The 89,073-nt window shown below is 64.3% G+C and carries 84 protein-coding genes and 1 tRNA gene (1 of these 85 cut by a window edge); 39 read left to right on the forward strand and 46 right to left on the reverse strand.

Annotation, left to right across the window (positions count from 1 at the left end; translation table 11 throughout):
- Positions 1-1,522, forward strand: the 3' portion of a protein-coding gene (locus LXM55_RS25520) for an autotransporter outer membrane beta-barrel domain-containing protein (RefSeq protein ID WP_233322927.1). It extends 1,601 nt beyond the left edge of the window; the window shows 1,522 of its 3,123 coding nt (coding positions 1,602-3,123); its start codon lies off the left edge, out of view; it ends in the stop codon at positions 1,520-1,522.
- On the opposite strand, the gene LXM55_RS25525 is transcribed toward LXM55_RS25520, so the two are convergent.
- The gene (locus LXM55_RS25525) at positions 1,504-2,466 is read right to left on the reverse strand and encodes an SDR family oxidoreductase (protein ID WP_233322928.1); all 963 of its coding nucleotides are present in this window, start codon (positions 2,464-2,466) and stop codon (positions 1,504-1,506) included. The genes LXM55_RS25520 and LXM55_RS25525 overlap by 19 nt on opposite strands.
- Positions 2,467-2,558: 92 nt before the next feature.
- On the opposite strand from LXM55_RS25525, the gene LXM55_RS25530 reads away from it, so the two are divergent.
- The 3 genes from LXM55_RS25530 to LXM55_RS25540 all read left to right on the forward strand — a co-directional run bounded on the left by LXM55_RS25530 (position 2,559) and on the right by LXM55_RS25540 (position 4,636).
- The gene (locus tag LXM55_RS25530; RefSeq protein WP_233322929.1) at positions 2,559-3,464 is read left to right on the forward strand and encodes a LysR family transcriptional regulator; all 906 of its coding nucleotides are present in this window, start codon (positions 2,559-2,561) and stop codon (positions 3,462-3,464) included.
- 88 nt (positions 3,465-3,552) lie between these two features.
- On the forward strand, positions 3,553-4,101 hold the full coding sequence (locus LXM55_RS25535) for a dihydrofolate reductase family protein (RefSeq protein ID WP_233322930.1): 549 nt from the start codon (positions 3,553-3,555) through the stop codon (positions 4,099-4,101).
- Positions 4,094-4,636, forward strand: a complete 543-nt coding sequence (locus LXM55_RS25540) for a TetR/AcrR family transcriptional regulator (RefSeq protein WP_233322931.1) — start codon at positions 4,094-4,096, stop codon at positions 4,634-4,636. Before LXM55_RS25535 ends, LXM55_RS25540 begins: the two co-directional genes overlap by 8 nt.
- Positions 4,637-4,644: 8 nt before the next feature.
- Here LXM55_RS25540 and LXM55_RS25545 read toward each other — a convergent pair whose 3' ends face one another.
- Positions 4,645-5,427, reverse strand: a complete 783-nt coding sequence (locus LXM55_RS25545) for an ATP-grasp domain-containing protein (protein ID WP_233322932.1) — start codon at positions 5,425-5,427, stop codon at positions 4,645-4,647.
- A 239-nt stretch (positions 5,428-5,666) separates the two neighbouring features.
- Between LXM55_RS25545 and LXM55_RS25550 the strand changes: the two genes are divergently transcribed.
- Positions 5,667-7,286 (forward strand): serine hydrolase domain-containing protein, encoded by a 1,620-nt coding sequence (locus LXM55_RS25550; protein WP_233322933.1) that lies wholly within the window; start codon positions 5,667-5,669, stop codon positions 7,284-7,286.
- A gap of 169 nt (positions 7,287-7,455) precedes the next feature.
- Here LXM55_RS25550 and LXM55_RS25555 read toward each other — a convergent pair whose 3' ends face one another.
- The 6 genes from LXM55_RS25555 to LXM55_RS25580 all read right to left on the reverse strand — a co-directional run bounded on the left by LXM55_RS25555 (position 7,456) and on the right by LXM55_RS25580 (position 15,925).
- On the reverse strand, positions 7,456-10,533 hold the full coding sequence (locus LXM55_RS25555; protein ID WP_233322934.1) for an efflux RND transporter permease subunit: 3,078 nt from the start codon (positions 10,531-10,533) through the stop codon (positions 7,456-7,458).
- 8 nt (positions 10,534-10,541) lie between these two features.
- Positions 10,542-11,738 (reverse strand): efflux RND transporter periplasmic adaptor subunit, encoded by a 1,197-nt coding sequence (locus tag LXM55_RS25560; protein ID WP_442799785.1) that lies wholly within the window; start codon positions 11,736-11,738, stop codon positions 10,542-10,544.
- 12 nt (positions 11,739-11,750) lie between these two features.
- On the reverse strand, positions 11,751-13,403 hold the full coding sequence (locus LXM55_RS25565; RefSeq protein ID WP_233322935.1) for an efflux transporter outer membrane subunit: 1,653 nt from the start codon (positions 13,401-13,403) through the stop codon (positions 11,751-11,753).
- Positions 13,400-14,092, reverse strand: coding sequence for a TetR/AcrR family transcriptional regulator (locus LXM55_RS25570; RefSeq protein ID WP_233322936.1), 693 nt, complete (start codon positions 14,090-14,092; stop codon positions 13,400-13,402). Before LXM55_RS25570 ends, LXM55_RS25565 begins: the two co-directional genes overlap by 4 nt.
- A gap of 229 nt (positions 14,093-14,321) precedes the next feature.
- Complete coding sequence (locus LXM55_RS25575; RefSeq protein ID WP_233322937.1) at positions 14,322-14,771, reverse strand: PTS sugar transporter subunit IIA; 450 nt, start codon at positions 14,769-14,771, stop codon at positions 14,322-14,324.
- A 107-nt stretch (positions 14,772-14,878) separates the two neighbouring features.
- Positions 14,879-15,925, reverse strand: coding sequence for an ABC transporter substrate-binding protein (locus LXM55_RS25580; RefSeq protein ID WP_233322938.1), 1,047 nt, complete (start codon positions 15,923-15,925; stop codon positions 14,879-14,881).
- A gap of 234 nt (positions 15,926-16,159) precedes the next feature.
- Here LXM55_RS25580 and LXM55_RS25585 point away from each other — a divergent pair, with 234 nt between their 5' ends.
- Both LXM55_RS25585 and LXM55_RS25590 read left to right on the forward strand, forming a co-directional pair.
- Positions 16,160-17,077 carry a LysR substrate-binding domain-containing protein gene (locus LXM55_RS25585; protein ID WP_233322939.1) on the forward strand — a complete coding sequence of 306 codons (918 nt, stop codon included), beginning with the start codon at positions 16,160-16,162 and terminating at the stop codon, positions 17,075-17,077.
- A gap of 92 nt (positions 17,078-17,169) precedes the next feature.
- On the forward strand, positions 17,170-18,324 hold the full coding sequence (locus LXM55_RS25590) for an alpha-hydroxy acid oxidase (protein ID WP_233322940.1): 1,155 nt from the start codon (positions 17,170-17,172) through the stop codon (positions 18,322-18,324).
- Positions 18,325-18,400: 76 nt separating this feature from the next.
- On the opposite strand, the gene LXM55_RS25595 is transcribed toward LXM55_RS25590, so the two are convergent.
- The 3 genes from LXM55_RS25595 to LXM55_RS25605 all read right to left on the reverse strand — a co-directional run bounded on the left by LXM55_RS25595 (position 18,401) and on the right by LXM55_RS25605 (position 21,639).
- Complete coding sequence (locus LXM55_RS25595) at positions 18,401-19,465, reverse strand: NAD(P)/FAD-dependent oxidoreductase (protein ID WP_233322941.1); 1,065 nt, start codon at positions 19,463-19,465, stop codon at positions 18,401-18,403.
- Between the two features lie 138 nt (positions 19,466-19,603).
- Positions 19,604-21,145 carry an MFS transporter gene (locus LXM55_RS25600; RefSeq protein WP_233322942.1) on the reverse strand — a complete coding sequence of 514 codons (1,542 nt, stop codon included), beginning with the start codon at positions 21,143-21,145 and terminating at the stop codon, positions 19,604-19,606.
- Positions 21,142-21,639: a GlcG/HbpS family heme-binding protein gene (locus LXM55_RS25605; protein ID WP_233322943.1), complete on the reverse strand. Its 498-nt coding sequence runs from the start codon at positions 21,637-21,639 to the stop codon at positions 21,142-21,144. Before LXM55_RS25605 ends, LXM55_RS25600 begins: the two co-directional genes overlap by 4 nt.
- A gap of 104 nt (positions 21,640-21,743) precedes the next feature.
- On the opposite strand from LXM55_RS25605, the gene LXM55_RS25610 reads away from it, so the two are divergent.
- Positions 21,744-22,625 (forward strand): LysR family transcriptional regulator, encoded by an 882-nt coding sequence (locus tag LXM55_RS25610; RefSeq protein ID WP_233322944.1) that lies wholly within the window; start codon positions 21,744-21,746, stop codon positions 22,623-22,625.
- 72 nt (positions 22,626-22,697) lie between these two features.
- Entirely contained in the window at positions 22,698-23,075 is a 378-nt protein-coding gene (locus tag LXM55_RS25615) for a VOC family protein (protein ID WP_233322945.1), read from the forward strand.
- A 15-nt stretch (positions 23,076-23,090) separates the two neighbouring features.
- Here LXM55_RS25615 and dhaL read toward each other — a convergent pair whose 3' ends face one another.
- From dhaL to LXM55_RS25650, 7 genes are all read right to left on the reverse strand, one after another.
- Positions 23,091-23,732 carry a dihydroxyacetone kinase subunit DhaL gene (gene dhaL, locus LXM55_RS25620; RefSeq protein ID WP_233322946.1) on the reverse strand — a complete coding sequence of 214 codons (642 nt, stop codon included), beginning with the start codon at positions 23,730-23,732 and terminating at the stop codon, positions 23,091-23,093.
- A 3-nt stretch (positions 23,733-23,735) separates the two neighbouring features.
- A complete protein-coding gene (locus LXM55_RS25625) occupies positions 23,736-24,737 on the reverse strand; it encodes a dihydroxyacetone kinase subunit DhaK (protein WP_233322947.1) in 1,002 nt (333 codons plus the stop codon).
- 65 nt (positions 24,738-24,802) lie between these two features.
- Complete coding sequence (locus tag LXM55_RS25630) at positions 24,803-25,921, reverse strand: MDR/zinc-dependent alcohol dehydrogenase-like family protein (protein ID WP_233322948.1); 1,119 nt, start codon at positions 25,919-25,921, stop codon at positions 24,803-24,805.
- 39 nt (positions 25,922-25,960) lie between these two features.
- Positions 25,961-26,719, reverse strand: coding sequence for an SDR family oxidoreductase (locus tag LXM55_RS25635; RefSeq protein ID WP_233322949.1), 759 nt, complete (start codon positions 26,717-26,719; stop codon positions 25,961-25,963).
- Positions 26,720-26,781: 62 nt separating this feature from the next.
- A complete protein-coding gene (locus LXM55_RS25640) occupies positions 26,782-27,804 on the reverse strand; it encodes a substrate-binding domain-containing protein (protein ID WP_233322950.1) in 1,023 nt (340 codons plus the stop codon).
- Between the two features lie 46 nt (positions 27,805-27,850).
- Entirely contained in the window at positions 27,851-28,843 is a 993-nt protein-coding gene (locus LXM55_RS25645) for an ABC transporter permease (protein WP_233322951.1), read from the reverse strand.
- The gene (locus LXM55_RS25650; RefSeq protein WP_233322952.1) at positions 28,840-30,327 is read right to left on the reverse strand and encodes a sugar ABC transporter ATP-binding protein; all 1,488 of its coding nucleotides are present in this window, start codon (positions 30,325-30,327) and stop codon (positions 28,840-28,842) included. The genes LXM55_RS25645 and LXM55_RS25650 overlap by 4 nt, the downstream gene beginning before the upstream one ends.
- Positions 30,328-30,608: 281 nt before the next feature.
- Between LXM55_RS25650 and rpiB the strand changes: the two genes are divergently transcribed.
- The 3 genes from rpiB to LXM55_RS25665 all read left to right on the forward strand — a co-directional run bounded on the left by rpiB (position 30,609) and on the right by LXM55_RS25665 (position 34,022).
- Positions 30,609-31,073, forward strand: coding sequence for a ribose 5-phosphate isomerase B (gene rpiB / locus LXM55_RS25655; protein ID WP_233322953.1), 465 nt, complete (start codon positions 30,609-30,611; stop codon positions 31,071-31,073).
- 65 nt (positions 31,074-31,138) lie between these two features.
- On the forward strand, positions 31,139-32,119 hold the full coding sequence (locus tag LXM55_RS25660) for a sugar-binding transcriptional regulator (RefSeq protein ID WP_233322954.1): 981 nt from the start codon (positions 31,139-31,141) through the stop codon (positions 32,117-32,119).
- Positions 32,120-32,459: 340 nt separating this feature from the next.
- Positions 32,460-34,022: a TerC family protein gene (locus LXM55_RS25665; RefSeq protein WP_233322955.1), complete on the forward strand. Its 1,563-nt coding sequence runs from the start codon at positions 32,460-32,462 to the stop codon at positions 34,020-34,022.
- On the opposite strand, the gene wecB is transcribed toward LXM55_RS25665, so the two are convergent.
- The 3 genes from wecB to LXM55_RS25680 form a co-directional block, all read right to left on the reverse strand.
- Complete coding sequence (gene wecB, locus LXM55_RS25670; RefSeq protein WP_233322956.1) at positions 34,019-35,191, reverse strand: non-hydrolyzing UDP-N-acetylglucosamine 2-epimerase; 1,173 nt, start codon at positions 35,189-35,191, stop codon at positions 34,019-34,021. The two genes, LXM55_RS25665 and wecB, sit on opposite strands and share 4 nt — an antisense overlap.
- A 276-nt stretch (positions 35,192-35,467) precedes the next feature.
- Positions 35,468-36,031, reverse strand: coding sequence for an adenylate kinase (locus LXM55_RS25675; protein WP_233322957.1), 564 nt, complete (start codon positions 36,029-36,031; stop codon positions 35,468-35,470).
- A gap of 41 nt (positions 36,032-36,072) precedes the next feature.
- Positions 36,073-36,993: a LysR substrate-binding domain-containing protein gene (locus LXM55_RS25680; RefSeq protein ID WP_233322958.1), complete on the reverse strand. Its 921-nt coding sequence runs from the start codon at positions 36,991-36,993 to the stop codon at positions 36,073-36,075.
- A 136-nt stretch (positions 36,994-37,129) separates the two neighbouring features.
- Between LXM55_RS25680 and LXM55_RS25685 the strand changes: the two genes are divergently transcribed.
- From LXM55_RS25685 to LXM55_RS25695, 3 genes are all read left to right on the forward strand, one after another.
- Complete coding sequence (locus LXM55_RS25685; RefSeq protein WP_233322959.1) at positions 37,130-38,431, forward strand: NAD(P)/FAD-dependent oxidoreductase; 1,302 nt, start codon at positions 37,130-37,132, stop codon at positions 38,429-38,431.
- A 50-nt stretch (positions 38,432-38,481) separates the two neighbouring features.
- Positions 38,482-39,570, forward strand: coding sequence for a polyamine ABC transporter substrate-binding protein (locus LXM55_RS25690; RefSeq protein WP_233322960.1), 1,089 nt, complete (start codon positions 38,482-38,484; stop codon positions 39,568-39,570).
- 162 nt (positions 39,571-39,732) lie between these two features.
- Positions 39,733-40,125, forward strand: a complete 393-nt coding sequence (locus tag LXM55_RS25695) for a hypothetical protein (protein WP_233322961.1) — start codon at positions 39,733-39,735, stop codon at positions 40,123-40,125.
- 111 nt (positions 40,126-40,236) lie between these two features.
- On the opposite strand, the gene LXM55_RS25700 is transcribed toward LXM55_RS25695, so the two are convergent.
- Positions 40,237-40,809 carry a type 1 glutamine amidotransferase family protein gene (locus LXM55_RS25700; RefSeq protein WP_233322962.1) on the reverse strand — a complete coding sequence of 191 codons (573 nt, stop codon included), beginning with the start codon at positions 40,807-40,809 and terminating at the stop codon, positions 40,237-40,239.
- A 228-nt stretch (positions 40,810-41,037) separates the two neighbouring features.
- Here LXM55_RS25700 and LXM55_RS25705 point away from each other — a divergent pair, with 228 nt between their 5' ends.
- The 3 genes from LXM55_RS25705 to LXM55_RS25715 all read left to right on the forward strand — a co-directional run bounded on the left by LXM55_RS25705 (position 41,038) and on the right by LXM55_RS25715 (position 43,936).
- A complete protein-coding gene (locus LXM55_RS25705; RefSeq protein ID WP_233322963.1) occupies positions 41,038-41,592 on the forward strand; it encodes a hypothetical protein in 555 nt (184 codons plus the stop codon).
- Between the two features lie 177 nt (positions 41,593-41,769).
- Positions 41,770-43,200 (forward strand): RtcB family protein, encoded by a 1,431-nt coding sequence (locus LXM55_RS25710; RefSeq protein WP_233322964.1) that lies wholly within the window; start codon positions 41,770-41,772, stop codon positions 43,198-43,200.
- 190 nt (positions 43,201-43,390) lie between these two features.
- Complete coding sequence (locus LXM55_RS25715) at positions 43,391-43,936, forward strand: hypothetical protein (protein ID WP_233322965.1); 546 nt, start codon at positions 43,391-43,393, stop codon at positions 43,934-43,936.
- A 70-nt stretch (positions 43,937-44,006) separates the two neighbouring features.
- On the opposite strand, the gene LXM55_RS25720 is transcribed toward LXM55_RS25715, so the two are convergent.
- From LXM55_RS25720 to LXM55_RS32465, 3 genes are all read right to left on the reverse strand, one after another.
- Positions 44,007-44,432: a type II toxin-antitoxin system HicB family antitoxin gene (locus LXM55_RS25720; protein ID WP_233322966.1), complete on the reverse strand. Its 426-nt coding sequence runs from the start codon at positions 44,430-44,432 to the stop codon at positions 44,007-44,009.
- 50 nt (positions 44,433-44,482) lie between these two features.
- A complete protein-coding gene (locus LXM55_RS25725) occupies positions 44,483-44,662 on the reverse strand; it encodes a type II toxin-antitoxin system HicA family toxin (RefSeq protein WP_053159224.1) in 180 nt (59 codons plus the stop codon).
- 89 nt (positions 44,663-44,751) lie between these two features.
- Positions 44,752-44,880 carry a hypothetical protein gene (locus LXM55_RS32465; RefSeq protein WP_267924575.1) on the reverse strand — a complete coding sequence of 43 codons (129 nt, stop codon included), beginning with the start codon at positions 44,878-44,880 and terminating at the stop codon, positions 44,752-44,754.
- Between the two features lie 335 nt (positions 44,881-45,215).
- On the opposite strand from LXM55_RS32465, the gene LXM55_RS25730 reads away from it, so the two are divergent.
- The 4 genes from LXM55_RS25730 (at position 45,216) to LXM55_RS25745 (ending at position 48,738) form a co-directional block, all read left to right on the forward strand.
- On the forward strand, positions 45,216-45,602 hold the full coding sequence (locus LXM55_RS25730; RefSeq protein WP_233322967.1) for a RidA family protein: 387 nt from the start codon (positions 45,216-45,218) through the stop codon (positions 45,600-45,602).
- 93 nt (positions 45,603-45,695) lie between these two features.
- Entirely contained in the window at positions 45,696-46,460 is a 765-nt protein-coding gene (locus tag LXM55_RS25735) for an IclR family transcriptional regulator (RefSeq protein ID WP_233322968.1), read from the forward strand.
- A 47-nt stretch (positions 46,461-46,507) separates the two neighbouring features.
- Positions 46,508-47,725, forward strand: a complete 1,218-nt coding sequence (locus tag LXM55_RS25740; RefSeq protein ID WP_233322969.1) for an amino acid deaminase — start codon at positions 46,508-46,510, stop codon at positions 47,723-47,725.
- A 104-nt stretch (positions 47,726-47,829) separates the two neighbouring features.
- Positions 47,830-48,738 (forward strand): sugar kinase, encoded by a 909-nt coding sequence (locus LXM55_RS25745; RefSeq protein WP_233322970.1) that lies wholly within the window; start codon positions 47,830-47,832, stop codon positions 48,736-48,738.
- Positions 48,739-48,849: 111 nt separating this feature from the next.
- Here LXM55_RS25745 and LXM55_RS25750 read toward each other — a convergent pair whose 3' ends face one another.
- The 12 genes from LXM55_RS25750 to LXM55_RS25805 form a co-directional block, all read right to left on the reverse strand.
- On the reverse strand, positions 48,850-49,125 hold the full coding sequence (locus LXM55_RS25750; protein WP_011061856.1) for a peptidylprolyl isomerase: 276 nt from the start codon (positions 49,123-49,125) through the stop codon (positions 48,850-48,852).
- Between the two features lie 51 nt (positions 49,126-49,176).
- A complete protein-coding gene (locus tag LXM55_RS25755) occupies positions 49,177-51,717 on the reverse strand; it encodes a PAS domain-containing hybrid sensor histidine kinase/response regulator (protein WP_233322971.1) in 2,541 nt (846 codons plus the stop codon).
- 339 nt (positions 51,718-52,056) lie between these two features.
- Entirely contained in the window at positions 52,057-54,012 is a 1,956-nt protein-coding gene (locus LXM55_RS25760) for an acetoacetate--CoA ligase (protein WP_233322972.1), read from the reverse strand.
- A 204-nt stretch (positions 54,013-54,216) separates the two neighbouring features.
- Positions 54,217-54,990, reverse strand: coding sequence for a 3-hydroxybutyrate dehydrogenase (gene hbdH, locus LXM55_RS25765; RefSeq protein WP_047304969.1), 774 nt, complete (start codon positions 54,988-54,990; stop codon positions 54,217-54,219).
- 7 nt (positions 54,991-54,997) lie between these two features.
- Positions 54,998-56,389, reverse strand: a complete 1,392-nt coding sequence (locus LXM55_RS25770; protein WP_233322973.1) for a GntP family permease — start codon at positions 56,387-56,389, stop codon at positions 54,998-55,000.
- Positions 56,390-56,709: 320 nt separating this feature from the next.
- Positions 56,710-58,128: a sigma-54 interaction domain-containing protein gene (locus LXM55_RS25775; RefSeq protein ID WP_233322974.1), complete on the reverse strand. Its 1,419-nt coding sequence runs from the start codon at positions 58,126-58,128 to the stop codon at positions 56,710-56,712.
- 235 nt (positions 58,129-58,363) lie between these two features.
- On the reverse strand, positions 58,364-59,938 hold the full coding sequence (locus LXM55_RS25780; RefSeq protein ID WP_233322975.1) for an ABC transporter ATP-binding protein: 1,575 nt from the start codon (positions 59,936-59,938) through the stop codon (positions 58,364-58,366).
- Between the two features lie 14 nt (positions 59,939-59,952).
- On the reverse strand, positions 59,953-60,975 hold the full coding sequence (locus LXM55_RS25785; protein WP_233322976.1) for an ABC transporter permease: 1,023 nt from the start codon (positions 60,973-60,975) through the stop codon (positions 59,953-59,955).
- Positions 60,975-62,039 (reverse strand): microcin C ABC transporter permease YejB, encoded by a 1,065-nt coding sequence (locus LXM55_RS25790; RefSeq protein WP_233322977.1) that lies wholly within the window; start codon positions 62,037-62,039, stop codon positions 60,975-60,977. The genes LXM55_RS25785 and LXM55_RS25790 overlap by 1 nt, the downstream gene beginning before the upstream one ends.
- Positions 62,039-63,901 (reverse strand): extracellular solute-binding protein, encoded by a 1,863-nt coding sequence (locus LXM55_RS25795; RefSeq protein ID WP_233322978.1) that lies wholly within the window; start codon positions 63,899-63,901, stop codon positions 62,039-62,041. The genes LXM55_RS25790 and LXM55_RS25795 overlap by 1 nt, the downstream gene beginning before the upstream one ends.
- 131 nt (positions 63,902-64,032) lie before the next feature.
- Positions 64,033-64,314: a peptidylprolyl isomerase gene (locus LXM55_RS25800; protein WP_007924449.1), complete on the reverse strand. Its 282-nt coding sequence runs from the start codon at positions 64,312-64,314 to the stop codon at positions 64,033-64,035.
- A gap of 127 nt (positions 64,315-64,441) precedes the next feature.
- Entirely contained in the window at positions 64,442-65,533 is a 1,092-nt protein-coding gene (locus LXM55_RS25805) for a 3-deoxy-7-phosphoheptulonate synthase (RefSeq protein WP_233322979.1), read from the reverse strand.
- Positions 65,534-66,171: 638 nt separating this feature from the next.
- Here LXM55_RS25805 and LXM55_RS25810 point away from each other — a divergent pair.
- Complete coding sequence (locus LXM55_RS25810) at positions 66,172-66,927, forward strand: carbon-nitrogen hydrolase family protein (RefSeq protein ID WP_233322980.1); 756 nt, start codon at positions 66,172-66,174, stop codon at positions 66,925-66,927.
- Complete coding sequence (locus LXM55_RS25815; protein WP_233322981.1) at positions 66,927-67,388, forward strand: GNAT family N-acetyltransferase; 462 nt, start codon at positions 66,927-66,929, stop codon at positions 67,386-67,388. The genes LXM55_RS25810 and LXM55_RS25815 overlap by 1 nt, the downstream gene beginning before the upstream one ends.
- Positions 67,389-67,412: 24 nt before the next feature.
- Here the strand turns inward: LXM55_RS25815 and LXM55_RS25820 are convergent, their stop codons facing one another.
- Complete coding sequence (locus LXM55_RS25820) at positions 67,413-67,640, reverse strand: DNA-binding protein (RefSeq protein WP_233322982.1); 228 nt, start codon at positions 67,638-67,640, stop codon at positions 67,413-67,415.
- An 82-nt stretch (positions 67,641-67,722) separates the two neighbouring features.
- On the opposite strand from LXM55_RS25820, the gene LXM55_RS25825 reads away from it, so the two are divergent.
- The 5 genes from LXM55_RS25825 to LXM55_RS25845 all read left to right on the forward strand — a co-directional run bounded on the left by LXM55_RS25825 (position 67,723) and on the right by LXM55_RS25845 (position 71,432).
- On the forward strand, positions 67,723-68,085 hold the full coding sequence (locus LXM55_RS25825; RefSeq protein WP_233323008.1) for a helix-turn-helix domain-containing protein: 363 nt from the start codon (positions 67,723-67,725) through the stop codon (positions 68,083-68,085).
- Positions 68,086-68,231: 146 nt separating this feature from the next.
- Positions 68,232-68,873 (forward strand): response regulator transcription factor GacA, encoded by a 642-nt coding sequence (gene gacA / locus LXM55_RS25830; RefSeq protein ID WP_011061841.1) that lies wholly within the window; start codon positions 68,232-68,234, stop codon positions 68,871-68,873.
- 1 nt (position 68,874) lies between these two features.
- Positions 68,875-70,698 carry an excinuclease ABC subunit UvrC gene (gene uvrC / locus LXM55_RS25835; RefSeq protein WP_233323009.1) on the forward strand — a complete coding sequence of 608 codons (1,824 nt, stop codon included), beginning with the start codon at positions 68,875-68,877 and terminating at the stop codon, positions 70,696-70,698.
- Positions 70,699-70,730: 32 nt separating this feature from the next.
- A complete protein-coding gene (gene pgsA, locus LXM55_RS25840) occupies positions 70,731-71,291 on the forward strand; it encodes a CDP-diacylglycerol--glycerol-3-phosphate 3-phosphatidyltransferase (protein ID WP_011061839.1) in 561 nt (186 codons plus the stop codon).
- 65 nt (positions 71,292-71,356) lie between these two features.
- Positions 71,357-71,432: transfer RNA gene (locus tag LXM55_RS25845), tRNA-Gly, on the forward strand.
- 325 nt (positions 71,433-71,757) lie between these two features.
- Here the strand turns inward: LXM55_RS25845 and LXM55_RS25850 are convergent.
- The 5 genes from LXM55_RS25850 to LXM55_RS25870 all read right to left on the reverse strand — a co-directional run bounded on the left by LXM55_RS25850 (position 71,758) and on the right by LXM55_RS25870 (position 77,218).
- Positions 71,758-72,234, reverse strand: a complete 477-nt coding sequence (locus LXM55_RS25850) for a MarR family winged helix-turn-helix transcriptional regulator (RefSeq protein ID WP_233322983.1) — start codon at positions 72,232-72,234, stop codon at positions 71,758-71,760.
- 136 nt (positions 72,235-72,370) lie between these two features.
- Positions 72,371-73,162, reverse strand: a complete 792-nt coding sequence (locus LXM55_RS25855; protein WP_233323010.1) for an ABC transporter ATP-binding protein — start codon at positions 73,160-73,162, stop codon at positions 72,371-72,373.
- A complete protein-coding gene (locus tag LXM55_RS25860) occupies positions 73,162-74,958 on the reverse strand; it encodes a branched-chain amino acid ABC transporter ATP-binding protein/permease (RefSeq protein ID WP_233322984.1) in 1,797 nt (598 codons plus the stop codon). The genes LXM55_RS25855 and LXM55_RS25860 overlap by 1 nt, the downstream gene beginning before the upstream one ends.
- Entirely contained in the window at positions 74,955-75,992 is a 1,038-nt protein-coding gene (locus tag LXM55_RS25865) for a branched-chain amino acid ABC transporter permease (protein WP_233322985.1), read from the reverse strand. The genes LXM55_RS25860 and LXM55_RS25865 overlap by 4 nt, the downstream gene beginning before the upstream one ends.
- Positions 75,993-76,066: 74 nt before the next feature.
- On the reverse strand, positions 76,067-77,218 hold the full coding sequence (locus LXM55_RS25870) for an ABC transporter substrate-binding protein (RefSeq protein WP_233322986.1): 1,152 nt from the start codon (positions 77,216-77,218) through the stop codon (positions 76,067-76,069).
- A gap of 755 nt (positions 77,219-77,973) precedes the next feature.
- Here LXM55_RS25870 and LXM55_RS25875 point away from each other — a divergent pair.
- The 10 genes from LXM55_RS25875 to LXM55_RS25920 all read left to right on the forward strand — a co-directional run bounded on the left by LXM55_RS25875 (position 77,974) and on the right by LXM55_RS25920 (position 86,840).
- Complete coding sequence (locus LXM55_RS25875) at positions 77,974-79,086, forward strand: amidase (RefSeq protein WP_233322987.1); 1,113 nt, start codon at positions 77,974-77,976, stop codon at positions 79,084-79,086.
- A gap of 26 nt (positions 79,087-79,112) precedes the next feature.
- Complete coding sequence (locus LXM55_RS25880) at positions 79,113-80,285, forward strand: acyl-CoA dehydrogenase family protein (protein WP_233322988.1); 1,173 nt, start codon at positions 79,113-79,115, stop codon at positions 80,283-80,285.
- 26 nt (positions 80,286-80,311) lie between these two features.
- Positions 80,312-80,671: an IacB protein gene (locus LXM55_RS25885; RefSeq protein ID WP_233322989.1), complete on the forward strand. Its 360-nt coding sequence runs from the start codon at positions 80,312-80,314 to the stop codon at positions 80,669-80,671.
- Between the two features lie 15 nt (positions 80,672-80,686).
- Positions 80,687-81,217, forward strand: coding sequence for a nuclear transport factor 2 family protein (locus LXM55_RS25890; protein WP_233322990.1), 531 nt, complete (start codon positions 80,687-80,689; stop codon positions 81,215-81,217).
- Between the two features lie 46 nt (positions 81,218-81,263).
- On the forward strand, positions 81,264-82,538 hold the full coding sequence (locus LXM55_RS25895) for an aromatic ring-hydroxylating oxygenase subunit alpha (protein WP_233322991.1): 1,275 nt from the start codon (positions 81,264-81,266) through the stop codon (positions 82,536-82,538).
- Positions 82,539-82,554: 16 nt separating this feature from the next.
- A complete protein-coding gene (locus LXM55_RS25900; protein WP_233322992.1) occupies positions 82,555-83,034 on the forward strand; it encodes an aromatic-ring-hydroxylating dioxygenase subunit beta in 480 nt (159 codons plus the stop codon).
- Positions 83,035-83,043: 9 nt separating this feature from the next.
- Positions 83,044-83,784 carry an SDR family NAD(P)-dependent oxidoreductase gene (locus LXM55_RS25905; RefSeq protein ID WP_233322993.1) on the forward strand — a complete coding sequence of 247 codons (741 nt, stop codon included), beginning with the start codon at positions 83,044-83,046 and terminating at the stop codon, positions 83,782-83,784.
- 71 nt (positions 83,785-83,855) lie between these two features.
- Entirely contained in the window at positions 83,856-84,815 is a 960-nt protein-coding gene (locus LXM55_RS25910) for a PDR/VanB family oxidoreductase (RefSeq protein WP_233322994.1), read from the forward strand.
- 19 nt (positions 84,816-84,834) lie between these two features.
- Entirely contained in the window at positions 84,835-85,335 is a 501-nt protein-coding gene (locus LXM55_RS25915; RefSeq protein WP_233322995.1) for a flavin reductase, read from the forward strand.
- 230 nt (positions 85,336-85,565) lie between these two features.
- Positions 85,566-86,840, forward strand: coding sequence for an OprD family porin (locus LXM55_RS25920; protein WP_233322996.1), 1,275 nt, complete (start codon positions 85,566-85,568; stop codon positions 86,838-86,840).
- A gap of 245 nt (positions 86,841-87,085) precedes the next feature.
- Here LXM55_RS25920 and LXM55_RS25925 read toward each other — a convergent pair whose 3' ends face one another.
- The 3 genes from LXM55_RS25925 to LXM55_RS25935 form a co-directional block, all read right to left on the reverse strand.
- A complete protein-coding gene (locus LXM55_RS25925; protein ID WP_233322997.1) occupies positions 87,086-87,355 on the reverse strand; it encodes a hypothetical protein in 270 nt (89 codons plus the stop codon).
- Positions 87,356-88,083: 728 nt separating this feature from the next.
- Positions 88,084-88,575, reverse strand: coding sequence for a hypothetical protein (locus LXM55_RS25930; RefSeq protein WP_233322998.1), 492 nt, complete (start codon positions 88,573-88,575; stop codon positions 88,084-88,086).
- Between the two features lie 17 nt (positions 88,576-88,592).
- Positions 88,593-89,073, reverse strand: a 481-nt coding sequence (locus tag LXM55_RS25935; RefSeq protein ID WP_325169917.1) for an RHS repeat-associated core domain-containing protein, incomplete at its 5' end; no start/stop codon positions are given.

The following is an 89,073-nucleotide window of genomic DNA, read 5'->3' on the forward strand; positions in this document are numbered from 1 at the left end:
CGACCGCGCCGACGGGGTGCTGGCCGGCGCCGTGCAACTGCAGGCTGTCCGGTCGCAGCTGGTGGGTGACGTGCAGGTGGACGGCGGCAGCCTGCAACTGTCCCTGGCCGACCATTCCAGCCTGGACGGGGCGATCAGGGGCGGCAGCCGGGACACTCAGTTGAGCCTGGATGACAGCAGCGCCTGGACCCTGCGGGGCGACTCGCAGCTCACGCGCCTGAGCAACAACGGCGTGGTGGAGTTTGCCGACCCCGGACTGGCGGGCGCCTTCAAGCAGTTGCAGATCAGTGGCGATCTGAGTGGCGATGGCCGCTACATCATGAACACCGACCTGGGGCGCCAGCAGGGCGACCAGTTGCAGGTCGGCGGCCAGGTCACCGGCCACAACGACATCCTGGTGCGCAACTCCGGCGGTGAGCCAGGGGCTGAAGGGCAGAGCCTGACCCTGGTGCAAAGCGCGGGCGGCCCGGGTTCGTTCAGCCTGGCCAACCGTGGCGGCGTGGTGGATGCTGGGACCTATCGCTACGGCTTGCATGCCGATAGCCAGGGCAACTGGAACCTGGTCAACGTCGGCCGGACCCAGCCGGCGCCGGGGCCGGACAACCTGTCCACCGGCGCCAGCGCGGCGCTCAACAGCAGCGCCATCGCCACCTTGCGGGCGACCTGGGACGCCGAGCGCGCGACCCTGGTACAGCGCCTGGGCGACCTGCGCGAAGGCGCGGATCGCCAAGGCCTGTGGATCCGTGGTTTCGGCCAGCAGCAGTCGCTGGACAACGGCGTCGGCCGCGATTTTTCCCAGCAGGTGCAAGGCACCCAGTTGGGCCTGGATACCCGGCTCGACACCGCCGGCGGCACCCTGGTGCTGGGCGCGCTGGCCGGCTACAGCCAGACCGACCGCGACTTCAAGCGCGAAGGCAGCGGCAAGCTCGACAGCTACCACCTGGGCGGCTATGCCACCTACCTGGATGATTCGGGCTGGTACACCGACACCCTGCTGACGCTGAACCGCTGGTCCACCCGCCTGGATGTGTGGGGCACCGACGGCGCCAAGGTTTCCGGGCATTCACGCAGCAAGGGCGCGGGCCTGTCGGTGGAAGCCGGCAAGCAGATCGACCTGGGCAATCGCTGGTTCGTCGAACCCCAGGCGCAGGTGTCCATGCTCTATGCGCGCTCCGACAACTACCGCCTGGACAACGGCCTGCAGGTGCAGCCCGGCGAGGGTCTGTCGACCCAGATCCGCAGCGGTGCCCGGGCCGGGCGCCACCTGCAACTGGACAATGGCACGCGTTTGCAGCCTTACCTCAAGGCCGGCTGGGTCGAGGACCTGTCGGCGCAGAACAAGGTCCGCACCAACGGCATCGCCAGCCGCCCCGATGGCAGCGGTGGCGGCTGGTACGCTGGCGCCGGCATCAGCGCCGAGCTGAGCCGCCGCCACCAGCTGTATGCCGAGCTGGAGACCAGTGAAGGCACGAACATCGACCGGCCGTGGGCGGCCAACCTGGGTTATCGCTTGTCCTTCTGAGGTGCATTCATCGCCGCGGCCAGGGTCTGGCGCACGCCTTCGGCATAGCGGGTCTTGGCAATCGGCCCGAGCAAGCGTTGCAGGGCCGAGTCGTCGAGGATCAGCGGCGAGCTGAGCAGGTAGTGCATCTCCACCATCTCGCGCAGCAACGGGTCGAACAGCCCCAGCAGGCGCAGCAGGTTCTTGCCGATCACTCGCTGCTTGAAGGGCGCGGCGCCGTGCTGGCGGATCAGCTCCAGCAGTTGGCGCTGGCTGGTGACCCCGGCGCCGCCCAGGTGCCAGGTCTTGCCGAAGGCGCCGGGCTGCTCGATCAAGCGGCAGACCACCGGGCCGACATCGGGAACGAAGACGAATTCGTGAGGGCGATCGAGGGGCCCCACCAGGTTCGCCGTACCGCCCCGGACGGCAGCCTGGAACGCGCCGTGCAACAGGCTTTTATCGACCCCCGGGCCGTAGAAGTCCGGCAGGCGCAGCACCGTGGCCTGGATTTTCCCCCCGGCATGGGCCTGCCACAGCAGGTCTTCCTGGGCCTTGCGCATGCGCCCCTTGAAGCTGTTGGGCTGGCGCGGGTGATCTTCGGCCACTGGGTTGCCCTGGGGCGGGCCGTAGGGGTAGACGGTGCCGATCAGCAGGATCTTGCGCACCCCGGCGGCGATCGCCGCGTCCAGGGTCTTGCGCATCAGTTGCGGGTGCAGTTCGAACTGCCAGTAGTTGACCCCCACCAGATAGATCAGGGTGTCGATGCCGGCGGCTGCGGCTTCGATGCTGGCGCTCCGCTCGGGGTTCCAGGTCACGCATTCGGCCAGCGGGTCGGCGCCGAAGGCCTGTTGCAGGCTGGCGGCATCGCGGCCCACCACCCGATAGGCCCGCCCCTGACTGCGCAGGCTGCTGGCGATACTTTGACCGATGGCGCCGGCGGCACCCAACAGGGCGATGTCTGGCATGGCGAGGTTCCTTGTGGTTGACGAGTGCTTGCAGGGTGCAAAATCCTCGGCTAAATGAAAATTGCCTGTTCCTCGATGGTCTCTATAAAAAAATGCATACCCAGACTGACAATGCCCCTCACTGGGATTGGTACCGCAGCTTTCTCGCGGTGCTGGAAACCGGTTCGCTTTCCGCTGCTGGCCGCGCCATGGGCCTGACCCAGCCCACGGTCGGCCGGCATATCGAGCAGCTTGAGTCCGCCCTGGGCCTGACGCTGTTCATCCGTTCCTTCGACGGTTACGCCGCCACCGAAGCGGCGCTGGAACTCAAGCCTTACCTGCTGCAGGTGGCGGCGGGGGAGGCGGCCTTGCGCCGGGTGGCCAGCAGCCATGGAGCCGGCGTGCAGGGCTGTGTGCGGATCTCGGCCAGCGAAGTCATCGGTGTCGAGGTATTGCCGCCGATGCTCGCCCGCTTGCGCCAGCAACATCCCCAGCTGGTGGTCGAGCTGGTGCTGTCCAACCGTGCCGACGACTTGCTGCAGCGCGAGGCGGACATCGCGGTGCGGATGTTTCGCCCGACCCAGGAAGCGCTGCTGGTGCGCCGCGTGGGGGATATCGAACTGGGCCTGCATGCCCATCGCGATTATCTGGCGCGCGAGGGCACGCCGCAGACGCTGGAGCAGCTGGATGGCCATGCGCTGATCGGCTTCGATCGGGAAAGCGCCTTTATCCGACGCATGCAACAGCAGTACCCACTGCTCTCCCGCGGTCGTTTTGCGCTGCGCAGCGACAGCGATCTGGCGCAACTGGCAGCGCTGCGCGCGGGGTTCGGCATTGGCGCCTGTCAGGTCCGGCTGGCCAGCGCCGACCCGCGGCTGGTGCGGGTCCTGGCCGAGGCGTTCGCACCGCGCCTGGAAACCTGGGTGGCCATGCACGAAGACCTGCGGGACAGCCCGCGCTGCGCGGTGACCTTCGCCGCGCTGGCGCAGGGGCTGGCGGCCTACGCCGAGGGCGGTTGACGGCGGGGGAGGTTGAGAAAGGTTGTCAGGCGGCCCCGGGAACGGTTTATCATACGCTGTATGTTTAGGCCTTCAGGAGGCAACGCCCATGGCATTTGGCAAGGTATTCATCGCCACTTCGGTGGACGGTTTCATCGCTCGCGACGATGGCGCCATCGACTGGCTGCCCAGCGGCGAGTCCGGCGAGGACTATGGCTACACCGCGTTCATGGACGCGGTGGACGGGATTGTCATGGGCCGCGCCACCTACGACAGCGTGCTGGGTTTCACCCCCTGGCCGTTCGCCAAGCCGGTGGTGGTGCTCAGCCGCACCCTTGGCCAGCAGGACGTGCCCCAGCGCCTGGAGGGCCGGGTGCGCATCAGTGCCATGCAGCCTGTGGAGCTGGTCGCGCAGTTGCGGGCCGAGGGCTGGAAGAGCGCCTATATCGACGGCGGCACGCTGATCCAAGCCTTTCTCAGGGCCGGCCTGATCGATGAAATGACCCTGACCCGGGTGCCGGTGCTGATCGGCAGTGGCCGGCCATTGTTCGGCGCCCTGGCGCAGGATCTGCGCCTGAGCTGCATCGACTCCCGGCGCTATCCCGACGGGCTGGTCAGCACCCGTTATCGGGTCGAACGCGAGGCCGCCCATGACTGAGCGTCCCAAGCGCAGCGGCCGCCCCGTGGCGGGTCGCGAGCTGAGCCTGGATCAGGTCCTCGACGTCGGCCTGGCGTTGCTGGAGGAACTGGGGCCCCAGGGCTTCGGTGGCCGGGCCCTGGCGCGGCAACTGGGGATTACCCCGATGTCGGTGGCCTACCACGTTGGCGACCAGCACAACCTGATGCGCCTGCTGGTGGAGCGAGTGCACGCAGAGCCATTGCCCGAGCCGGCGCCGTCGTTGCCGCCGGGGCAACGGATCCAGGCGCTGCTGGGCGAGTACATGGCCCGGGTTCGGCGCCACCCGGCGCTGACCTTGTGCATCCTCGGTGACCTGCGGTTGTTCGCCGGCTCCCTGGCGGCCTTCAGCCAGCGCCTGCGCGAGGAAGTGCGCGCCTTCGACACCGACCCGGTGCTGTTCGACCTGCTGGTGGACTACAGCCACGGCCACGCCCTGGCGCTGGCCCTGGCCGGGGAGGCCGGGGCGGAACTGGATGGAGCCTTCGAGGCGGGGCTGCGACGCTTGCTGCGCTGAACGGCGTTTTACCGGGCCGCGCCGAGCATTGCGGCGAACTGCTGCGCCGACCATTCCTTGCGGTCTGATACCTGGCCGTCGCCCACTTCCACCAGGCGCAACACACCGTCGGCCCGCAGCACCACATCCACTGAGAAAAACCGGCTGTCGATCAGTGCCGCGCACTCGTGCACCAGGGCCGGCACTTCAGCGCTGGCGCCGTAGGCCTGGCCGTTGAGGACGAAATAGCGGCGCTCGGTGTCCTCCAGGTACTCCTCGCGGCGCCTGACGCAGATACCGCCCTCGACCTGACCGCGGTACTGGCGCATGCGCTCGATCAGCGGCGCAATGTCCTCGGCGCAGTCCACCAGGCTGCCGCTGCCGGTGTTCAGCGACTTGACGTAATCCTTGATGAAGTACCCCGGCCAGTCGAGGTCGGCCAGGGCCTGGGTGAAGTCGGCGTCGGCGTCCAGCACCCGGGTTTCGCAGGTGTAGCGGGCCAGTTGCGGATACCACTGCGGCAGGTGGTGGCAGTGCTGGTAGGCGGCGACGCTGGTGAAGGCGACGGCGCCCAGCTGCTGCAACTGTTCGACCAGCGAGCCGTAGCCTTCGGGCGTCAGCATCCAGCCGCGATAGAGCACCGGGGTTGCCGGCGCAATGGCTGGCCGTGGCCGGAAACGGCCGCTTTCGAAGTCTTCGAAGCAAAACAGCGAGGCACTCAGCCCGGCGGCCAGCACGGCTTGATATTCGTCGAGGTACTGCTCGTCCGGGCGTTTCGGATCGAACGGGTCGCTGGGGTAGAGAAGGTGCATGGCGGATCCTGGAAGTGAGCGTTCTGCGGGGCTCAAGAAGCGTCGATGGAGCCCATTGGGCCGGCCGATGATAACCGGGTTTTTGCGGCAGATCCGACCGATTCGGGCGCGTTTTACATCCCTGCACGTTTGTTCACAGAAAATCACCGGTGCGCCACAGATTGCAACGCAGGCGCTGGGGATACTGGCGCCTGCTCTGCCGGAGCACCCGGGACCGACGCGATTGAAGGATGAACGACATGCGCGCACTGCTGACCTGCTTGCTGATCTCGACCCTGGGGGCCTTGCCCCTGGCCCATGCCGGCGCGCCCCCGGCGTTCCACAAGGTGTTCGAGGATATTGCGGCCGACCAGCCCGGTTGCGCCGCCGGGGTGATGCGCGGCGGCAAGCTGATCTGGAGCGCGGGCTATGGCGTCGGCAACCTGGCGACCGGCGCGGCGATCCAGGCCGACACGCTGTTCAACCTGGCCTCGGTGTCCAAGCAGTTCACCGCCTTCGCGATCCTCCAGCTGGAGGCCCAGGGGCGCCTCAGCCTGGATGACCCGATCCGGCGTTTTCTGCCCGAACTGCCGGCCTATGCCCAGGGCATCAGGATCCGCCATCTGCTGCACCACACTTCAGGGTTGCAGGACTACATGCTGCTGGCCGAGCTGGCGGGGATCCCCCTGACCCAGCGCTTCACCCAGCAACAGGCGTTGGACCTGCTGGCGCGCCAGGACAGCCTGATGTTCCCGCCCGGCAGCGAGTTCAGCTACAGCAACAGCGGTTACCTGCTGCTGTCGAGCATCGTCGAGCGGGTCAGCGGCCAGCCGCTGAAGCACTACGCGCGGGCGAACATCTTCCTGCCCCTGGGCATGGAACGCTCCAGCATCGTCGACCAGTACCCGGTGCAGTTGCCGAACCTGGCGCAGGGGCATGAACTGGACGAGCAGGGCAAGGCCCTGGTGGCGGTGGATGCGCGCTGGGAACAGACCGGCGACGGCCAGGTGCACAGCAACGTGGCGGACCTCATGCGGTGGCTGCGCAACCTGTCCACCGGGCGGGTCGCAGGCCAGGCATTGGTGAAGCAGATGCGGCAGACCGCGCCCTTCAACGACGGCGACCCGGGCTACTACGGCATGGGCCTGGCCAACCGCAGCTACCGCGGCCTGCAGGAGCTGTCCCACAGCGGCAGCTGGGCCGGTTTCAGCACCGACGTGGCCTGGTATCCCACGCTGGATGTCGCCACGGCGGTCTTGTGCAACCTGGAGGACGGCCAGGCGTCGGAGCGTGCTCATCAGTTGCTGGACACCTTGCTGGGCGAGCCCGGCGCTCCCGCGCCAGGCGACATTCCCGCGCCGCCGCCCAGCATCAGGGCGGTGCCCAAGGCTGCCCTGGAAACCCTGGTGGCCGGCACCTACCTGGATGCATCGGGTCATCAGTTCCAGCTGCAACGCAGCGGCCAGGGCTGGGCCCTGGAGAGCTTCCCTGATGTCCTGCCGCTGCGCCGGCACCGTGACCAGCTGCTGGCGGCGGACAACGACGGCACGCCGATCTACCTGGTGGCGGCCGGGCCAGGGCGGATCGTGGCCAACAACCCGGCTTCGAGCTATGCCCTGGCCCCGGCCTGGAAGCCCGCGGACATCCGCCCCTACGTCGGCCTCTATGCCCTGAAAACCAGCCCCGGGCAGCTCAAGGTCTATGCCCGGCAAGGTAAGCTCTACGTGCGTATCGGCCCGCACACCTACCCGATGCAGCCACTGACCGCGGAGCGCTTCAGCGCCGGGGAACTGGGGGTGCTCAGCTTTGCCGAGCAAGGGGCGGTGCTGACCAGCAGCCTGGCGCGCAATCTGCGCTTCGGCAAAGTCCGACAGGAGTAGCGCCACGTCTGGCGTGGCGGCCCCGCAAGTGCTTGCCGCATTGATTAAAGTGGCGCAGGTCCTGGAGCGTACAACAGGCCTCTTAATCTTGAGTCGAACTCATCAGGCTGGGCATTTTGCGATGTGGCCGCAGTCTCGGAAAAAGGCTGCAGCAACTTCGGCAGCCGGCTCAGGCCGGGGGCGCGACGTCCTCGCCGGCCACCGGGCCTGGCTCCGCGGTGGTCGCAGCGGTGTGGGTGGTGCCAATGAACAGGTACATGGCCGGCACCATGAACAGGGTCAGCAGGGTGCCGATGGACAGCCCGGCGAAGATCACCAGGCCCATGTCGTGGCGCCCCGCAGCACCGGCACCGGAAGCCCAGACCAGCGGCACCACCCCCAGGACCATGGCCGCGGTGGTCATCAGGATCGGTCGCAGGCGCACCGCGGCGGCTTCTTCGATGGCCTCGCGCTTGCTGTACCCGGCCAGCTGCAACTGGTTGGCGAACTGCACGATGAGGATCCCGTGCTTGGTGATCAGCCCCAGCAGGGTCACCAGCCCGACCTGGGTGTAGACGTTGATCGAGGCGAAACCCATGGTGATGAAGGCCAGGGCGCCGAACAGCGCCGGCGGCACCGAGAACAGGATCACCACCGGGTCGCGGTAGCTTTCGAACTGGAACGCCAGGGCCAGGTAGACGATCAGGATCGAGAACAGCAGCAGGCCGACAAAGCCGCCGGATTCCTGGATGAACTGCCGCGACTCGCCGGCGTAGTCGCTGGAATAACCGGACGGCGCCACCTGTTGCAGGATGCCCTTGAGCCGGGCCAGCAGTTCGCCCTGGGACACGCCGCTGACCCCGGCCAGGGTGGCTGAGTTGAGTTGCTGGAAGTGGTTGATCGACTCCGGTTCGGTGGAGGTCTCGATGTGCGCCACGGTGCGCGCGGCAATCATCGCCCCCGACGGGGTGCGGATGTAGTAGTCGAGGATCTGCTCGGGGTTCAGCCGGTTCACCTGCAACACCTGGGGGATCACCCGGTAGGAGCGCCCGGCGGTGGAGAAGTAGTTCACGTAGTTACCGCCCAGCGCGGCCGACAGCGCGGCGCCGACGTCGGCCTGGGTCATGCCCAGGGCGGCGATCTTTTCCCGGTCCACCACCAGTTTGGCCTGGGGCTTGTCGAGCTTGAGGTCGAGGTCGGAAAACCAGAACAGTTGCTGCTTGGTGGCTTCAGCCAACACCGCCTGGGCCACTTCGTTGAGGTTTTCCACCGATTCGGTGGTGCTGATCACGAACTGCACCGGCAGGCCCTGGGCGCCGGGCAGCGAGGGCAGGGGGAACGCGGCGATGGTCGCGCCGGGCACCTGGTTCCATTTCTGTTGCAGGTCGAGGATCAGCTGCGCCTGGGTCCGGCTGCGGTCTTCCCAGGACTTGAGCAGCACCCCGCCCAGCCCCTGGTTCAGCGAGGGCAGCCCGGTGAGCTGGAACATCTGCAGGTACTCGGGTTCCTTGTTGGCGATCTGGAACGCCTGGTCGGCAATCCATTCCATCTGCTGTGGCGAGGCGGTGGGCGCGCCCTTGATCTGCATGAACACCAGGCCCTGATCCTCGGTGGGCGACAGTTCGCTCTTGGCGGTCATGCCGCTGGCGGCCACCAGCAGGAACAGCAGGAAGCCGAAGGTCACCAGCACCGGCCAGCTGTCCAGACCGGCTGCCAGTACCCGGTGGTAGCGCCCCCGCAACCAGTCGAAATAGCGGTCCAGGCGCTTGGCGAAGCGGCCTTCCTCCTGGCCGTCCTTGAACAGCCGCGAGGTCATCATCGGCGACAGCGTCAGGGCGATCACCGCCGACACCGTCACCGCGCCGGCCAGGGAAAAGCAGAACTCCTTGAACAGCGCCCCGGTCAGGCCGCTGCGCAAGCCGATGGGCACGTAGGCGGCGATCAGCACCACGGTCATGGCGATGATCGGGCCGCCCAGTTCGCGGGCCCCCAGCAGCGCCGCCTCCAGCACGCCACGGCCTTCCTCCTTGATGTGCCGGTCGACGTTTTCCACCACGATGATCGCGTCGTCCACCACCAGGCCGATGGCCAGCACCAACGCCAGCAGGGTCAGCAGGTTGATCGAATAGCCCAGCAGGTACATGACGAAAAACGTGCCCACCAGCGACAACGGGATTGCCACCAGGGGCACGATCACCGCGCGGAACGAGCCGAGGAACAGGTAGATCACCACCGAGACGATGATCATGGCTTCCACCAGGGTCTTCACCACCTCGAAGATCGAGGTGTTGATGAAGGCCGTGGAGTCGTAGACGATTTCGCCGCGGACCCCGGCGGGCAGCTGCGATGCCAGTTCGGGGAAGGCTTTGCGCACGTTGTCGGCGACGTTGAGGATGTTCGCGCTGGGCGCCGCCTTGATGCCGATGAACACCGAGCGCTTGCCGGAAAAGGCCACGCTGCTGTCGTAGTTCTCCGCCCCCAGGGTGATGTTGCCCAGGTCTTCCAGGTACACCAGGGCGTCGCCGTTGTGCTTGACCACCAAACGCTTGAATTCGTCCACCGTGTGCAGGTCGGTGCCGGCGGTGAGGTCCACGGTGATCATCTGGCCCTTGGTCGAACCCACGGCGGACAGGTAGTTGTTGCTGGTCAGCGCGGTGGCCACGTCCTGGGCGGTGACGTTGTGCGCGGCCAGTTTGTCCGGGTCGAGCCAGGCGCGCAGGGCGAATTGGCGGCCGCCGAGGATTTCCGCGGTCTGCACGCCTTCCAGGGAGTCGAGCTTGGGCTTGACCACCCGCACCAGGTAGTCGGTGATGTGGTTGGTGGCCAGGGTGTCGCTGTAGAAACCCAGGTACATGGCGTCGGTGGTCTGGCCCACCGCCACCGTCAGCACCGGCTCCTGGGACTGGGCCGGCAACTGGTTCTTCACCGAGTTGACCTGGGTGTTGATCTCGGTCAGCGCCTTGCTCGAGTCGTAGTTCAGGCGCAGGGTCGCGGTGATGGTGGAGAGCCCGGTGATGCTGGTGGACGACAGGTAGTCGATGCCCTGGGCCTGGGCGATGGCTGCCTCCAGCGGCTGGGTGATGAAGCCGGCGACGGTGGCGGCATCGGCGCCGTAGTAATAGGTGCTGATGGTGACCACGGTGTTTTCGGTGCGCGGCCACTGGTTCACCGGCAGCTCGAAGATCGAGCGCAGGCCGAGGATCAGGATGAACAGCGAGACCACCACGGCCCAGACCGGGCGCTTGATAAAGGTATCGGTGAAGTTCATGGCGGGCCCTAGCGCTCTTGCGGCGTCGGCGAAGGATCGTTCAACGGCGCGTGGCTGTCGTCGATTTTTACCGGCGAGCCGTTCTTCAGTTTCATCTGGCCACTGGTGATCACCAGGTCGCCTTCCTTGACCCCGGACAGCACCGCCACCTGGTCGCCACGCTTGGGGCCGGTCTCGATGAAGGTCTGTTGCGCGCTGAGCACGGCCTCGCCCTGGTCGTTGTTTTTCTGGACGGCGATGAACACCGTGGTGCCGTAGGGGTTATAGGTGACCGAGGTCTGGGGCAGGGTCAGGTAGCGCTGGGTGCCGCCGGAGGCCACCACGGCGCGGGCGAACATGCCGGGCACCAGGCTGCGCTTGGGGTTGTCGATGGTGGCCTCCACCGTGACGTTGCGCGTGGCGGGGTCGAACTGGGTGTCGATGGAGCTGACCCGGCCCGTGAACGTCTGCTTGGGCAGGCCGTCGGCGCTGACCGTGACGCTTTGGCCAAGGGCGACCTGCTGTACCTGGGCCTGGGGCACGTTGAAGTCGATGTAGATCGGGTCGAAGGTCTGCAGGTTGGCGATCTTGTCCCCCGGGTTGAGGTACTGCCCGGGGTTGACCGCGGTGAGGCCGATGCGCCCGGCAAAGGGCGCGCGGATGCTCTTTTTCGCCACCAGCGCGCGCTGCTGTTCGGCGGCGGCCAGCTTGGCCTTGAGGTCGGCCTCGTCGGCTTCGACCTGGGCCTGGGACACCGCGTTGACCTTCAGTTGCGCGCGGTCGCGCTTGAGCACCGTGCCGGCCAGGGCCGCGGTGGCCTCCAGGGCGTGCAGCTGGGCGATGTCGGAATCGGCATTGAGCTGCACCAGCAGATCGCCCGCCGCCACCTCCTGGCCGGGCTTGAAGCCGAGGCTGCGCACGATGCCGCCGACCTCGGTGGTGACATCCACCCCGCGCACGGTTTTCATCGAACCGACGGCGGAAACGTTGGGCTGCCATTCCTCGTACTGCGCCTTGATCGCGGTGACCACGGCGGCTGGCAGGGGCACCTTGGCCTGGGCGATCAGCTTGGAGATCTGCGCGAACTTGACCCCGCCGATCACCGCGACGATCAGCAGCACCACGCCGAGCATGATCAGCATCGGCCGCAGCAGCCGGCGCTTGCGCGGCGCCTGGGGGGCGGCGCCAGGGTGCGCAGGGGAGGGGCTGGAGTTGACGTCGGCCATGGTGGGTCTCACTTAAGGCAAGGGGGCAGGTCGAGTGGCTGGCGCGGCAGTTGCGGGCACCGGCGGCCGGTCGGCTTGAGCGTGTTCACGGTGATGGGGCGCGGGTGGCGGATACATTTCCTGGAGCGACGGCCAGCCGAAACGATCAGGGCTGCCGAGGCTCGCGGGGGCGACGTCGTGGCGCTGCCACCAGCCGCCACCGAGGGCCTGGAACAGCGCCGTGGTGTCGCTGTAGCGCGTGGCCTGGGCCCGCACCCGGCTGACGATTGCATTCTGGTAGCTCTGCTGCGCGGTCAGCAGGTTCAGGTAGCCCACCGCGCCCAGGCGGTACTGGGCCTGGGCCAGTTCCAGGCTCTGGCGCGCGGCGGTTTCGGCGGCCACTTGCTGTTGCAGGGCCTCGGCATCGGCCTGCAGCGCGCGCAGGGCATTGGCCACATCCTGGAACGCGGCGATCACCGTGCCGCGATAGCGCGCCGCGGCCTGGTCATAGGCGGCCACGGCGGCGCGCTTGCGATGTTCCAGGGCGCCGGCATCGAACAGCGGCTGGGCGATGGAGCCGGCCAGGCTCCAGACCCCGGTGCCGGAAGAGAACAGCTTGCTGCCCGCCAGCGCCGAGGAACCCAGGGACCCGGTGATGCTGAACTGCGGCAACTGGTTGGCGATGGCCACGCCGATATCGGCGCTGGCCTGATGCAACTGGGCTTCGGCTGCGCGCACGTCGGGCCGTTGCTCGACAATCGCCGAAGGCAGGCTCAGGGGCAGTTCCTCGGGCAGGTGCAGGGCGGCCAGCTGGAAGTGTTCGCCACGGTCCTGGCTGGGGAAACGGCCCAGGTAGGCCTGCAACTGGTTGCGGGTCTGCGCCAGCTGCTTGTGCAAGGGCGGCAGCGTGGCGCGGGTCTGGGCCAGGGTGGCTTGCTGGGTCAGCACGTCGCTGTCGCCGATGGCGCCCAGTTGGCGCTGCGCCTGCAACAGGTCGAGCTGGTCGCCTTGCAGGCGGATCACGGTTTCGGTGGCGGCGATCTGGTCGCGGATCGAAGCCAGGCTGATGGCGGTGTTCACCAGGTTGGCGGTCAGGGTCAGGTAGGTTGCCTCCAGCTGGTAGCGCTGATAGTCGGCCGCGGCGCCGCTGGCCTCGATCTGCCGGCGAGTGCCGCCGAACACGTCGGGGGCGTAGGACACGCTCAGCGACGCCGAATTGACCGTGAAGATCTGCGCCGAGGAACCGCCCGCCGCGCCGGCGGAGCCCAGGGCGCTGGCGGCGGACAGCTTCTGGCGGGTTTTCGAGGCCGAAGCGCTGAGCGAGGGAAACAGCGACGCCTGTTCGGCGTACAGCAGTTCATTGGCCTGGCGCAGCGCGGCTTGGGCGGCGCCGATGTCCGGGTTGGCCTGCAGCGCTTCCTGCACCAGGGCATTGAGTGGCGGCGAGCGGAACAGCGTCCACCACTGCCCGGGAATGTCCATGCCGCTGACCAGCCGCTGCGCCGCGCCGCCGTCGGCGATCCCAGCCGCGGCGGTGCTCGGCGGCAGTGGCGTGGCGCTGTAGCCGGCGTCCTGGCTCAGTTCCGGGCGGCTGAAATCCGGCCCCACGGCGCAGCCGGCCAGGACGCTGGCGCAGGCCAGGCTCAAGGGCAGCAGGGCGGATGGCAAGCGCGAGGTGTGGCTCATGAAGGCTTCCTGGCGTAGGCGGTGGCGTACAGGTTTGGCCCCGTCAGGCCATTCATCAGCAACGCCAGCGTGTGCTTGCGTACCTGATCGCGGGTCAGGCTGAGCGTGGGGTTGACCTCATGCCAGATACGCGCGGTGGCTTGGGGCAGCATCACCTGGGCGAGCATCGAGATGAACAGCAGGTGTGGATCGATGCGCGGGTTGATTTCGCCCAGGGCCTGGGCATCGATGACCTTCTGCCGGAAGGCCCGGGTGCGCTGCGGGGGAATATGGCGGAACACCCGTTCGCGCAGCAGGCCGCCGACCTGGATGATCTCGCGCAGCCACAGCGCCGGCAGCCAGGGCGCCTTGTCGATGACGTCGAACATCCGCGTCAGCAGGCCCTGGATCAGTTCCAGGGCGTTTTCGCGGCCCAGGTCGGCCGGCTCCCAGATGGCCTGCAACAGCGGCAGCAAGCGTTCCTCGACCACGGCGTCGTAGAGCGATTCACGGGTGTCGAACCAGTAATGCACCATGGCCGAGGTGACGGTTCCAGCCTTGGCGATCTGCGCCACGGTGGTGTTGGCGATGCCGCGATCGGCGAACAGCAGGATCGCCGCGTCCAGCAGGCGTTCGCGGCCACTGCCATCATCCTTGCGGGGGCGTCGGCCAGCGCTGGGGAGCGGTGCCGACGGCGGCTGCTTGTTCATATTCTCTCTGGCCGAGCAATCGATGGTTCGTTGCAACAGGACAATGCAGAGCGGCGCAACAGCGGGATAAGCGCCCCTCGCGCCTGGGGCGGCGCGAGGTGTGATGAACGTTAATTGATGAGTTAGTTAACCGCCAATAGAGGAAATCTTGTGCGCACCGGCGATCGGTGTCCTGCGGCTATGTGTCCCGCCGACAGCCCCAGGCCAGGGCCTTCGCCCCGCTGGTGGCCTACCAGTGATCGAACAGTTGCTTGACCTGGGTCGCCTGGTTGCAGCGCAGCAGGGCCTGGCGAAAGCGCGGGTTGCCGAACAACCGGGCGGTGTCCGCGAGCAGGTCGAGGTGCTGCTGGTCGGCGGGGGCGGGCACCAGCAGCACGAGGATATCGCTGACCGGCTGCTGGTCGGGCGCGGCGAAGGCCATGGCGGCCTGCGGTCGCAGGTACAACGCGTGGATGCGATCGAGTTCGGCGAGTCGTGCATGGGGCACCGCCACCCCCTCGCCGATCGCGGTGCTGGCGGCCTGTTCCCGGCGCCACAGGCTGGCCGTGACTCCGTCCGCCGGCAGTTGCCGGGTCTCTTGCAGATGCTGGCCGACCTGTTCGAACAGGCGCTGTTTGCTTGAGACGTTGACGGCCAGGAGGATGTCTTCGACCTGCAGGTAGCGCGCGACTTTGCTCATGGGGTTCTCCGGGAGTTTCGAGGCTGGCTTGCAGGCTATTGAAGCGCATCTGTCGGGCCGGCGGATGCACGGGCGAGCAGTCTTTACGAACTCTTTAGATCGCCGGCCTAGCGCGCAGCCCAGGCGTTGAAGCGTTCCTCCAGTTCTTGCCCATGCTCGATCCAGAAGTCGCTGTCGACTTTCAGCGCCAGGGCCAGGTTCTGTGGCGCGGTGGGGAAGTTGCGCTGGGTCTCGGGCGCGATCAGCGCCAGCGTCTGCTTGTGGGTCGGGCCGTTGTGCATGATTTCGGCGAACTGTTTCTGCTGCGCCGGCTGGCTGGCGAAAGCGATGAACTGCAACGCCGCCGGCACATTCGGGCTGCCCTTGACGATGCCCCAACTGTCCATGTCGTAGAGGTTGCCGTCCCACACCAGCGGGAAGTCATAGCCGGCCTGTTGGGCACTGACGGCGCGGGCGGTGTAGACCGAGGTCATGGCGACGTCCCCGGCTGCCAGCCACTGCAAGGGCTGGGCCCCCGATTCCCACCACTGGATCTGTTGCTTGATCTGCTCCAGCTTGCGAAACGCACGGTCCACGCCATCGGCCTCACGCAGCACGGTGTACACCTGATCGCGGGGGACGCCATCGGCCATCAGGGCGATCTCCAGGGTCAGCTTGGCGCCTTTGTGCAGGGCCCGCTTGCCGGGAAAGGTCTTCAGGTCCCACAGGTCGGCCCAGCCGGTCGGCGCCTTGGCCACGGCCTTGGGGTTGTAGGCCAGGGCGGTGGACCAGATGAAGATGCCCACCCCGCATTCGCTCAGGGCACCCTCGATAAAGTCGTTCTGAGCCACGTCGGGCATGGCCGGCAGCCGCTCGAACAAGCCCTCGTCGCAACCGCGCTGGATGTCGGCATGGTCGACTTCGACCACGTCCCAGCCGACGCTCCCGGTCTCGACCATGGCCTTGATCATGCCGATCTCGCCGTTGTACTCGCCGGCGCGGATCGTCATCGAATGCTGCTGCTCGAAGGGGCGGTAGAACGCCTGCTGCTGGGCTTGCTTGTTCAGCCCGCCGACGGAGACAACGGTCAGGGTTTCGGCCTGGGCCGCGTGGCAGAGCAGCGCCAGGGTCAGGGGCGGGGTCAGGATCAGGGCACCGAGGGTGGTTTTCAGCATGGCTGGTCTTCCTTCTTGTTGTTGTTTTAAAGATCGCGAGCACCATCCTAGCGAGCACGGCTGGCGCCCATGAGGAATAAAAGGCGCGCCCGGCGGGAGGGTTTTTCTCACGGCGTTGCACAGGCATCGCCTCGGCGCCGGCAGGCTGGGTAAGATCCAGACCTTGGCGCAACCCGTTACCGGAACCGGGAGCTGTGCCCGGACCCTCGTCGGTGTGTGCCTAGGAGCCCAGCCATGAACAACTTCACTGACTATCGCCTGCCTTCCCTGGATGCCTTGCTGGCCTTCCAGGCGGGCGCGCAGTTGCAGAGTTTCGAGCGCGCGGCCGATGCCCTGTCGCTCACCGGCAGCGCCTTGCGCAAGCGCATTGCAGGCCTGGAGCAACTGCTGGGCGTGGCGTTGTTCGAGCGCCAGGGCGGCACCCTGGTGCTGACGGTGCAGGGGCAGGTCTACCTGGAGCAGATCAGCCCGATCCTCGCGCAGTTGCGGGCGATCCCCGGGCACCAGCGGCCCGTGCAGCGCAAGCAGCACCTGACGGTCAGTTGCCCGCCGACCTTCGCCCGTCAGGTGCTCATCCCGCGGTTGCAGGAGCACAGCCTGGCCTACCCGGACGTCGACATGCAGATCCAGCTGAGCGCGCCGATGGGCAGTGTCGATGGCAGTGCTTGCGACGTGCTGATCAGTGGCGACAGCGCCGAGGTCGCGCCGGGTCAGCGGCTGCTCGACGAACAATTGCAGCCCATGGCCGCACCGGCCTTGCTGGCGCGTTTCCCGGGCCTGGACCCCGTGCGGGATTTCGCCCGCTTGCCCTTGTTGCGTTCTCCCCTGGAGCCCTGGCGGCCCTGGTTCATGCAGGCCGGCCTGGAGCTTGTCGAGCCGCGCCAGGGCCCGGCCCTGCTGGACCTGGGCATGATGCTTGAGGCGGCGGCCAAGGCTCAGGGCGTGGTCCTGGCGCGCCCCTCGCTGGCACAGGCGTGGCTGGCCGATGGGCAGTTGGTGGCTATTGGCGAGGTGCGCAGCGAGCCCTCCTTTCACTACCAGCTGCGGGTTCGCCAGCCATCCCCGGCGGCAGAAGCCTTCAGCCGCTGGGTGACCCGGGTCTGTCATGAAACCGTGCTTGAGGCGCAGGCACGCTTGCAGCATTCGCTGTAGGAAAGTTACGCCCGACAAGCGCGAAATCTTTTCCCGGTCATACCGCGGGCGGGTCGTTAATCTCCCGCTGAACCTCAATCGGGAGCGGGCCAATGCCCATCATCACCTGTATCGAAGACCTGCGTGCAATGGCCCAGCGGCGTGTGCCGCGGATGTTCTATGACTATGTCGATGGCGGTTCCTGGACCGAGAGCACCTACCAGGCCAACCAGGCCGACTTCAGCGCGATCAAGCTGCGCCAGCGGGTCGCGCGCAACATCGAGCGGCGCTCGCTCAGCACCCGGCGACTGGGCATCGACATGGCCATGCCGCTGGCCATCGCGCCCACCGGCCTGGCCGGAATGATCCACGCCGACGGCGAGATCCTTGCCGCCCGCGCCGCCACCGCCGCCGGCATTCGCTACACCCTGTCGACGGTGAGCATTTGCTCCCTGGAGGACATCGCCCAAGCCATTGCCGCGCCTTTCTGGTTCCAGCTCTACGTGATGCGCGACCGAAAGTTCGTTGCCCGCCTGATCGACCGGGCCAAGGCCGCCGGTTGTGATGCCCTGGTTCTGACCCTTGATCTGCAGTTGAGCGGCCAGCGCCACAAGGACCTGAAAAACGGCCTCAGCATTCCACCGCGGCTGACCCCCTCCAGCCTGTTGAACATCCTCGGCAAGCCACGCTGGATCAAAGGGATGCTGGGCACGCGCCGGCACCACTTCGGCAACATCATGGGGCACGTCAAAGGCGTTGATGACATGCAGCAGCTGGCGGAGTGGACTTACCAGCAGTTCGACCCGCGCCTGAGCTGGGACGACATTCAATGGATCAAGGAACGCTGGGGCGGCACGCTGATCCTCAAGGGCATCCTGGATGTCGAGGACGCGCGCCTGGCGTTGGCCAGCGGCGCCGATGCGCTGATCGTCAGCAACCATGGCGGCCGTCAGCTGGACGGCGCGCCTTCCAGCATCAGCATGCTGCCGGCGATCGTCGAGGCGGTCGGCGAGCGGATCGAAGTCTGGCTCGACAGCGGCATCCGCAGCGGGCAGGACGTGATCAAGTCCCTGGCGTTGGGAGCCCGGGGGTGCATGCTCGGGCGGGCGCATCTGTATGGCCTGGGCGCAATGGGCGAGGCCGGGGTGGCCAAGGCCCTGGAGATCATCGCCAGGGAAATGGACCTGACCCTGGCGCTGTGCGGGCACACCGATGTGCAGCACCTGGACCACGGCATTCTGTTGCCGGGCAGTTACCCGCTGGCCTAGGGAGCGCTACGCGCGGGTGGATGACGCCCTGAAACCGTGCCAGCCGCTGTCGCGCGATGATGGCGGGGGCTGGCATTCAGTTGAAGCGTGCCGGCCGGCAGGCCGCCAGTTCGGCGCAGGGCTGCCCTTGCAGCAGCTCCTGGCTGATCAGGCGACCGACCGTGGGCGCCAGGGTCACCCCGGCATGCATCACCGCCAGGTACAGGCCCTGATGCGAGGTGCAGGGGCCTATGACCGGCAACTGGTCGCAGGGCATCGGGCGCTGGCCGACTTCGACGCTGCGCAAGGTGATGTACTCGGCCCCGCGGAACAGCTGGCGAATGTGCGCCATGGCCTGTTGCGCGATGGCCTGGGGGCCTTGCGCGCCGTGCTCGGCGATGTAGTCCTCGGCCAGCAGCAGGCTGCCGTCCGCCGCTTCGCGGATTTCCAGCTGGCTGTTGGAGATCAGGGTCTTGACCAGGCCCGGCGGCGCATCGACGCGAATCAGGATCGACGGCGAAGCCTGCACCGGCAGCGGGATACCCAGGGGCGCGAGCAGGGCCGGGGTGCCACAGCCGCTGGCGAGCAGCACCAGGTCGGCGCGATAGAGCCCGGCGGCGGTTACCACGCCAAGCACGCGCTGGCCCTCGACCCGCAGGCCCAGTGCCGGGGTCTGGTCGAACACCTGGGCGCCATGGGCACAGGCCGCGTCGAGCAGGGTCCGGGTCGCCGCCACCGGGTCCAGGCTGCCTTCGCCGGGTGCGTAGCGGGCACGCTCCGGCAGCACTTGCAGGTGCGGTTCCAGCTGGGCGACCCGGGCCCGGTCGAGCCACTGGGTCGAGGCCTCGGCGGTCGGCTCATCGGCACTTGCCGCTTGCAGGTCGGCTGCGCTGTAGGTCAATGCTCCGGACCAGTGGATCTGCAAGGCCGGCAGTTCATGCTGCAGGCGGCGGTAATCGGCCAGTGCCTGGGCGCGCAAGGCGCGCGCGGCCGCCGGGAACTCACCGTGGGGGTTGATCCAGGCAAAGGAATGGCGGGTGACCCCGGCGCCGGGGCTGGCCTGTTCCAGCACGGTCACCTGCACACCCTGGCGGGCCAGATGGTAGGCAATGGAGGCGCCGACGATCCCGGCGCCCAGCACAATCACGCTTGAAGGTTTCACGCTCACCTCGTCATCCAGTCCATGCGGCGTCTTGCCGGGCGACCTTAACCGGGGGCGATGGGGCCAGCAATTTGGCGAGTGTTATGAAATTGCAAACGCTGTGGGCCGCCACCGCAGAAACGGCAGCGGCCATTGCGGCTATTGCAGCTTCAGCGCCAGCTCTGCGGCCTGGGGCAGCGGGTTGCGCATCAGCCGGCCGACCACCAGGGCGCCGAGCAAGGCGAGCATCCCGGCCACCGTCAGCACCAGCCCGAAACCGCCGACAAAGGCCTGCAGGGCCAGGGGCTCGACCAGGGCCCTGGCGCTGTGCGGCAAGCCGGCCATTGCCCCCTGCATGTCTCCGGCCACCACCCGCGAGGCAATCTCCGGGGCTTGCTCCACCCAGCTTCCCGCCACGCGTTGCAGGCTGCCCTGCAACAGCAGTTGGGTATGGCTGGCCAGCAGCGCGCCGAACACCCCGATGGCCAGCATGATGGCGCTGAAACGCATGGTGGTGCTCATGCCCGAGGCCATGCCGGTGCGTTCCCGGGGCACGCAGGCCATGATGTTTTTCTGCGTGTCGCCATTGAGCAGCCCGGCCCCGGCCCCGGTCACGGCGATCGCCAGGGCGAAGCCCAGGTAGCCTCCGGCATGCACCGCCCAGGCGCTGAGCAGGTTGCCGCAGCCCACCAGGGTCAGGCCGGCGGCCATCAGCGTGGCCGGGGCGTAGCGCCCGGCCAGGCGCGCGCCGATCCGTGGGCAGATGAGCATGGTCAGGGCAAAGGGCAGCATGCCCAGGCCCGAGGCAATGGCCGAGAAGCCCAGGCCGTTCTGCAGGTAGAAAGGCAGCAGGGTCATCATCACCTGGGCGCAGCCGGCGTAGGCGAACATGCCCAGCAGGGCACCGATGAAGCGCGGGTGGCGGAACAGTTGCAGGTCCACCATGGGCCGGCGTTGCAGTCGCTCGATCAGCACGAACAGGCCCAGCAGGGCCAGGCCTGCGAGCAGCCGCGTGGTGGTGGCCGGGTGGCTCCAGCCGATGCGGTTGGCTTCGATCAGGCCCCAGATCAGGCACAGCAGGCTGGCGCTGAAGGCCAGGCTGCCCCAGGGGTCGAGGCGCGCCGCCTGGGTGTCGCGGGATTCCGGCACGTTGCGCAGCACGCACCACAACAGCAGCGCCCCCACCGGCAGGTTGAAGTAGAAGATCCAGCGCCAGCCGCAGTACTCGGTGATCAGCCCACCGACCGTGGGCGCGGCGGTCATCGCCATGCCCATGCACGCACCCCAGAAGGCCCAGGCCTTGGCTCGCTCCACTTCGTCATGAAAGGTATGGCCGATGGAGGCCAGGGCCGAGGTCAGCAGCAGCGCCGCGCCCACGCCTTTGAGCGCCCGGGCGATGTCCAGCAGCAGGGCGTTGGGCGCCGCGCCACAGCCCAGGGAGGCGAGGATGAACAGGCCCAGGCCACAGAGCAGGGTGCGCTTGCGGCCGAAGCGGTCGGCCAGGCTGCCGGCGGGCAGCAGCAGGGCGGCGAAGGCCAGCATGTAGGCGCTGACCACCCACTCGATATCGGCGAAGTTGGCCCCCAGGTCGCGGGCGATGCTCGGCAGGGCCACGGCGACGATGTTGGTGTCGAGGACGATCAGCGAACAGACCCCGGACGCGGTCAGCAGGGTCAGGCGCGGGTTGACCGAGCGGCTCATGGCGCGGTCCGCCGGCTGAGCGTGGCCAGGGCGGCCAGGGCAATTTCATCGTCGTGGGCCGGGGTGTCGGCGCTGACCCCGATGGCGCCGATCACCTGGCCGTCGACGATGATCGGCTGCGCGCCCTTCATCATCACCAGGCCGGCGCTGAGGGCCGCCGGGCGTGCGCCATTGATGGCGTTTTCCAGGTCGGCGGACGGGCGCTTGAACAGCGCCGAGGTACGTGCCTTGCCCTGGGCCAGTTCGATCCCGGCCACCACCGGGGCATCGTCCATGCGTGCGCCGAGAATCGGCCAGCCGCCGTCATCGACGATCACCACGGCGCAGGGCCAGCCCTTGGCATGGGCGGTTTCCTGGGCGGCCCGGAGCAGACGTTGGGCGCTGTCGAGGGTAAGGATTGCCTTTTGGGCAATGGCGGGTTGGGTTTCCCCGGCTGTCGCGCTCTGTAGCACGGAACAGGTGATCATTGCCAGAAACAGGGGTTTGACGCGCATGGCAAAGGCTCTCTACTGTGAAGGTCGGTCCAGCTTATCGCGGCCTTTCGCGGTCTTTGTTAGCCGCTGGCGAGCAGTTCATTACCTTTGAGCTAATGCAGATTATGGAAATTCGTCACTTTCGCTACTTCCTGGCGGTGGCCCGGCAACGCAATTTCACCCGTGCCGCCGAGCAATTGGGGATCGCGCCGCCGACCCTCAGCCGGCAGATCCAGGACATGGAGAAAAGCCTCGGCACCCGGCTGTTTCTGCGCCAGCAGCGCGAGGTCAGCCTGACCGAGGCCGGCGCCACCTTGCTGCTGGAAGCCGAGGCCACGGTGCGCCAGTTCGAATTCGCCCAGCGCAATGCCCAGCGCGCCGGGCGTGGCGAGATCGGCCACATCGAACTGGGCTATGTGGCCTCGGCGGTGTATTCCGGCTTGTTGCAGAAACAGCTGCAGGGCTTTGGCCGCGACTGCCCGGATGTCAGCCTCAATGTGCGTGAATGCCCGATGGCGACGCTGCCGGCGCGGATTGCCGACGGCCGCCTGGACGTGGGTTATATCCGCTCACCCATGACCCTGCCGGAAGGGGTCGAGGCCATTCGCCTGGACGCCGAGGGCTTTGTCCTGGCGCTGCCCGAACAATCCTGGCTGTGCCGCCTGCCGCAGATCGCCTCCGAACACCTGCTCAATGAAACCTTCATCCTTCCGGAGCAGATCAGCGGCACCTTGCAGGTGGCGGCCCAGGGCGCCTATGCCCCTAAGCTGGGGCCTCAGCCTGGCGGCCTGGTGGCGGTGCTGGCCCTGGTGTCCCTGGGGCAGGGCGTGGCGGTGGTGCCGGAGTCGGTAGTGGGGCACGTCAGCCTGCCCCATGTGGTGTACCGGCCGATTGGCGGGAGTTCGGCAACGTCCTGGTTGTCGTTGATCCACCGGCGCTTCGAGCAGGCCCCGGCGGTGGTGCGCTATATCGAACAGGTCCGGCGCGAGTACCGCAGGAAAGCCTGACGCGGCATGTTCAAGCGCTGGCCCGGCCCGCATAATCCCCGGGCCATTTTTCTTCCTGGAGCTGCGTCCGCGATGATCGATCACCTTGACCACCTGGTACTGACCACCATCGACCCGCTTGCCGCCGAGGACTTCTACGTCCGCGTACTGGGCATGCAGCTGGACACTTTTGCCGGCGGCCGCAAGGCCTTCACGTACGGCAACCAGAAGATCAACCTGCATGTGCGCGGCCAGGAGTTCGAACCCAAGGCCCACCTGCCGGTGCCCGGAGCGCTGGACCTGTGCTTTATCGCCAGCGTGCCCCTGGAGCAGGTGATTGCCCACCTGCAACAGGTCAACTGGCCGATCATCGAAGGGCCAGTGCCGCGCACCGGTGCCACGGGGCCGATCCGCTCGGTGTACCTGCGGGACCCGGACCTGAACCTGATCGAGATTTCCGAGCGGCTGTAGCGGCCCGGGCCTGCTTCAGAGCCGCGGGCCGATGGAGTCGGCGAGGCGGGTCAGGATCAGGCAGCAGGACACCGCCCCCGCATCCAGCACCCCCAGGGAACGTTCGCCCAGGCGGCTGGCTCGGCCGATGCGCGCCACCAGGTCGCGGGTCGAGTCCCGGCCTTGGGAGGCCGCGCTCTTCATGCGTGCCAGGGCTTCCTGGAACGAGGCGCCAGACGCCTGCGCCGTTTCGAAGGCCACCACCGCCGGGATCAGCGTGTCCATCAGGCATTTGTCGCCGACCCCGGCTTCGGTGATGTCCTGCAAGGAGGTCAGGCCGCCCCGCAGCAGGCGGGCGAAGGCCGCGGCGTCGATCTGCCCGGCGCCGCGCACTTCGTTGGCCATGCCGATGAACAGGCTGCCGTACAGCGGCCCCATGGAGCCGCCGATGCCTTCCATCAGGCTCAAGGTCAACTCGTCCAGGGCTTCGGCCAGGCTCAGTTCGCGGCCTTCGAGGGCGCGTCCGCAGTGGGCGAAACCCTTGGCCATGTTGATACCGTGGTCGCCATCGCCAATGGCGCCGTCCACTTCGCTGAGGTATTCGCGGTTGGCGACGATCACCGTCACCAGGTCACGGACGATGGCGCTGCCATCGGCACTGGAAAAGTGCGGGTTCATGGCTCACTCCGTCTGGGTCATGCCGATGGAACGGCAAGGCTGATCGATCAGGTTGCGCAATTCGGCGTCCAGGCCCAGCAGGGTGAGGGTCACCCCCATCATCTCCAGCGAGGTGAAGTAGTTGCCGACGTAGCAGCGGTGGATGCCCAGGCCCCGTGCCTTGAGCAGGCGCTCGACCTCGGCGTAGAAGATGTACAGCTCCATCACCGGCGTTGCGCCGAGGCCGGAGACCAGCACCACCACGGACTCGTCGCCATGGAAGTCCCGGTCGGCGAGGATGGGCGCCAGCATGCGCTCGGCCATGGCCGCGGCGGACTCGATGGGGACGACCTCGATGCCCGGCTCGCCATGGTGGCCGATGCCCAGCTCCATTTGCCCTTCGGCGATCTGGAAGTTGGCCTTGCCCACCGCCGGAATGGTGCAGGGGGTGAGGCCGACGCCGATGGAGCGGCACTGGTCCACGGCCTTCTGCGCCACCCGGACCACCCCGTCCAGGTCGTAGCCCGTGGCCGCCGCCGCGCCACCGACTTTCCACATGAAGATTTCCCCGGCCACGCCCCGGCGCTTGTGGATGTCCGCCGGCGGTGCGGAAGCGACGTCATCGTTGGCCACCACGGTGCGTACCTGGAGGTCTTTGCTGGCAGCCATTTTCATCGCCAGTTTGACGTTCATGTTGTCGCCGGCGTAGTTGCCATAGAGGCAGGCGACCCCCGCGCCCCGGTCGGCGGCGCGAAAGGCGTCGAAGAAACTCTTTGCCGTGGGCGAGGAGAAGATCTCGCCCACGGCCACGGCGTCCACCAGCCCGGGGCCGACATAGCCGAGGAAGGCCGGTTCATGGCCGGAGCCGCCGCCGGTGACGATGCCCACCCGGCCTTGCGCCGAGGGCGTGCGTTTGGCGATGACCCTGGGATTGGTTTCGTATTGCAGCAGTTGCGGGTGAGCGGCAAGGAGGCCTTGCAGCATGTCCTCGACCACCTGGTCCGGGTCGTTGATCACTCGATTCATGACATGTTTCCTGTGTTCGTGTTCTGGGTCGATGCCAGGTCGCGGCACATCTGTGCAGGGGCCGGTCAAGGTTTGAGGACGACCTTCAGCGAACGATCGCCCCTTTCCATCACCGCGAAAGCTTCCTTGAAGTCCGCCAGTGCGAAGGTGTGGGTGACCACGTCACGCATGTCGATCTTGCGCTGGCCGATGAAGTCGATGGCCCGGGGGTACATGTAGGGGCCCAGGTGCGAGCCGAGCACGTCCAGCTCCTTGCGGTCGCCGATGATCGACCAGTCCACCGTGGCCTCGTCGTTGAACACGCTGAACTCGACGAAGCGCCCGAGCTTGCGCAGCATCGCCAGGCCCTGGTTGACCGCCTTGTGATGCCCGGTAGCTTCGATGTAGATGTCGCAGCCGTAACCCTCGGTGATGGCGCGGATCTTGGCCAGTACGTCCTCTTCAGCGGGGTTCCAGACTTCGTCGGCGCCCATGCGCAGGGCCAGTTCGGCGCGCTCGGGCTTCATGTCGAGGACGATCAGGCGCTTGGGGTTGCGCAGGCGTACCGCGCCGATGATGCCCAGGCCCAGGGTGCCGGCGCCGGCCACTACCACGGTGTCGTCGAAGCCGACGTCGGCGCGTTCGGCGGCGTGCAGGGAGCAGGCCAGAGGTTCGATGAGGATGGCTTCGTCCGGCGGGATGCTGTCCGGCACTTTGTGCACGATGCCTTCGCGGGTAAAGATCATGTACTGGGCCATGGCGCCCTGGACGTTGTTCTGAAAGCCGTACAGATCGTGTTTCTGGCACATCCAGTACTGGCCGTGGTTGCAGAAGCGGCAGCCCCAGCAGGGCACGATCTGTTCGGAGATCACCCGGTCGCCGACCTTGACGCCGCGCTTCTGCGCCCCCGGCCCCAGGGCCACCACCCGACAGACGAATTCGTGCCCGGGAATCATCGGCGGCTTGACGTAGCGCGGTTGCTCGGCGTCGCCCCAGAACGAGGGAGCGCCGCGGTAGGTCTTGATATCGCCCATGCAGATCCCGCACAACTCGACCTGGGTGAGAATTTCCTCGGGCCCGGGTGTCGGCACCGGGACGTGCTCCAGTCGATAGTCCTCCGGGCCGTAGCAGACCACGGCCTGCATGGTGGCTGGGATCGTGGGGGGCAACGCGTGTGCAGTGGCATTTTCGAGCAGGCTGGACATGGACGAGAACCTCGCTGCGATCAATGGAGTGTCCGTGGATTACTGAATGCTGTAGCCGCCGTCGATCATCACGTTTTCACCGGTGATCATCTTCGCCGCGTCGCTGAGCAGGTAGAGCACCAGCCCGGCAATTTCCTCGGGCTGGGCAAAGCGGCCCACGGGGATCTGCAATTTGGCCTGCTCCCCCCGTTCGCCGGCCCAGGCCTGCTTGCCCAGGGCGGTTTCGACGATGGTGGGGGACACGGCGTTGACGTTGATGCCATGGGGCGCCCATTCCATGGCGAGGACCTTGGTCATGCCCACCACCGCGGCCTTGCTCGCGCAATAGGCCACGTGCCGGTCGAGGCCGATCACCGCGGCCTGGGAGGCGAGGTTGACGATGCGCCCGTGGCCCTGTTCGAGCATGTGCCGGGCGCAGGCCTGGGCGGCGAAGAAACTGGCCTTCAGGTTGATGTCCAGGGTGGTGTCCCAGGTGCTTTCCCTGACCTCCATGGCTTTGTCCAGCAGGGCCACCCCGGCGCTGTTGACCAGGAAATCCAGGCGCCCGAAGTGTGTTGCCACCAGGTCCACCGCATCCTGCAGCTGATCCAGCTGGCGCAGGTCCAGGGCCAGCCCGAGATGGCCGCTGCCCAGGCCGGCGGCGACCTCGACCACCTGTGGGTCGCGGTCGAGCAGCGCGACCCTGGCGCCGCGCTCCACCAGCAGGCTGGCGCACGCCAGGCCGATACCGGCGGCGCCACCGGTGATCACCGCGCAGCGGCCGTTCAGGTCGAAGGCCTGATCCCAGAATCCGGACATGTCATGTCTCCTTGGAAAGAAAGGGGCTCATGTGGCGCGCCGCACGGCGCGCCACGCTCGGGTTACTGGCTGCCGGCGACCTGCTGGTACAGGGCGTCGGCGTTGTCGGCGGTCACCGGTACCCAGGGCAGGATGTACAGCTTGGCGCTGCCATCGCCCCATTGCAGGTCCTTGGCGTAGCGCTGCCAGATCACCGATTGCGGCGTGTAGTCCTTGCCGGCCAGGGTGCGCAGGGCCACGTCCAGCGCGCCCTGGGACTGGGCCTGGGCATCCTGCAGGAAGGTGGTGATGTCGCCTTTCTTGGCGGCCTGGATGGCGTCGGGCATGCCGTCGATGGACGTCACCGGCACCTGGACGGGAGACAGCCCGCGGGACTTCACTGCCTGCAGGGCGCCGAGGGCCATGTCGTCGTTCTGCGCGATGATCCCGGAGATGCCGCCGTTGGGGTGGGCGTTGAGCCAGTCCTCGGTCAGGGACAGGGCTTCGGCCCGGGACCAGTTGGCGGTCTTCATTTCAATGACCTTGATCTGCGGGTGCTGCTTGAGCACTTCCATCTCGCCTTTTTCGCGGTCGATCTGCGCCGACTGGCCGATGGGCCCCTGGATGATCACCACATTGCCCTGGCCCTTGAGCTTGTCGACCATGGCCTGGGCCTGCAGGCGGCCGCCCTCGACATCGTCATTGCCGACATAGGGCACGCTGGCACTGGCCACCTTGGTGTTGGAGGCGATCACCGGGATGTCGTTCTCCTGGGCCCGGGCTACCGCGCCGACCCCGGCCTTGGTGTCGATGGGCACGAAGATGATCGCGTCGTAGCGCTGGGTGACCATGGTCTCGATCTGGTTGTTCTGGGTCAGGGCGTCGTAGTTGCCGTCGAACACGGTGATCTGCACCGTGCCGTCCTTGACCGCCGGGTGCTGCTTGAGCTCGCGCACCCAGTTCTGCATGAACTGGCCCTTGAGGCCGTATACCGCGGCACCGATCCTGTAGGTCTTGCCCTCGGCCAGGGCCAGGCTGCTGGTGAGCAGCGAGGCTGCCGCCAGAGTGAACAGAGACGAGCCGAGCAGGGTAGGAGAAAGCTTCATGAGGAACTCCGTTATTGTTGTTGGCGTGCGTTCGGGAGAGAAGGCATCAGCGTTTCTTCTTGCGCCAGACATCGATGAGCACCGCGAAGACGATGATCAGCCCCTTGGCGACTTGCTGGTAATAGGAGGACACCCCGAGCAGGTTCAGGCCGTTGTTGATCACCCCGATCAACAAGGCGCCGAACAGGGTGCCGACAATGCTGCCGGTGCCGCCGGAGAGGCTGGTGCCGCCAATCACTACCGCCGCGATGGCATCCAGCTCGTAGGACATGCCGGCCTGGGGTAGGGCCGAGGTGGTGCGGGCAGAAAGCACCACGCCAGCCAGCCCCGCCAGCAGCCCGGAAACCACGTACACCGAGAACATCACCTTGCGCACGCCGATCCCGGAGGTGCGCGCGCTCTTCTCGTTGCCCCCCACGGCGTACACGTAGCGGCCGTAGGTGGTGTAGCGCAGGACCATCCAGAAGATCAGGGCGACCACGGCGAAGATCACCACCGGCACGCCGAGCGGGCCGATCTTGCCGATGCCCAGTGCCAGGTAGCTGTCCGGCAGGTCGGTGACCGGGCTGCCGTCATTGAGGATGAAGGTCATGCCCCGGGCCACGCTGAGCATGCCCAGGGTGGCGACGAAGGGCGGGATCGACAGGTTGGCCACCATGAAGCCGTTGATCATGCCCAGCATCGCCCCGGCGAACATCCCGGCGCTGACCGCCGCCAGCAGGCCATAGCCCTGGGTGGCCACCAGGGCGCTGCAGAGCCCGGCAAAGGCCAGGATCGAGCCCACCGAAAGGTCGATGCCCCGGGTCAGGATCACGTAGGTCATGCCCACCGCGAGAATGCCGTTGATCGAGGTCTGGCGCAGGATGTCCATCCAGTTGCGCCAGGTCATGAAGTATTCGCTGGCAAAAGCCATTGCCAGGCACAGCAGGATGAACACCAGGGGCAGGCCGAAACGATCCAGCATCTGGCGCAGGCGACCGGGTACGGCCGGGCTGGTGGTAGGGGTGGGGGCTGAGGGGGCAAGGGTCTTGGTGTTCATGAGGCGAGACTCAACAGGGCTTCCTGGGAAAGGGCAGTGTCGTTGCTGATGGTGACCAGCCGGCCGCCTTTGAAGATTGCGATGCGATCGCTCAGGTGCAGCAGTTCCGGGGCTTCCGAAGACACGACGATGGCGGCGCCGCCGGCGCGCACGAACTGGTCCAGCAGTTGGTAGATCTCCTGCTTGGCGCCTTCGTCGATGCCCCGGGTCGGCTCGTCGCAGAGCAGGCAGACCGGTGCGGTGGACAGGCACTTGGCGAGCACCACTTTCTGCTGGTTGCCGCCGCTCATGGATTCCACCGGCAGCTCCAGGGAGCTGACCTTGATCTGCAGGCGCCGGACCATGTCCCGGGCCAGGGCCTGCTCCTTGCGGGCGTTGATCAGCGACCAGCGCGACAGCTGTCCGTAGGCGCTGAGGGCGATGTTGCTGAGGATGCTGCTGCCCAGCACCAGGCCGCTGTCCTTGCGGTCCTCGGTGACCAGGGACAGGCCGGCGCGAAGGGTCGCCCCCGGAGCGCCCACCGGCAGCGGCCGGCCTTGCAGGGTCACGCTGCCGGTGTCGGGGGTGGTGAGGCCGTAGATGCAGTTGAGGAACTCGCTGCGCCCCGAACCCATCAGGCCGTAGATGCCGAGGATCTCGCCCTGGTGCAGTTGCAGGCTGATGTCCTGGAATTCGCCCTGGCGGCTCAGGTGCGAGACCTCCAGGCAGGGCTGGCGGGTGCTTTCGCGGCCGAGCTTGTGGTCGATGCGTTGCAGTTCCTGGCCGACGATGCCGCGCACCAGGTGGGCGCGGTCGATGTCCGCCATGCGCCCGCTTTCGACGAAGGCGCCATCGCGAAAGATGCTGTAGTCGTCGGCGATCTGCGCCAGCTCGCTGAGGCGGTGCGACACATAGATGATTCCGGCGCCACGGTCGGTGAGGCGGCGGATGGCGCGGAACAGGGTCTGGGTCTCGTGCTCGCCGATGGCCGAGGTCGGCTCGTCCATGATCATCACCTGGCAGTCATGGCTGAAGGCCTTGGCGATTTCCACCAGTTGCACCTGGGCCACGCTGAGGTGGCGCATCGGGCTTTGGGCGTCGACGTCGAACTCCAGGCTTTCCAGCAGCTCCCGGGTGCGGCGGTACAGCGCCTGGCGGTCGACGATGCAGCCCAGGCGCCGGGGTTCGCGGCCCAGCCAGATGTTCTCGGCCACGCTCATGTCGGGGATCGGTTCCAGTTCCTGGGTGATCATCGCCACCCCGGCGGCCAGGGCCTCGCCGGGCCGGTCGAACTGCACCGCCCGGCCATTGAGCAGGATGTGCCCGGCGTCACGCCGGGTGATACCCATGAGAATGCTGAGGAAGGTGGACTTGCCGGCGCCGTTGCCGCCGCACAGGGCGTGCACGCTGCCAGCACGCAGGGCCAGGCGGCCGTCGCGCAGGGCAGGGACCCCGGCATAGGCCTTGGCGACATGTTCAGCCTGGAGCAGTAATGGCGGGGCCATCGGCGTGTCCTCGTGCTGTGAATTCTTATTAGGTCGCAGAGTACGGTTGCGCTGTGATCATATGTGTATCAAATGAAATTCTGATCAGTCAATCTCTTTCACGTTAAAACTGATTGCGGGGCGAATCAGGCTTTTTACCCTCGAATGTAGGGCTTTGACCTGGGCGTCAGGTAATTCGTGCTTGACATCGCAGGGTGATTGTTCGAGAAATAACTGAACAAAAGTTCATTGTGTGATCATATGATCATGCTTGCTCTTACTTGAAAGCGGAGCGCACTGCCATGCACACAACCTGTTCGGTGGCCATCGGCTGCGATGAAGCGGGGTTCGAACTCAAGGAGCTGCTCAAGCGCCACATCGAGACGCTCGGTTACCCGCTGGAGGATTTCGGCAGCCATTCCCTGGAGCCGGTGCTCTATCCGGATATCGCTCTGGCGGTGGCCACGGCGATCAATGCCGGGCGCCACCGGCTCGGGGTGCTGGTGTGCGGCACCGGCATCGGCATGGCCATCAGTGCCAACAAGGTGCCGGGCATCCGCGCGGCCCAGGCCCACGACACCTATTCGGCGGAGCGGGCGCGCAAGAGCAACGACGCACAGATCCTCTCGATCGGGGCCCGGGTGGTGGGGGTGGAGCTGGCCAAGAGCATTGTCAGTGCCTTCCTGCAGTCGGAGTTCGAGGCGGCGCGCTCGGGGGTCAAGGTCGAGCGCATCAGTGCCATCGAGCGCGACGGCCACAAGGGCTGAGGTAGACGCCACCCGTATCCGCTAGAGAGAATGCGCCTTTGATGCCGAAACGGAAGCCAGTCCACATGAGTGACAGCACCCTGCGCGGGGCCAGCGACATCGACCTGATGACCGAGGTCGCGATGCTCTATTACCTCGAGAACGTCACGCAGGAAGTCATCGCCAAGCGCTTCGACCTGTCCCGGGCCAAGGTCAGCCGGCTGCTCAAGCGTGCACGGGACGAAGGCATTGTCGAGGTGCGGGTGCTGCAGCATCCGGCGCTGAACAATGAGCTGGAGCAGGCCCTGGTGGAGCGTTTCCAGCTGGATCGGGCGTTGATCGCGGTGGATCACAGCGACCCGGACACCCAGCGCTCGGCGGTGGCCAGCCTGGTGGCCAACTACCTGAACAAGACCTTGAGCGACGGCATGATCGTCGCCGTGGGCATGGGGCGCAATGTCGGCGCGGTGGCCGACAACGTGTTCCTGCCGGTGACCCGCAACTGCACGTTTGTCTGCGCCATTGGCGGTTCCCTGCGGGCCGGCGAGTACATGAACCCCGACCATATCTGTCGGCGCCTGGCCCTGCGTTTCGGTGCCGAGAGCGAAACCCTGTACGCCCCGGCGCTGGTGGCCAACCCGGAGCTGCGCAGCGCACTGATCAGCAACGACACCGTGCGCTCGACCCTGGACCGGGCGCGGCGCGCGGACATTGCCCTGATCGGCATCGGCGACATGAGCGAGAACAGCAACATGGTGCGCATGGGCTGGTTCTCGCCCCAGGAGATTGCCCAGGCGCGGCTGTCCGGCACCGTGGGCGACATGATGGGGTACGACTTCATCGACATTCACGGCCGGCCGGCGGTCAATGCCATGCAGGGGCGGGTGATCGGCCTGACGGTGCAGGAGCTGGTGCGGATTCCCGATGTGGTGGCTATCGCCAGCGAGAACACCAAGGCTGCGGCGACCCTGGGAGCCCTGCGTTCCGGGGTGATCAACACCCTGGCGACCACCGTGACCAATGCCCACACCATCCTCGCGCTGGATGACGCCACGCGCAGGAACTGATGCCGCAGGGGCGGGCCGGATTAAATCTTGTAATGATTTCCCGCTGGGGAATCGGCCCGTCCTGCCTGTAATCTCCAAGTCCGTTTTTTCCTTCAGGACTTGCATGAACACGCTCTCGGAGCCCCCCAGTCGGTGCTCTTTCTTCGTTTTACCCCATGATTTCTCGCGCCATCCGGCGCTTCTGAGACCCAGACGCTCAGGCAGCCCTTCTTCCGGTTGCTCTTCCCTGGCACTTGCCACCTCCCACCTTTGTCCGCCCGTACCCGAGGTTTCGCAGTTTCTGCGCCTTGGCGCTGCGTCGCGCCTGGCCGTTTGAATTTTCCGGAGAACCTGAGTCGTTATGGAATGGATCGCAGACCCCACGGCCTGGCTTGGCCTTTTGACCCTGATCGTCCTGGAGCTGGTGCTGGGCATCGACAACCTGGTGTTCATCGCCATCCTCGCGGACAAGCTGCCACCGGAGCAGCGTGACCGCGCGCGGGTGATCGGCCTGTCCCTGGCGCTGCTGATGCGCCTGGGCCTGCTGGCCAGCATCTCGTGGATGGTGACCCTGACCCAGCCGCTGTTCGAGGTGTTCGAGCACAGCTTCTCGGGCCGTGACCTGATCATGCTGTTCGGTGGTGTGTTCCTGCTGTTCAAGGCCACCATGGAGTTGCATGAGCGCCTGGAAGGCCATGTCAGCCAGCGCGCGGGCAGTGCCACTTACGCCCTGTTCTGGCCGATCGTGGCGCAGATCGTGGTGCTCGATGCGGTGTTCTCCCTGGACGCGGTCATCACCGCGGTGGGCATGGTCGAGCATCTGGCGGTGATGATGATCGCGGTGGTGGTGTCCATCGGCGTGATGATCGTCGCCAGCAAGCCGCTGACCCGCTTCGTCAACGCCCACCCGACGGTGATCATGCTGTGTCTGGGCTTCTTGATGATGATCGGCTTCAGCCTGACCGCCGAAGGCCTGGGTTTCCATATTCCCAAGGGCTACCTGTATGCGGCCATTGGCTTCTCGATCCTGATCGAGGTGTTCAACCAGGTCGCCCGGGCCCGGCGCAAGAAATCCATGCAGGGCCTGCGCCCGATGCGTGAACGCACGGCCTATGCAGTGATGCGCCTGCTGGGTGGGCGCAAGCTGGCGGCGGAAGAGGTGGGCGAGGAAATCGCCGACCTGCTGGAAAGCGACGAGCCCCCCAGCAGCGAGCTGTTCGACCGCCGCGAGCGGGTGATGATCAGTGGCGTCCTGCAGCTGGCGGAGCGGCCGATCCGCAGCCTGATGACGGTGCGCGCCGAGGTCGACTGCATCGACCTGACGGACAGCCCGGAAAGCATTCGTACCAAGCTGATGCATTCGTCCTACTCGCGCCTGCCGCTGATTCGCGACGGCGCGGTGGATGAGCCTCTGGGCTTCGTGCACAAGAAGGAACTGCTCAAGGAGTACCTGGCTGGCAACGAGCCAAACCTGGAGCACCTGGCGCGCAAGACCATCAACCTGCTGGAGAGTTTTTCGATCCTCAACGCGCTGGAACAGATGCGCAAGGCGTCGACCCATATTGCCTTCGTGATCAACGAATTCGGTGACTTCATGGGCATCCTGACCATGACCGACATTCTTGAATCGATTGCCGGCGAGCTGCCGGATGCCAGCGAGATCGAAGGCCCGGATGTGCTGGAAGAAGAGGGCGGGTTCCTGGTCAATGGTGCGCTGAACCTGCCTCAGGTTCGCCAGCGGACCGGCTTTGGCGCCGAGCCCACCGAGGACTACCAGACCTTGGCCGGGTTGGTGATGAGCCTGCTGGACCGCTTGCCGGTCAAGGGCGACCGGGTGGAGTGGGATGGCTGGAGCCTTCAGGTCAGGGCGGTGGAAGAGCGCCGGGTGACCCAGGTGTTGCTGGCCCGGCAGGCGGCGGGCTAAGGCAGCGAGGCCCGGGCTAATGCCGGGGTACGCGGGGCTCGGGCCGCCAGCCAGGTGCACAGGCGGCGGGCGATGCGTTCGCTGGCGTGGCCGTCGCCGCAGGGGCTGTGCACCCGGCTCATGCGGGCATGCACTTGGGCATCGTCCAGCAGCTCACTGGCATGGCGCACGATGCGCTCGCGGTCGGTGCCCACCAGCAGCACCGTGCCGCCCTCCAGGACCGAAGGCCGTTCGGTGACGTCGCGCAGCACCAGCAGTGGCTTGCCGATGGCCGGGGCTTCCTCCTGGATGCCGCCGGAGTCGCTGAGAATGAAATGCGAGCGCCCCATCAGCCATACAAAATGCGGGTAGTCCTGGGGCGCGACCAGGTAGATGTTGGGCGTGTCCGAGAGCAGGCCGTACACCGCGCTCTGCACCTGAGGGTTGAGGTGCACCGGGTAGACGAACTGCACGTGCGGGTAGCGCCTGGCCAGGGTCGCCAGGGCTTGGCAGATGTTGTGGAAACCCTCGCCGAAGTTCTCCCGGCGGTGGCTGGTGATCAGCACCATGCGCCGGTTGTCGTCGAGCACCGACAGGGGGGAATCGGCGGCGGGTCGCCAGTGGCTTGCCGCCTGGTGGGTGCGCATCCACAGCAGCGCATCGATCACGGTGTTGCCGGTGACTTCGATGTTCTCGACGGGCACGTTTTCCCGCAGCAGGTTGGCTTGAGATTGGGCCGTCGGGGTGAAGTGCAGGTCGGCGATGACCCCGGTCAGGCGCCGGTTGGCTTCCTCGGGCCAGGGGGCCTTGAGGTTGCCGGTGCGCAGGCCGGCCTCGACGTGGCCGATGGGCAGGTGCCGGTTGAAGGCGGCGAGGGCGGCGATAAAGCTGGTGGTGGTGTCGCCGTGGACCAGGACGATGTCCGGTTGCAGGCGCTCGTAGCTGCTGTCCAGGTGGGTCAGCAGTTGCTGCGACAGGCCGTTGAGGGTCTGGCCCCGGGTCATCACTTGCAGGTCCTGGTCGACTTCGAGCTCGAAGGCGTCGAGTACCTGCTCGAGCATTTCCCGGTGCTGGCCGGTGGAGCAGATGTACAGCTCGATACCTGGCCAGCGGCGAAGAACCCGGGCCAGGGGCGCCATCTTGATCGCCTCAGGGCGTGTACCGAATACCATCATGACTTTGAAAGGCATGGATCCCCTCCCTGGGAATGTGACAGCCGGATCTGAGCCTGAATGAAAGCAGTGAGCATCACGCTTGTCCAACCAGGTTCGCAGGCGCTGATTTCGTTCAACTGTGCGGTTATCGGGAAAAGGGCCGCTGGCGTTGTCCCGGGCCCCACGCTTCTTCGGTGAAGTGAGGGCCGTGGGCGACCTGCGCGGTGATGTATTCGGTGTGTGGCGGTTCGGCGATGGAAAGCCGACGGAAACTCTTCGCTTAATTGACCTTGTTCCCTTTGCGGCCCCTGCTCATGGGGCCTTCGCTGCCGTTTGCACCTGGCCCAGGATCAGCAGGGCCCTGGCCAGTAATTCTTCCTCCGAGCAGCGGCCGTCCAGGCGTTCCCAGGGCTGCTGCAACTGCGCCAGCCAGGCGTCGTGCCGCGGGCGGCTGCGGCCGGCCCGGGCGCCACTGTCGTAGGCCGCGGCCCATTCGAGAAACGCCAGATGCTGGTGGTGCATGTCACCCCCGGGCAGGATGCGCGGGCCGAAGCGTTGCCGTTCCCGAACGGCGATGCGCTGCAGGCGCAGCGCCGTTGGGGTGTCGAGGTACAGCACCCGGTCCGCCCTGGCGATGATTGCGTCACCCCAGCCGTCCATCGAACCCGATACCACCCAGGGTGCCTCGCCCAAGGCTTGGCGCAGCCGCTCCAGTCGCTGTTCGGGAGGGCGCGCCTGGAGGAAGGGCGGATCGCTGGGCAGCCAGTAGTGTTCGTCGACGTCGACATGGGGCAGGCGCAGATGCCGAGCCAGGGCGGCGCCCAATGTGCTGACACCGGCGCCCGAGGCGCCGATCAGATAGATCCTCTGTTTCAATGCCGGTCCTCCTGAACCAGATGCGGGGGAGCAGGCTGCTTTCAGGCCCTGCCCGGGGCGGGTAGATCCCGCTCGGCGGCTTGGGCCTGGAACCAGTTCAGTACGGTTTCGCAGGCCGGGTGCGCGGCGCCGCTGTCACGCAGCCACAGGGCGTAGACGCCGCCGGTCTTCAGCGCCGCGCCGAAGGGGATCAGCAGGCTGCCCCGGGCGATCGAATCCTGGGCCAGGATCAGGTCGGTCATGGCCACTCCCAACCCCCGCGCCGCGGCGTCCAGGGCCAGGTCGTCGAGGTTGAACAGGATGTGCTTGTAGCTGTGGGGCGTTGGGTCCTGCTGGGCCTGGAGCCAGGCGGTCCATTCCTGGCGGCTGGTGGAACCGTGGATCAGCGCATGCCCGGCCAGTTCTTCCAGGGAGCGCGGCGGCAGCTGCCCGTCACTGAGTTGCGGCGCACACACCGGCACCAGGTACTCGTCGAACAGCGGCGTCAACGGCCGCTCGTCCAGGCCTTCCGGCAGGTACAGCACGTAGGCATCGCAGTCACCGCCGGTATCCACCAGGGCGCCGCTGACGGTCTCGATCGACAGGCACAGCCCGGGGTTGGCGCTATAGAAACCACTGAGCCGCGGCAGCAGCCAGCGCACCGCCAGGGAGACAAAGATGCGAATGCGAAACGGCCGGTCCAGGGGCGCCGGGGCCAGGCGTTCCTGCAAGGCGCCGAGGGACCTGAGGATCTGCGTGGCCACCGCGCAAACGTCGCGCCCCTGATCGGTCAGCGAGACCTTGCGGCTGCTGCGTTCGAACAAGCTGGCCCCGTAGTGTTCCTCCAGCTGCTGGATCTGCCGGCTGACCGCGCTCTGGGTCAAATGCAGGCGCGCGGCGGACTCGGTGAAGCTGTAGGTCTGGGCCACGTTGACCAGGGTTTGCAGGGCCTGCAACGAGGGCAGTCGAAGGGGGTTATCCATGCGTTTTCCGAATAGATGGATGAATTAATAACGTTCGAAATGAAGCCGTCATAGCCATAGATTGTAGGCATGTGGCGCCGCTGAGCATGTGCTGTTGAATGCTCGTGGCGCATGGATTGTGCAGGAGTGACAGGCTTTGAACAATGTATGTGGCTGGATCGCCCTGGCGGGGCAAGCCGCGCTGCGGCCAACCCTCAAGGGCAAGCAAACAGCCGATTGGCTGATCATCGGTGGCGGTATTACCGGGCTCTCGGCGGCCCACGCCTTGGCGCAGATGTTTCCCCAGCAGCGCATTGTCCTGCTGGACCGCCAGCGCGCGGCGCAGGGCGCCTCGGCGCGCAACTCGGGGTTTGTGGTCAGCCATGAGTTGCCCGGCGCCGACGAACTGATCGGCCGCCCTGGTTATCCGGCCTATCAGGTTGCCTCGCGGGTGGGGTTTGCCGCCGGCGAAGAGGTCCGCCAGCGTATTGCCGAACTGGCCATCGAGTGCGAGTTCGATGATGCCGGCTACCACTTCGCCGTGCACCAGCCCCGGCACCTGCAAGACAGTGCCGCGCGGGTCGCCACCTTGAATGCGGTAGGGGCACGGGCCTGCTATCTGGAAGGCCCGGCGCTGCAGCAGCGCCTGGGCAGCACCTTCTATCAGCGGGCCATTCACTGCGCTGGTGGCAACGCCTTGCTGCAGCCGGCCAAGTACGTGAAGGGCCTGCTGCAAGCGTTGCCCGAGCGCGTGGACGTCTATGAAAACAGTCCGGTGGACGACTTGCGCCCCGTGCCCGGCGATGGCTGGCGGGCGCAGACCCGTGAGGGCGAGGTCAAGGCGACCCAGGTGCTGGCCTGTGTCGGCGCGTTCCTGCCTCGGGTTGGCGTCAAGCACAGCGGCACCTTCCCCTTGGAACTGAGCGCCAGCATCACCCGGCCATTGGGCGAGGAGCCCTGGCAGAGCCTGTTGGACGAGCAGGGCTGGGGCGTGCTGTCCACCTTGCCGGGAGCGGCCACCGTGCGCCTGCTGCCAGGGCGTCGGCTGCTGATGCGCAACACCGTCGAATACCGCCAGCGCGATCTGGGGCCGGCGGACCTGGCCGTGCGCCGGCAAGAGCATCTACGCGGCCTGCAGAAGCGTTTCCCCGGGATCACCGACGCCGATCTGGAATACACCTGGACCGGACACCTGAGCGGCACCCGCTCTGGCGAACCCTATTTCAGCCGGGTCGCCGAGGGCCTGCACACGGTGGCCGGCTGCAACGGTTCCGGGGTTGCCCGCGGCACCCTGTGGGGCCGGCTACTGGCAGAAATGGCCGCCGGCGACGACTCGCCGCTGCTGCGCGATGTGCTGTCCCAGGCTCGCCCTGGCTACCTGCCGCCGCGCCCGTTTTTCGACATTGGAGCAAGCTTGCGCATGGGCTGGGAAGTGCAGCGCGCGCGACACGAACGTTAACCGTCGCGGCGGAAAAACGCCGCAATAATAAGACCACAGAGGGCGGCAACATGATCAATCGCACCACGACGGCACTGTTATCCCTGGCCTTGTGCGCCACAGGCGTACAAGCGGCCGAAACCGTGAGCATCGCCAACTGGAGCGGCTATATCGCTCCCGACACCCTGGCCCAGTTCACCCAGCGCACCGGGATCCAGACCACCTATGACGTGATCGACAGCAACGAGACCACCGAAGCCAAGTTGATGACCGGTGGCAGTGGCTACGACCTGGTCAGCCCGTCCAACCACTTCCTGCCTCGGCTGATTCAGTCCGGGGCGATCCAGCCCCTGGACAAGAGCAAGCTGCCTGCCTGGAACAACCTCGATCCCAAGCTGATGAAGCTGCTGGAGACCAGCGACCCAGGCAACCAGTACGGGATTCCCTACATGTGGGTGACGGTGGGCATCGGCTACAACGTCGACAAGATCAAGGCGATCTTCGGCAATACCGATGTCACCCAGTCCTGGCAGATGCTGTTCAAGCCGGAGAACATCCAGAAGCTCAAGCAGTGCGGCGTGGCCTTCCTCGACAACCCGACGCAGATGGTGCCCATCACCCTCAACGCGCTGGGCCTGGACCCGCACAGCGAACAGCCGGCGGACCTGAAAAAGGCCGAAGCGGCGCTGCTGGCGATCCGTCCCTCGATCCTCTACTTCCACCAGGCCAAGTACGTCAGCGACCTGGCCAACGGCAACATCTGCGTGGCCGTGGGCTTCAGTGGCGACGTGCTGCAAGCCATGGCCACCGCGCAACAGGCGAAAAACGGCGTGAACATCGGCTACAGCATTCCCCGGGAAGGCTCCACCGTGGCCATGGACATGGTGGTGATTCCCAAGAATGCCCCGCACCTGGAAAACGCCTACGCCTACCTGAATTACCTGCTGGACCCCAAGGTCATTGCCAGCATCAGCAACTTTGTGCAGTACCCCAACGGCAACGCGGCCTCCCTGCCTTACATCGAGCCGCAGCTGCGCAATAACCCGGCGGCTTACCCACCGCAATCGGTGCTCGATAGCCTGTTCCCGATCAAGACCCTGACCCCGGCCGGCATGCGCCTGAGCACCCGCTTGTGGACGCGGGTGGTCAGCGGCACATAAAGACAGGGAGCGGGGCTTTTCAAGCCGGCGGGGCAGGGGCGGCATGGCAGAGGTGGAAAACTGTCATCTGCGGCTGATAGAACAGCGTTTTCCGACAACACAACAGCCAGCCTCGGCGGCGCAATCGAGCCGAGGAGAGGCTGTCGCCAAGGATGCGCGCTCATGCACAAAACACTGCTTATCGCCTCGCTGCTCCTGTACGGCGCAGCGGCTCATGCCGCCGATCCCGCTGAAGTACTCGGGCACGGCTTTGGCTCCCTGAGCTGCGTCGACCTGCAAGACCCCGACAGCAAGGCCACCTGCGGCGCCCGGGCGCTGTCCAACGGCACCGGCTGCCATGGCCTGTCCAGCCAAGGCATGCGGGACAAGTGTCTGGATGAGGCGCTGTATCCGCAAAGCAGCGTGAATCGAAGTCGTCCTACCAGGGTCAAGCCTGCTGCACCTGCGGTGCAGGTTTCCGGCCAGCAGGCGATGGCGCCGCCTGCTGCGTTGTTGTCGGAGGGCGAGGCGAAGCACCTGGAAGAGGTGCTGGGGGTCAATGGCTCCAGGCGTTGAGTTGCATCCAGGCAGCACAGGTTTTTGTTTGCGCCTGTTGCAGCCAGCATGCTCGCGGCCCGATGAAACGGCCGCGAGCTTTCGTTGGCAAGCGGGCCCCTGCAAGGGGCTTCAGCTTTTCTGCTGGTGTTCGGCGGCGTGCATGCCCAGGTAAGCGGTAAGGTTGTCGTCGCTGATGCCCAGGGTGGCGAGAATCTGTGCCATGAAACTCACCGGGGCGCTGCCCGGGGCGGTGATCACGCGCTGGTCCGCCACGGCATGCGGCACATCCTGATAATGCGCTGCGCCGCCGTACCCCACCGCCAGCAGATTCTCCGCTGAATTGGAGGTGTGTCGCCGGTGGTCCAGCAACCCGGCCCGGGCCAGTTCGCGGGTGCCGTCGCAAATGCCGGCGATCACGATGTTGCGTGCCTGGGCCGCGCGCAGCAGGTCGCCGATATCCGGTGCCTTGTCGCTTTGCCACAGGGTTCCACCGCAGATCATCAGCAGGTCGACTTCATCCAGGCGAATGTCTTCCAGCGCCAGGTCCGGGGTCACTCGCAGGCCGCCCATGGAGGTCACGACGGCTCCCTTGGGGGAGGCGTAACGGCAGTCGAAACCGTAGAAGCCACGACCGGTGGCGTTGATCAGGGCGGTTTCCCAGTCGGCGAAATGGTCGCAGATGAGGGTGAGGGCGCGGGTCATGTGGGGTGTCCTTCCTTGGGTCAATGAGTAAAGGGGGGCGCCAGGGTAACCCGATTTTCGGCGGACGGCTGGAGAAGCTTTGACAGCATGGGTGCGAATCTGGGGGGCTGCGGGGCGACGGTTACAGCGAGCAATTGTTAACCACGGGGCTGTCTTAATATCCGGCGCCTTGACGTCGCTGGACACACCGCAGGGCGGTTCGTGGTGAACCCATCAAAGGAACTGAGCATGTCCAACTTTCTGAACGGGACCCCGGCGCAGAGCAACCCCGTACCTGCCGCTAGGGCCTATCCCTACAACCCGAAACTCGGCGAGATGCTCAAGGATCTCTGCTGGAACACGGTGTTCCCTTTGGCGCCCGCGGTCGCTTTTGACCCCGACGGTGTGCTGGAGGTGAAAGGAACGTTGATGTTCCCTCCGTTGACCCTGGAGCCCGAGCAATTGAAGGCGTTTGACTTCAATGCCACTCAGTACGCCAAAGGCCATTTCTTCTGGACGCACACGCTGGCCCGTTTGCCGGTGGACAGCATTGGGGTGGCCAGTTTTGAGGTCAAGGCCGACCCCCAGGGCAAGGTCCAGGAGTGCTGGGTGAACCTGCGGGAAGTGCGCTACCGACCCGAGTCGTTCAAGCCCGACAATCAATTGCGCAATCGCGTTACGCAGCTGTGTGAGCAGCTGGATCTGCGGCAGATGCCGGGGTTTGTCGGCCAGCCCGATGGCCTGAGCCGCGGTGAAGCGCTGGTGGAATACATGCCGTGGTGCGGCGGCCCGGCGCCGCACTGACGCCACGCCGCTCGGCAGGCGCCTCCCCAGGCGCCTGCGCAAATAATTGCCTCCTGGCTCTTTACATCCACTGCGTCATTCCCCATTATCCGCGCCGTCTAAGTTTCGCTGCTGACCAGACAATTCCAGCCACCAAAAGGGTGGTTGTTTTGTTGCGTCCAAGAAAAGCAGTTGAAAATGACCAAGACTCCTCTGAAAAGAATTCAGCACAAGCTCGCCCGTTCCGGGGTGGCCATCGAACGCCTGAATTCCAATTCCCTCTCCATCTCTTCGATCAATGACGCCGGGCTCAAGGTGGATCTGCTGCTGCCCGAAAGCTTTGCCATCGAAGAAAAAGCCGTCCTGCAGCTGATGGATTTCGCCAAGGTGGCTCACCCCCATGGCGGCGAAGTGAAGTGCGCCTGCGCCACGCCGGACTTCCACACCGGCAGCCCGATTCCGGTGGGCAGCGTGATTGTCACCAGCCACGACATGGTGGTGCCGCAAGCCATCGGCACCGACATCAATTGCGGCATGCGCCTGCACAAGCTGGGGCTGAACTACGAGCAGTTCATGGCGCAAAAAGCCAAGTGGACCGCCCTGGTGCGCGGCGACCTGCTGGAGGGCACGCGCAACATTCCCACCAGCCCCATGGCCATGACCGCGCTGTTTCAGGCCGGGCTCGGGGACTTCTGGGCCCAGGTGCAGCAGGACCCGATCGGGTTGTTTGCCGGGGCGGACTTCGCCCAGCTGCAACGTGAGCTGTCGGGTTTGCATGAGTCGTCGTTCGCCCGTGGTAGCGCCGACTACGCGCCGGAAGCCTTGCAGGACCGCTCGCGCAAAATCCTCCGCGACCCGGGCCTGGGTTCCCTGGGCGGCGGCAACCACTTTGTCGAGATCCAGGTGGTCACCGAGTTGGTGGATCGTCAGGCCTGTTTTGCTCAGGGCCTGTCGGTGGGGCAGGTGGTGATGATGATCCACACCGGTTCGCGCGACGTGGGCTTCTATGTCGGGCGGCGCTGGATGGATAAGGCCAAGGCCCTGTGGCCGGCGGGGATCAAGCACCCTGATTCGAAGATATTCGCCCTGTTTGGCGAGATGGCCGACGAGTACCTGCTGGCCATGCACAGCGCTGCCCACTACGCCGACGCCAACCGCGCGCTGATCGCCGAGATGGTGCGCCAGCGCACCCGGCAAGTGTTTGGCGCGGGCATCGAAGCGCCATTGATTGTCGATGTGCCGCACAACATCGTGCTGCGCGAAGAAGAGGGCAACGTGCATCGCAAAGGCGCGACACCGGCCTATGCCGGGCAGCCGCTGCTGATTCCGGGGAGCATGGGGCATGACTCCTACCTGCTCACCGGGCTGGGCAATGAGCGTTGGCTGCGTTCGGCCAGCCACGGCGCCGGGCGCTCGATGTCGCGCAGCGAAATTGTGTTCAAGGCCAAGAAGGACAAGGCGTTCCTCGGCTTGCAGGGCGTGGAGTGCATCACCACCAAGGAAGAGCGGATGATCGAAGAGGCGCCAGGGGCCTACAAGGAGATCGGCCAGGTGATCCAGTCCCAGGTGGAAGAGGGCACGGTGTCGGTGATGGCGCGGTTTTCGCCGATTCTCACCTTCAAGGCGTAAGCGCGCAGGGTGGGTGGGGGCGGTGATGGTTTTCGGGTTTGCCGTGCAACTGTGCGGCCGATACATTGTCGCCCCCCCGGCCTGTTCGTTCCGGGCGGTGCCGTTGCAGTTATCTGCGGTCGCAAAAGCCCAGGGTGCGGTAGCCGCCAGGGTGTTTGCCTGTTTGTGATCAATCTCGGGTGCTTACAGCATGAATCAAGATGAAAACCTGAAGCACGATGCGCTAGCGCCATTGACCGCTGCCAGCGAGTTTGTTGTCGACAAGCAGCCCCTTGCCGAGCTTCTGGCGGTGCTCGCTCAGTGTGGCGAGGTGGTGTCCTGCTTCTTCAAGCCTGACCCCGCCATCAAGGTGCTGGGTGAGAGGCCGCGACTGGCCGAGTTTCTCGAGCGTTTCAGCGGCCTCGCCGGGTCGACGGCCATCGGGCAGGTCGAGCCTGAGTTCGGGGCCTTTTCCATGCTGAACCGATACGAGTTCGAGGGCTCGTTGCTGGCGGCGCTGCTGCGGGGCGGGTGTCATTCGTCCACCCGCGGAGGGTCCGTGGAGAATGCTCGGAAGGTGGTGTTCGAAGCGCTGGATGCTGTGTTTCCGGCGCCGTTTTCCGAGCTGGTGGTGTATCGGTTTGATAGTCCTGATTGGTGTGAGTTGACCAGGGACTCGACTATTTCTTCTGCCTATGTCGCCTGCCAGGGAGCGCGGAATCTGTGGTGGGTGTTGTGCGTGGCTGATGTTGATTGAGGCCCAGTGCGGCTAACCCGGCGTCCTGCCGGGTTGCCACGGATCAATGCCTGCGTTCGGCCATTTTGGGCTATGCCGCCTCCACTGATACTGCAAGACGTTTACCTAGGGCTGCCAGGGCATTTTCCAGCTGTTCCATTTTGGAGCTGTGTAGAAAGTCCACCAGGCGATCTCCCTGGGCCTGGTGGATTCCGAGCAGTCGGCATAGATCGGCCTTGCGCATGTCCCGCTCCATCATCGTGTTCCACAGCGCTATCTTGGCCACGGTCACCATTGGCAAATGAATGACCTGTTCCCCTGGTAGCGGCGCGGAGGCCGGGGGAATGGCGCGGCGCTGGTCGACGTAAAGGGACAGAGTGGTTTCGAGCGCGTCGATGGCCTGGTTGATGGCGTGCTCAGGATCATCGCCAAAGCTATTGAGTTCGGGCAGATCGCGGCAGAAGACCGCCACTCCCGGTGCACGGTCTTGCTCGAAGCGAATGGCGTAGTCGTACATGGTCACTCCTAGGAGGCGACGTTTCAGCATGCAGAGGATGGATGAGCGTCCTAGAGCCCCAATTGCCTGATGATTGCCTTGCGGGTGGGTTCGGGCATTTCCTTGCTGCCGTGATCCGCGAAGGTGGTCTTGTTGCCGTTTGGGGCGGTGACTTTGAAGTGGCTGCCTTTACCGGCCTCGAAGACCACGCCTTGAGCTTTCAACCATCGTCTGAATTCGCTGAATTTCATCACCTCGCCTCATGGCTTGGATTTCTGCACGGTACAACATTCTTATTTTTGTACAACACTTGTGTGTTGTTTTTTGCAAAGCCTGACCATTACTCCCCGGGCAGATCCATTGCCCGTTGCTCAACTGCATGCAACTCATCGCAGCCGCCCTGCAACAACAGGGTCGCCACGCTGGAGAAACGCTGCCGGTCGAGGTGATCGGCGTTGCGGCTGGTCATGTCGGCAAGGCCGCCCAGCATGTCCCGGGCGGTGCGGACTGCTGCGACGCAACGGAATGTAGAAGGCGGCGAGCACCGTCACCAGCCACTTGAGTGTGCCTTCAGCAAATACAGAAATGCCTGACATAGGCTGGCGGCTGTTTCTAATATCCTTCCGTTCCTGGTTCCGAAAAGTTTTGCCATCCCCCTCTGTTGTCTCCTTTGTTCTCCATGGCACACTCTGGCGTCTTTTCCGCTATTTCATTCTTTGTTCCGTTGTAGCGGAATTTTTCGGCATCTGTGGGTTTCCAGGTCGTCGCCGCCAGATGGCCAACCTTCAACCAGGAGAATCGCTCATGAGCATCACCCGTTACGGCACCGGCAGCACCGCAGGCGGTGGCCAGCCGCGTCCTTTCGCTCGCGCCGTGGAGGCCGATGGCTGGCTGCATGTGTCCGGCCAGGTGCCGGCGCTGGAGGGCGAGATCATTCACGGTGGGATCGTCGAGCAGACGCATCAGACGATGCGCAATCTGCTGGCCATTCTCGAAGAGGCCGGTTACGGCCTGGAGGATGTGGTGCGGGTCGGGGTGTGGCTGGAAGACCCGCGGGATTTCTGGAGTTTCAACAAGGTGTTCGGCGAGTACTTCAAGCCCGAACACGCGCCGGCCCGGGCCTGCGTGCAGGCCAGCATGATGGTGGACTGCAAGGTCGAGATCGATTGTGTGGCGTATAAGCAGCGGTAAGCGGTAAGCGGCTAGCGGCAAGCGGCAAGCGGCAAGCGGCAAGCGGCAAGGTGAAGCGTGTATCTGGGTGTTTTCTGGAATGGTTGTTCGAAGATGAGCGAAGACAGCATCAAGCGCCGGGCCAAGGGCCTGGATCGGGCGTTCGATATTCTCGATTTCCTCAAGGAGATCGGCCAGCCGCTGCGGCCCAACGATATCGCCAAGGGCATCGGCAGCCCCAAGTCCACGGTCTATGAGCTGGTGGCTTCGTTGCTGGAGCGGCGGGTTCTGGAACCGGTGGGCAAGGACGGGCATGTGTACCTGGGCCGCCAGTTGTACTTTCTCGGGCAGGCGCACTTGCGTCATTTCGACCTGAGCCGCGAGGCCGATCAGGCCTTGCAGGAGATCGTCAGCCAGACCCGGGAAACCGCGCAGATGTGCCTGCTCAACGGGCGCAAATACACCGTGGCGCTGATGAAGGAAGGCGAGCGGCATTTTCGCATTTCGTCGGACATCGGCGAGAACGCGCCGATTCCCTGGACCGCTTCCGGGCGTTTGCTGTTGGGGCACATGAGCAATGCGCAGATTGCCGAGTTGATCGACGAGCGCGACTTTATCCTTCCCGATGGCCAGCGCTTGTCGCTGGCAGCCTTCCTCGAGCAAATCCGCCAGGCCACCGAGGAGGGGTTCTTTTCCTTCGACAGTGTCGCCGACACCTTCACCCATTGTTTTGCCGCGCCGGTGCGCGATGAACACGGGGTGTGCATCTGCACCCTGTGCATCGTCGCGCCGAGGGCCGATGCGCAGAGCAATTACCAGGAATATCGCCGGGTGCTGATCGACAGCGCCAACCGGCTGGCCCGGCGTATCAACGATTGATGACTGTGTCGCGGCTGTGCGCAGCCGCCTTGATAAGGAGTGCCAACATGTCTTCTGCTTTGAATCTGCCCCAGGTGGAAAAGGGCGCTGCGGCCAACGGTGCGAGCCTGCTGAGCGACGTCAGCCTGCCCGCCCTGGTGCTGCACCGCGAGGCGCTGGAACACAACATCCGCTGGATGCAGAGGTTCGTCAGTGACAGCGGTGCCGAGCTGGCGCCGCACGGCAAGACCAGCATGATGCCCGCGCTGTTCCAGCGGCAGCTGGACGCGGGCGCCTGGGGCATCACCCTGGCCACGGCGGTGCAGACCCGTGCCGCCTACGCCCATGGCGCGCGCCGGGTGTTGATGGCCAACCAGCTGGTGGGCGCGCCGAACATGGCGCTGATCGCCGAGCTGCTGGCGGACGTGGATTTCGATTTCTATTGCATGGTCGACCACCCGGACAACGTCGCCGACCTGGGGGCGTTTTTCGCCCAGCGCGGGGTCACCCTCAAGGTGATGATCGAGTACGGCGTGGTCGGCGGGCGTTGCGGCTGCCGCAGCGAGCAGGAGGTGCTGGCCCTGGCCAAGGCGATCCAGGCGCAGCCGGCCCTGGCCCTGTGCGGTATCGAAGGCTACGAAGGGGTGATCCATGGCGATCAGGCCATCAGTGGCATTCGTCAATTCGCCGATTCCCTGGTACGCCTGGCGGTGGATCTGCAGAGCGACGGGCTGTTCGCCATCGAGCGGCCGATCATCACCGCTTCGGGTTCGGCCTGGTATGACCTGATCGCCGAGTCGTTCGAGACCCACAATGCCAAGGGCCGTTTCCTCAGCGTGCTGCGTCCGGGCAGTTACATCGCCCACGACCACGGCATCTACAAGGAGGCCCAGTGCTGCGTGCTGGATCGACGCAGTGATCTGCACGAGGGCCTGCGCCCGGCGATGGAGGTCTGGGCCCATGTGCAGTCGCTGCCGGAGCCGGGCTTTGCCGTGGTGGCCCTGGGCAAGCGCGATGTGGCCTACGACGCCGGTTTGCCGGTGCCGCTGCGGCGTTATCGCGCCGGGGCCGAGGCGGGTGCCGGGGATGATGTGGCGGCGTGCAAGGTCACCGCGGTGATGGACCAGCATGCGTTTCTCACCGTGGCGCCGGGCGTGGAGCTGCGGATTGGCGACATCATTTCCTTCGGCACCTCGCACCCGTGCCTGACCTTTGACAAGTGGCGCACCGGGCTGCTGGTGGATGAGCGCCTGCGGGTGATCGAGAACCTGGAAACCTGCTTCTGACCCGTGGGAGCCGGCCTGCCGGCGAAGCGCCCCTGAATGGGGCGCAGGCTCGCTGGCAGGCCGGCTTCTACGCGGTTGGAATGGGCCCTTGGGGGGGAACGGACATGAATAACAAGAAACGCATCGCGGCCATCGGCGAATGCATGATCGAACTGCAGCAGCGCCACGACGGCAGCCTGCAGCAGGGCTTTGGCGGCGATACCTTGAACACCGCGGTGTATCTGTGCCGTGAGTTGGGGCCGCAGGCCGAGGTGGATTACGTCACCGCCCTGGGTTACGACAGTTTCAGCGATGCCATGTGCCAGAGCTGGGCCGAGGAAGGTATCGGCCTGGGAAAGGTCCAGCGCCTGCCGGGGCGCTTGCCGGGCTTGTATTGCATCCAGACCGACGCCCGGGGGGAGCGGCGCTTTTTGTATTGGCGCAATGAGGCGGCGGTACGGGACTGTTTCAACACCACGGCGGCGGGGCCGATCCTGGCGGACCTGCGCGATTACGATGTGCTGTATTTCAGCGGCATCACCCTGGCGGTGCTGGGGGAGGCGGGGCGCAGGAAACTGCTGGAGCTGCTGGAGGAGGCGCGCATCCGCCAGGCGTTGATCGTGTTCGACAACAATTACCGACCCAGGCTCTGGGCCTCGGTGGAGCAGGCGCGAACGGCCTATATGCAAGTGCTGGAGCATGTGGACCTGGCGCTGCTGACCCTGGAGGACGAGCAGGCGCTGTTTGGCCATGACTACGCCCATGGGGTGTTTGCGGCCTACCCGAACATTGCCGAAGTGGTGATCAAGCGCGGGGCGGATTCGTGCCTGGTGCGCTGTGGCAGCCAGAGCTATGAAATACCGGCGCACCCGGTGGAGCAGGTGGTGGATACCACGGCGGCGGGTGATTCGTTCAGCGCGGCGTATCTGGCCAGTCGCTTGCAGGGCGGCAGCCCGGTGGACGCCGCAGAGGCCGGGCATCGATTGGCGAGCCGGGTGATTCAGCATCACGGGGCATTGATTCCCCGAGATTGACCCTATCGGCCTGTAGGCGCTGGCTGGCCGGCGAACAGGCCATTGAAGGGCGCACTGTTGTTGCAGACGCTTTCGCTGGCACGCCAGCTCCCGCGAGGGCGTGCCTGGCCGTCAGTCGCGGAAGAACACCTGCACCAGGTGATAGCCGAACTTGCTCTTGATCGGGCCATGCACGGTGCGCAGGGGCTTCTTGAAAATCACCTGATCGATGGCGCCGACCATCTGCCCCGGACGCACTTCGCCCAGGTCGCCGCCGCGCTTGCCCGAAGGGCAAGTGGAGTACTTCTTGGCCAGCACGTCGAAGGCTTCGCCCTTGGCGATGCGTTGCTTGAGCTGTTCAGCCTCTTCGGCGGTTTTCACCAGGATGTGGCGGGCTTGGGCTTTCATGGGCGGGTGACCTTGTAGCGGGAAATCGGCGGCCGCGGATTATGCCTGAATTCAGGCCTCGCCACCGATCATCTGACGAATCGTCTGCGCCAGTTCTTCAATGGAAAACGGCTTGGCCATCAGGTCCATGCCCGGCTCCAGGAAGCCCTGGCGCTCGGCGGCCTTTTCCGCGTAGCCGGTCATGAACAGCACCTTGAGCCCGGGGCGCTGCTGGCGGGCGATTTCCGCCAGTTGCCGGCCGTTCATGCCCGGCAGGCCGACATCGGTCACCAGCAGGTCGACGCGCATTGGCGACTCCAACAATGGCAGGGCGCTGCGTGCATCCTCGGCCTCCAAGGCGCGGTAACCCAGTTCGCCGAGGACGTTGAGCACCAGCATGCGCACCGCCGGGTCGTCCTCCACCACCAGCACGGTTTCCCCGGCGATAGCCTGGGGCGCCTGGTTGGGGGCGACGGGGTCGGGGTTTTCCAGCGGCGCGGCGTGCAGCCGGGGCAGGTACAGGCGCACGCAGGTGCCCTGTTCCGGTTCGCTGCTGATGGTCACGTGGCCGCCAGACTGCTGGGCGAAGCCGTAGATCATCGACAGCCCCAGGCCCGTGCCCTGGCCGATGGGCTTGGTGGTGAAGAACGGGTCGAAGGCCTTGGCCAGGATCCGCGGGCTCATGCCGGCGCCGTTGTCGCTGACGCCGAGCATCACGTAGTCGCCGGCCTTGACCGGCTCCAGGGTGCTGATGTCGCTGCCGTCGAGGTAGCTGTTGGCGGTTTCGATCAGCAGCAAGCCGCCGTGGGGCATGGCGTCGCGGGCGTTGATCACCAGGTTGAGCAGGGCGTTTTCCAGCTGGCTGGCGTCGGTGTTCACCGGCCACACACTGTCTGCCAGTTGCATCTGCAGTTGGATGTGTTCGCCCTTGGTGTGGTTGAACAGCTCGTGCAGCGAGCGCACCAGCTGGTTCGGGTCCAGGGGCTGGCGGTCCAGGGACTGGCGGCGGGAGAAGGCCAGCAGGCGGTGAGTCAGGGAGGCGGCGCGCTTGGCCGAGGACATGGCGGCCTCGGTAAAGCGGCCGATTTCGTCGCCGCGGCCGTTGTCGATGTAGCGCTGCATCAGGTCCAGGCTGCCGATGATCCCGGTGAGCATGTTGTTGAAGTCGTGGGCGATGCCGCCGGTGAGCTGGCCCACGGCTTCCATTTTCTGCGCATGGCGCAGGGCGTCTTCGGCGCGCTCGCGCTCGAACATCTCGTTCTGCAGGCGCTGGTGGGCGGTGGCCAGCGCCTCGGTGCGCTGGTTGACCCGCTCTTCCAGGGTTTCGTTGAGGTTGCGCAGGGCTTCTTCGGTCTGTTTGCGCTCGGTTTCATCGATCACGAAGATGTAGAAACCATTGACTGCGCCGTCGGCACCGTAACGCGGCAGGTACTTCATCAGTGCATGGCGCGGGCGGCCGTCGCGGTGCGGCGAGTTGGCTTCGAAGCTGCACGGCTTGCCGGCCAGGGCCGCCTTGATGTTTTCCGCGCGGGTGGCGTAGACCTCGTCACCCACCACTTCGCGGATGCTCTTGCCGTACAGCTCCTGCGGGGTCAGGCCGTACCAGTCCAGGTAGGCGCTGTTGTTCAGGCGAAAGCGCTCCTCGTGGTCGACGTAGCCGATCAGCACCGGCATGGCGTTGATGATCAGCTGCAACTCGGTCTGGCTCTGGCGCAGCGCCTGCTCCATCTGCTTGCGTTCGGTGAGGTCCAGGGCCGCGCCGAGAAAGCGCGTCGGCCGGCCGTGGTGGTCCTTGTAGCAGCGGCCCCGGGCGAACACCCAGCGTACCTGGCCGTCGGCCAGTTGCAGGCGGTACTCCTCGGCGTATTCGCTGCCATGGGTGATGCAATGCTTGATGCTCCGGGCCACCATGCCGCGGTCTTCCGGGTGCACGCCCTTGAGGTATTCACTGATGGGCAGTTGCCGGGATTGCTGCGGGTCAACGCTGTGCAACTGGGCGAAATGCGCGTCGGCGATAAAGCGGTCTTCGCCGATGTTCCAGTCCCAGGTGCCCACCGCGTCGGTGGCCGCCAGGGCCAGTTGCAGGCGTTCTTCGGTTTCGTGCTGGGCGCGCAGGCTGGCGTCGGAGCGCTGTTGCAGCTCCAGGGCGATGCGCCGCCGCTCGTTGGTTTCGATGGCGGTGACCAGGATTCCGGCGACGTCCCCGCGTTCGTTGCGGATCGGGCTGTAGGTCAGGTCCAGCCACAGGTCGTATTCAGTGCCGTTGCTGCGTTGCAGGCTGAAGCGCTGCTCGCTGAAGGTGCGGACCTGGCCGTTGAGCACGGCGCGGTAGATCGGGTCGGTGAAGTCCATCAGCTCCGGCCAGATCAGGTGCGCCGGCTGGCCGAACGCATGGGGGTGCTTGTTGCCCGCCAGCAGCGCGAAGCCGTCGTTGTAGATCTGCGTCAGCTCACCGCCCCACAGCAACAGCATCGGCATCGGCGAATGGATCACGATGTCCACTGCGGTGCGCAGGCTCTGGGGCCAGTGGCCGGATTCGCCGAGGGCCGTGGCCGACCAGTCCAGGCGGGCAATCAGGTGGGCGGCTTCGCTGCCGGAGTGAGGGGCATTCATGTCGGGTGTGTCCTGGGCGCCGCGCTGTGATGCGACAACGTCATGGGTCGCGTACTGAAAAAGTCGCATGGACATGCCGTGCATATTCAAACGGATGGAGTGTAGGCCTGTGTGGCGCGCGCATTTTCACCCGCTTTTGCGGCGGATGACCAGTCTAGAGGGGCTGAACGGTTCCTGTAGCCGCTGCCGCAGGCTGCGAACGCTCCGGGCGGCACTGCGTCGCATGAAGCGCTGCCCTTGAGATTGTCGAAGGTCCTGCGGCCCTTCGCGCAGCCTCGCGGGCTCGGCAGCGGCTACAGGTGCTGCGCCGCGAAGGGGGGCGGCGGTGGTTGGCCGTCGTCAGTGGCGCAGTTCCTCGCGGTCGCGGAACTGCTCCAGGGCCTCGGGGTTGGCCAGGGCGTCGGTGTTTTTCACGGCAATGCCATGCACCACGTTGCGCACCGCCAGCTCGACGATCTTGCCGCTGATGGTGCGGGGGATGTCGGTGACCGCGAGGATCTTTGCCGGGACGTGGCGCGCGGTGGTGTTGTCGCGGATCACTTGGCGGATCTGTTCCCGCAAGGGTTCATCCAGCACCACGCCGTCCTGCAGGCGCACGAACAGCGCCACCCGTACGTCGTGCTCCCAGCTCTGGCCGATGGCCAGGCTTTCCACCACGGGGGCCAGCTTCTCCACCTGGCGGTAGATTTCCGCGGTGCCGATGCGCACGCCGCCGGGGTTGAGTACCGCGTCGGAGCGGCCGTGAATCAACCAGCCGCCGTCGGCCAGCTGTTCGGCGTAGTCGCCCTGGGCCCAGACCCCGGGAAACAGGCTGAAGTACGAAGCCCGCAGCTTGCTCTGGTCCGGGTCGTGCCACAGGCCCACCGGAATGCTCGGAAAGTGCCGGGTGCACACCAGCTCGCCTTTTTCACCGATCACCGGCTGGCCCTGGTCGTTCCACACTTCGATGGCCATGCCCAGGCCCTTGCCTTGCATCTCGCCACGGCGCACCGGCTGGATCGGGTTGCCGGCGACGAAGCAGGCGACGATGTCGGTGCCGCCGGACATCGAGGCCAGGCACAGGTCGCTCTTGATCTCGCGGTACACGTAGTCGTAGCTCTGTGGTGACAGCGGCGAGCCGGTGCACAGCAGGGTCTTCAGGCTGTCCAGGCAGTGGCTCTGGCGCGGCCGGCTGCCGGCCTTTTCCAGGGCGGCCAGGTACTTGGGGCTGGTGCCGAAGACGTTGATGGCTTCGCGGTCGATCAGGTCGATCAGGTGTTCGTCGGTCGGGTGGAAGGGCGAGCCGTCGTAGAGCACCAGGCTGGCGCCGGTGGCCAGCGCCGAGACCAGCCAGTTCCACATCATCCAGCCGCAGGTGGTGTAGTAGAACAGCCGCTCGCCGGGGCCGAGGTCGGCGTGCAGGCCGTGTTCCTTGAGGTGTTGCAGCAGCACCCCACCGGTGCCGTGGACGATGCACTTGGGCACCCCGGTGGTGCCGCTGGAATAGAGGATGTACAGCGGGTGGGCGAAGGGCACCGGGATGAACTCGGGGTCGCCGCCGGGGCGGTAGAAGTCGTCCCACAGGCTGACGCTGGCCGGGGTGCGGAAGTCTTCGACCCGGGCTTGCGGGCGGGCATGGGGCACGATGAGCAACTGCTCCAGGGACGGCAGGCGCTCAAGGATTTCATTGACCTTGGCCGTCTGCTCGATGTCCTTGCCGGCGTAGCGATAGCCGGCGCAGGTGATCAGCACCTTGGGCTCGATCTGGCCGAAGCGGTCGATCACCCCCTGGGTGCCGAAATCCGGCGAACAGCTGGACCACACCGCGCCAAGGCTGGTGCTGGCGAGCATCGCCACCAGGGTGTGCCAGGTGTTGGGCATGCAGGCGGCGACCCGGTCGCCGAGGCCGACCCCGGCGGCCCGCAGGCTGCGTTGCAGGCCGGCGACCTGGGCCGCCAGTTCGGCGTAGGTCAGCTGTTCGCGCTGGCCGTTTTCGTTGATCGCCACCACCGCCACCGCGTCGTCCCGGCGCTTGAGCAGGTGCTCGGCGAAGTTCAGGGTGGCGCCGGGAAACCACTGCGCGCTGGGCATCTGCGGGCCTTCGCGGAGCACGCATTCGGCGCTCTGCCGGAAGCGGACGTCGAAGAAGTCGACGATGGCCTGCCAGAAGCGTTCGCGCTGGTCGATGCTCCACTGGTGCAGGCTGGGGTAGTCGTGAAGGTTCAGCCCGTGGCGCTGATTGACGAAGCGGCGGAAGGCATCCATCCGCGTCTTGCCGATGCGTTCGGCGCTGGGTTGCCAGAGAAGGTCGGACATGCAAGGCCTCTATTTCTTCTTATGTTCGGTGTGCGCTGTCGTTCATTGTGGCGAGGGAGTTTGCTCCCGTTCGGCCGCGTAGCGGTCGTCCATCAGACGACCGCGTTTTGTCGTTGAATCTCGGTTGCCTGGTTTTAGGGCCGCTACGCGACCCGGCGGGAGCAAGCTCCCTCGCCACAGAAAGAGTGGGGGGCAGGGGCGGGGTTATTGCGCCAGCCAGCCGCCGTCAATGTTCCACGCCGCGCCGCGCACCTGGGCGCCGGCTTCACTGCACAAAAATAGCACCAGCTCGCCCAGTTGCGACGGGGTGACGAACGCCAGGGACGGCTGTTTTTCCGCCAGCAGATCATGCTGGGCCTGTTGCGGGTCGGTGCCCGCCGCGACACGATCGTCGATCTGCTTCTGCACCAGCGGGGTCAGCACCCAGCCGGGGCAGATGGCGTTGCAGGTGACGTTGCTGGTGGCGGTTTCCAGGCCCACCACCTTGGTCAGGCCGATCACCCCGTGCTTGGCCGCGACATAGGCGGCCTTGCCCACGGAACCGACCTGGCCGTGCACCGAGGCGATGTTGACGATCCGCCCCCAGCCCTTGGCGCGCATTCCCGGCAACCCCAGGCGGGTGCTGTGAAACACCGACGACAGGTTGATGGCGATGATCGAGTCCCAGCGTTCCACGGGGAATTCTTCCACCGCCGCCACGTGCTGGATGCCGGCGTTGTTGACCAGGATGTCGACGCCGCCGAACTCCCGTTCGGCGTAGGCGAACAGCTCGGCGATCTGCGCCGGGTCGCTGACGTCCGCCGGGTGATGGCCAACCTGGCCGCCGAATTGCCCGACCTCGGCGATCGCCTTCGAGGCATCGCCAAAGCCGTTGAGAATCAGCTTGGCCCCGGCCTTGGCCAGGACCAGGGCGATGCCCAGGCCAATGCCGCTGGTGGAGCCGGTGACCAAGGCGGTCTTGCCAGAAAGAGTGCTCATGAATACCTCACACGATGCCGGTGGCGTAGAAAGTGGCGATAACGACGAACACCGCCAGGGTCTTGATCAGGGTAATGCAGAAAATATCCTTGTAGGCCTCGCGGTGGGTCAGGCCGGTGACCGCCAGCAGGGTGATCACCGCGCCGTTGTGCGGCAGGGTGTCCATGCCGCCGCTGGCCATGGACGCCACCCGGTGCAGCACTTCCAGGGGAATGTTGGCGGCGTGGGCGGCGCTGATGAAGCTTTCGGACATGGCCGCCAGGGCGATGCTCATGCCGCCCGAGGCCGAGCCGGTGATGCCCGCCAGCAGGGTCACGGTGATGGCTTCGTTGACCAGCGGGTTGGGGATGCTTTTCAGCCAGTCGGCCAGCACCAGAAAGCCCGGCAGGGAAGCGATCACTGCGCCGAAGCCGTATTCCGAAGCGGTGTTCATTGCCGCCAGCAAGGCGCCGCTGACCGCGCTCTTGCTGCCCTCGGCGAGCTTGCTGCGAATCGCCGAGAAGCCGCATGCCAGCACCATCAGGATGCCTACCAGCAAGGCCGCCTGCACCGCCCAGATGGCGGTGAGCTTGGCGATTTCGCTGGTCACCGGCACGGCCATGCCCGGCAGGCTGAGGCTGTGGGTCTTGCCGTACCACTGCGGAATCCAGTGGGTGAACAGCAGGTTCATGATGCCCACCAGCAGCAGCGGCGACAGCGCCAGCCAGGGGTTGGGCAGCTTCAGGTCTTCGGCGGTTTCCGGTTCGTTGCGCAGGTCGGTGCCGTAGCCTTCACCGGCCTTCTGCGCCTTGTTGCGCTGGCGCTGCAGGAACAGCATGCCGGCGCAGAACACGAAAATCGTCCCGATCAGCCCCAGCCAGGGCGCGGCCCAGGCGGTGGTGTTGAAGAAGGTGCTGGGGATGATGTTCTGGATCTGCGGGGTGCCGGGCAGGGCGTCCATGGTGAAGGAGAACGCGCCCAGGGCGATGGTCGCCGGGATCAGCCGTTTGGGGATGTTGCTCTGGCGGAACATCTCGGCGGCGAAGGGGTAGACCGCGAACACCACCACGAACAGCGAGACGCCGCCGTAGGTCAGCAGGGCGCAGACCAGCACGATCACCAGCATCGCCTGGCGAGTGCCGAGCAGGCGGATCGCCGCGGCGACGATGGAGCGTGAGAAGCCCGACAGCTCGATCAGCTTGCCGAACACCGCGCCCAGCAGGAACACCGGGAAATACAGTTTGATGAAGCCGACCATCTTCTCCATGAACACCCCGGTAAAGGCGGGCGCCACGGCGGAGGGATCGGTGAGCAGCACCGCGCCGAGGGCGGCAATGGGGGCAAAGAGGATGACGCTGTAGCCACGGTAGGCAGCGAGCATCAGCAGCGCCAGGGCTGCCAAGGCAATGATCACACTCATGGTGTGTCTCTCCAGGATTGTTATTGTTGTCGGGTGTTGCGTGTGGAGAGCGTTATAGCGAGAACTGTGCCAGGTAGTTAACTTGTTGATATATAAGTATTTTTTAGATACTTCGAAGGTGATCTGTCCAGATATTCTCTGATTGGAGACAGTGTGGCGAGGGAGTTTGCTCCCGCTGGAGTGCGCAGCACTCCTCATGCCGGCCACCGGGTTGTGTCAGAAAGACCGCAATCACTGGGTTTGGGGCCGCTACGCGGCCCAGCGGGAGCAAGCTCCCTCGCCACGCAAGCGGTTGTCTCTGAAACAGGATTTATGTCTCTTTATTGAGACTCGGCGATCCCCAGCGCCGCCATCTTCTTGTACAGCGTCGAACGGCCCAGCCCCAGGCGTCGCGCGGCTTCATCCACCTTGCCGGCGCACTGGGCCAGGGTGGCGCTGATCAGTTGCCGATCGAATCGTTCCCGGGCCGCGGCGAAGGTTTCCTGGCCCGGCGGCTCGGCCGGCAGCGGGGCCGCATCGCGCTGCACCGGGCTGAAGCTGCCAATTGCCGCGCGAATGTCCGCGGCATTGAGTATCAGGTCGTCGCTGAGCAGCGCCGCCCGCTCCAGCACGTTGCGCAGCTCGCGGATATTCCCCGGCCAGGCATGTTGCGCCAGCAGGGCCAGGGCTTCGCGATCCAGCTCATGCTGGCTGCGCAGTTCTTCGAGAATCCCTTCGCTCAGGGCCGGCAGGTCGTCCAGGCGCTCGCGCAGGGCCGGCACCTGGATCGGCAGCACGTTGAGCCGGTAGTACAGGTCGGCGCGAAACTCGCCGCGCTTGATCGCCGCCTCAAGGTCGGTGGAGGTGGCGGCGATAATCCGCACATCGCTGTGGATCACTTCGTTGGAGCCTACCGGCTCGAATTCTTTCTCTTGCAGCACCCGCAGCAGCTTGCTTTGCAGGGGCAGCGGCATGTCGCCGATTTCGTCGAGGAACAGGCTGCCACCCTGGGCGATCTGCAACTTGCCCGGGCGGCCCTTGCGGTCGGCGCCGGTAAAGGCGCCGGGGGCGGTGCCGAAGAACTCCGCCTCCAGCAGGGCCTCGGGAATCGCCGCGCTGTTGATGCTGACAAAGGGCTTGTGGGCCCGGGGCGAGGCCGCATGGATGGCCTGGGCCAGCAGCTCCTTGCCGGTGCCGGTTTCGCCTTGCAGCAGGATCGGCGACTCGGCGCTGGCCCCGCGTCGGGCGCGGCGCTTGACCTCCAGGCTGGCGGCGCTGGTGCCGATGAAGTGGGCGAAGTTGTACTTGGTCTGCCGGGCCCGCAGCAGGGAGCGGGTGGAGGCCAGTTCTTCCTGCATGCTCAGGTAGCGCTTGAGCATCGGTGACAGGCTGCGCAGCTCATCGAACAGGGCAAAGCCGATGGCGCCGATCACCGTGCCGGCGTCGTCGTGGATCGGCAGGCGCATCACCACCAGCGGTTCCTTGGGGGTGTCCTGCATGTCCAGCAGGATCGGGCGTCCGGTGCGCACCACCTCCCGCAGCAGGCTGCCGGGGATCACGCTTTCGCAGGGCTTGCCGATGGCGAAGGCTGCCGATTCCAGGCCGAAGCGCCGGGCGTAGCGCTCGTTCATCCAGACGATATTGGCGTCGCGGTCGACAATCACCGTGCCTTCGCTGGACTGCTCGATGATCTCGAACAGCGAGCGGATCGCCAGTTGGCGTACACGCTGGTAATCCTTGAGGCTTTCGCTGTCGTTCATGGCGGCATCCTGACAATGGGCGCGGCGATTATGCCGCAGTCTGCCCAGGTTGTTGCGCTGTAGCCGCTGCCGAGCGCCAGCGAGGCTGCGCAAAGGGCCGCAGGACCTTCGGCGGCCTTGAGGGCAGCGCCTGCTGCGCAGCCGTTCGCAGCCTGCGGCAGCGGCTACAGGATGCAGCGTCTGTTGCCGCTGTCGAGCCTTGGCGAGACTGCGAAAAAGGGACGTCGGCGGCGGGTCAACCAGGGTGGGCGGCGGCCAGCAGTTCCCGGGTGTAGGGGTGTTGCGGGTTGTCGAACACCTCGTGGCTGGCGCCGCGTTCCACCACCTGGCCGTCCTTGATCACGATCATGTCGTGGGCCAGGGCCCGCACCACCGCCAGGTCATGGCTGATGAACAGGTAGGTCAGGCCGTACTTTTCCTGCAGCTGGCGCAGCAGGGCCACCACTTGTTTCTGCACGGTGCGGTCCAGGGCCGAGGTCGGTTCGTCCAGCAGGATCAGCGCCGGTTTCAGCACCAGGGCCCGGGCGATGGCGATGCGTTGGCGCTGGCCGCCGGAAAACTCGTGGGGGTAGCGGTGGCGGCTGTCAGGGTCGAGGCCGACTTCCTCCAGGGCGCGGATCACCTGTTCATCGCACTGGCGGGCGTCGTACTGGCTGTGCACTTCCAGGCCTTCGCTGATGATCTGCGCCACCGACATGCGCGGGCTGAGGCTGCCGAAGGGGTCCTGGAACACCACCTGCATCTGCTTGCGCCAGGGCCGCAGCTGTTTCTGGTTGAGGCCGTCCAGGGCCTGGCCCTGGAAGCGGATGCCGCCGCGCGAATCGAGCAAACGCAAGATCGCCTGGCCCAGGGTGGATTTGCCCGAGCCGGATTCGCCGACAATCCCCAGGGTCTTGCCGTGCTCCACGCTGAGGCTGATGCCGTCCACGGCCCGCAGGTACTCCTTGCGCCGGAACAGGCCGCCGCCGATCTGGAATTCGACGCTGAGCTGGTCCACTTCCAGCACGGTTTCCCGGCTGTCGCGGCACAGCGGCTGGCCCTCGGGCTCGGCGTGCAGCAGTTCGCAGCTGTAGGGATGTTGCGGCGCGCTGAACAGGGTGTCGCAGTCGGCCTGTTCGACGATCTCCCCGGCCTTCATCACGCACACCCGCTGGGCGATGCGTCTCACCAGGTTGAGGTCGTGGCTGATCAGCAGCAGCGACATGCCCAGGCGCTGCTGCAGGGATTTGAGCAGCAGCAGGATCTTGCGCTGCACGGTCACGTCCAGGGCCGTGGTGGGTTCGTCGGCAATCAGCAGCTCCGGCTCGCAGGCCAGGGCCATGGCGATCATCACCCGCTGGCGCTGGCCGCCGGAGAGCTGGTGCGGGTAGGCCTTGAGCCGTTCCCGGGGCTTCTGGATGCCCACCAGCTCCAGCAGTTCGAGAATCCGCGCCTGGGCCTGTTTGCCGCCCAGGCCGCGATGCAGCAGCAGGGTTTCGCCGATCTGCTTCTCGATGCTGTGCAGCGGGTTGAGGGAGGTCATGGGCTCCTGGAAGATCATCGCGATGCGGTTGCCGCGCAGCTTCTGCAGGGTCGCCGAATCGGCGCCGAGCAGTTCCTGGCCGCGGTAGCGCACGCTGCCGGAACTGCTGCAGCCGGTCTGCGGCAGCAGTTGCAGGATCGAGTGAGCCGTCACCGACTTGCCCGAGCCGGACTCGCCCACCAGGGCCAGGCATTCACCGGGGCGGATGTCCAGGCTCAGGTCACGAACCACGGTCTGCGCGCCGAAGGCGACCTTGAGCTGGCGGATTTCGATCAGGTTGTCAGTCATTGCTTGCGTCCGCGTCATGAGCGTGGGTCAAAGGCATCGCGCAGCGCCTCGCCGATAAACACCAGCAGCGAGAGGATCAGCGCCAGGGTGAAAAACGCCGTCAGCCCCAGCCACGGCGCTTGCAGGTTCTGCTTGCCCTGGCCGATCAACTCGCCCAGGGAGGCGCTGCCGGCGGGCATGCCGAAGCCGAGGAAGTCCAGGGCGGTGAGGGTCGAGATGGCGCCGGTGAGGATGAACGGCAGGTAGCTCAGGGTGGCGTTCATCGCGTTGGGCAGGATGTGCCGCAGGATCACCTTGCGGTCGCTCAGGCCCAGGGCCCGGGCGGCCTTGACGTACTCCAGGTTGCGCCCGCGCAGGAACTCGGCGCGCACCACGTCCACCAGGGCCAGCCAGGAGAACAGCGCCATGATTCCCAGCAGCCACCAGAAGTTCGGCTCGACGAACCCCGAGAGGATGATCAGCAGGTAGAGCACCGGCAACCCGGACCAGACTTCCAGCAGGCGCTGGCCCAAGAGGTCGACCCAGCCGCCGTAATAGCCCTGCAGGGCGCCGGCGGCGATGCCGATCAGGGCGCTGATGGCGGTCAGGGCCAGGGCGAACAGGATCGACACCCGGGCGCCGTAGATCACCCGCGCCAGCACGTCCCGGGCCTGGTCGTCGGTGCCCAGCCAGTTGACCTGGCTCGGCGGACTGGGGGCCGGCTGGGTCAGGTCGTAGTTGGGCGTGTCTTCGCTGAAGGGGATCGGCGGGAACAGCAGCCAGCCACCGTCCTTGCGGATCAGTTGCTGCACGTAGTCGCTGCGGTAGTCGGCCTGGAACGGCAGTTGGCCGCCGAACTCCTGCTCGGTGTAGCGCTTGAATGCCGGGAAGTACAGCGAGCCCTGGTAGCTGACCACCAGTGGCTTGTCGTTGGCGATCAACTCGCCGCCCAGGGTCAGGATGAACAGGCCGATGAACAGCCACAACGACCACCAGCCACGGCGGTTTTGCTTGAACCGGTCCAGGCGCCGGCGGGCCACGGGAGAAAGCTTGAGCATCAGGCGTTCCTCGCGGCGAAGTCGATGCGCGGGTCGACCAGGGTGTAGCACAGGTCGCCGATGAGTTTTATCAAGAGGCCGAACAGGGTGAAGATGAACAGCGAGCCGAACACCACCGGGTAGTCGCGGGAGACCGCGGCTTCGTAGCTCATGCGCCCCAGGCCGTCGAGGGAGAAGATCACCTCGATCAGCAAGGAGCCGGCGAAGAATACGCTGATGAAGGCCTGGGGAATCCCCGAGACCACCAGCAGCATGGCGTTACGGAACACATGCCCATACAGCACCCGGCGCTCGCTCAGGCCCTTGGCCCGGGCGGTGACCACATATTGGCGGGTGATTTCGTTGAGGAAGGAGTTCTTGGTGAGGATGGTCAGGGTGGCGAAGCCGCCGATCACCAGCGAGGTCACCGGCAGCACCAGGTGCCAGAAGTAGTCGGCGACCTTGCCCAGGGTGCTCAGCTGTTCGAAGTTGTCCGAGACCAGGCCGCGCACCGGGAACCAGTTCAGCGAGGTGCCGCCGGCGAACAGCACGATCAGGAACATGGCGAACAGGAAGGCCGGCATGGCGTAGCCGATGATGATCGCGGTGCTGCTCCAGATGTCGAAGTGGCTGCCGTGGTGCACCGCCTTGCGAATCCCCAGGGGGATCGACACCAGGTAGGTGATCAGCGTTGCCCAGAGGCCCAGGGAGATGGTCACCGGCATTTTTTCCAGGATCAGGTCGGTGACCGTGGCGCCGCGGAAGAAGCTCTTGCCGAAGTCCAGCTGGGCGTAGTTTTTCAGCATCAGCCACAGGCGTTCATGGGCCGGCTTGTCGAAGCCGTACTGTTTCTCGATGTCCTGGATCAGCTTGGGGTCCAGGCCGCGGCTGGCCCGGGAGCCGCTGCTGCTCATGGCATCGGCGGAACCGCCGACCGCAGCGCCGCCGCCAATGCCTTGCAGGCGGGCGATGGCTTGCTCCACCGGGCCGCCGGGGGCCGCCTGGACGATGACGAAGTTCACCAAAAGAATGATCAGCAGGGTCGGGATGATCAGCAGCAGGCGCCGCAGAATGTAGGCCAGCATCAGTGGCGTCCTCCGGGTTTGCCACGGCGGATCAGCTCGGCGGCCATCTGTTCATGGGTCAGCGCGGTGCTGCTGACTTCCCACCAGCTTTCGATGGCTTCGTCGTTGCTCGCCGGCACCTTGGGGATGCCGAAGCGGTTCCACCACACCGTGGAGGTGCCGGGCGGGTAGTAGTTGGCGATCCAGTAGTAGTTCCATTGCAGCACCCGGTCCAGGGCGTGGGCGTAGCGCAGCATCTCCGGCTGGCTGGTGGCTTTCACCAGGCCGTTGACCAGGCTGTCCACCGCCGGGTTCTTCAGCACCATGTAGTTGTTGGAGCCGGGGTCGTTGGCCGCCGCCGAGCCGAAGTAGTTATACAGCTCCATGCCCGGCGAGGTGGTCACCGGGTAGCCGGTGACGATCATGTCGTAGTCCCGGGCCATCAGGCGGTTGACGTATTGCGAGGAGTCGATGCGGCGGATGTTCAGGCTGATGCCGATCTGCGCCAGGTTGCGCTTGTAGGGCAGCAGCAGGCGCTCGATGGAACCCTGGGTGATGAGGAAGGTGAAGCTCAGGGGCTCGCCTTCGGCATTCACCAGCTTGTCGCCTTCGGCTTTCCAGCCGGCCTGTTCCAGCAGGGCCAGGGCTTGCAGCTGCTTGTCGCGGATGACCCCGCTGCCGTCGGTTTTCGGTGCTTCGAAGACCTGGGTGAAGACTTCGTCGGGGATCTGCCCGCGCAGCGGTTCGAGGATTTTCAGCTCCTCGGCATCCGGCAGGCTGCGGGCTGCCAGCGCGGTGTTGGAGAAGAAGCTCTGCTGGCGGATATACAGGTTGCGCATCATCTGCCGGTTGCTCCATTCGAAATCCCAGAGCATGGCCAGGGCCTGGCGTACCCGGCGGTCCTGGAACACCGGCCGGTCGAGGTTGAACACGTAGCCCTGGGCCGGTTGCGGCGCCGACTGGGCCAGGTGGGCCTTTTGCAGGCGCCCGTCGCTCAGGGCCGGGCTGTCGTAGCCGATGGAATAGCCGGTGGCGGAGAATTCGCGGTTGTAGTCGTAGGCGCCGCCACGCAGCACTTGGCGGGCGACGTCGATATCGCCGAAGTACTCGACGCTGAAATGATCGAAGTTGTACAGGCCGCGGCTCACCGGCAGGTCCTTGCCCCACCAGTCGGGGTTGCGGGCGAAGGTGATGCTGTTGCCTGAATCCACCTTGGCCACCCGATAGGGGCCGCTGCCCAGGGGCGCTTCGTAGCCGCCGCCATTGGCGAAGTCGCGACTCTTCCACCAGTGCTCGGGGAACACCGGCAGGGTCGCGATATCCAGGGGCAGGGTGCGGTTTTCGTTGTTCTTGAAGTCGAAACGCACCACCCGCGGCGATTCCACGGTGACGCCTTTGACGTCCTCGAACTGGGTGCGGTAGCGCATGCTGCCCTGGGTCATCAGCAGGTCGTAGCTGTAGCGCACGTCTTCGGCGGTGATCGGCGTGTCATCGGCGAAGCGGGCCTTGGGGTTGAGGTAGAAGCGCAGCCATAGGCCGTCTTCGGCGCGCTCCATCTTCTCTGCAACCAGGCCGTAGACGGTGTAGGGCTCATCCAGGGAGCGCAGGGCCAGGGGCGAATAGACCAGGCTGTCGAGCTGGGACACGCCGATGCCCTTGTCGATGTAGGGCAGCACGTGGTCGAAACGGCCGATCTCGATGGCCGAGCGGCGCAGGGTTCCGCCCTTGGGAGCCTGGGGGTTGACGTAGTCGAAGTGGCTGAAGCCCTGGGGGTACTTGGCCGGTTCGCCGTAGACGGTCAGGGCGTGTTGCGGTGCTGCCTGGGCGCCCGCGGCGCCCAGCAACAGCGCGGTAAACAGTACGGTGGGGAAAAGCAGTCGCATTGTCAGCCTTACGAGCCGGGTGATCGATGACCACGATTTGTACGCTAGCGGCGCGTGACTGGCCAGCCGCTTTCACAAGCACAACGGCCCACCAGGAGGCGGGCCGTTGAGCGGACGCAAACGCGAGGGGATCAGTCCTGGCGGCTGGTGACTTCCAGCAGGTGGTAGCCGAACTGGGTCTTCACCGGGCCTTGTACGACGTTGACCGGGGCGCTGAACACCACGGTGTCGAATTCCTTGACCATCTGGCCCGGGCCGAAGGAGCCCAGGTTGCCGCCGTCACGGCTTGACGGGCAGGTGGAGTTCTTTTTCGCGACTTCGGCGAAGTCGGCGCCGGCTTCGATTTCGGCTTTGAGTTCGTTGCACTTGGCTTCGCTGGCAACCAGGATGTGACGGGCAGTGGCTTTGGCCATGGGTGTTGCTCCTTTCAAGAAAGTTGAGAGCCTACCGGATTCAGGAGGCTATTTCTTCTCAAAGTTCCTGCAAAGCGTTGCCGCCCGGCGCTTGCGCGGGCGGCGGGTGTGGTTGGGACGGTGCTGGTCAGGCGGGGACGGCAGCGACCTTGGCTGCGTGTTGCAGTTGTTCTGCGCCGCAGCGCAGCAATTGCTCGGTGGCGTTCCAGCCCAGGCAGCCGTCGGTCACCGAGACACCGTAGCGCAGCTGGCCGCTCAGGGGCTGGCAGCCTTCGAACAGATGGCTTTCCAGCATCACCCCCATCAGCGAGCGATCGCCCTGCAGGCGTTGCTCCAGGACCTCATTGAACACCGCTGGTTGGCGCAACGGGTCCTTGCCGCTGTTGGCGTGGCTGCAGTCGACCATGATTCGCGCCGGGATCTTCAGCTTGTGCAGGTCGCGCTGGACCTGGGCCACGCTCTGGCGGTCGTAGTTCGGCCCGCGGTGGCCGCCACGCAGCACCAGGTGGGTGTCGGGGTTGCCCGGGGTCTGGATGACTGCCGGGTGGCCCTGGCTGTCGACGCCGAAGTGGCGGTGCGGGTGAGCGGCCGAACGCATGGCGTCACAGGCGATAGCGACGCCGCCGTCGGTGCCGTTCTTGAAGCCCACGGGCATCTCCAGGCCGCTGGCCATTTCGCGGTGGATCTGTGATTCGGTGGTGCGGGCGCCAATGGCCACCCAGCTCAGCAGGTCGTCGAAGTAGCCGGCGGCCATCGGTTGCAGCAGTTCGGTGGCGATCGGCAGGCCCAGGCGCAGCATTTCGCGCATCAGTTCCCGGGACAGGCTCAGGCCGCCGGCCATGTCGTCGCTGCCATCCAGGCGCGGGTCGTACGCCAGGCCTTTCCAGCCGACGGTGGTGCGGGGCTTTTCCACGTAGGCGCGCATGACCAGCAGCATTTGGTCGCTGACCTCTTCGGCCAAGCGGGCCAGGTTGGCGGCGTATTCCAGGGCCGATTGCGGATCGTGGATGGAGCAGGGGCCGACGACGACCAGCAGGCGTGGGTCGCGACCTTCGAGAATGGCGCGCACCGCCAGGCGGTGGTTGGCAACTTGCTGGCTCAGGGCCAGGGACAGCGGCAGTTGCTGCTTGAGCTCCAGGGAGCTGGGCAGGCGCCGGGTCAGGGGTTCATTGGCGCTGACGTGGGCGGACAGGGGCAGAGCGGATACGGACGAATTCATGTGCGGTCTTCCTGGGCGGGCGGCGGGATATGCCCCGCGCGCGGCCCTACTGGGGTGTTCGACAATTGGCCGTACTGGCCATCAATGTGCAATTGCCACCGGTAGGTGACCGATCGGAGGCGGCAGGCTGTCCCGAGCGGAGGCTGCTAAATCGCCAGGCGGAAAACATGTCGTAGCGGTAATAGGTGGCGTAGTTCATGGGGCAATCCTCAGTAAGTTCGGTGTGTTGCTGAAAGTCGTGGTTGAAAACGTGGTGCCAGAAAAAACAAAACCCCCGGTCGGGAGGCCGACCGGGGGTTTAGATTTCTCTGGTAGGCGACCCGTCAAAATGGGCGCCGGTTGGGTATCAGGCGCGCCAGTGGCTAAACCAATACCCAAAATAAAAGTTGACCGGAGCCACGCTGCCGTTGACCCAGGCAGCCGCAACCGAACGCAGTGCGCTGGCGGTGTGGCGGTGCAGGGAAGGGGTCTGGGACAACATGGGTTTCTCCGTAAAGTGGGCCGAGCTTACTAGAGGCCGGGGCCGGGATTCAATCAGTAATTTCTATCGCGGTGGCCGGCACTGGCCATGGATTAAGCCTAGGGGGGATTTATGCCACACTCGCCGCTCCCGTCTGTTTGCCTTCCAAGGAATGTCCATGTCCGTTTTGAGCCTTGCTGTCGCCCAATCGGTGTCCGTTGCTGGCGATCTACCGGCCAACCTGGCCCGGCATCAACATCTGATGCGGCTGGCGGCTGAGCGGGGCGTGCAATTGCTGGTGTTTCCCGAACTGTCGCTGACGGGGTATGAGCCGCAGTTGGCCGCCGCCCTGGCGTTGGTGCCGGATTCGCCTGAGCTGCAGGTGCTGCGGGATCTGGCCCGGGAGTTGGAGTTGACGGCGGTAGTGGGGATGCCGATCCGCCTGGCTGTCGACGGGCCGGTCTTGATTGGCGCGCTGGTGCTGGGGGCCGACGGTTCGCTGGCGATCTACAGCAAGCAGCATTTGCATGCGGGAGAGGAGCGCGCTTTTGTCGCAGGCAGCGGCGGCGCGCCCTTGAGCTTCGACGGCGAACGCGTGGCGTTGGCGATTTGTGCGGATTTCTGCCACGCCAGCCACGTGCAGGCGGCGGTGGATGCCGGAGCCGGGGTATACGCCGCCGGGGTGTTGATCAGTGAAGGCGGCTACGCTGCCGATAGCGCACGGCTCCAAGGGTATGCCCGAGAGCACGGGATCTTGGTGCTGATGGCCAATCATGGCGGCCCCAGCGGCGGTTGGGCCTGTGCTGGGCGCAGTGCCATCTGGGGGGCTCAGGGCCAGTTGCTGGCGGCCGTTGATGGTGTGGGCGAGGCGCTATTGATCGTTCGAGGCAGTGCCGGGCAATGGCAAGCGCAGGTGCTGGCGGTGAACACTTGATGGGCGGCTTTTCGTTGTCTCCGGCGACTGCTTCGGACCTGGCTTTCGCCCGTGACCTGACCCGCTCCACCATGCTCGGCTATTACATTCGCCATGACTTGTTGTGGCAGGACGAAGCCTTCGATGTGGCCTGGGCCGGCCGCCGGAACCTGCTGATCTGCCAGGGCGCCGGGGTGCTGGGCTTTGTCAGCCTGAGTCGGGATGCGCAAGCGCTGTACATCCGCGAACTGCATGTATTGGAAGCGTTTCGGGGGCAGGGCGCCGGGGCCTGGACGCTGCAGCAGGTGCTTGAGATGGCTCGCCAGGAGCGTCGTGGGCTGTTGCGCCTGACGGTGTTCAAGGACAACCCGGCACAGCGCCTGTATGAGCGGATGGGGTTGCAGGTGGTGGGGGAGGACGACTGCTTCTGGCGCATGCAGCGCTCGTCTGTTTCGCTCCCTGGAGATCTCGGCGACGCCTGAGCAATCCGCCGCTCGCCGGTTCTGCTACAGGTTCGGATCGATGCTGGGCGCGTCATCGAGGATGACGCCGTCCTTCATTCCCAGTAGCACCGCGACCTTGTGTGCTTCCCCGCGTTTGCCTTTCTTGCGACCCGCCAATACCTGATAAGTCGTAGCGGGATCAACCCCGTGTTCACGAGCAAATTGTTGAACCGATTTACCTTGATGTTCCAGCCAGGCCTTGGCTTGTGCGGCAGTGCGGATACCGGGCATAGTTCAAAACCGTTCAAATTTGTTCAATGCTTGAAGAGTATGACACCCCCTTGGGGTGTAACTGATGGGATCATACATCCAAATGAGTGGAATCGGTTCGCGGTTGAGGCAGGAGCGAGAACGCCTGGGACTGTCGCAAAAAGTTTTTGGTGAAATCGGTGGGGTCGAGGCCAACGCCCAAGGTCGATATGAAAGTGGTGACCGCGCGCCCAAGGCAGATTATCTGTCCCGGGTGGCGGCTAAAGGCGTGGATGTACTGTATGTGCTGACCGGCAGCCGGATCCCGATCCACAGCAGCAGGTTGAGTCAGGCAGAGGAAAAGGTCCTGGATTGCTACCGGGCGTTGTTCAAGGAAGACCAGGAGGCAATTTGCCGCCTGACCAGCACCCTGGCCGAGCTTTCGGGAAGCCGGGGCGAGAGGATAAAGGCCCGGCCGGGAGAGTGATCGGCAAGGGTTGCGTTAATGCTGGCGGCGCTTAGACCGCTTTTGTGCTCGGATGTTTTTTATATAGCGCTTGTGATTAGGTTTGTGCGGCGCTTTTTTGCTAAGGTGTCGGGCAACCTGTAAAGACCATATCGCGAGGTGTCTGCTTGATAAGGGTGCTAGTAGTCGATGACCATGATCTCGTTCGTACGGGCATTACACGAATGTTGGCTGACATCGATGGCCTGCAAGTAGTCGGGCAGGCAGAGTCAGGGGAGGAGTCCCTGCTCAAGGCGCGGGAGTTGAAGCCCGATGTGGTCCTGATGGACGTCAAGATGCCGGGCATCGGCGGCCTCGAAGCCACGCGCAAACTGCTGCGCAGTCATCCGGACATCAAGGTCGTGGCGGTCACCGTCTGCGAGGAAGATCCGTTTCCTACTCGCTTGTTGCAAGCAGGAGCGGCGGGCTACCTGACCAAAGGCGCCGGCCTGAACGAAATGGTCCAGGCCATTCGCCTGGTATTTGCCGGCCAGCGCTACATCAGCCCGCAGATCGCTCAGCAATTGGTGTTCAAGTCATTCCAGCCTTCCAGTGATTCACCGTTCGATGCCTTGTCGGAGCGGGAAATCCAGATTGCGCTGATGATTGTCGGTTGCCAGAAAGTGCAGATCATCTCCGACAAACTGTGCCTGTCGCCGAAAACCGTGAATACCTACCGTTATCGCATTTTCGAGAAGCTCTCGATCAGCAGTGACGTCGAATTGACGCTATTGGCGGTTCGTCACGGCATGGTTGATGCCAGCCTCTGAAATGACCGACCTGTTTGATCCCAGTGCTTTTCTATCTACCTGCAGTGGCCGCCCCGGTGTGTATCGCATGTTCGACAGCGATGCACGCCTGCTCTACGTCGGTAAAGCCAAGAACCTGAAGAACCGCCTGTCCAGCTACTTCCGCAAGACTGGCCAGGCGCCGAAGACCGCAGCCCTGGTGGCGCGCATTGCGCAGATCGAAACCACCATCACCGCCAATGAAACCGAAGCGCTGTTGCTGGAACAGACGCTGATCAAGGAATGGCGGCCGCCGTACAACATCCTGCTGCGCGACGATAAGTCCTACCCCTACGTATTCCTTTCCGACGGCGCCTTTCCGCGTTTCAGCATTCATCGCGGGGCGAAGAAGCAGAAGGGCAAGTACTTCGGGCCTTACCCCAGTGCCGGCGCCATCCGCGAAAGCCTCAGCCTGTTGCAGAAGACTTTCATGGTCCGCCAGTGCGAGGACAGCTACTACAAGAACCGCACGCGGCCCTGCCTGCAGTACCAGATCAAGCGCTGCAAGGCGCCCTGTGTCGGCTTGGTGGAGCCTGAAATCTATGCGGAAGATGTGCGCCATTCGGTGATGTTCCTGGAAGGGCGCAGCAATGCCCTGACCGACGAGCTCTCCACGGCCATGGAAGCCGCCGCCAGCACCCTGGATTTCGAAAAGGCTGCCGAGTTGCGAGACCAGATTTCCCTGCTGCGCCGGGTCCAGGACCAGCAGAGCATGGAAGGCGGCACCGGCGATGTGGATGTGGTGGCGGCCTTCGTCAACCCGGGCGGCGCCTGTGTGCACCTGATCAGCGTGCGCGGCGGCCGGGTATTGGGCAGCAAGAACTTCTTCCCCCAGGTGGGGATCGAGGAAGACGTGGCGCAAGTCATGTCGGCGTTCCTCGGCCAGTATTTTGTCAGCAGCCCGGAGCGCGACCTGCCCTCCGAGCTGATCGTCAACGTGGTGCATGAAGACTTCCCAGCCCTGATCGCCGCCATCGATGAGCTGCGCGGGCGCGAGCTGACCATCAGCCACCGGGTGCGCGGTACCCGGGCTCGCTGGCAGCAGTTGGCGGTGACCAACGCCGAACAGGCCCTGAGCGCGCGCCTGGCCAACCGTCAGCATGTGGCCGCCCGCTTCGAAGCCTTGGCTGAAGTGCTGAACCTGGACGAGCCACCACAGCGCCTGGAGTGCTACGACATCAGCCATTCCAGCGGCGAAGCCACCGTGGCCTCCTGCGTGGTGTTCGGCCCGGAAGGGCCGCTGAAGTCCGACTACCGGCGCTACAACATCGAAGGCGTGACCGCCGGCGACGACTACGCGGCCATGCACCAAGCCCTGACCCGGCGCTTCAGCAAGCTCAAGGACGGCGAAGGCAAGCTGCCGGATATCCTCCTGGTGGACGGTGGCAAGGGCCAGCTGTCCATGGCGCGCGATGTGCTCAATGAACTGGCGGTGCCGGACCTGATCCTGCTCGGCGTAGCCAAGGGCGCGACCCGCAAGGCCGGTTTCGAAACCCTGTACCTGAACGACGCGGCCCACGAATTCACCCTCAAGGGCGACTCGCCGGCGCTGCACCTGATCCAGCAAATTCGCGATGAGGCTCACCGCTTCGCGATCACCGGTCACCGCGCCCGGCGTGGCAAGACCCGGCGCACCTCGACCCTGGAAGGGGTGGCGGGCGTCGGGCCGAAGCGTCGGCGGGACCTTCTCAAACATTTTGGTGGATTGCAGGAACTGTCCCGTGCAAGCATCGACGAGATTGCCAAAGCACCGGGAATCAGTAAAAAGCTCGCAGAGTTGATTTATGCAAACCTGCACAGCGAGTAGAATGCCCAATCACCTCGTAGCCAGTTGTGCCGATGAATATCCCTAATCTGATCACCGTTCTACGCGTTCTGCTCATCCCGATCTTCATTTTGCTGTTCTATTTGCCCTATAGCTGGAGCTACATGGCAGCCAGTTCAGTATTCGCCTTTGCGGCCGCCACCGACTGGCTGGACGGGTACCTGGCGCGACGCCTGCAGCAGAGCACGCCATTTGGCGCGTTCCTCGATCCGGTGGCCGACAAGCTGATGGTGGCGGTGGCCCTGGTGCTGCTGGTGCAAGAGCATCACAACCTGTGGCTGACTTTGCCCGCCGCGGTGATCATCGGCCGTGAAATCGTCATTTCGGCGCTGCGCGAGTGGATGGCCGAGCTCGGCGCTCGCGCCCAGGTGGCGGTATCTAACATGGGCAAATGGAAAACCGCGGCGCAGATGCTGGCGCTGGTGATTCTGCTGGCCAATCCCTCGGACTTCAGCTTCTGGGTGCTGGTGGGTTACGCCTTGCTGTTGGCGGCGGCCGGCCTGACCTTGTGGTCCATGCTGCAGTACCTGCGGGCCGCCTGGCCGCACCTGAAAACTGACAACGAGAAAAAATAAGTTTTTTTGAATCAAAGGCTTGACGCGCATTCGGATTTCTATAGAATGCGCAACACCAAGACGTTGCGGGAATAGCTCAGTTGGTAGAGCACGACCTTGCCAAGGTCGGGGTCGCGAGTTCGAGTCTCGTTTCCCGCTCCAAACATAGCGCTGCAGAGTTCCACTGAATTCTGCAGCGATCGCAAAAAGGACCTTCGGGTCCTTTTTGCGTTTCTGCGGTTCCTGCTGAAATCCAGCGCCATCTAATGTGTTCAAGCCCAGAGCTCAGTCCTTTTCGAGGGCTTGGGCTGGCGAGTCGGTCTGTTGCTGGAGTGATGGGTGGGGCAAGGCGGCACTGATGTGCTGGCTCGCGGCGTGCGGGTCCGGGGCGGTCAATCAGGTATCGCTGGGCGGGTAAATAGAAGCGCATGTCTCAAAGAGAGGCGCTTTCAAAGGCCTCAGGGCTGACCCCGCCCAGTTGCCTTGCTCAGCCTTCCGGCAGGTTATTGAAGATGATCTCCAGGGTTGCGTTGAGTTTGTTGATTTGCGCTTGGGTCAGGCCCTTGAAGCTGTTGCGGAAGATGTCGCTGGTGCAACGCTGGACTTCTTCGATGGTGTCGCGTCCCTGTTGGGTCAGCGAAACTTCGGTCACTCGGCCGTCGCTGGCGCTGGTGTTGGTCTCCACCAGGCCGTCGGCTTTCATGCGGTAGACGATCTTGGTGATGGTGGACAGCTTGGCGATGGCGTGGACGGAGATCTCCGAAATGCTCGACTCGCCGTTTTCCTTGAGGATGAACAGGATTCTCCAGCGTGGGATATCCATATCGATCTTCTTCAGGACCTTTTCCATGGCCATGGAGTAACGACCGTGCAGGCGTGCCAGCCAGTAAAAGGGGAATTCTTCTTTCTTGAAGTTTTCGCTGGCCGGGTCGTAGCGGCTCATGCGTTTTTTCGGGGTGGTCATAAACAGTCGCGCAGCCATTTTTGATGAGCTGGCTTTATAGAGGGTTGCGCGCCGGCTGTCGACCTGCGGCGATAGCGCGCCTGGCCGGGAGCACGCTCTGTGCTGCCGGCCACGCACTTGACGATATTGCGCAGGCTCAGGTGGCGAGCAGTGCCTGGTGCCTGCTGGCCAGCCCCAGGTAGGTTTCGATGATGCGCGGGTCATCGGCCAGCTGGCTGGCGGGACCTTGCATGGCTATGTGTCCGGTTTCCAGGACGTAGGCATAGTCGGCAATGCGCAGGGCGGCGCGGGCATTCTGCTCCACCAGCAGGATCGACACGCCCTGTTCGCGCAGGGCGCTGATGATCCGCAAGATCTCTCGAGTGATCAGCGGCGCCAGGCCCAGGCTCGGTTCGTCGAGCATCAAGAGCTTGGGTTTGGCCATGAGTGCGCGCCCCACGGCAAGCATCTGGCGCTCGCCGCCGGACAGGGTGGCTGCTCGCTGTTCACGGCGTTCCCACAGGCGGGGGAACAGTTCATAGACTTCTTGAAGGGTCCGTGCAGAGTCGCGGTCGCCGCGACGATGGCGCTGGAAAGACCCCAGCAGCAGATTGTCGGCAACGCTCATGCTGGTAAACAGTTCGCGCTTTTCTGGCACTAGGCCCAGGCCGCGGGATACCAGCATTTCGACGTTGGGCGGGGCTTGCAGGTCGCCGTCGAAATGCACCTCTCCTCGGGAGTCTAGGACGCCCATGATGGCTGACAGCAGGGTAGTTTTCCCCGCGCCGTTGGGGCCGATCACGGTGACGATCTGCCCTTTGCCGACTCGCAGGTTGGCATTGCTCAGTGCTTCGATCTTGCCGTAGGACACGCTCAGGTTGCTGATTTCCAGGACGGCGTCACGGCGGCTGTTGTGCGGTGTCGGTAGTGCTTGTGCGGACGTGTTCATCATTCGACCCCTCCCAGGTAGGCTTCCAGTACAGCCGGATTGCTTTGCATTTCTTCGGGCAGGCCCTGGGCGATGCGCTGCCCGAACTCCATGACCACCACTCGATCCACCAGCCCCATGACGAAGTCCATGTCGTGTTCTACCAGCAGGATCGCCATGCCTTCGCTGCGCAGGCGGCTGAGGAGCAGGCCCAGGGCTTCTTTCTCTTTTAGGCGCAGCCCGGCGGCGGGTTCATCGAGCAGCAGCAGGCAGGGATCGGCGCACAGCGCCCGGGCAATTTCCAGGATACGTTGCTGGCCCAGGGCCAGGCTGCCGGCCGGTTCGTACAGGCAGTCGCCCAGGCCGACCCGCTCCAGTTGCTGTCGTGCCTCGTTGAGCAGTCGGGCTTCCTCGCGGCGCTCCAGGTGCAGGGCGGCGGCGACCATGCCGTGTCTGCCGCGTAGGTGGGCGCCGAGGGCGACGTTTTCCAGCACGCTCATCTCGGGTAGCAGCTTGACGTGCTGGAAGGTCCGGCTCAGGCCCATGCGGGCCACATGGCGCGAACTCAGGCCGTTGATCCGCTGGCCCATGAACAGCACCTCGCCGGAGGTCGGGGTGTCGACCCCGGACAGCTGGTTGAACAGGGTGCTCTTGCCGGCGCCGTTGGGGCCGATCAGGGCGAGAATTTCGCCGCTATGGACCTGCAGGCTCATGTCGTTGTTGGCCACCAAGCCGCCAAAACAGCGGGTCACCCCGCGGGCCTCAAGGATCTGCCGGCCATGTTCGGGCAGTGCGCGACGGGGCAAGGGGGTGATGTTGGTGTCGAGAGAGAGCAGTGGCCGGGCCTTGAAGCGTGCTGGTACAAAACGCAGCAGCATTGGCCAGAGGCCGCCTGGAGCGCGTTGCATCAGCAGCACGATCAACAGGCCGAAAGCGATGGTTTCGTAGTTGCCCTGGCTGCCCATGAGGCTTGGTAATCCGTCCTGCAGGGCTTGCTTGAGCAGCGTCACTATGCCGCTGCCGAGCAAGGCGCCCCAGACACTGGCCACGCCGCCGATCAGGGCCATGAACAGGTAGTCGATGCCCATGCCCAGGCCAAAGGGTGTTGGGTTGACGAAGCGTTGAGTGTGGGCGTAAAGCCAGCCGGAGACAGCTGCGAAGACTGCCGAGAGGACGAAGATCAGCATTTTCGAGCGCAGGGTATTGACCCCCATCGACTCGGCCATCACCTGGCCGCCTTTGAGGGCGCGAATGGCCCGGCCTTCACGAGAGTTCAGCAGGTTCTGGGTGATGACGATGGCCAGTAGCAGCACCGCCCAGATCAGATAGAAAATCTTTTCGCCCTTGTCCAGTAGCACGCCGAACAGCGAGATCGACGGCAGTCCGCTGACGCCGGTATGGCCACCCAGTGATTCCAGGGTGCCGAACAGGTAATACAGCGACAGGCCCCAGGCAATGGTGCCCAGGGGCAGGTAGTGTCCGGACAGCCTGAGGGTCAGGGCGCCCAGTAGTAACGCCACCGCAACGGTCAACAGGACGCCGAGCAGCAGTGCCAGCCACGGCGAGGCGCCCGCCCAGGCCAGCCAGTCTGGTAGTTCGCTGGTGGTGAGGTAGGCCGAGGTGTAGGCGCCCAGGCCGACAAAGGCCGCCTGGCCGAAACTGGTCATGCCGCCAATCCCGGTCAGTAGCACCAGGCCGAGCACCACCAGGGTGTAAAGGCCGATGTAGTTGAGCAGGGTCACGTAGTAGGGCGGCAAGAGCAGTGGCACGAGGCCGACCATCAGGGTCAGGAGGGGCAGCAGGTAGCGCGGGTTCATTCTTCTTCCTCCACGTGACGGTGGGTAAGGGAGCGCCATAGCAGGCAGGGAATGATCAAGGTGAAGACGATGATTTCCTTGTAGGTGCTGGCCCAGAACATCGAGAACGCTTCCACCAGGCCGACGCCCAGGGCGCCAATGGCGGCTAGCGGATAGCTGGCCAGCCCGCCGATGATCGCGCCGACAAACCCCTTGAGGCTGATGATGAAGCCGGAGTCGAAATACAAGGTGGTGATGGGCGCGATCAGAATGCCTGAGAGCGTGCCGATCAGCGCTGCGAGGAAGAACGTCGACTGGCCCGCCAGGGACGGGGAGATCCCCATCAGGCGCGCGCCCATGCGATTCACCGCAGTGGCGCGCAGGGCCTTGCCGTACAGGCTGCGTCCGAAGAACAGATAGAGGCCGATGATCAACCCCAGGGACACCGCCAGCACCCACAGTGTCTGGCTGTTGAAGGTTACTGGCCCCAGGTCCAGGCCCTGTTCGGAGAAGGGCCGGGTGCGCGCGCCTTCGGGGCCGAACAGCAGCAGGCCGATGCCGACCATGCTGACGTGGACGGCGATCGACACGATCAGCAGCACCAGCGAGTTGGCCGAGGCGATGCTCTGGAAAGCCAGGCGATAGATCAGGGGGCCCAGTGGCGCCACCAGGGCCAGGGTCAGCAACGCCTGCACGGCCATGGGCAACTGTGCCAGCGGCAGGGTCTTGATCAGCAGTGCCAGGAGCAAGGCGTAGCCGAGCTTGATCAGGGCGCGCAGCGGCAAGCGCCGGCGTTGGCTGCTGCCCAGGGCTGCCCGCAGGTCCAGCAGGCAGTCGATCAGGGTCAGCCCCAGCAGCAGCCAGATCAGCGCGGTGGGCTGGCCGCTCTGCACGCTGGCCATGGTCAAGGCGCCATAGGTGACAAATTCGCCCTGAGGGATCAGCAGGATTCGGGTCACGCTGAACACCAGGAGGATCGACAGAGCCAGCAGCGCATAGATCGCGCCATTGGTCATGCCGTCCTGACCCAGCAGCATGGCTATATGGAAATTCATAATGAGCGCTCTTTTTCTAGCGGATTGAAGGTCGGACGCGAGGGCCTGCGTCCGAAGGTTCGATAAGCGTTCGCTCAGTTGCCTGGCAGTAGCGTCCAGCGGCCGTTTTTCATCACGATCAGTTCACGACCGCGCTCATCGAAGCCGCTGTGGTCCTGCGGGGTCATGTTGTAGACCCCCTGGGTGCCCGCCAGCTCATGGCTTTGCTCCAGGGCGTCACGCAGTGCTGCGCGAAACTCGGGGCTGCCGGGGGCGGCTTTGCTTGCCGCCAGGGGAATTGCCCGTTGCAGCAGCAGGCCGGCGTCGAAGGTGTTGCCGCCAAACGTCGCCGGCGGGGTGCCGGTGAGTTTCTCAAAGGCCTGGGTGTACTCGCGGGCGACTTGTTTGGAGGGGTGCGAGTCGGGAATTTCATCCAGTACCAGCATCAGGCTGGCGGCGAGGATGGTGCCCTCGACCTTCTTTGCGCCGAGCTTGAGAAAGTCCGGCAATGCCGCGCCGTGGGTCTGGTAGATCTGGCCGCGATAGCCTTGATCGAACAGCGTCGCCTGGGGCATCACCGCGGCGCTGCCGGGTGCGGCCACCAGCACTGCGTCGGGTCGCGCCACCAGCACCTTGAGGCTTTGTCCGGTGACCGACGTGTCCTGGCGCTGAAAGCGTTCGTTGGCCACCAGCTTGATGTGGTGCTCGGCGGCGAGACCGCTCATGACCTTGGCCCAGTTTTCACCGTAGGGGTCGCTGGTGCCGATAAAGCCCAGGGTCTTCACCCCTTGCTGGCTCATATGGGCAAACAGTGCCTGAGCTATCAGCTCATCGTTCTGGGTGGTCTTGAACACCCACTTCTTCTGCTCGGTCATGGGCAGCACCACGGCCGCGGTTCCCACTGGCGCCAGCAACGGCACGCCTGCTTCGGCGACGAACTGGATGACCCCCATGGCGTTGGGCGAGCCGCTGGGGCCAATGATCGCGTCGACCTTGTCCTCATCGATCAGCTTCTTCAGGGCCTTGACCGTGGCGGTGGGGTCGCTGCCGTCATCCAGGCTGATGTACTTCACCGTCTGGTCGCCGGCCTGGGTCGGTAGCAGCGCCACGCTGTGCTTCTGCGGCAAGCCGATCAGGGCCAGGGGGCCGGTGGAGGAGGTGATCACGCCGACTTTCACTTCAGCTTGCGCGGCATGCGCGCAAGCGGCACTCAACAACAACAGGGTCACGGCTTTTCTGAAAAGCATGGCTTTCTCCGAAGCGTTGCAAGGCGCTGCATAAGGCTGTTGACCGACCTTTCAGGCTGCGCGGGCCGGCTTGTTTTTATGGGGTTGTGCCGGTGTTGCGGTACTCCAGCAAGGCTCCGTGGTGGACCTTGGTTGACGCAATGGCTAACCGGGCACGGGGAGGGCAAAAGCAGGTTGCATGCCAGGAGCGTGCTGTGTCGGCGGGCGTCGGGAGGGGCGATGACGGCGGCTGTGGGTCGTGGTCGAGAGTGATCGCGGGGTGGCGCGAGGGGCTGGTTCGGGGCGTGAAAAAAACGCTGCACGGCCCATGGGGCATGGTCTTGACCTGGATCAATGGAATTGTTTTTGGGTGTTTTTGGGATGGCGAAACAGGGTGTTTTTTTATGATTTTTTATTGGTTTTTTTGAGTAAAAAATAATTGAAAAAGGCTGTAATTTTTCAAGGTCGCGTTCGGCGCCTGAACAATTCAAGCACATTTCTTGAAAGCGTGTTTTATAGCAATAAGTTGTTATTTATTAAGGGTTATTTGCTAAATATGCTGATTTTTTGGTCTTTTTTGACTGTTACAAAACTGCACGGGCGTGGCGCTAATCAGTAAAAATGCATCGAAAATACTCACTTTTTTATTGGGTAAAAATCAATTGACAATTCATGTAATAGTTATGATTTTAGATTTAAGCGTTCGCCCACCGATTGTGGTGGGACGTTCTTGTTCTGGTGCGGTTGCCCAGTGATCTGGCAAGCAGGTGAATGGCATGACAGTAGTGGTCGAGGAGTTGGCGTTGGGAGGGAGCGGAAGTTCGGTAATGATCAAGGACACCATTGATATTGCCGGCTACCCGACCCGCGCTTCGAGTGAGGCATTGGCCGATGCGCCCCCGGCCCTGGAGCATGCTCGGGTGGTCCAGCATCTGTTGGACGCCGGTTGCCGGATCAGCGGAAAAACCAGCCTGCATGAGCTGGCCTTCGGCACCACCGGCATCAATAGCCGGATCGGCACCGCGCCCAATCCACGTTACCCGGCGCTGATTCCCGGCGGCTCTTCAAGTGGTTCGGCGGCGGCGGTTGCCGCCGGCCTGTGTGATTTCGCCGTGGGCACCGATACCGGGGGATCAGTGCGGATTCCGGCCGCCTGCTGCGGCATTTTCGGCCTCAAGCCAAGCTTCGGTCGCATCGATCGTCAAGGCGTCATGCCGCGCCACAGTTCCCTGGATTGCCTGGGGCCGCTGGCGGCCAGCATGGAGCGCCTGATCGAGGCGATGCAGGCCATGGACCCGAGTTTTTCCTCACTGCCGGCCCCGGGGCCAATACGTATCGGGGTGGTGGCCGTGCAGGCCAAGCAGTCGATTCTGCAGGTAGTCGAGCGGAGCTTGAACCTGAGCGGATTCGCTCTGGGGGATGTACAGCTGCCAGGCATGGCGAGTGCTTATGACGCCGCCATGGTGGTGATCAATGCGGAAACCTGGGCGGCGTGCTCGCACCTGCTGGCCAGCGGTCGGTTGGGGGCCGACGTGGCCGCGCGCTTGCAGGCCGCCAGTCTGACTACCGCCCAGGCGCTGCATGAGGCCGAGAAGGTGCGCAGCCTGTTTGTCGCTCAGGTGAATGAAGCCCTGGCGCGCTTTCCGATTCTTGCCTTGCCGACCCTGCCCGATTACCCGCCAGCGGTGGTGGATGCCGCCGATACCCAGGCCGCCCTGAGCATCAGCGCTCTGGTTCGGCCATTCAATCTTTCCGGTCACCCGGCCCTGAGCATTCCCCTGCACTGTGCTTCGGGGCTGCCGGTGGGCCTGCAACTGATTGCCGCCCACGGCGCGGACGAACTGCTGTGCGCAGTCGCCCGTGACTTGGTCCGGCACCTGGAGGACTGATCCTCATGCCTACTTTGGAGAATCCCATGACTGCGCTTGGCCAGCCGGACCCCTTGCGGTCTTTGCCGATTACCGCTTCTGGCGAATTCCAGCAATTGCTGCTGGAGATCCGCCAGCGTGCTCGCAATGAAGAGTTCGATCGACAGAAGTTCATCTCCACGGATGTGATCGAGCGCTTTCGCCAGTTGGGGGTGTACCGGGCGCTGGTGCCTCGGCGCTTTGGTGGCGACGAGCGCTCGCCGGCCGAGTTTTGCCAGATGGTTGAAGACATCTCGGTGGCCGACGGTTCCGCCGGTTGGGTCGCCAGCTTTGGCATGAGCCCGGTGTACCTGGCGTCATTGCCGCTGCACACCCTCTCGCAGATCTATGCCGACTCGCCGGACGTGGTGTTTGCCGGAGGCATCTTTCCGCCGCAGCCGGCGCCCTTTGTCGAAGGCGGGCTGCAGGTAAAGGGGCGCTGGAAATTCTCCAGCGGCTGCATGGGGGCCAGCCTGATCGGTGTCGGTATCGCCCCGAAAAGCGGTGAGATGCTGGGCTTGCCCCGCTTGGCGGTGATGCCGAGCAACCAGGTGCGCATCGAGGAAACCTGGGACGTGGTGGGGCTGGTGGGCACCGGCAGCCACGATGTGGTGGTGGACGACGTCGTGGTGCCAGAGGACTGGACCTTTGTCCGGGGTGGGCCATCGAGCCTCGACGAGCCGTTCTTCCGTTACCCGTCGCTGTCGTTCGCCACTCAAGTGCTGTCCGTGGTCGGCCTCGGCGTGGCCCGCGCGGCGCTGGACGAGCTCGGCGGCATGGCCAGCGGACGGATTTCGGTGACCGGCGCGCCGTCGCTGTCCGACCGGCCTTTGGCTCAGGTCGAGATGGCCAAGGCGGAAGCCTCCCTGCGAGCGGCTCGCGCCTGGTTTTACCAAGCCATCGATGATGCCTGGCAGAGCGTACTGGCCGGCGATCCAGTGAGCGTGGAGCAGACCAACATGCTGCGCCTGTCCTCTACCCACGCCACCCGGGTGGCGGCGGAAGTGGCGCGCAGCGCGCAGATGCTGTCGGGCATGAGCGGGGTCTACCGCAGCAGTCCGCTGTCGCGCTTTGTCAACGACACCCAGGTCATTACCCAGCACGCCTTCATGGGCGACATGACCTATCAGAACGCTGGCGCAATCCTGTTTGGCAACAAGCCCCTGCTGGGCTACCTGTGACCTTCAACCACTGACTGGTAAATGACATGACTGATAAAAAAGCCCTGCGTGTGCTGTTTTGCATCGGCATCAACCAGAACTTCTTCGATGCCCCGCGCCCAGAGGCGCTTGAAGTCTGGGCCGCCTTTGGCGAGATGTGGAACGGCATCGCCGATCTGCCCGGGGTGAAGATCCTGGGCAACATGGACGATGACCAGAGCATGGTCGGCCCGTCCGCCGGCTGGCCCTGGACCACCTACCTGCTGGCCGATGTGCCGGACATCGAGACGGTCCACGCCGCCTGCAATCTGTTTCGTACCACGGCGGTGGGGGATGGCCCCTACAAGCTCTGGAAGTACTGCAAGGTCGAGGCCCGTACCGGCCGCGAACTGATCATCCAGCGCTGAGCGGAGGGGTGTCCGATGCCGGCACAAACACGCTTCGACGAGCTGCAGCAACGGCTCGCCTGCCTGGAAAGCGAACACGCCATCCGCGCCTGCATGAACCGTTACATGGCGTTGTGTGACGCGTTGGGGGTGGGCTCGCCGCTGGATGAACTGGCCGCGCTGTTCACCGTCGATGCGCTCTGGGAAGGCCGGGGCGCCCGCTACCGCGACAGCTTCGGTGGTTACCGCGGGCGCGAGGCGATCCGCGCCATGTTCGCCCGCTACACCGTGGAGCCCGCGCACTTTGCGCTCAATGTGCATTTTCTGACCTCGGAGTTGATCCGGGTGCGGGGCCATGTGGCGGACGCCAGCTGGGTGATGCTGCAGGCCTCGAGCTTCGCCAGCGGCGCCTCGCACCTCAACAGCGCCCGACTGACGGTGGCTTTCGCCCTTGAGGAAGGGGAATGGCGCATCGCCCATTTTCAGACCGAGAATCTGTTCAGTCGTCCGGTGGATCACTGGAACAGCGACGCGCATCTGCCCGTGCCGACCCAGGACGCGCAGTAGCCCACACATGCCAAGAGTCGGCGCGCGACGCCGACGAGGAGTGACCGTGAACAACCTGATAGATACCCTGACCCTGGAAACCCCGGTGGCCGATCTGGTGCAGCCGGATCGTGTGCACACCTCGCTCTACACCGACGCTCGACTGTTCGATGAAGAGCTGGAAAAGATCTTCTACAGCACCTGGGTCTGGGTCGCCCATGCCAGTGAAGTGCCCGATTCCGGGAGCTACAAGAGCACCTACATCGGCAAGCAGCCGGTGATCGTGGTGCGTGATCGCAAGCAGGACCTGCATGTGCTGCTCAACCGTTGCCGGCACCGCGGGGCAACGGTGTGCGAACACAAGAAAGGCAAGACCAACAGTTTCGTCTGCCCCTATCACGGCTGGAGCTACGCCCTGGATGGCAGCCTGCGGGGCGTGCCCCATCCCGAGAGTTATGCCGATTGCCTGGACAAGGCCGAACTGCCCCTGGTGAGCCTGCGGGTCGAGCAGTACAACGGCATGATCTTCGCCACCTTCAAGGACGATATCGAACCGCTGCATGACTTCCTTGGCGCGGCCAGGAAATGGATCGATCTGTTCATGAAGCAAGGGGCCGGCTACCCCGTGAAGGTCGGCGGCGAGCATCGCTTCCGCTTCCCCGGCAACTGGAAGATCCAGCTGGAAAACACCACCGATGCCTATCACTTCCCGCTGGTGCACAAGTCGTTCCTGTCCTCGGTGGACGAGCAGACCCTGGCGCTGTTCGATTTCGTCAAGGGGCCGGGGTATGTCGAGGACCTGGGCAACGGCCACAGCGTGATGGTGATGATTCCCGACCTGGTGGATCTGGAAGCCGACCTCGAGCGACCGATCCCCGAGCGCTTTGCCCAACTGGCCGAGGCACTGCGAGCCGAAGGCCAGGACGAGCAAGCGGTGCGCCGCATTGTCCGCGCGGTGGGCGGTTCCGGGTTCAACCTCAACCTGTTTCCCAACGTGGCCTGTTCCATGGCGTTTTTCCGGGTGCTGCAACCGGTCGCCGTGGATGAAACCGAAATCCACCATGCGGTCATCACCATGGACGGCGGCCCGGCAGTGGCCAACCGTTACCGGTTACGCCTGCACGAGCACTTCCAGGGCCCCATGGGCTTTGGCACCCCGGACGATTCGGAAGCCTGGGAACGGGTCCAGCGTGGCGCCAGTGCCGGCAGCGACCTGTGGATCATGCTCAATCGCGGCTTGCCCGGCGAGCGCCAGACCGATGACGGCGTGGCGAGCGATGTCAGCGCCGAAACCGGAATGCGCGCTGCCTATCGGCAGTGGAAAAAGATGATGTCGGCCTGACTCAAGGGAGAACACCATGAACACTCAGCAATTGCTCAACCAGGTCACGGCCTTCATCTGGCAGGAAGCGGACATGCTCGACCATGGCGACTTCGCCCAGTGGCTGGATCTGTGGACCGAGGATGCGACCTACATCATTCCTATCGATCCGCTGGAAACCGACTTCGAGAACACCCTCAACTACGCCTATGACAATCACCACATGCGCCAGCTGCGGGTCACCCGGCTGACCAGTGGCGAGTCGATCTCGACCACCCCGCGGGCACGCACGGTGCGCAGTCAGTCGCGGTTTCGCCTGCTGGCGGACGAGGGTGGCGTGGTCACCGTGCGCTGTGCGCAGAACCTGCGGGAGTTCCGCAAGGACGTGCTCAAGCATTACACCGCCGACGTGACCTTCGAGCTGCTGCGTTGCGGCGACAGCTTCAAGATCCGGCGCAAGCTGATTCAACTGATCAACTCCACCGATACCCTCGCCGGTATCGGCTACATCCTCTGAGGGCGGGCCATGACACACGTCGCATTGGTGACCGGTGCTGCCAGCGGGCTGGGCAAGAGTATTGCCGGGCAACTGTTGCAGGCCGGCTATCGGGTGGTCATCAGCGATCGCTCGCTGAGCGCCGCCCAGGCCACCGCCGGGGAGTTGGATGGCAGCGGCCAGCGGGTGCTGGCGCTGCAGTTGGATGTCTCGAGCAAGGCCGACTTCCAGGCCGCGCTGGAGTCGGTGCTGGGCACTTGGGGCGCTCTGCAGGTGTTGGTGAACAACGCCGCCATGACCCTGACCACGCCGCTGATGCAGATCAGCCCGGAAGAGTTCGACCGGGTGGTGAGCGTCAACCAGCGCGGCACCTTCCTGGGTTGCCAGGTGGTGGGCGGGTACCTGGCGAGCCAGGGCTATGGGCGCATCATCAACATGGCCTCCCTGGCCGGGCAGAACGGCGGCACCGCCACCGGTGCGCACTACGCCGCGTCCAAGGGGGCGATCGTCACCCTGACCAAGGTGTTCGCCAAGGAACTGGCGGCCTCGGGCGTCACGGTCAATGCCATTGCTCCCGGGCCCATCGAGTCGCCGGCGGTACGGGCGGCAGTCCCGCCGGCACAGCTTGATCGACTGATCGAGGGCATTCCGGTGAAGCGCCTGGGCAATGCCGATTTCATCGGGCGCCTGGTGGTGCAGTTGGCCGCCGAAGAGGCCTATTTCGCCACCGGTGCCACCTGGGACGTGAACGGCGGCTTGTTCATGCGCTGACCCCGAGGGCTCAGCGGTACGACACGGGGGCCGCTTGCGCGCCCCCTCACTCTCCATAGCGGATCACTTCCATGAGCGAACAATTAGTGACAGTCGTCGTGCGCAAGCGCGATGAACAGGGCGAAGGCGTCGTGGTGCTGGAGCTGGCCGACCCTCAAGGGCGTCCCTTGCCGGCTTTCGCCGCGGGGGCTCATGTGGACCTTCACCTGCAACCGGGCCTGGTGCGCCAGTACTCGTTGTGTGGTGATCCCGCGTCCAGCGCCAGTTACCGACTCGGGGTGCTCAAGGACCCCGCCTCGCGGGGCGGTTCCCTGGCGGTACATGCGCAATTGCAGCCCGGATGCGAAATCCACATCAGTCGGCCGCGCAATCATTTTCCACTGGCCCCAGAGGCCCGACGTTCGATCCTGATTGGCGGTGGTATCGGCATCACCCCGATGCTGGCCATGGCCTATGCGCTGACCGCCGCTGACAGTGATTTCGAGCTGCACTACTGCGGCCGTTCACGGGCCCGCAGTGCCTTTCTCGATGAACTGGCGCAGGTGCCGTTTGCCAGGCGGGTGCAGACCCATTTCGATGATGAGGCCCCGGCCCAGCAACTTGACCTGGTCCGGGTGCTGGGTCAGCCACAGCCTGGGACGCATGTCTATGTGTGTGGTCCGGCCGGGTTCATGGACTGGGTGATCGGGCAGGCCATCGCCCAGGGCTATGCCGACGATCACGTGCACCGCGAGTATTTCCGGTTAGCGGTGGATGCTTCGGGTGGCAGCTTTGAAGTGCAGGCCGCACGCAGCGGCAAAACGGTGCAGGTCGCCGAGGGGCAGAGCATCGTCGAAGCCCTGAGCGCGGCAGGGATAAAGATCGACATATCCTGCGAGCAGGGGGTTTGCGGCACCTGCCTGTGTGACGTGCTGGAAGGGCTGCCTGACCATCGCGACGTCTATCTCACCGATGAGGAAAAGCAGGCCAACGACCAGATCCTGGTGTGTTGTTCACGGGCCAAGTCCCAGAAACTGGTGCTGGATATCTGATAGACCGGAGGCAAATAACATGGTCGATACAACTGGATTTCGTAACTCGATGGCGATGCTCGGCGGAGCGGTTTCGATCATCACCACCGATGGCCCGGCCGGGCGCTTCGGCTTTACCGCCTCGGCGGTATGCAGCGTCACCGATCAGCCGCCGACACTGCTGGTGTGCATGAATCGTGCGTCGTATTCCAACGTTCATTTCAAGAGCAACGGGGTGCTCAGCGTCAACGTCCTGACCCCTGAACTGCGGGAGGTTTCCGGGGCATTTGCCAATCGTGAGCTGGATGCCGAACAACGTTTCTCCAGTGCGCGCTGGAGTACCCTGGAAAGCGGAGCGCCTTTGCTGGATGAGGCGCTGGTGAGTTTCGACTGCCGTATTGCCCAGGCCCATGAAGTCGGTTCGCACACGATTTTCTATTGTGAGGTGATGGGCATTCGCAACGGCGAAAGCCAGCAGGGACTGGTGTACTTCAATCGGGCTTATCACCCCGTGGGGGAGGTGGCGAAGGCTGGCTCCTGAGGCTTGCAACGGCAGTCAGTGTCGATCGGTACTTTCCAATAGCGCTTAATTAATAAGAATAAATAGTTTGCCGTGCTATGCAGTTGCGGTAGACGGCGGTGTTACGACTTTTTTTGCAGTAAGTGGTTATAAAAATAACACGGTGGATTGAGGCGAAGTTCAACTTTTGCCAGCTCGATCTGCGCCCACTCGTCTTGCCTTTGTGCATGTAAAAAAAGAAGGAAAGTTAAATGTTTAAACGCAGCCTGCACCGTGGTTGCTCCACCGCGGCGTTTATCGGGGCCTTTGCGCCATGCCTGGTTCACGCCGAATTCCTGGATGATCGGCAGATCAGCCTGGGGGCACGGAACTTCTATATTGATCGGGACTTCAAGCAGGCCGATGCGCCGAAGTCGCGCATTGGCAGTTGGACCCAGGGTTTCGACTTTCGGGCCATTTCCGGCTATACCGAAGGCACCCTGCAATTCGGCCTGGACCTCTCGGCTCAATATGCTTATCGCCTGGATGGCGGTGGCGGACGAGGGCCTGACAGCATCATTCCGTATGACGACAGCAAGCAGCGGCAGGCCCGTGATTACGGGCGGGCGGCGCTGACGGCAAAGGTGCGTTACAACAAGACCGAGTTAAAGCTCGGCGAACTGCGGCCAACGTTGCCGGTGGCCTACATTGACGATACTCGGCAATTGATTACCACTTATCACGGCGTGCAGATCGAATCCAAGGATGTTGAAAACCTGACCTTAATCGCTGGACGTTTTACTGAAATAAGTTCCCGGAACTCGTCTAATCGCGAAAAGCTCTACTTATTCAATGGGCCGGATATTCAACGGCGCAGTGACGGTCTGAACTTTGCGGGGGCAACCTATGCGTTCAGCCCGAACCTGGCGCTCACCTACTTCCATGGGCAACTGGAAGACATCTACCGGCAACACTACCTGGGGCTGAGTTACAACCATGACCTGGGCAGTGGCTACTCCTTGAAGAACGACGTGCGGTATTTCAATCACCGCGAAGACGGCAAGGCCTTGTACGGTGATATCGATAACCGCTCCTACGGAGTCATGAGCACCTTGAAGAAGGGCGGGCATGCCTTTGCCGTCGGCTATCAGCGCATGCTGGGTGAGTCGGCTTTTCCAACCCTTAACGGCTATGCGCCCCAACCCTACCTGGTGAACTGGTCGACCGTCGCCTTCGTCAAGCCCAACGAAAGCTCCTGGCAACTGCGCTATGACTACAACTTCGCGGCCATGGGCTTGCCCGGCCTGAAATTGACGACGCGCTACCTGCGCGGCAGCGGCATCGATCGCGGCAACAACGCACTGGATCAAAACGTCGAAAGCGAACGCAACATCATCCTTGGCTACGTCGTACAGAGCGGCACCCTCAAGGATGTGGGGTTCGAGTGGCGTCGAATCGACGTGAAAACCCGCTATGGCAATGGCCGGGCTTCTGGTCCGGACTATCAGGAGAACCGCTTGATCACGACTTACACCTGGAAGTTCTGAGTGGGCCGGCAGGGGCTCAAGAGCGAAATCGGTGCTGCGCGTGGTGGCACTGATTTCTGGTGGGTCTCTAGATCAAGATCATCACCACGGATCCTGGTTTCATGAGGTTCAGTAACGAACCGCTCGGCAGAATGACCAGGAAGCGTTCGCCACCACGCAACTCCACCCCGTTGATGGTGAAGGTCGGAACCTGGGGCTTGATCTTCTTCGTCTGGGCAATGTGCTGCGGTGGAATGTTCGTCCGTTCAGCAACTATCCACCGAGGTGTGCCGAGGTGGTCGGTGACGACGTGCCAGGGTGTGTCGCCTTGCTGTTGCGCCAGTGGGGGTAATACCGCCCGTGGCGTAACTCCAGTGTGTCGTGTGCTCAAAGGCAACGGTGCCGTCGGCGTAGATTGGCGCGGCCTCAAGCAGTTGTTCACCGCTCCAGAGGTACTCTTCACCGACAATGTGTTTTTCACTGTGGCCGTAGCTCGTATCGTGGTTGTTGCTGCGGCTGAAGTTGAACTTGCGCATGCGGCGACCAAAGGCGTCGTACTCGTAGCGTCAGTGGTCGTTGCCGGGGTGGACAGGTTGGTGAGGTGGTTGTCGCTGTTCCAGCGGTGCGGGGTTAAGTCGCCTACTTCGTGTTGTCAGTTAACATGGTAATGTTAACTAATTGGAAATAGATATTTATTAAAGAATACGTAAGTTACGTCTTAATCCTTCGTGTCTAGCTGCACCAGAATATCTAGTTTAAGGCGTTGGGTTATATGGTTTTTCATGAATAATAAAGATCTAAAAACTGAAAAAAATCTCGTTAAACTGATCGGGCACTACTAGATTGTTTGCTTGATATTTATTATTTTTTGAATAAAAAATACCGCAAGGCCTGTGCGGGCAAACTATTAGCTCACTTAAGGTTTTAAATGATTTGTCAAAAAATTAAGAAGCATTAGCCCCTACAGTCTATCTTGTGAACGGTCTTTTTTTGGACTGTTAAAGTTTATCAATCTCATGAATTTGGAGGGAATTCTATGAATGCAAGCTTTCACTCGTAACGATATGAATGATTTTTTTGGTTTTCATGGTGGTGTGTGTCGGGTGCTATATCAATTTTGTAAAAAACACATTCCCTGACTTAATCCCACTTCAAGTGCTGTACATATTTCATGAGTTTAGTGGGGCTTGCAGAGCGGAAAAAGTGAAGCGGCTTAGCTACTATTTGTTTGTGCTAAGCACATTGGTGTATGTGGGATGTACTTTTATTGCAAGTTATCTAAGAAAATAAAGCCATCAAGAGTATTGTCATATCCTAAGAAAAGAAGATCTTTTTTTATTGTTCTCAAGATTTTCTTCCATTGCTCCGTGAAGTCAGATATGGAAATCAGCATGCTTGAATTCTTTATGTTTGTTTTTTTTTTGTCAAAATAAACAACGTCAACCCACTTGGCACTCACCATCATTAAGTCAGTATCAATGACTTTAAAATCCCAGTGAGTTGTAAATGTACTTGATAGGAATGCCATAAAAAAAGACTTGGTTTTATACTCTAGCTGATTTAGCATATCAATAATATCATCATAAATCTCACTGATGTCGCCCCTCCTGCTAAGGCACAAAGTTAAATCATCCCAGTGTAGTAATATATCTGTCTTGTACTCCAGGTAAGTAGAGAATATAGCCTCTGAGACAGATGAATCTTCATCATCTTTTTTTCCTAGCGGCGTATTCCTGATTATTTCTAATTTAAACATGTCAGGCGTATTCCAAATTAAAAGATCGGGCCAGCAGTTTTAGAGTCAATAGGGAATCCATGAAACGTGCCATTGCCATTGTTCCTGATTCTAATCATGTCGGGAATGCTTTTAGAACCATCGGGATTATATACTACCGACTTGTGGTCAGGATTTATTGGGATGTCAAAAAATGGACCTTTTTTACCATTTGGTCCAGTCGGCAGCTCTGCTGCTCGTTGTCCAGCATAGTTTAAGTCATCTTTGTTTCCCCATTTACCTTGAGGGTTCCCTGTTTCCTGAGCTCGTTTTATAGCATCTGATTCTTGCCATTTAATTCCGTGTACTTTACCTCTTTCATATCCAGGTTCGGGCCCTAATCCGTCATAACTTGCCAACCCAAGTGGATCAACCCAACTCAACGGATTATCCACATACCCCTGCGGCCGAACCCCACCCGCGAGTCCTATCGGATCCGGACTCAAATACTGCGCCGTCTCCGGATCGTAGTACCGATGC

This window comes from Pseudomonas sp. Au-Pse12, from assembly GCF_021341665.1.
Lineage (GTDB): Bacteria > Pseudomonadota > Gammaproteobacteria > Pseudomonadales > Pseudomonadaceae > Aquipseudomonas.

Coding starts and splice junctions, on each gene's coding strand:
- LXM55_RS25540 (WP_233322931.1), top strand. CDS start 4,094: ATGACTGAGCGTCCCAAGCGCAGCGGCCGCCCCGTGGCGGGTCGCGAG.
- LXM55_RS25920 (WP_233322996.1), top strand. CDS start 85,566: ATGTTTAAACGCAGCCTGCACCGTGGTTGCTCCACCGCGGCGTTTATC.
- LXM55_RS32465 (WP_267924575.1), bottom strand. CDS start 44,880: ATGACCAGCCGCAACGCCGATCACCTCGACCGGCAGCGTTTCTCCAGC.
- LXM55_RS25795 (WP_233322978.1), bottom strand. CDS start 63,901: ATGCGACTGCTTTTCCCCACCGTACTGTTTACCGCGCTGTTGCTGGGC.
- LXM55_RS25730 (WP_233322967.1), top strand. CDS start 45,216: ATGAGCATCACCCGTTACGGCACCGGCAGCACCGCAGGCGGTGGCCAG.
- LXM55_RS25825 (WP_233323008.1), top strand. CDS start 67,723: ATGAGTGGAATCGGTTCGCGGTTGAGGCAGGAGCGAGAACGCCTGGGA.
- LXM55_RS25770 (WP_233322973.1), bottom strand. CDS start 56,389: ATGAGTGTGATCATTGCCTTGGCAGCCCTGGCGCTGCTGATGCTCGCT.
- hbdH (WP_047304969.1), bottom strand. CDS start 54,990: ATGAGCACTCTTTCTGGCAAGACCGCCTTGGTCACCGGCTCCACCAGC.
- LXM55_RS25815 (WP_233322981.1), top strand. CDS start 66,927: ATGGGCGGCTTTTCGTTGTCTCCGGCGACTGCTTCGGACCTGGCTTTC.
- LXM55_RS25900 (WP_233322992.1), top strand. CDS start 82,555: ATGAACACTCAGCAATTGCTCAACCAGGTCACGGCCTTCATCTGGCAG.
- LXM55_RS25915 (WP_233322995.1), top strand. CDS start 84,835: ATGGTCGATACAACTGGATTTCGTAACTCGATGGCGATGCTCGGCGGA.
- LXM55_RS25905 (WP_233322993.1), top strand. CDS start 83,044: ATGACACACGTCGCATTGGTGACCGGTGCTGCCAGCGGGCTGGGCAAG.
- LXM55_RS25600 (WP_233322942.1), bottom strand. CDS start 21,145: ATGAGCCGCTCGGTCAACCCGCGCCTGACCCTGCTGACCGCGTCCGGG.
- LXM55_RS25570 (WP_233322936.1), bottom strand. CDS start 14,092: ATGAACAAGCAGCCGCCGTCGGCACCGCTCCCCAGCGCTGGCCGACGC.
- LXM55_RS25740 (WP_233322969.1), top strand. CDS start 46,508: ATGTCTTCTGCTTTGAATCTGCCCCAGGTGGAAAAGGGCGCTGCGGCC.
- LXM55_RS25810 (WP_233322980.1), top strand. CDS start 66,172: ATGTCCGTTTTGAGCCTTGCTGTCGCCCAATCGGTGTCCGTTGCTGGC.
- LXM55_RS25660 (WP_233322954.1), top strand. CDS start 31,139: ATGAGTGACAGCACCCTGCGCGGGGCCAGCGACATCGACCTGATGACC.
- LXM55_RS25565 (WP_233322935.1), bottom strand. CDS start 13,403: ATGAGCCACACCTCGCGCTTGCCATCCGCCCTGCTGCCCTTGAGCCTG.
- LXM55_RS25650 (WP_233322952.1), bottom strand. CDS start 30,327: ATGGCCCCGCCATTACTGCTCCAGGCTGAACATGTCGCCAAGGCCTAT.
- LXM55_RS25665 (WP_233322955.1), top strand. CDS start 32,460: ATGGAATGGATCGCAGACCCCACGGCCTGGCTTGGCCTTTTGACCCTG.
- uvrC (WP_233323009.1), top strand. CDS start 68,875: ATGACCGACCTGTTTGATCCCAGTGCTTTTCTATCTACCTGCAGTGGC.
- LXM55_RS25745 (WP_233322970.1), top strand. CDS start 47,830: ATGAATAACAAGAAACGCATCGCGGCCATCGGCGAATGCATGATCGAA.
- LXM55_RS25585 (WP_233322939.1), top strand. CDS start 16,160: ATGAACAACTTCACTGACTATCGCCTGCCTTCCCTGGATGCCTTGCTG.
- LXM55_RS25700 (WP_233322962.1), bottom strand. CDS start 40,809: ATGACCCGCGCCCTCACCCTCATCTGCGACCATTTCGCCGACTGGGAA.
- LXM55_RS25860 (WP_233322984.1), bottom strand. CDS start 74,958: ATGAACCCGCGCTACCTGCTGCCCCTCCTGACCCTGATGGTCGGCCTC.
- LXM55_RS25885 (WP_233322989.1), top strand. CDS start 80,312: ATGACTGATAAAAAAGCCCTGCGTGTGCTGTTTTGCATCGGCATCAAC.
- LXM55_RS25695 (WP_233322961.1), top strand. CDS start 39,733: ATGCACAAAACACTGCTTATCGCCTCGCTGCTCCTGTACGGCGCAGCG.
- LXM55_RS25610 (WP_233322944.1), top strand. CDS start 21,744: ATGGAAATTCGTCACTTTCGCTACTTCCTGGCGGTGGCCCGGCAACGC.
- LXM55_RS25555 (WP_233322934.1), bottom strand. CDS start 10,533: ATGAACTTCACCGATACCTTTATCAAGCGCCCGGTCTGGGCCGTGGTG.
- LXM55_RS25645 (WP_233322951.1), bottom strand. CDS start 28,843: ATGAACACCAAGACCCTTGCCCCCTCAGCCCCCACCCCTACCACCAGC.
- dhaL (WP_233322946.1), bottom strand. CDS start 23,732: ATGAACCCGCACTTTTCCAGTGCCGATGGCAGCGCCATCGTCCGTGAC.
- LXM55_RS25750 (WP_011061856.1), bottom strand. CDS start 49,125: ATGAAAGCCCAAGCCCGCCACATCCTGGTGAAAACCGCCGAAGAGGCT.
- LXM55_RS25720 (WP_233322966.1), bottom strand. CDS start 44,432: ATGTACGACTACGCCATTCGCTTCGAGCAAGACCGTGCACCGGGAGTG.
- LXM55_RS25630 (WP_233322948.1), bottom strand. CDS start 25,921: ATGTCCAGCCTGCTCGAAAATGCCACTGCACACGCGTTGCCCCCCACG.
- LXM55_RS25605 (WP_233322943.1), bottom strand. CDS start 21,639: ATGCGCGTCAAACCCCTGTTTCTGGCAATGATCACCTGTTCCGTGCTA.
- LXM55_RS25755 (WP_233322971.1), bottom strand. CDS start 51,717: ATGAATGCCCCTCACTCCGGCAGCGAAGCCGCCCACCTGATTGCCCGC.
- LXM55_RS25635 (WP_233322949.1), bottom strand. CDS start 26,719: ATGTCCGGATTCTGGGATCAGGCCTTCGACCTGAACGGCCGCTGCGCG.
- LXM55_RS25615 (WP_233322945.1), top strand. CDS start 22,698: ATGATCGATCACCTTGACCACCTGGTACTGACCACCATCGACCCGCTT.
- LXM55_RS25805 (WP_233322979.1), bottom strand. CDS start 65,533: ATGAATTCGTCCGTATCCGCTCTGCCCCTGTCCGCCCACGTCAGCGCC.
- LXM55_RS25535 (WP_233322930.1), top strand. CDS start 3,553: ATGGCATTTGGCAAGGTATTCATCGCCACTTCGGTGGACGGTTTCATC.
- LXM55_RS25865 (WP_233322985.1), bottom strand. CDS start 75,992: ATGAATTTCCATATAGCCATGCTGCTGGGTCAGGACGGCATGACCAAT.
- LXM55_RS25790 (WP_233322977.1), bottom strand. CDS start 62,039: ATGCTGGCCTACATTCTGCGGCGCCTGCTGCTGATCATCCCGACCCTG.
- LXM55_RS25560 (WP_442799785.1), bottom strand. CDS start 11,738: ATGGCCGACGTCAACTCCAGCCCCTCCCCTGCGCACCCTGGCGCCGCC.
- LXM55_RS25800 (WP_007924449.1), bottom strand. CDS start 64,314: ATGGCCAAAGCCACTGCCCGTCACATCCTGGTTGCCAGCGAAGCCAAG.
- LXM55_RS25775 (WP_233322974.1), bottom strand. CDS start 58,128: ATGAACGACAGCGAAAGCCTCAAGGATTACCAGCGTGTACGCCAACTG.
- LXM55_RS25855 (WP_233323010.1), bottom strand. CDS start 73,162: ATGAACACGTCCGCACAAGCACTACCGACACCGCACAACAGCCGCCGT.
- LXM55_RS25760 (WP_233322972.1), bottom strand. CDS start 54,012: ATGTCCGACCTTCTCTGGCAACCCAGCGCCGAACGCATCGGCAAGACG.
- LXM55_RS25680 (WP_233322958.1), bottom strand. CDS start 36,993: ATGGATAACCCCCTTCGACTGCCCTCGTTGCAGGCCCTGCAAACCCTG.
- rpiB (WP_233322953.1), top strand. CDS start 30,609: ATGCACACAACCTGTTCGGTGGCCATCGGCTGCGATGAAGCGGGGTTC.
- LXM55_RS25525 (WP_233322928.1), bottom strand. CDS start 2,466: ATGCCAGACATCGCCCTGTTGGGTGCCGCCGGCGCCATCGGTCAAAGT.
- LXM55_RS25625 (WP_233322947.1), bottom strand. CDS start 24,737: ATGAATCGAGTGATCAACGACCCGGACCAGGTGGTCGAGGACATGCTG.
- LXM55_RS25890 (WP_233322990.1), top strand. CDS start 80,687: ATGCCGGCACAAACACGCTTCGACGAGCTGCAGCAACGGCTCGCCTGC.
- LXM55_RS25545 (WP_233322932.1), bottom strand. CDS start 5,427: ATGCACCTTCTCTACCCCAGCGACCCGTTCGATCCGAAACGCCCGGAC.
- LXM55_RS25910 (WP_233322994.1), top strand. CDS start 83,856: ATGAGCGAACAATTAGTGACAGTCGTCGTGCGCAAGCGCGATGAACAG.
- LXM55_RS25580 (WP_233322938.1), bottom strand. CDS start 15,925: ATGCTGAAAACCACCCTCGGTGCCCTGATCCTGACCCCGCCCCTGACC.
- LXM55_RS25715 (WP_233322965.1), top strand. CDS start 43,391: ATGAATCAAGATGAAAACCTGAAGCACGATGCGCTAGCGCCATTGACC.
- LXM55_RS25590 (WP_233322940.1), top strand. CDS start 17,170: ATGCCCATCATCACCTGTATCGAAGACCTGCGTGCAATGGCCCAGCGG.
- LXM55_RS25725 (WP_053159224.1), bottom strand. CDS start 44,662: ATGAAATTCAGCGAATTCAGACGATGGTTGAAAGCTCAAGGCGTGGTC.
- LXM55_RS25930 (WP_233322998.1), bottom strand. CDS start 88,575: ATGTTTAAATTAGAAATAATCAGGAATACGCCGCTAGGAAAAAAAGAT.
- LXM55_RS25640 (WP_233322950.1), bottom strand. CDS start 27,804: ATGAAGCTTTCTCCTACCCTGCTCGGCTCGTCTCTGTTCACTCTGGCG.
- wecB (WP_233322956.1), bottom strand. CDS start 35,191: ATGCCTTTCAAAGTCATGATGGTATTCGGTACACGCCCTGAGGCGATC.
- LXM55_RS25575 (WP_233322937.1), bottom strand. CDS start 14,771: ATGAGCAAAGTCGCGCGCTACCTGCAGGTCGAAGACATCCTCCTGGCC.
- LXM55_RS25880 (WP_233322988.1), top strand. CDS start 79,113: ATGACTGCGCTTGGCCAGCCGGACCCCTTGCGGTCTTTGCCGATTACC.
- LXM55_RS25820 (WP_233322982.1), bottom strand. CDS start 67,640: ATGCCCGGTATCCGCACTGCCGCACAAGCCAAGGCCTGGCTGGAACAT.
- LXM55_RS25785 (WP_233322976.1), bottom strand. CDS start 60,975: ATGCTCAAGCTTTCTCCCGTGGCCCGCCGGCGCCTGGACCGGTTCAAG.
- LXM55_RS25705 (WP_233322963.1), top strand. CDS start 41,038: ATGTCCAACTTTCTGAACGGGACCCCGGCGCAGAGCAACCCCGTACCT.
- LXM55_RS25710 (WP_233322964.1), top strand. CDS start 41,770: ATGACCAAGACTCCTCTGAAAAGAATTCAGCACAAGCTCGCCCGTTCC.
- LXM55_RS25875 (WP_233322987.1), top strand. CDS start 77,974: ATGACAGTAGTGGTCGAGGAGTTGGCGTTGGGAGGGAGCGGAAGTTCG.
- LXM55_RS25780 (WP_233322975.1), bottom strand. CDS start 59,938: ATGACTGACAACCTGATCGAAATCCGCCAGCTCAAGGTCGCCTTCGGC.
- LXM55_RS25735 (WP_233322968.1), top strand. CDS start 45,696: ATGAGCGAAGACAGCATCAAGCGCCGGGCCAAGGGCCTGGATCGGGCG.
- LXM55_RS25690 (WP_233322960.1), top strand. CDS start 38,482: ATGATCAATCGCACCACGACGGCACTGTTATCCCTGGCCTTGTGCGCC.
- pgsA (WP_011061839.1), top strand. CDS start 70,731: ATGAATATCCCTAATCTGATCACCGTTCTACGCGTTCTGCTCATCCCG.
- LXM55_RS25925 (WP_233322997.1), bottom strand. CDS start 87,355: ATGCGCAAGTTCAACTTCAGCCGCAGCAACAACCACGATACGAGCTAC.
- LXM55_RS25550 (WP_233322933.1), top strand. CDS start 5,667: ATGCGCGCACTGCTGACCTGCTTGCTGATCTCGACCCTGGGGGCCTTG.
- LXM55_RS25850 (WP_233322983.1), bottom strand. CDS start 72,234: ATGACCACCCCGAAAAAACGCATGAGCCGCTACGACCCGGCCAGCGAA.
- LXM55_RS25870 (WP_233322986.1), bottom strand. CDS start 77,218: ATGCTTTTCAGAAAAGCCGTGACCCTGTTGTTGTTGAGTGCCGCTTGC.
- LXM55_RS25530 (WP_233322929.1), top strand. CDS start 2,559: ATGCATACCCAGACTGACAATGCCCCTCACTGGGATTGGTACCGCAGC.